General features: G+C 46.3%; 105 protein-coding genes and 2 pseudogenes (2 of these 107 cut by a window edge). 20 read left to right on the plus strand and 87 right to left on the minus strand.

Features of this window, described 5'->3' with window-relative positions; all coding sequences use genetic code 11:
• The 3 genes from pstB to B0X71_RS17190 form a co-directional block, all read left to right on the plus strand.
• Window positions 1-475 carry the 3' portion of a phosphate ABC transporter ATP-binding protein PstB gene (pstB, locus tag B0X71_RS17180; RefSeq protein WP_077590575.1) on the plus strand. Its footprint begins 299 nt before the window's first position, so 475 of the gene's 774 nt are visible here — the last part of the coding sequence; the start codon falls outside the window, past its left edge; the stop codon is at window positions 473-475.
• A gap of 23 nt (window positions 476-498) precedes the next feature.
• Entirely contained in the window at window positions 499-1,158 is a 660-nt protein-coding gene (phoU, locus tag B0X71_RS17185; protein ID WP_077590576.1) for a phosphate signaling complex protein PhoU, read from the plus strand.
• Window positions 1,159-1,311: 153 nt separating this feature from the next.
• Entirely contained in the window at window positions 1,312-2,022 is a 711-nt protein-coding gene (locus B0X71_RS17190) for a response regulator transcription factor (RefSeq protein WP_198038645.1), read from the plus strand.
• Between the two features lie 797 nt (window positions 2,023-2,819).
• Here the strand turns inward: B0X71_RS17190 and pstA are convergent.
• The 3 genes from pstA to B0X71_RS17205 all read right to left on the minus strand — a co-directional run bounded on the left by pstA (window position 2,820) and on the right by B0X71_RS17205 (window position 5,768).
• Window positions 2,820-3,698 (minus strand): phosphate ABC transporter permease PstA, encoded by an 879-nt coding sequence (pstA, locus tag B0X71_RS17195; protein ID WP_077590578.1) that lies wholly within the window; start codon window positions 3,696-3,698, stop codon window positions 2,820-2,822.
• Window positions 3,698-4,636, minus strand: a complete 939-nt coding sequence (gene pstC, locus B0X71_RS17200; protein ID WP_077590579.1) for a phosphate ABC transporter permease subunit PstC — start codon at window positions 4,634-4,636, stop codon at window positions 3,698-3,700. The genes pstA and pstC overlap by 1 nt, the downstream gene beginning before the upstream one ends.
• A gap of 148 nt (window positions 4,637-4,784) precedes the next feature.
• A complete protein-coding gene (locus tag B0X71_RS17205; protein ID WP_077590580.1) occupies window positions 4,785-5,768 on the minus strand; it encodes a PstS family phosphate ABC transporter substrate-binding protein in 984 nt (327 codons plus the stop codon).
• A gap of 274 nt (window positions 5,769-6,042) precedes the next feature.
• On the opposite strand from B0X71_RS17205, the gene B0X71_RS17210 reads away from it, so the two are divergent.
• Window positions 6,043-6,759, plus strand: coding sequence for a 3-ketoacyl-ACP reductase (locus B0X71_RS17210; protein ID WP_077590581.1), 717 nt, complete (start codon window positions 6,043-6,045; stop codon window positions 6,757-6,759).
• Window positions 6,760-6,982: 223 nt separating this feature from the next.
• Here the strand turns inward: B0X71_RS17210 and B0X71_RS17215 are convergent, their stop codons facing one another.
• Window positions 6,983-7,225 (minus strand): type II toxin-antitoxin system Phd/YefM family antitoxin, encoded by a 243-nt coding sequence (locus tag B0X71_RS17215; RefSeq protein ID WP_077590582.1) that lies wholly within the window; start codon window positions 7,223-7,225, stop codon window positions 6,983-6,985.
• Window positions 7,226-7,534: 309 nt separating this feature from the next.
• Here B0X71_RS17215 and B0X71_RS17220 point away from each other — a divergent pair, with 309 nt between their 5' ends.
• A complete protein-coding gene (locus tag B0X71_RS17220; protein ID WP_077590583.1) occupies window positions 7,535-7,798 on the plus strand; it encodes a hypothetical protein in 264 nt (87 codons plus the stop codon).
• 101 nt (window positions 7,799-7,899) lie between these two features.
• Here B0X71_RS17220 and argF read toward each other — a convergent pair whose 3' ends face one another.
• From argF to B0X71_RS17235, 3 genes are read right to left on the minus strand one after another with little or no spacing between them, the layout of a single operon-like run.
• Entirely contained in the window at window positions 7,900-8,862 is a 963-nt protein-coding gene (argF, locus tag B0X71_RS17225; protein WP_077590584.1) for an ornithine carbamoyltransferase, read from the minus strand.
• Window positions 8,859-12,095 carry a carbamoyl-phosphate synthase (glutamine-hydrolyzing) large subunit gene (carB, locus tag B0X71_RS17230; protein WP_077590585.1) on the minus strand — a complete coding sequence of 1,079 codons (3,237 nt, stop codon included), beginning with the start codon at window positions 12,093-12,095 and terminating at the stop codon, window positions 8,859-8,861. The genes argF and carB overlap by 4 nt, the downstream gene beginning before the upstream one ends.
• Window positions 12,088-13,188 carry a carbamoyl phosphate synthase small subunit gene (locus B0X71_RS17235; protein ID WP_077590586.1) on the minus strand — a complete coding sequence of 367 codons (1,101 nt, stop codon included), beginning with the start codon at window positions 13,186-13,188 and terminating at the stop codon, window positions 12,088-12,090. Before B0X71_RS17235 ends, carB begins: the two co-directional genes overlap by 8 nt.
• Before the next feature lie 236 nt (window positions 13,189-13,424).
• Between B0X71_RS17235 and B0X71_RS17240 the strand changes: the two genes are divergently transcribed.
• Entirely contained in the window at window positions 13,425-13,784 is a 360-nt protein-coding gene (locus tag B0X71_RS17240; RefSeq protein WP_077590587.1) for a VOC family protein, read from the plus strand.
• A 56-nt stretch (window positions 13,785-13,840) separates the two neighbouring features.
• Window positions 13,841-14,374: a dihydrofolate reductase family protein gene (locus B0X71_RS17245; protein ID WP_156889910.1), complete on the plus strand. Its 534-nt coding sequence runs from the start codon at window positions 13,841-13,843 to the stop codon at window positions 14,372-14,374.
• Between the two features lie 207 nt (window positions 14,375-14,581).
• Here the strand turns inward: B0X71_RS17245 and B0X71_RS17250 are convergent, their stop codons facing one another.
• The 45 genes from B0X71_RS17250 to B0X71_RS17470 form a co-directional block, all read right to left on the minus strand.
• The gene (locus B0X71_RS17250) at window positions 14,582-15,349 is read right to left on the minus strand and encodes a creatininase family protein (RefSeq protein WP_077591060.1); all 768 of its coding nucleotides are present in this window, start codon (window positions 15,347-15,349) and stop codon (window positions 14,582-14,584) included.
• Window positions 15,350-16,011: 662 nt separating this feature from the next.
• A complete protein-coding gene (locus B0X71_RS17255; RefSeq protein WP_077590589.1) occupies window positions 16,012-16,767 on the minus strand; it encodes a creatininase family protein in 756 nt (251 codons plus the stop codon).
• Window positions 16,768-16,815: 48 nt separating this feature from the next.
• A complete protein-coding gene (gene pcp, locus B0X71_RS17260) occupies window positions 16,816-17,424 on the minus strand; it encodes a pyroglutamyl-peptidase I (protein ID WP_077590590.1) in 609 nt (202 codons plus the stop codon).
• Window positions 17,425-17,668: 244 nt separating this feature from the next.
• Window positions 17,669-18,643, minus strand: a complete 975-nt coding sequence (locus B0X71_RS17265) for an alpha/beta hydrolase (protein ID WP_077590591.1) — start codon at window positions 18,641-18,643, stop codon at window positions 17,669-17,671.
• Between the two features lie 257 nt (window positions 18,644-18,900).
• Complete coding sequence (locus B0X71_RS17270; RefSeq protein ID WP_232336728.1) at window positions 18,901-19,860, minus strand: bile acid:sodium symporter family protein; 960 nt, start codon at window positions 19,858-19,860, stop codon at window positions 18,901-18,903.
• Between the two features lie 91 nt (window positions 19,861-19,951).
• Entirely contained in the window at window positions 19,952-20,257 is a 306-nt protein-coding gene (locus B0X71_RS17275; RefSeq protein ID WP_077590592.1) for a Zn-ribbon domain-containing OB-fold protein, read from the minus strand.
• A 4-nt stretch (window positions 20,258-20,261) separates the two neighbouring features.
• On the minus strand, window positions 20,262-21,395 hold the full coding sequence (locus tag B0X71_RS17280; RefSeq protein WP_077590593.1) for a thiolase C-terminal domain-containing protein: 1,134 nt from the start codon (window positions 21,393-21,395) through the stop codon (window positions 20,262-20,264).
• Window positions 21,392-22,873, minus strand: a complete 1,482-nt coding sequence (locus B0X71_RS17285) for a class I adenylate-forming enzyme family protein (protein WP_077590594.1) — start codon at window positions 22,871-22,873, stop codon at window positions 21,392-21,394. The genes B0X71_RS17280 and B0X71_RS17285 overlap by 4 nt, the downstream gene beginning before the upstream one ends.
• A complete protein-coding gene (locus tag B0X71_RS17290; protein ID WP_077590595.1) occupies window positions 22,824-23,360 on the minus strand; it encodes a PCC domain-containing protein in 537 nt (178 codons plus the stop codon). Before B0X71_RS17290 ends, B0X71_RS17285 begins: the two co-directional genes overlap by 50 nt.
• Window positions 23,353-24,102 (minus strand): SDR family NAD(P)-dependent oxidoreductase, encoded by a 750-nt coding sequence (locus tag B0X71_RS17295; RefSeq protein ID WP_077590596.1) that lies wholly within the window; start codon window positions 24,100-24,102, stop codon window positions 23,353-23,355. Before B0X71_RS17295 ends, B0X71_RS17290 begins: the two co-directional genes overlap by 8 nt.
• A 13-nt stretch (window positions 24,103-24,115) precedes the next feature.
• On the minus strand, window positions 24,116-25,441 hold the full coding sequence (locus B0X71_RS17300; protein WP_077590597.1) for a TRAP transporter large permease: 1,326 nt from the start codon (window positions 25,439-25,441) through the stop codon (window positions 24,116-24,118).
• Window positions 25,438-25,929, minus strand: a complete 492-nt coding sequence (locus tag B0X71_RS17305) for a TRAP transporter small permease (RefSeq protein ID WP_077590598.1) — start codon at window positions 25,927-25,929, stop codon at window positions 25,438-25,440. Before B0X71_RS17305 ends, B0X71_RS17300 begins: the two co-directional genes overlap by 4 nt.
• Before the next feature lie 15 nt (window positions 25,930-25,944).
• Window positions 25,945-26,949: a DctP family TRAP transporter solute-binding subunit gene (locus B0X71_RS17310; RefSeq protein WP_408634151.1), complete on the minus strand. Its 1,005-nt coding sequence runs from the start codon at window positions 26,947-26,949 to the stop codon at window positions 25,945-25,947.
• A gap of 63 nt (window positions 26,950-27,012) precedes the next feature.
• Window positions 27,013-28,305: a (Fe-S)-binding protein gene (locus tag B0X71_RS17315; RefSeq protein WP_077590600.1), complete on the minus strand. Its 1,293-nt coding sequence runs from the start codon at window positions 28,303-28,305 to the stop codon at window positions 27,013-27,015.
• A 13-nt stretch (window positions 28,306-28,318) separates the two neighbouring features.
• Window positions 28,319-29,734: an FAD-binding oxidoreductase gene (locus B0X71_RS17320; protein ID WP_077590601.1), complete on the minus strand. Its 1,416-nt coding sequence runs from the start codon at window positions 29,732-29,734 to the stop codon at window positions 28,319-28,321.
• Window positions 29,735-29,887: 153 nt separating this feature from the next.
• A complete protein-coding gene (locus B0X71_RS17325; RefSeq protein ID WP_077590602.1) occupies window positions 29,888-30,979 on the minus strand; it encodes a CdaR family transcriptional regulator in 1,092 nt (363 codons plus the stop codon).
• 431 nt (window positions 30,980-31,410) lie between these two features.
• Window positions 31,411-32,691 (minus strand): histidinol dehydrogenase, encoded by a 1,281-nt coding sequence (gene hisD, locus B0X71_RS17330; RefSeq protein WP_077590603.1) that lies wholly within the window; start codon window positions 32,689-32,691, stop codon window positions 31,411-31,413.
• 99 nt (window positions 32,692-32,790) lie between these two features.
• Window positions 32,791-33,966: an iron-containing alcohol dehydrogenase gene (locus B0X71_RS17335; protein ID WP_077590604.1), complete on the minus strand. Its 1,176-nt coding sequence runs from the start codon at window positions 33,964-33,966 to the stop codon at window positions 32,791-32,793.
• A 26-nt stretch (window positions 33,967-33,992) separates the two neighbouring features.
• Window positions 33,993-35,495: a sodium:solute symporter family protein gene (locus B0X71_RS17340; RefSeq protein ID WP_077590605.1), complete on the minus strand. Its 1,503-nt coding sequence runs from the start codon at window positions 35,493-35,495 to the stop codon at window positions 33,993-33,995.
• A gap of 111 nt (window positions 35,496-35,606) precedes the next feature.
• Window positions 35,607-36,107, minus strand: coding sequence for a hypothetical protein (locus tag B0X71_RS17345; RefSeq protein ID WP_077590606.1), 501 nt, complete (start codon window positions 36,105-36,107; stop codon window positions 35,607-35,609).
• Between the two features lie 10 nt (window positions 36,108-36,117).
• On the minus strand, window positions 36,118-37,545 hold the full coding sequence (locus tag B0X71_RS17350; RefSeq protein WP_332309481.1) for an aldehyde dehydrogenase family protein: 1,428 nt from the start codon (window positions 37,543-37,545) through the stop codon (window positions 36,118-36,120).
• 68 nt (window positions 37,546-37,613) lie between these two features.
• A complete protein-coding gene (locus tag B0X71_RS17355; protein WP_077590607.1) occupies window positions 37,614-38,615 on the minus strand; it encodes a LacI family DNA-binding transcriptional regulator in 1,002 nt (333 codons plus the stop codon).
• A gap of 300 nt (window positions 38,616-38,915) precedes the next feature.
• Window positions 38,916-39,677 carry a polysaccharide deacetylase family protein gene (locus tag B0X71_RS17360; protein WP_077590608.1) on the minus strand — a complete coding sequence of 254 codons (762 nt, stop codon included), beginning with the start codon at window positions 39,675-39,677 and terminating at the stop codon, window positions 38,916-38,918.
• 706 nt (window positions 39,678-40,383) lie between these two features.
• Entirely contained in the window at window positions 40,384-41,151 is a 768-nt protein-coding gene (locus tag B0X71_RS17365; RefSeq protein ID WP_077590609.1) for an SDR family NAD(P)-dependent oxidoreductase, read from the minus strand.
• A 17-nt stretch (window positions 41,152-41,168) separates the two neighbouring features.
• Entirely contained in the window at window positions 41,169-42,341 is a 1,173-nt protein-coding gene (locus B0X71_RS17370; RefSeq protein WP_198038647.1) for a dihydrolipoamide acetyltransferase family protein, read from the minus strand.
• A gap of 84 nt (window positions 42,342-42,425) precedes the next feature.
• Window positions 42,426-43,403: an alpha-ketoacid dehydrogenase subunit beta gene (locus B0X71_RS17375; RefSeq protein WP_077590611.1), complete on the minus strand. Its 978-nt coding sequence runs from the start codon at window positions 43,401-43,403 to the stop codon at window positions 42,426-42,428.
• A gap of 14 nt (window positions 43,404-43,417) precedes the next feature.
• Entirely contained in the window at window positions 43,418-44,422 is a 1,005-nt protein-coding gene (locus tag B0X71_RS17380) for a thiamine pyrophosphate-dependent dehydrogenase E1 component subunit alpha (RefSeq protein WP_077590612.1), read from the minus strand.
• Window positions 44,423-44,543: 121 nt separating this feature from the next.
• On the minus strand, window positions 44,544-45,884 hold the full coding sequence (locus B0X71_RS17385; RefSeq protein WP_232336731.1) for a short-chain fatty acid transporter: 1,341 nt from the start codon (window positions 45,882-45,884) through the stop codon (window positions 44,544-44,546).
• A gap of 68 nt (window positions 45,885-45,952) precedes the next feature.
• Window positions 45,953-47,485, minus strand: a complete 1,533-nt coding sequence (locus B0X71_RS17390; protein ID WP_232336732.1) for a class I adenylate-forming enzyme family protein — start codon at window positions 47,483-47,485, stop codon at window positions 45,953-45,955.
• A gap of 30 nt (window positions 47,486-47,515) precedes the next feature.
• Window positions 47,516-48,289, minus strand: a complete 774-nt coding sequence (locus tag B0X71_RS17395; protein ID WP_077590614.1) for an SDR family NAD(P)-dependent oxidoreductase — start codon at window positions 48,287-48,289, stop codon at window positions 47,516-47,518.
• 83 nt (window positions 48,290-48,372) lie between these two features.
• Complete coding sequence (locus tag B0X71_RS17400; protein WP_077590615.1) at window positions 48,373-49,428, minus strand: phosphotransferase family protein; 1,056 nt, start codon at window positions 49,426-49,428, stop codon at window positions 48,373-48,375.
• A 28-nt stretch (window positions 49,429-49,456) separates the two neighbouring features.
• The gene (locus B0X71_RS17405) at window positions 49,457-50,308 is read right to left on the minus strand and encodes a 3-hydroxybutyryl-CoA dehydrogenase (protein ID WP_198038648.1); all 852 of its coding nucleotides are present in this window, start codon (window positions 50,306-50,308) and stop codon (window positions 49,457-49,459) included.
• A 16-nt stretch (window positions 50,309-50,324) separates the two neighbouring features.
• Entirely contained in the window at window positions 50,325-51,113 is a 789-nt protein-coding gene (locus B0X71_RS17410) for an enoyl-CoA hydratase/isomerase family protein (RefSeq protein ID WP_232336733.1), read from the minus strand.
• Between the two features lie 12 nt (window positions 51,114-51,125).
• Window positions 51,126-51,854 carry a 2-phosphosulfolactate phosphatase gene (locus B0X71_RS17415; RefSeq protein ID WP_198038649.1) on the minus strand — a complete coding sequence of 243 codons (729 nt, stop codon included), beginning with the start codon at window positions 51,852-51,854 and terminating at the stop codon, window positions 51,126-51,128.
• A 37-nt stretch (window positions 51,855-51,891) separates the two neighbouring features.
• Window positions 51,892-52,476, minus strand: coding sequence for a TetR/AcrR family transcriptional regulator (locus B0X71_RS17420; RefSeq protein ID WP_077590617.1), 585 nt, complete (start codon window positions 52,474-52,476; stop codon window positions 51,892-51,894).
• Window positions 52,477-52,510: 34 nt separating this feature from the next.
• The gene (locus tag B0X71_RS17425; RefSeq protein ID WP_077590618.1) at window positions 52,511-53,059 is read right to left on the minus strand and encodes a TRAP transporter small permease subunit; all 549 of its coding nucleotides are present in this window, start codon (window positions 53,057-53,059) and stop codon (window positions 52,511-52,513) included.
• Between the two features lie 25 nt (window positions 53,060-53,084).
• A complete protein-coding gene (locus tag B0X71_RS17430) occupies window positions 53,085-54,425 on the minus strand; it encodes a TRAP transporter large permease (RefSeq protein WP_077590619.1) in 1,341 nt (446 codons plus the stop codon).
• 87 nt (window positions 54,426-54,512) lie between these two features.
• A complete protein-coding gene (locus B0X71_RS17435) occupies window positions 54,513-55,622 on the minus strand; it encodes a type 2 periplasmic-binding domain-containing protein (protein ID WP_077590620.1) in 1,110 nt (369 codons plus the stop codon).
• A 52-nt stretch (window positions 55,623-55,674) separates the two neighbouring features.
• The gene (locus B0X71_RS17440) at window positions 55,675-56,499 is read right to left on the minus strand and encodes an enoyl-CoA hydratase/isomerase family protein (RefSeq protein WP_232336734.1); all 825 of its coding nucleotides are present in this window, start codon (window positions 56,497-56,499) and stop codon (window positions 55,675-55,677) included.
• Window positions 56,474-57,454, minus strand: coding sequence for an NADPH:quinone oxidoreductase family protein (locus tag B0X71_RS17445; RefSeq protein WP_077590621.1), 981 nt, complete (start codon window positions 57,452-57,454; stop codon window positions 56,474-56,476). Before B0X71_RS17445 ends, B0X71_RS17440 begins: the two co-directional genes overlap by 26 nt.
• A gap of 36 nt (window positions 57,455-57,490) precedes the next feature.
• The gene (locus B0X71_RS17450; protein WP_077590622.1) at window positions 57,491-58,699 is read right to left on the minus strand and encodes an acyl-CoA dehydrogenase family protein; all 1,209 of its coding nucleotides are present in this window, start codon (window positions 58,697-58,699) and stop codon (window positions 57,491-57,493) included.
• A 12-nt stretch (window positions 58,700-58,711) separates the two neighbouring features.
• Window positions 58,712-60,280, minus strand: a complete 1,569-nt coding sequence (locus tag B0X71_RS17455; protein WP_077590623.1) for a class I adenylate-forming enzyme family protein — start codon at window positions 60,278-60,280, stop codon at window positions 58,712-58,714.
• A gap of 303 nt (window positions 60,281-60,583) precedes the next feature.
• Window positions 60,584-61,396 carry an enoyl-CoA hydratase-related protein gene (locus tag B0X71_RS17460; protein ID WP_198038650.1) on the minus strand — a complete coding sequence of 271 codons (813 nt, stop codon included), beginning with the start codon at window positions 61,394-61,396 and terminating at the stop codon, window positions 60,584-60,586.
• Window positions 61,389-62,282: an NAD(P)H-dependent flavin oxidoreductase gene (locus B0X71_RS17465; protein WP_077590625.1), complete on the minus strand. Its 894-nt coding sequence runs from the start codon at window positions 62,280-62,282 to the stop codon at window positions 61,389-61,391. Before B0X71_RS17465 ends, B0X71_RS17460 begins: the two co-directional genes overlap by 8 nt.
• The gene (locus B0X71_RS17470) at window positions 62,275-63,456 is read right to left on the minus strand and encodes an acetyl-CoA C-acetyltransferase (RefSeq protein WP_077590626.1); all 1,182 of its coding nucleotides are present in this window, start codon (window positions 63,454-63,456) and stop codon (window positions 62,275-62,277) included. The genes B0X71_RS17465 and B0X71_RS17470 overlap by 8 nt, the downstream gene beginning before the upstream one ends.
• A gap of 401 nt (window positions 63,457-63,857) precedes the next feature.
• Between B0X71_RS17470 and B0X71_RS17475 the strand changes: the two genes are divergently transcribed.
• Entirely contained in the window at window positions 63,858-65,141 is a 1,284-nt protein-coding gene (locus B0X71_RS17475; protein WP_077590627.1) for a Y-family DNA polymerase, read from the plus strand.
• Window positions 65,138-65,500: a YolD-like family protein gene (locus B0X71_RS17480; protein WP_077590628.1), complete on the plus strand. Its 363-nt coding sequence runs from the start codon at window positions 65,138-65,140 to the stop codon at window positions 65,498-65,500. The genes B0X71_RS17475 and B0X71_RS17480 overlap by 4 nt, the downstream gene beginning before the upstream one ends.
• Before the next feature lie 127 nt (window positions 65,501-65,627).
• On the opposite strand, the pseudogene B0X71_RS17485 reads toward B0X71_RS17480, so the two are convergent.
• A pseudogene (locus tag B0X71_RS17485) lies at window positions 65,628-65,909 on the minus strand (KGG domain-containing protein); the annotation flags it as partial.
• A gap of 644 nt (window positions 65,910-66,553) precedes the next feature.
• On the opposite strand from B0X71_RS17485, the gene B0X71_RS17490 reads away from it, so the two are divergent.
• Window positions 66,554-66,751, plus strand: a complete 198-nt coding sequence (locus B0X71_RS17490) for a YjzC family protein (protein WP_077590630.1) — start codon at window positions 66,554-66,556, stop codon at window positions 66,749-66,751.
• A gap of 263 nt (window positions 66,752-67,014) precedes the next feature.
• On the opposite strand, the gene B0X71_RS17495 is transcribed toward B0X71_RS17490, so the two are convergent.
• The 9 genes from B0X71_RS17495 to B0X71_RS17535 form a co-directional block, all read right to left on the minus strand.
• Window positions 67,015-68,112 (minus strand): flavin monoamine oxidase family protein, encoded by a 1,098-nt coding sequence (locus B0X71_RS17495; RefSeq protein WP_077590631.1) that lies wholly within the window; start codon window positions 68,110-68,112, stop codon window positions 67,015-67,017.
• 162 nt (window positions 68,113-68,274) lie between these two features.
• Window positions 68,275-68,973 (minus strand): Na-translocating system protein MpsC family protein, encoded by a 699-nt coding sequence (locus B0X71_RS17500; RefSeq protein ID WP_077590632.1) that lies wholly within the window; start codon window positions 68,971-68,973, stop codon window positions 68,275-68,277.
• A gap of 301 nt (window positions 68,974-69,274) precedes the next feature.
• On the minus strand, window positions 69,275-69,451 hold the full coding sequence (locus B0X71_RS17505) for a hypothetical protein (protein WP_156889912.1): 177 nt from the start codon (window positions 69,449-69,451) through the stop codon (window positions 69,275-69,277).
• An 820-nt stretch (window positions 69,452-70,271) separates the two neighbouring features.
• Window positions 70,272-70,874, minus strand: coding sequence for a 3-isopropylmalate dehydratase small subunit (leuD, locus tag B0X71_RS17510; protein WP_077590634.1), 603 nt, complete (start codon window positions 70,872-70,874; stop codon window positions 70,272-70,274).
• A gap of 1 nt (window position 70,875) precedes the next feature.
• Window positions 70,876-72,294: a 3-isopropylmalate dehydratase large subunit gene (gene leuC, locus B0X71_RS17515; protein WP_077590635.1), complete on the minus strand. Its 1,419-nt coding sequence runs from the start codon at window positions 72,292-72,294 to the stop codon at window positions 70,876-70,878.
• Window positions 72,295-72,313: 19 nt separating this feature from the next.
• On the minus strand, window positions 72,314-73,558 hold the full coding sequence (locus B0X71_RS17520; RefSeq protein WP_077590636.1) for a CaiB/BaiF CoA transferase family protein: 1,245 nt from the start codon (window positions 73,556-73,558) through the stop codon (window positions 72,314-72,316).
• Between the two features lie 65 nt (window positions 73,559-73,623).
• On the minus strand, window positions 73,624-75,393 hold the full coding sequence (locus B0X71_RS17525; RefSeq protein ID WP_077590637.1) for a hydantoinase B/oxoprolinase family protein: 1,770 nt from the start codon (window positions 75,391-75,393) through the stop codon (window positions 73,624-73,626).
• Between the two features lie 4 nt (window positions 75,394-75,397).
• Entirely contained in the window at window positions 75,398-77,446 is a 2,049-nt protein-coding gene (locus B0X71_RS17530; RefSeq protein ID WP_077590638.1) for a hydantoinase/oxoprolinase family protein, read from the minus strand.
• Window positions 77,439-78,074, minus strand: a complete 636-nt coding sequence (locus B0X71_RS17535) for an isochorismatase family protein (protein ID WP_077590639.1) — start codon at window positions 78,072-78,074, stop codon at window positions 77,439-77,441. The genes B0X71_RS17530 and B0X71_RS17535 overlap by 8 nt, the downstream gene beginning before the upstream one ends.
• A 317-nt stretch (window positions 78,075-78,391) precedes the next feature.
• Between B0X71_RS17535 and B0X71_RS17540 the strand changes: the two genes are divergently transcribed.
• Window positions 78,392-79,063 (plus strand): GntR family transcriptional regulator, encoded by a 672-nt coding sequence (locus B0X71_RS17540; protein ID WP_077590640.1) that lies wholly within the window; start codon window positions 78,392-78,394, stop codon window positions 79,061-79,063.
• Window positions 79,060-79,935, plus strand: coding sequence for a hydroxymethylglutaryl-CoA lyase (locus B0X71_RS17545; RefSeq protein ID WP_077590641.1), 876 nt, complete (start codon window positions 79,060-79,062; stop codon window positions 79,933-79,935). The genes B0X71_RS17540 and B0X71_RS17545 overlap by 4 nt, the downstream gene beginning before the upstream one ends.
• A 452-nt stretch (window positions 79,936-80,387) precedes the next feature.
• Here B0X71_RS17545 and B0X71_RS17550 read toward each other — a convergent pair whose 3' ends face one another.
• From B0X71_RS17550 to B0X71_RS17575, 6 genes are all read right to left on the minus strand, one after another.
• The gene (locus B0X71_RS17550) at window positions 80,388-82,319 is read right to left on the minus strand and encodes a fructose-1,6-bisphosphatase (protein WP_077591067.1); all 1,932 of its coding nucleotides are present in this window, start codon (window positions 82,317-82,319) and stop codon (window positions 80,388-80,390) included.
• A 363-nt stretch (window positions 82,320-82,682) separates the two neighbouring features.
• A complete protein-coding gene (locus tag B0X71_RS17555) occupies window positions 82,683-82,916 on the minus strand; it encodes a hypothetical protein (RefSeq protein WP_077590642.1) in 234 nt (77 codons plus the stop codon).
• Between the two features lie 79 nt (window positions 82,917-82,995).
• Window positions 82,996-83,388, minus strand: coding sequence for a hypothetical protein (locus tag B0X71_RS17560; protein WP_077590643.1), 393 nt, complete (start codon window positions 83,386-83,388; stop codon window positions 82,996-82,998).
• Window positions 83,389-83,706: 318 nt separating this feature from the next.
• Window positions 83,707-84,573 carry a GGDEF domain-containing protein gene (locus B0X71_RS17565; RefSeq protein WP_077590644.1) on the minus strand — a complete coding sequence of 289 codons (867 nt, stop codon included), beginning with the start codon at window positions 84,571-84,573 and terminating at the stop codon, window positions 83,707-83,709.
• Between the two features lie 48 nt (window positions 84,574-84,621).
• Window positions 84,622-84,981, minus strand: coding sequence for a hypothetical protein (locus B0X71_RS17570; RefSeq protein WP_156889913.1), 360 nt, complete (start codon window positions 84,979-84,981; stop codon window positions 84,622-84,624).
• A 432-nt stretch (window positions 84,982-85,413) separates the two neighbouring features.
• Window positions 85,414-85,851 carry a DUF4357 domain-containing protein gene (locus B0X71_RS17575; protein WP_077590646.1) on the minus strand — a complete coding sequence of 146 codons (438 nt, stop codon included), beginning with the start codon at window positions 85,849-85,851 and terminating at the stop codon, window positions 85,414-85,416.
• A 257-nt stretch (window positions 85,852-86,108) separates the two neighbouring features.
• On the opposite strand from B0X71_RS17575, the gene B0X71_RS17580 reads away from it, so the two are divergent.
• On the plus strand, window positions 86,109-86,786 hold the full coding sequence (locus B0X71_RS17580) for an SDR family oxidoreductase (protein WP_077590647.1): 678 nt from the start codon (window positions 86,109-86,111) through the stop codon (window positions 86,784-86,786).
• A 374-nt stretch (window positions 86,787-87,160) separates the two neighbouring features.
• Here the strand turns inward: B0X71_RS17580 and B0X71_RS17585 are convergent, their stop codons facing one another.
• A complete protein-coding gene (locus B0X71_RS17585) occupies window positions 87,161-88,060 on the minus strand; it encodes a LysR family transcriptional regulator (protein WP_077590648.1) in 900 nt (299 codons plus the stop codon).
• 163 nt (window positions 88,061-88,223) lie between these two features.
• On the opposite strand from B0X71_RS17585, the gene B0X71_RS17590 reads away from it, so the two are divergent.
• Entirely contained in the window at window positions 88,224-89,342 is a 1,119-nt protein-coding gene (locus B0X71_RS17590) for a 5-methyltetrahydropteroyltriglutamate--homocysteine S-methyltransferase (RefSeq protein WP_156889914.1), read from the plus strand.
• Window positions 89,343-89,476: 134 nt separating this feature from the next.
• Window positions 89,477-90,856 (plus strand): MFS transporter, encoded by a 1,380-nt coding sequence (locus B0X71_RS17595; protein ID WP_077590650.1) that lies wholly within the window; start codon window positions 89,477-89,479, stop codon window positions 90,854-90,856.
• Between the two features lie 612 nt (window positions 90,857-91,468).
• Here B0X71_RS17595 and B0X71_RS21610 read toward each other — a convergent pair.
• On the minus strand, window positions 91,469-92,830 hold the full coding sequence (locus B0X71_RS21610) for a SulP family inorganic anion transporter (RefSeq protein WP_269750085.1): 1,362 nt from the start codon (window positions 92,828-92,830) through the stop codon (window positions 91,469-91,471).
• Window positions 92,831-92,841: 11 nt separating this feature from the next.
• Window positions 92,842-93,159: a SulP family inorganic anion transporter gene (locus tag B0X71_RS21615; protein ID WP_077590652.1), complete on the minus strand. Its 318-nt coding sequence runs from the start codon at window positions 93,157-93,159 to the stop codon at window positions 92,842-92,844.
• Between the two features lie 172 nt (window positions 93,160-93,331).
• Between B0X71_RS21615 and B0X71_RS17610 the strand changes: the two genes are divergently transcribed.
• Window positions 93,332-93,724 carry a hypothetical protein gene (locus B0X71_RS17610; RefSeq protein WP_077590653.1) on the plus strand — a complete coding sequence of 131 codons (393 nt, stop codon included), beginning with the start codon at window positions 93,332-93,334 and terminating at the stop codon, window positions 93,722-93,724.
• Between the two features lie 338 nt (window positions 93,725-94,062).
• Here B0X71_RS17610 and B0X71_RS17615 read toward each other — a convergent pair whose 3' ends face one another.
• The 4 genes from B0X71_RS17615 to B0X71_RS17630 all read right to left on the minus strand — a co-directional run bounded on the left by B0X71_RS17615 (window position 94,063) and on the right by B0X71_RS17630 (window position 97,684).
• Window positions 94,063-94,677: a helix-turn-helix domain-containing protein gene (locus B0X71_RS17615; protein WP_198038652.1), complete on the minus strand. Its 615-nt coding sequence runs from the start codon at window positions 94,675-94,677 to the stop codon at window positions 94,063-94,065.
• Between the two features lie 306 nt (window positions 94,678-94,983).
• Window positions 94,984-95,784 (minus strand): ExeA family protein, encoded by an 801-nt coding sequence (locus B0X71_RS17620; RefSeq protein WP_077588586.1) that lies wholly within the window; start codon window positions 95,782-95,784, stop codon window positions 94,984-94,986.
• Window positions 95,777-97,132 carry a DDE-type integrase/transposase/recombinase gene (locus B0X71_RS17625; RefSeq protein WP_156889802.1) on the minus strand — a complete coding sequence of 452 codons (1,356 nt, stop codon included), beginning with the start codon at window positions 97,130-97,132 and terminating at the stop codon, window positions 95,777-95,779. The genes B0X71_RS17620 and B0X71_RS17625 overlap by 8 nt, the downstream gene beginning before the upstream one ends.
• A 39-nt stretch (window positions 97,133-97,171) precedes the next feature.
• A complete protein-coding gene (locus B0X71_RS17630) occupies window positions 97,172-97,684 on the minus strand; it encodes a DUF6431 domain-containing protein (protein WP_077588584.1) in 513 nt (170 codons plus the stop codon).
• A 251-nt stretch (window positions 97,685-97,935) separates the two neighbouring features.
• On the opposite strand from B0X71_RS17630, the gene B0X71_RS21280 reads away from it, so the two are divergent.
• From B0X71_RS21280 to B0X71_RS21695, 3 genes are all read left to right on the plus strand, one after another.
• Window positions 97,936-98,226: a hypothetical protein gene (locus B0X71_RS21280; protein WP_198038653.1), complete on the plus strand. Its 291-nt coding sequence runs from the start codon at window positions 97,936-97,938 to the stop codon at window positions 98,224-98,226.
• Between the two features lie 181 nt (window positions 98,227-98,407).
• Window positions 98,408-99,106 carry a hypothetical protein gene (locus tag B0X71_RS17640; protein WP_077590655.1) on the plus strand — a complete coding sequence of 233 codons (699 nt, stop codon included), beginning with the start codon at window positions 98,408-98,410 and terminating at the stop codon, window positions 99,104-99,106.
• Window positions 99,107-99,151: 45 nt separating this feature from the next.
• A complete protein-coding gene (locus tag B0X71_RS21695; RefSeq protein ID WP_332309455.1) occupies window positions 99,152-99,628 on the plus strand; it encodes a cyclic-phosphate processing receiver domain-containing protein in 477 nt (158 codons plus the stop codon).
• Window positions 99,629-99,651: 23 nt separating this feature from the next.
• On the opposite strand, the gene B0X71_RS17650 is transcribed toward B0X71_RS21695, so the two are convergent.
• The 10 genes and pseudogenes from B0X71_RS17650 to B0X71_RS17695 all read right to left on the minus strand — a co-directional run bounded on the left by B0X71_RS17650 (window position 99,652) and on the right by B0X71_RS17695 (window position 112,225).
• A complete protein-coding gene (locus tag B0X71_RS17650; RefSeq protein WP_077590656.1) occupies window positions 99,652-100,779 on the minus strand; it encodes a hypothetical protein in 1,128 nt (375 codons plus the stop codon).
• Window positions 100,780-101,085: 306 nt separating this feature from the next.
• Window positions 101,086-102,063: a hypothetical protein gene (locus tag B0X71_RS17655; RefSeq protein ID WP_077590657.1), complete on the minus strand. Its 978-nt coding sequence runs from the start codon at window positions 102,061-102,063 to the stop codon at window positions 101,086-101,088.
• Entirely contained in the window at window positions 102,063-102,815 is a 753-nt protein-coding gene (locus tag B0X71_RS17660) for a hypothetical protein (protein ID WP_077590658.1), read from the minus strand. Before B0X71_RS17660 ends, B0X71_RS17655 begins: the two co-directional genes overlap by 1 nt.
• Complete coding sequence (locus B0X71_RS17665; RefSeq protein WP_077590659.1) at window positions 102,812-103,363, minus strand: hypothetical protein; 552 nt, start codon at window positions 103,361-103,363, stop codon at window positions 102,812-102,814. Before B0X71_RS17665 ends, B0X71_RS17660 begins: the two co-directional genes overlap by 4 nt.
• Before the next feature lie 157 nt (window positions 103,364-103,520).
• Window positions 103,521-105,941 carry a DEAD/DEAH box helicase family protein gene (locus B0X71_RS17670; RefSeq protein WP_077590660.1) on the minus strand — a complete coding sequence of 807 codons (2,421 nt, stop codon included), beginning with the start codon at window positions 105,939-105,941 and terminating at the stop codon, window positions 103,521-103,523.
• Entirely contained in the window at window positions 105,928-106,260 is a 333-nt protein-coding gene (locus B0X71_RS17675) for a nucleoside triphosphate pyrophosphohydrolase (protein WP_077590661.1), read from the minus strand. Before B0X71_RS17675 ends, B0X71_RS17670 begins: the two co-directional genes overlap by 14 nt.
• A gap of 12 nt (window positions 106,261-106,272) precedes the next feature.
• On the minus strand, window positions 106,273-109,182 hold the full coding sequence (locus B0X71_RS17680) for a DEAD/DEAH box helicase (RefSeq protein WP_077590662.1): 2,910 nt from the start codon (window positions 109,180-109,182) through the stop codon (window positions 106,273-106,275).
• Window positions 109,183-109,212: 30 nt separating this feature from the next.
• Window positions 109,213-109,608, minus strand: coding sequence for a (deoxy)nucleoside triphosphate pyrophosphohydrolase (locus B0X71_RS17685; RefSeq protein WP_077590663.1), 396 nt, complete (start codon window positions 109,606-109,608; stop codon window positions 109,213-109,215).
• 248 nt (window positions 109,609-109,856) lie between these two features.
• Window positions 109,857-110,840: pseudogene (speB, locus tag B0X71_RS17690) on the minus strand (agmatinase).
• 356 nt (window positions 110,841-111,196) lie between these two features.
• Window positions 111,197-112,225: an NADP-dependent oxidoreductase gene (locus B0X71_RS17695; RefSeq protein ID WP_077590664.1), complete on the minus strand. Its 1,029-nt coding sequence runs from the start codon at window positions 112,223-112,225 to the stop codon at window positions 111,197-111,199.
• 738 nt (window positions 112,226-112,963) lie between these two features.
• Here B0X71_RS17695 and B0X71_RS17700 point away from each other — a divergent pair.
• Entirely contained in the window at window positions 112,964-114,406 is a 1,443-nt protein-coding gene (locus tag B0X71_RS17700; protein WP_077590665.1) for a carbon starvation CstA family protein, read from the plus strand.
• 433 nt (window positions 114,407-114,839) lie between these two features.
• On the opposite strand, the gene B0X71_RS17705 is transcribed toward B0X71_RS17700, so the two are convergent.
• Both B0X71_RS17705 and B0X71_RS17710 read right to left on the minus strand, forming a co-directional pair.
• Window positions 114,840-115,088 (minus strand): DUF3006 domain-containing protein, encoded by a 249-nt coding sequence (locus B0X71_RS17705; protein WP_077590666.1) that lies wholly within the window; start codon window positions 115,086-115,088, stop codon window positions 114,840-114,842.
• Window positions 115,089-115,091: 3 nt separating this feature from the next.
• Window positions 115,092-115,343: the final stretch of an MBL fold metallo-hydrolase gene (locus B0X71_RS17710; protein ID WP_232336735.1), read on the minus strand. The gene runs 813 nt beyond the window's last position; 252 of the gene's 1,065 nt are visible here — the last part of the coding sequence; the start codon falls outside the window, past its right edge; its stop codon occupies window positions 115,092-115,094.

The following is a 115,343-nucleotide window of genomic DNA, read 5'->3' on the forward strand; positions in this document are numbered from 1 at the left end:
GAATCCTTTTCCGAAATCCATCTATGAAAACGTCGCGTACGGCCCGAAAATCCATGGTATCAAAAAGAAACAGGTACTCGATGAAATCGTCGAAAAAAGCCTGAAGGGCGCCGCCATCTGGGAGGAAGTGAAAGACCGGCTGCACGAAAACGCATACGGGCTTTCCGGCGGCCAGCAGCAGCGGATCTGCATCGCCCGGTGCCTCGCAGTTGAACCGGACGTGATTCTGATGGATGAGCCCACATCCGCGCTGGACCCGATTTCCACGCTTAAAGTGGAAGAATTGATCAGGGAATTAAAAAAAGAATACACCATCGTCATTGTTACGCATAATATGCAGCAAGCCGCCCGCATTTCAGATAAAACGGCTTTCTTCCTGAACGGGGAAGTCATCGAAATGGATGATACAGATAAGCTGTTCTCGAATCCGGAGGACAAACGGACAGAAGACTATATCACAGGGCGATTCGGATAAACGGAAGCGGGAGGAAATGACCAATGGCAAACAGAAGCAGTTTCGATAATAGTTTAAATGAGTTACGGGAAGATATTAAACACATGGCGGGCATGGCCCGGGAAGCCTTGAGCCTCTCCGTTTCCAGCTTGAAAGAGCAGGATATGGCGCTGGCCGAAAAAGTCATCCAGAACGACAAAGCGATTAATGGATTTGAAGAAAAAATCAATGACAATGCCATTTTACTGATTGCGAAAGAACAGCCACTCGCTACAGATCTGCGTAAAATCATCGTGTCACTGAAAATTTCCAGCGACATTGAACGGATTGCGGATTTCGCTGTCAACGTGGCAAAAGGAACAAAACGGATCGGCTATGCGGAACTGGTCAAACCGATCATCCATATTCCAAAAATGGCCGAGCTGGTGAATGATATGCTGACGCAGGCAATTGATGCGTATAAGTACGAAGACACGAAGCTGGCGATCGATTCATCGAAAATCGATGACCAGGTCGATGCCCTTTATAAGGAATCCATAACGGAATTAATCGAAATCGCCTCTCAAGACAATACAAATATCGAGCAGATTATGCAGCTGGCGATGATCTGCCGCTACCTTGAACGCTCCGGGGATCACGTAACCAACATCTCGGAAAACACGATTTACATGGTTAAAGGGATCAAAACTGATTTAAACACGTAATATTTCCACTTCACCCGGACAGCCTTGCCACCGAGCTATGGCTGTCCCTTGTTTTAGGGTAATACCGATGATACTGGTCTCAGGCTGACTGTCCTGTCCTCCTGCTACATAATCACACCACTAAAATGCATTACTTCCGTTAGGATGAGTTCAATGAAAAATGTGTTAGTAATTGACAATCAGTTAAACTTTCCCGGGAAAGAACTATTGAGCAACAAAGGCTATCATTTTGAGTGCTTATCCGACGTTGAACCGGCACTGAAACAATTAATGCGTACAAGCATCGCCGGTGTGCTGGTTTCATTCGATTTCATCAAACATGACATCGTATCGATCATCCGCGACATCAAGACGGCTTCCATGGATAAGCCGCTGCTCGTTTATGCGGCGGATGATGAACTGAGCACCATTCTTATGATCGAAGCGGGCGCCGATGAAGTGCTGTCGCGGGATATGAATATTCGGGAAGCGCAAGCCCGGGTGGTGAAACTATTTCATGTCTACCAGAAATTCACCGGTTTTGAAGACGCTCGATGGATGCAGAACGAATGCATCCACATCCAGGAATTTAAATTGTACCCGTCCAGTTACGAAATCAGAAAAAATGAAGAAGCGGTCGAGCTGACTCCCCGGGAATTTTTCACGCTGCTGTTCTTGTATGAAAACAGAGGTGAAATCGTTACACGGGATGCGATTGTAAATGAGCTGAGAAATACGTTCGGTAAAACAAGCGATAATAAGCGCATCACCGATATGTTCATCTCAAATATCCGCAATAAGCTGGCGCTGAATTGTTCCAGTTCCTTCAACATCGTAACGGTCCGGGGACGGGGTTATTATTTTAAATTCAATACTCCTATGTGATCAGGAGTTGATATGCAAGTTTCTTCATGAAAAGCGGACAGGAGATCTCCCTGTCCGCTTTTTGTTCCGTCTGTAATTCTGATTCCTTGATCTGCTTATCCGTTTTTTTATTCGCCGGCTGAGGGAAAATGATTGCCCTCATTAGAAAAACGGTGTTAGTTTTTTGTCATTCTTTATACAGATACAGCTGAGTGGCGATTAAGATCAGCTGAAGTCACTTTACGCGCCGGCGAATGTGCTTTAAGAAAGAATGAATGAACATTAAAAACATTTGAGTGCTCTTTAAACTTTCTCAAGCCGGTCAGCCTCCCATTTACTTTGACGGTTCATCCGACTAGGAGATAAAAGGAAGCTGACACCCCAAAACGCTGCTAACTTTTTGTCATTCTTTATACGGATACAGCTGAGTGGCGATTAAGATCAGCTGAAGTCACTTTACGCGCCGGCGAATGTGCTTTAAGAAAGAATGAATGAACATTAAAAACGTTTGAGTGCTCTTTAAGAACGTTTGAACGCTCTTTAAACTTTCTCAAGCCGGTCAGCCTCCCATTGCTTTGACGATTCATCCGACTAGAAGATAAAGGGAAGCTGACACCGAAAAACGGTATCAGCTTTTTATGATTAATTGTAATAAGGCGGCTGTGTTGCATTTAAAGTCGGCTGAGATAACTTTAAGGCCAGCTGAGTTCACTTTAAGTCCTTCCTCCATCGGAATGCGCATGGATTCATAAGCGCCTAAAACAAAAAAGGCTATCCACACGTCGACGATACGACTGTCAGGATAGCCTTTGCTGTTTTTAATACCGGTGCTGGAATTTATTGCGGATCCAGACGGCGATAGCGTTCATCGCGAGCAAAATGACGAGCAGGACGATGATTCCGGCCCCGGCGACGAATTGCCATTCCGGCTGTGGCCGGACGATCCAGCTGAAAATCTGGATGGGCATCGCTGTGTAATTGGCCAGCAATGAATCCGGAATTGCGTAAATCGTTGTGGCCGCACCAACGACGATGAGCGGAGCGGTTTCCCCGATTGCCCGAGACAGGGCAAGGATAGATCCGGTCAGAATGCCGGGAACCGCTGCCGGCAAGACGATCGTCCAGATGGTCTGCCATTTGCTCGCGCCCATACCGGTGGAGGCTTCCCGCAATTCGTTCGGGACCGAGCGGATCGCTTCCTGGGATGCGACGACGATAACCGGCAGGATCAGCAGGCTCATTGTGAGTGCGCCGGCGATGAGCGTGTAGCCTAAACCGAACAGGTAAACGAAAAACGTCAGGCCGAGCAGCCCGAATACGATGGACGGGACGCCCGCCAGGTTTTGGACGTTCACTTGAATAAACCGGGTGAACCGGTTCTTCGCTGCATACTCTTCCAAATACAGGGCTGTTGAAACGCCAAGGATGATGGCAATCGGCGCAACGAGCAGCATCAGAAAAACAGAGCCCATGATGCCGGCCAGGAATCCGGCTTCTTCTGGAAACGGAGCCGGGAAGTTGGTAAGGAAATCGAAGTTCAAATAGCCGATCCCTTGCGACAGAACCCGGTAAATCAGCAGCGCCAGAAAGACCAAGCCGACCAGCGTTGCCAGCAGGAACAGATATTTCAGCCCCTTATTGAGCGTCACTCTTCCTTTTATGCGTTTAGACGTAGATGCCGCTTCTTTAGAAGCCATCAGTAATCCTCCTTAAACTTCCGGACTATATATTGGGAAAGTAAGTTCATGGCAAATGTAAACACGAACAGCGTCATGCCGACAGCGTAAATGCTGTAATAGATGGTCGATCCGAATGATGTATCACCCGTCGCCCCCTGTACGATGAAGGAAGTGAGCGTCTGAATGGATTCCAGTGGGTTGAACGTCAGGTTTGGCGAAGCGCCGGCAGCGATGGTGACAATCATCGTTTCACCGATCGCTCTTGATACACCAAGCACGACGGATGCCACAATTCCGGAAAGCGCAGCGGGTACCACGACTCTGAATGTCGTCTCCAGCTTCGTTGCTCCCATGGCAAGCGCCCCTTCGCGCAATGAATTCGGCACGGCGCTCATGGCATCTTCCGACAATGATGCGATCATCGGGACAATCATGATGCCGACGACGATGCCGGCACTCAATGCATTAAATACGAGCAGGCCGGGAATCAGGCTCTGCAGAATCGGTGTAACAAATGTAAGGGCAAAAAAGCCGTAAACCACAGTCGGAATGCCTGCCAGCACTTCAAGCACCGGCTTGATCACTTTCCGTGTTTTCTCTGTTGCATATTCACTCAAGTACACAGCTGAGGCAAAGCCCAGCGGCAAAGCGACACAGATGGCGATGAACGTGATCAGCAATGTTCCGGCGATCAGCGACAGGATCCCGAAATTACCGGTCCAGGGTGACCAGTGGGCACTCAGGAAAAACTCGGCAAACGAAACTTCAGTGAAGAATGTAATCGACTCGCGGAGCAATGTGAAAAAAATACCGATTGTCGTCAGGACCGAAATGACTGCACAGATAAGCAAGAACGTCGGGATGAGGGATTCGGTTGTTTTACGGACGTTTTTTTTCTTTTTGTTTTGCTGAATCATCAGCTGGACAGATTTTGTGTCATTGGTGATCGTTCCCATTTTTTAACCTCTTTTTAGTGAGACATGATGAAAAGCAGCTTGCCTGCCCTTTTTGCAAGGGGTATCTTCTCTGATTCAAAAGCAAGGTGAGGGCCAGATCACTGGTTTCCAAGTGATCTGACCCCTTCCCTTATTGTGAGCATCCTTGTTATTCGGCTTCAGCACCGATGATGTTTGTGATGGTATCCAATTGCTCCTGGTACATTTCTTCCGGAAGTGCTACGTAGCCAACTTGCTCAGCCGCTTCGGCCGCATTCTCCAGAATGAAAACTGAGAAATCAGCTACTTGCGGTTCGGTTGCCAGTGCTTCGTTGTTCACATACGTGAACAGCGGGCGGGACAGCGGTGTGTATGTGCCGTCCTGAATCGTTTCCGGGCTTGGCAATACGGCTTCTCCGCCCTCTTCAGAAATCCCCAGCACTTTCAGTGTATCCTGATTCGCTTCATAATACGCATAGCCGAAGAATCCGATTGCGTACGGGTTGCCTTGAATACCCGTTACAAGTGTGTTGTCATTTTCACTGAGCGTGACGTTTTCATCTTCCCGCATCGGCTGTTCTTCCAGGATCACTTCATTGAAGTAATCGAATGTACCGGAATCATGCCCCGGGCTGAAAATGACGATTTCTTCTTCCGGCCAGTCAGGATTAATATCCGACCACATGGTAGCGCCGCTGTCTGCCAGGAAGATCTCCCGCAGCTGTTCGACGGTCAATTCGTCGACAAAGTCATTTTGCTGGCTCACAACAACGGACAGTCCGTCGTATGCCACTTCAAGTTCTGTATATTCAATTCCATTTTCTTCAGCCAGCGCGATTTCATCTTCCGCAATCGGACGAGAGGCATTACTGAAGTCAGTTTCACCGAGCGTAAACCGTTCAAATCCGCCGCCGGTACCCGAAGTATTCAGAACTGTTTCGACTTCCGGCTGCGTCTGGTTATACATATAAGTGATAGCTTCCATGATTGGCTGAACTGTTGAAGAACCGTCAAGAAGTACTTCTCCCGAGAGCGCTTCAGTTTCGCCGGCGTCACCCGCTCCAGCAGCTGCTTCGTCTTCTCCGCATCCAGCCAAAACGCCTGCTGACAGTGTGAGCGGCACCGCTAAGCTTAACCATTTCATCTTCTTCATTACTGTTCCCCCTAGGAATTTAAGTTTAATTGTCATGTTATCTTCAACCACAATTGAATCGTAACACCCGGTTGTTAAGGAACAATGAACCCTGTGTAAAGCTATTGTAAATACTGTTTAGAGAAGCCGACTGCAGAAAAAAATCGTGTCCCTGTGTCAGAAACAGTTGTGAATTGTCTCTGACACAGGGTCGAAAAACATTGACCGGGATTTTTACCGCTGCACTTTGCTATACTCGTGTGTGGAACTGATTGATACTAGAGGAGTTGTTCATATGCAAAACGTTAAAGGGAAAAATGCATTAATCACAGGAGCCGGAAAAGGCATCGGCCGGGCTACCGCCATCGCTTTTGCGGCAGAAGGTATAAATGTCGGACTTGTCGGGCGCACTGCAGCCAATTTGGAAGAAACAGCAGTAGAACTTGAGCAATACGGAGTAAAAACTGTAATTGCTGTAGCTGACGTCGCTGATATGGATGCAGTCAATGCAGCAGTTGAACAGGTAGCGGGCGAACTGGGACCGATTGATATCCTGATCAACAATGCCGGTACAGGCAAATTCGGGAAGTTCCTCGACTTGTCGCCTGAAGAATGGAAAGGAATCATTGATACAAATCTAATGGGTATTTACTATGTAACCCGCGCTGTATTGCCGCAGATGATCGAGCGCCAGTCCGGCGACATCATCAATATTTCTTCTACAGCCGGGCAAAAAGGGGCTCCGGTGACAAGTGCCTATAGCGCTTCTAAATTTGGCGTAATGGGGCTGACGGAATCGCTGATGCTGGAAGTCAGAAAGCACAATATCCGCGTCACTGCGTTGACACCAAGCACGGTTGCAACTGACCTGGCAATTGGCGAAAACCTGACAGACGGCAATCCGGACAAAGTCCTGCAGCCGGAAGACTTGGCTGAAATGATGGTTAGCCAGTTGAAGCTGCATCCACGCGTCCTTTTGAAATCGGCAGGACTTTGGTCAACGAATCCGTAATAACAATTAAATAGATGGAAAGAAAATACCCTCCCGGCATTCTTTGTTGGGAGGGTATTTTATATAAGACTCACGTCTGGAGGTGTTTTTGCATGAGCAAAAATGTATATTCAAGCGGAGTAAAATGCACAGTCGTCAAGGATAAATTGAGCGGTCAATTGACGCCAAAAGAGATTATGAAAATACAATAAAAAGCAGAACCCGCGGGCTCTGCTTATTCTGCCTATTCATCGAATAATTCCATACTGAACCTTTTTTCCTTGTCCCCATACAGTTCGTCTTCAAGTTCCCGGCATCTTCTGACCAGGCTCTCGTACATGTCATTGCTCAGGATGACCGCTGCCGGTTCGTTCCGATTGAAGACGAATGTCGGCTGTCCCGACCCGACCACTTCTTTAATGATTTTGGAAAAATCCCTTTTGGCCCCGGAAATCGACTGCACTTTTACATCCGCCGTTTTCAGCATGCGACCCCTCCGCTTTTTTCTTTATTCTAATGCAGAAAAACCGAAAATCAACCCTGTAACTCAGTCTATCTTCAAATTTTTTTAGTATTCAGTTTTGTCGGATTGTCGGCATAGACTCTTTTCACATTATCCTTCTCCATAATGCGATACAGTAATGCACGGGATTTCCCATCCGGACTAACCGGCAGTCCAGCACAATCATTTGTAACTTCTTTCATGCGGGGTGCGTCTAACAACTATATTAGAGAGCGTTTTTGTTACTTTCACTTAGGATTAAGGGATAAGAAAACTCAAAGGATGGGGTCGAGTATGAAAAGTATTCTCCTTGGCGGTTTGTTCGGTGCTTTGTCGGTCGGGTTATGGAATCTGATTGTTGTATTGGTTGATTACTTTGATTTTATCCAGTTTAATTTTTATGAAAACAGAGGGATGATGATCGTGGTTATGCTGATCATTCCACTCGTGTTATTGTATTTGCTGCTTACACTGATGAGCCGGTCGAAGAAATTCTTGATCGCTTTTTTATCTCTCTTCATACTGCTGAGCGTGATTCTCATGACAGTATCTAGCTGAGTTTATAACAAGACGGCTCAATATAACTGAGTTATTTAGGCAGACAAAAAGCGCTGCAGAGGCAGCGCTTTTTCTTACCCGGTCTTTCACTTATCTGTTGGTCAGCTCATCAGCGCCGTCATCAGCGCTTTCTGGGCGTGCAGCCGGTTTTCGGCCTGCTGGAACACGGCGGATCGCGTACCGTCGATCACTTCCGCGGTCACTTCTTCGCCGCGGTGAGCCGGCAGGCAGTGCAGGAAAACAGCGTCATGACGGGCAAGCGACAGCAGCCGGCTGTTTACCTGGAAACCGGCAAATGCCTGTTCGCGCACTTGCTGTTCGCTTTCCTGTCCCATGCTTGCCCAGACGTCCGTGTAGAGCACGTCGGCATTTTCCGCGGCTGCTTCCGGATCGGCCGTCACTTCCACCCCAGTGCCGTAGAACCGGGCAGCCAGTCGGGCCTGCTCTGTAACAGCCGAATCCGGCTGATAGCCGTCAGGTGCAGCAATGGTGACATCGATGCCCATCTTGGCAGCGCCGAGCATCAGTGAATGGGCCATATTGTTTCCGTCGCCGATGTAGGCAAGCTTGAGGCCTTTCAATCCGCCTTTCACTTCCTGGATCGTCAGCAGATCCGCAAGCACCTGGCAAGGATGGAATGAGTCTGTCAGGCCATTGATTACGGGAATGGACGCATTAGCCGCCAGCTCTTCCACCGTCCCGTGGGCGAATGTCCGGATCATGATGCCGTCCAGGTAACCGGACAGCACTTTTGCTGTGTCGATAATCGGTTCACCGCGTCCGATCTGGATGTCGCGGGAACTCAGGAACAGGCCAAGCCCGCCGAGTTGATAGATTCCCGCTTCAAACGAAATCCGCGTTCGGGTGGAGGATTTTTCGAAAATCATGCCCAGCGTCTTGCCTTTGAGCGGCTGGTCGACTTTCCCGGCCTGGCGCCGTTTTTTCAAATAAGCAGCCAAGTCGAGCAAATAGGCGATCTCCGCTTCACTGTAATCGGCGAGTGTCAGGAAATCCCGTCCCGCCAGCTGCTCGCGCATTCCTGTTTCTTTTGCATATGCATTCATTTAACCAGTTCCTCCTTCGTCTTATTCAGTCCCTTATCGGCCGTCAAATAATCCATGATGGTACGCGGCGCTTCGCTTTCCGTCATTGATGCTTCCAGGAAAGCAGCCAGCGTCTCCGGTGACGTCAGGCAAATGGTGTCCGTCTTGAGTGCGTCTTCCCGCAGCTGCCGGTGTATGTCCGTGCCAGAATGGAAATCACCGATCAGTCCAAAATGACCATCCAGACAGGCGGCACCTGCTTCTTCAACGCTCATCACCGCTTCTGTGGCAATGCCTGCATCCTGCAATTTAGCGGCAGTTTCTGCATCAGCCGTAATGGCTGCCGGCAGTCCGGCAATGAGTTGGGTCAATTCTTCCGGCAGCCGGTCACCGGCCGACAGGAAGATCCGCTGGTCCGCCGCTGCCTGGAACAGCCGGCCCGCTTTCCAGCCGAATGCTTTTGCCATCGCCGCTTCCACAGTCGATCCGAGACCGATCGCTTCACCGGTCGACTGCATTTCCGGTCCGAGGAACGGATCGACACCTGCGAGTTTATTGGTCGAAAATACCGGCATCTTCACCGCATAAAAGGAGCGGGGCTCATGAAGTCCGAGCTTCCAGCCCAGTTTACTGAGCGGCTGGCCCATCTGCACCCGGGTCGCGAGATCGATAAGCGGCACGCCTGTGACTTTACTGGCGATCGGTACGGTCCGTGATGCACGCGGATTCACTTCAAGGACGTACAGATCGTTCCGGTCCTCGCTGATCACGAACTGGATATTGATAATGCCTTTCAGATTCAATGCAGCTGATAGTTTCTGTGTATATTCGGTAATCGTTTTTTTCTGCTGTTCCGTCACATTCGGTGCCGGGAAGACCGCAACACTGTCACCTGAATGCACACCCGCTTTTTCGACATGTTCGAAAATCCCCGGAATGAGCACGTCTTCCCCGTCGCAGACAACGTCGATTTCCGCTTCAAAGCCGGTTACGAACCGGTCGACCAGCAGCGGGAAAATCCGCGCACCCGGCGCTTCCTGCTGCAGGTTTTCCACATAGGCCAATAGCTCCTCACGTTTCCGGATGATGGCCATGCCCCGGCCGCCGATGACATAGGAAGGGCGGATCAATACAGGATAGCCGATCTTTTCAGCTGCCTGTTCCGCTTCTGTGAGCGCCATAACGGTTTCACCCGGGATGTGGGGAATCGCCAGCTCCCTCAGCAGCCGGTAGAACTTATCGCGGTCCTCGACTGCTTCAATGGCAGACAAAGATGTGCCGCTGATCGTAAGTCCTGCCCCGCTTAACCCTTCTGCCAGGTTGATGGCCGTCTGGCCGCCGAATTGGACAAGCACCCCGTCCGCCTGTTCTTTCCGGGCGATATGCAGCACATCTTCTTCGGTCAGCGGTTCAAAATACAGATGATCCGCCGTGTTGAAATCGGTGCTGACGGTTTCAGGGTTGTTGTTGATGACAATCGCTTTGATCCCCTGTTCCTTGAGTGACATGGCTGCGTGGACCGAGCAGTAATCGAATTCCACACCTTGCCCGATGCGGATCGGGCCTGAACCGAGCACAATCATCTTCCGTCCGGCATTGAGCGGCTCCACTTCATCGAAGCCGTTCCACGCACTGTAGAAATAAGGCGTTTCCGCAGAAAATTCAGCCGCGCATGTATCCACCATCTTGTAGGCGGGGCGCATCTCCGACTGTTGGAACCGCTCCTGCACTTCCTTCACGGTTACGCCGAACAGATCAGCGAGCAGCCGGTCCGGAAACCCTTGCTGTTTTGCATTTCTCAAATCTGTCTCGGTTACGGAAAGCCAGTCCCGTCCACGCAGATTCTTCTCCGATTCGATCATGCCGGCAATTTCATGAAGGAAATAATGCGTGATTTCCGTGAGCTGATGCAGCTTGCCGACGGAATAGCCCCGGCGGAACGCTTCCGCAACCGCAAACAGGCGCTCATCTGTCGCATTCGTCAGCGCATGCTCGAGTTCATCATCCGAATAGCCAGCGAGTGCCGGCAGATGCAGATGCTCAACACCGATCTCAAGCGAACGCACGGCTTTATTCAGCGCAGCCGGGAAATTGCGGGCGAGCGCCATCACTTCCCCGGTCGCTTTCATCTGCGTGCCGAGCAGCCGGTCCGCATTGCTGAATTTATCGAACGGCCATCTCGGAATCTTGAAAGCAATATAGTCGATTGCCGGCTCAAAACTCGCGTATGTATGGCCGGTGATCGGATTCAGTACTTCGTCCAAGTGGTAACCGAGCGCAAGCTTTGCGGCAATCCGCGCAATCGGATAGCCTGTCGCTTTCGAGGCGAGCGCGCTCGACCGGCTGACGCGCGGATTTACTTCGATAATGACATAGTCATCACTGTCGGGATCGAGTGCAAACTGGATATTACATCCGCCAACGACGCCGAGTTCGCGGATGACTTTAAGCGACGCCGTCCGCAGCATCTGATACTGACGGTCGTTCAGCGTCTGGGACGGGGCCACAACGATACTGTCACCTGTATGCACACCGACCGGATCGATATTTTCCATATTACAGACGATGATGCACGTATCGTTCGCATCCCGCATGACTTCGTATTCGAGTTCCTTCCAGCCTTTCACACTCTGGTCGACAAGCACCTGGTGGATCGGACTTGCGTGCAGTCCTGTTTTCACGATTTTCTTCAGTTCCGTTTCATCCCGGGCGATTCCGCCGCCGCTTCCGCCGAGCGTATACGCAGGCCGGATGATGATCGGATAACCCGCTTCTTCTGCAAAACGGACTGCTTCCTCCACCGAGCTGGTCGTGATGCTCTCCGGCACCGGTTCATTGATTTCTTTCATCATCGCCTTGAAAATCTCCCGGTCTTCGCCTTTTTGGATCGTATCGAGCGGTGTACCGAGCAGCTCAACGCCGTATTGTTCGAGTACGCCCGCTTCTGACAGCTCAACAGCGAGATTCAGGCCCGTCTGCCCGCCGAGTGTCGGCAGGAGCCCATCCGGCCGTTCTTTTTCGATAATGGCGGTCAGTGATTCAAGCGTCAGTGGTTCCAAATACACCCGATCGGCAATATCCGGATCGGTCATGATCGTGGCTGGGTTGTTATTGACGAGCACGACTTCGATTCCTTCTTCCCGCAGCGCCAGGCAAGCCTGCGTGCCGGCATAATCGAATTCCGCCGCCTGTCCGATGACGATCGGTCCGGATCCGATTACAAGCACTGAATGAATATGTATCAGTTTAGGCATGGCGTTTCTCCTTTCCGACCGGAATAGTTCGCAGAAAATCGGTGAACACGCCGTACGTGTCGACCGGTCCCGGATGAGCCTCGGGGTGGAACTGGACGCCCATGACCGGTTTCGTCCGATGCATCAGTCCTTCCACGGACCGGTCGTTGACGTTGACGTGCGAGATCTGCCACTGGTCCGGTTCCACCGATTCCATGTCCACGACATAGCCATGGTTCTGGGACGTGATGAATACCTTGCCCGTCGTGAGATCTTTGACTGGATGATTGCTTCCTCTGTGTCCGTATGGCAGCCGTTCTGTCCGTCCGCCGTGCGAAAGTGCGATCAGCTGATGACCGAGGCAGATGCCGAGCGTCGGATATGTGTCGGTCACTTTTTTGATCGTTTCCGTCAAATGAGCCAAATCGGCCGGATTGCCCGGTCCGTTCGACAGCACAATACCGTCGGGCTGCAGACTGTCCACAACGTCCGGTGCCGTATCAAATGGAACGATCGTCACCCGGCAGCCTAGTTCCGCGAGCGTATGCGTGATGGAATGCTTGCAGCCGAAATCGTACACCACGACATGGGGATCGGACAGTTCAGACCAATTGCCAGATTTGGAAGATACGGTGGCCGTTTCCTGGATGGAGACTTTCCGGACCAGTTCCGGGTCAACGCTCTGCTGCACCGGAAAAGCTTCCGGGTCAGATGTGATCCGACCGTACACTTCGCCTTCCGAGCGGATGATCCGGGTCAATGCCCGCGTGTCGATGTCATATAAAGCCGGAATGTGATACCGGTTGATCATGTCCTCAAGTGTGAAATCCTGTTGAAAGTGATTCGGCGTCCGGCACGGGTGTGAGATGATCAATCCTGCCAGTGACGGTACCAGGCTTTCAAAATCCAAGTCGCTGAATCCGTAATTCCCGATCAGGGGATAGGTCATGGCGACAATCTGGCCGGCGTAAGATGGATCGGTCATCACTTCCTGATAGCCGGTCATCGCCGTATTGAATACCACTTCCCCTTCCGTAGCGTTTGTATCTCCAAGCCATTTTCCTTCGAGTACATCTCCTGTGCTCAATACAAGGTAACCTGTGATTTCTTCCATATATTCCGCTCCTTCCGAATCGCTTATCCTGCTGGCTGCATCATTAACGGTATATTTGAATTATTATGCATTACAACCAATAATAATTCAACACCTATCCCTGTTTTCTCTTAATCTTTTCTGATTTCATTCAAAATAAGAGAATAACAATGAGAAACAGCGGTTAAACTCGAGTATTCTGTCGTGTCGGCTTGGCTTATAATCAAGATGAGAGACAAAGCGAAAGGAAAAACAGCGTGTGGAAGAAAATTGAGTGCTCAGCCATCCATACGGAAGACATCGAACAATCGATTGCGTTCTATTCGTCACTCGGACTTACCAAAGCATGGGAAACGTTCCAGGATGAAGACCGGAAATGGCGGCTTGTCGGGATGCGGTTTCCGGAAGGCGAAACCGAACTGGTATTGAAGGACAATCCGGATTTGAAGTTTGCGGAGACTGAAATCATGGTGGAAGATGTGCGGGAACTATATGAATCATTATGCCCTAATCCCGCTGTCCGGTGGATCCGGGAACCTTTCCCGAACTCACTCGGCGGTCATGTCGCCGTCATGCGGGCGCCGGACGGCAATGTATTCGTGCTCGTGGGCGGGTGACATCTGAAATTGTCCAGCGATCCAGCAGGGCGAAATTGAAAATGGAGGAATGTATAGTGGATACACAGCGAAGCGTAGTGTTTTACGGAGCCATCACTGTTGACGGCTACCTGGCGCGGGAAAATCACTCCCTCGACTGGCTGTTCGGAACCGAAGGCGAAGATGAAAGCAGTTATCCTGAATTCAGCAAGACGATCGACACGCAGATCATGGGCCGGGAAACATACGAGCAAGTGCTGCTCCTGTCCCCTGAAGGTTTGCCGGACGACGGCATGAAACATTACGTCTTCTCCCGGACACGCAATAATGACCCGGAGGCGCCTGTCGAATTCGTGCAGGGTGATATTCCCGCATTCGTCCGGAAACTGAAAACGGAACCCGGCAAGAAGATCTGGGTGGTCGGCGGCGGCAAGATTCTCCGGCCGCTCCTCGAAGCGGAACTCATCGACGAATTCGTCATCCAGCTTGCCCCGGCGCTCATCGGCCGCGGCATTCCGCTTTTCCTGCCAGGTGATTACGACAGCCGGCTCGAACTCATCGATGTCCGGCGGTTCGGCCAGTTTGCGGAAGTTGTTTATCGGCTGAAATAGAAATGGGACAAAAAGCCGTCAAAAAAGAATCGGCCGCTTCAGACAAAAGTTGCTGCCAGGAATTCGGACAGACTGCAATATGCCTGCTCTTGCTTTAATGCGCTGCGCTTTTACGGAAGCCGGTTTGTTCAGGGAACCGGTTTTTTCGCTTATCAAAAAAAACGGCAGCAGACGGTTTCAGTTCTGCTGCCGGTTTCATAGCATGGATCACCGGATTTCATTGCCCGATTGCTTGCGTGTATACGCCTCATCAAGAAAAGCTGCCAATCCTTTGCACCGGGCAGCGATAAATGTCGTCCAGAAGGTCTTGCCCATTTCAGCCAGTTCCTCACGGGAATGACTGCCCGCTGTGAACTTCCCCCAATTGCCGTCTTCGGTCAATTGGTTCCACGGCAAATAATCAGCGAACGCACGGTTTACCGGCGGAATATCCGACCCCATCGATTCAAGCGTAACGAGTTCCGGACACAGCCACATTGCGGTGCAGACAGATAAAGTGCCGCCATGCATCTCGTCGAGCCCCTCCAGTCCGGCTGCCTGAAGCGCAGCTTCCCACCCTGCCCGGTCATTATGATGAGGAGCGATGACAATCAGTTCCGGATACTTGAAATTGACATGTTTTACGAAAGCCGCTTCCCAGTACGCACCGCCATGGCCATTGCACAGAACGAATTTCCGGAATCCCTGCCGGCTCAGATTTACAATGATCTCCTCCAGCATAGCCGTCAGCACGGTGGGACTGACCGTGACCGTCCCTTTGAAAGCCGCATGTTCTTCCGATGTATTGAAAGGCAGGACCGGCAGAACATAAGCACCCAGGGTTTCACCGAACGCTTCCGCATACCGTTCAGCGATCAATGTATCAAGATGCATCGGCAAATACGGACCGAACTGCTCCGTGGCGCCGACGGATATGATCGCAGTATCCGTTCCGCTTTCCCGTACTTGATTTGTGGAATTTTTATAATTCAGCATGGGCATCCTCTCACTCTCCAATGTTCTTCTCACCGGTTATTCAGAAGCCTTTCTCAATTAAAGCCCAATTTCAGCTTTGCAGCGGACTGGTGAACAGCAGAAAGTGGTGGGCAGTTCACTAACAGCCCCTGTGCTGCTGCCACTCGTAAATCGGGAGTGTATTACTTATTGTTTAAATTCAATCTGTGTTATGTTGAACCTGCAAGTATATACTTGCATCTTTCTCGCTATCATTTCCTAAAGCCTATGCAATGAAATGTGCATAGGAAAAGGGCAAAGAGAGGCGGAAAGGGATGTCTATCGAGGGTGCACCCTTGATAGGCATTTTTTCGTTCCCCTTCTTAGTCGAATTGTTAAGCAATCAAGTACTGGCGCAGGTGCGGTTCAATGGAATTAATTATGTGATTAACACCCGGTTTAACATTGCTTTCAGCAACAGTTCAGCAACCTTCCAATCATGGTTGCCAAGTTGTTATTCCCTTTATTAATACGCCTGTTAAAACCTATGCGTTTTGTCGGCGAGTGTTAATTACCGACATTTAAATTCCCGCTAATCCAGTTGCGGATTAACGGGGTAATCAGGGCATTATTCCGGCTTTTTGCCGTTCAACTGACGGGTTAATCTCTGTGATCCGCCTTTTACTTATGCTGTCCATCATTCTCTAATTCATTTTCCGGGCATACGCTTCCTCGACATATTCTTTAAGGCCGTCGCATTTCCAAGCTGTATAAGCGGTCCAGAACTTCTCGCCTTTTTCCGCCAGTTCTTCTTTTGAATATTCACCGGCCGTGAATTTTCCCCAGTTGCCGCTGCCGCCGGTCAGTTTTTCCCAAGGAACATGATCGATGAATTTGAGGTGCTCGGCCGGCACATCCGACCCCATCGACTCCAGCGTGACGAGTTCCGGACACAGCCACATCGCCGTACACACGGACAACAGCCCACCGTGCATCTCCTTCAGCTCTTCCAGTCCGGCAGCTTCCTTCGCAACCGCCTGTGCTTCCTCGTCCCGGTAAGGCGGCGCCATCATGAGCAGTTCCGGATATTTGAAGTTCATCTGTTTTACGAAAGCCGGTTCCCAATACGCGCCGCCATGCCCGCTACAAATGATGAATTTTCTGAACCCCTGCCTGTGCAGGTTCATAATGATTTCTTCCAGCAGGCTCATGATCACGCCCGGACTGATGGTGACCGTACCTTTAAGGCTCGCATGTTCTTCGGATGTATTGAACGGAAGCGCGGGCAGCACATAGCCGCCCAGCGCATTTCCGTACGCTTCCGCAAGCTGCCCCACGATCAGCGTATCGATATGCATCGGCAAATACGGGCCGAATTGCTCTGTCGCCCCGATTGGAATGATGACCGTGTCCGTTCCGCTGTCCGCCACTTCCGTCGTGGAATTTCTGTAACTCAGCATGGCAATCCTCACTTTCTGCGGATTTTCATCTCTGTTTCTCCCGGTTCGCTATTGTTCCGCCAGTTCCTCGATGCAGATCTCGACGCCCCGCTTCAGGTCGTCGTGCGACCAGCTCGGGATATTGCCGTGCTGGATGGCCAATGCGTGGGATGCCGGGATATGGATGAACCCGGACGGCATTTCCGGTTTTTCCGTCCTGGCGTAATGCAGCCCTTCGTACATGACGTTATTGCACAGATATGTGCCCGCCGTGTTCGAGACTTCCGCCGGCAAGCCGAGTTCGAGCAGCCGATCGACCATGGCGCGGACCGGGAGCGTCGACAGATACGCCGGTTCCCCGCCGGCACGGATCGGTTCATCGACCGGTTTATTGCCTTCATTGTCGGGAGCGCCATCTTTGAAATTGATCGCAATGCGTTCCGGTGTGATCTTGAACCGGCCGCCCGCCAGTCCCAAGGAAATGACGGCATCCGGATCCGTCTCCCGAATATGCGCCAGCAATTGCTCTCCGGATGCGTTAAAATCCACCGTCAAAATCTTGCCGACGATTTTATAGCCGCCGATTGTCCGGCCGTCGAGTTCCTCCACGATCCGCATCGTCGGATTTAAAGTGAAGTTTAAAAACGGTTCGAATCCGGTCAGTAATAATGTTTTCATAATCTATTCCCCCAGTTGTTATTCGCTATTGCATCCGTTCCGGTCTTCGCCAGCCGCTGACGCTTCCCAGTTTATTTCGGAGCGCTTCATTGATCGTGTCTTCAAATCATAATCATCTGCCTTGTTATCGAGTAAAGATAGAACAATAATTTTATTTTATAATAAATCCACTTCCCGCAGGGATCTTTCTAAATACTTCCACCGCAAGGTTATGAACTTATCTACATTCAACCGAGACAACACCTTAAATCATAGTTGTTTTCATAAGAAAAAATACCTGCTCCAAAAGGGAACAGGCGCACCATTGACCGTTGCTTGATAATTGCGTTTCCTGACTGCTTCCCAGGAACTGATACATATATTCCATCGCGTGCGGAAGCGCCGCGCGCCAGACCCGCCATTCGTGGTCGCCTTCCACGACATGGTATTCCACCAGTGCCGGCTGCAGCTCATGCAGTGTCTGGTAAAGCGCTTTTGCATGCGGTTCGACGCCATGCCGGTCCCGGTCGCCGGTCAGGATGTAGAGCGGTACCCGCATCCGTTCGGCTACATAGTCATCGAGCAGGCGCACGTAACTGAGTGCATCCCATTTTTCCGGATCGAATTGCCCGTTCTCACCCATAAACGTCGGATGCCGAAGCGCAGTTGAAGTGGCGGGCGGCCGGGGCGCATAGACGGCCGGACTCAATGCCGCAGCTGCTGCGAATAGATCCGGCCGGTCCAGGATGAAATTGACGGTGCCGTATCCGCCGGCGGACAGGCCCGCGATCAGCCGGCTGTCCCGTTCCGGAATCGTGCGCCACATCCCGTCGATATGCGGAATCAGCTCATCGACAAAAGCGGTTCCCGCCCGTTCGTTATAGCCATCGATCCACCAGTCCCTGCTGCCCGGCATGACGATAATCGACGGCGGAATCTCGCCGCTTTCAATCAGCCGGTCCGCCGTCTTTTTCACATTCCCCCGCTCCACCCAATTGTGTTCATTGCCGAACGAGCCATGAAGCAGGTAAAGGACGGGGTAGTGTTTCTCCGACTCATCGTATTCTTCCGGTATGTAAATGTTGTAGTTATAACCCCTGCCGAGGACCTCCGACTGGAACGTCCGATGAAGGACTGTGCCGCCGTCTGCCGCCTGGATGAAATGCCAGGCGCCTACACCGCTGAGCACCAAAAACGAAACCAGCCCAGACAGCAAAAGGAATGACAGCCGCTGAACCATATGCTTCCCTCCTATGTGCATTTGAAATCTACCGCCTACTTTAAACCATGAGAAAGCAAGAGGCAACCAAGGTGCAGAGAGTCATATTAATATTTAATTCAATTGCAAATGGTAAATAATGCATTTTAATTCTCCAGATGGAATCCTAATATATATCCATCCAAGCTATTTTACTTCCACCATTCGACTTAACATGCCGATCTATAAACTTTAAAAAATGTCGTGCTAACTCTGCCTCACTTTCTTGCGCTCGAAAATTAAAAATCATTTTTAATTATTTTGTTTGCAGGCAATTGTATTTCTACTGTACTAAAGTAATTAGCAATTAATGCCCCAATCGAAAGGTTAAATATCATATTCACAATAGGAGCAATTGTTCCGACTGTCCCTATAAACTGCAAGGCTAAAATAGCAGCAAGCGCAGTATTGCATAATCCTACTTGAAATAAAGCAGCCCTTGCGTCTGCTTCATCCATCTTAAGCGCTTTTGCAATATAATAAGCAGCCCCCATCGGGAAAGTCACTTGAATAAATGTTGCCAGGGCAACAAGCGGGATTGAATTGATCTCTAAAGCAATCGCTTCTTTACCGCTTCCTACGATCACATGGACAATTAACAATAATGCTACAGAGGAACCCAACTTAGTGATCGGCTTTGAATAAACGCCTAATTGGGGAACAATCCGCTGAATGATTAAACCAATCGTCAAAGGGATTACTACAATAAGGGAAAAAGCTTTTAGTAAAGCTAAAAAAGATATAGTGATTTCCCCTTCCCCAAGACCAGCAACTGATAGCGGCGTAATAATAGGACTTATAGCAACATCTAATAAAGATGCTGCGATGACAAGGGAAGTATTGCCTCCTGCTAAAAAGGTATAGACCGTTGCAGCGGTAGCGCTGGGAACCGTACCCGCTAATATCAGCCCGGCTGCAATTTCTGGTTTATTGGAAAAGAAAACGTAAGCTAACCCTAAAGAGGTAGATACTGTTAGTGTCCATTTAAGCATGGTTATCAGCACTAATTCCCGTTTTTTCTTCCGAATGTCTTTAAATGCCTCAATGTTTGTCGATAAACCTGTGAAGAAGATCACCACTCCCAGAAGGAAACTGGGAATCCAGGAAGACACTTGCCAATAAAAAGGAGAGAAGTAAGTACTAATTGCCATAACTACAATGAGAATAGGTAATCTTTTAGACACAAATTTAATCAGCACACATACTTCGCTCCTTCTCAATCAATTTTTGCTGAATATAGATATAAAGTGTTGTTTTACAAAAGAACTAAAAGCAAAAATCCCTCATTAATCATTGAGGGATTTTTTCGTACACATAAGCACCTTGATCGATCTGCTTTAATGTAACGGCATCTCCTATTGCAACATCTTCCTTTATCCGTGTTGTTATCTTTGCAGTAGATTCATCAAGGTCTACCAGCACTACATTATATGGAGCAAGCGCTGCAAACTCAGCAGGGGGAACATGGATCTTTGTATAGCTATACACTGTTCCTCGGTCAGAAATCTCTTTTTCCTCAAATTCGCTGCTGCCGCACTCTGCACAAAAATACTTTTTAGTAATGGATTCACTTCCGCAACATTTATAGATTTTCACGCGATTACACCCTTTCCAGAATATGGACCGTCGAATAGGAACCCGTTCCGCCTAAATTTTGAGCCAATGCCAACCGAGGGTTGTTCACTACTTGATTTGCTGCATTGCCGCGAAGCTGACGTACCAGTTGATAAATTTGAGCGATTCCAGTCGCACCTATTGGATGACCGCGGGACAATAAGCCGCCACTTGTATTGACTGGTTTTTCACCGTTTACTTTGGTTCGTCCTTCTTCTACAGCTTTCCAGCCTTCCAATTTTCCAAAAAAGCCAAGTTCTTCTGTTGCAATGATCTCCGTCATCGAAAAGCAGTCATGGATTTCCACTACATCAATATCCTCTGGACCAAGTCCTGCTTTTTCGTACGCTAGTCGACCCGATTCACCGATTGCCGGCACAGATAGCAAATCCACGGCATCCTGCATTCTGGTTGGACCGGAAACCTGTGAACTTGCCCGTACATGGATAGGAGACTTTTTGCGGGAAATGACTACTGCCGCAGCTCCATCTGTCATTGGTGAACAATCGAACAGGCCAAGTGGGTCTGTAATCATGCGGGCATTCATGATCTCTTCCAAACTTGTTGGCTTAGGGAACTGGGCAAGCGGGTTATTAACACCGTTTTCCCGGTTTTTTAATGCTACACGAGCTAAATGTTCTTTAGTGGCGCCGGTCTCATAAAAATACCGATTTGCCAGTACACCGAAAAAGCCAGGGAAAGTCAGACCGGCATCTTTTTCAGTAGTAGTTGTATCCATCGCTGCATTAATAGCTTGTGTGACGTCCGGTGTAGAAGCATGTTTCATTTTTTCAGCACCCGCAACGAGAACCGTCTCATATTCTCCGCTCAATATACCGAGCAGCCCTTGCCGGAACGCTATTCCACCCGATGCACAAGCTCCCTCCACTTTTGTAGACGGAATATAACCGAGGCCTAACTCATTCGCAAGAATCGCGCCAAGAATCTCCTGATTGGAAATACTGCCGCCCATGAAGTTCCCAACAAATACTGCATCTATTTTGGGATTTCCCGCTTCATTTAAAGCTTCAACACTTGCTTGAAGCAACAAATCTTTTAATGAAGCGTCCAGTTTACCGAATTTAGTCATTCCAATGCCGTGAATATAGACATTAGTCATTTGCTCACCTCCACATGTTGTTGTTTCATTTCCCGCTTCAGGATTTTACCGTATGAACTTTTCGGGAGCTCATCCACTATAAATATTTCTTTCGGTTTTTTAAAACTGGCCAAGTTCTCTTTACAAAGTTCAATCAATTGCTCTGATGTCACTTCTTCCTTACCATTTGGCACTACGAAGGCGATGACATTCTCACCCCATTTATCATCCGGCACTCCAATGACGCAAGTCTCCTTGACACCTCTATGAAGATTCAATACTTCTTCAACTTCCCGAGGATAGATATTGACACCGCCTGAGATGATCACGTCCTTCTTGCGGTCTACAATATAAAGGAAACCTTGAGCGTCGCGCCAGCCTAAATCCCCTGTGTATAACCATCCATCCCGCAATGTTTCATTTGTCGCCTTTTCGTTATTCCAGTAACCTTTCATTACCAGTGAACCTTTTGCGATAATTTCACCAACCTCTCCATGAGGCACTTCATTTTGTTCATCATCGACAATTTTCACATCGACGAAGATACCAATACGACCACAGGATTCAAGGCGGTTTTTTATCTCTTTACGAGGCATCATGGTGATGCACATCGGCGCTTCTACCTGGCCATATGTTTCGACGAAAATTTCGCCCGCCTTATCCAAAGCTTCCTGGAGTTTGCTGGCTGCGATCGGCGAACCCGCCATATTAATGGACTTCACGGTCGCTAGTTTCGTAGCATCGAAATTAGGATGTTGAATCATTAGATTGACCATAGTAGGCACAAGGAATAACACAGAAACTTTATCCTCAGAAAGCGAATCCAAAAATTCTTCCGGTTCAAATTTGCTGTAGATGATCTGTGTCAATCCGTAAAGCCATGAAACATGACTTAAGAAGTTTGCTCCATGCGTCAACGGGGCCACATGCCCGATAATGTCGTCATAATTCACTTCACACACTTGGGCCAGGGACACAGCGCCTGAAATGATATTCCGGTGAGAGAGCATGACTCCTTTTGGATTTCCCGTCGTTCCTGATGTGTACATGATTGCAAATAAATCATCTTCATCCACTTCTGCAATATATTCCTGTCCAATAAACCTATTTAACGTATTCTCATACGCATCACCAATGTATAGAGAGCGTATATCCAGCTCAGTAGCATCGATTAAAACCTGATCTCCCATCAGCAGACTTAATCCGGCGTCTTTAATCATATATTCATGCTCTTTTGGATGTAACCGGTAATTGAGCGGAACTTTCACCAATCCGGCAAGTGCAACGGCAACATCAAGTTCAATATGCTCTAACCGGTTTGACATCAGCACACCAATCCGCGCCCCTTTTTCAAACCCTGCATCTCGAAAGTAAGCGGAAAGCGCTTTTGCTCGATTGATGAATTCCTGGTACGTGAATGTGCGGTTTTCGTCCTTTACTGCAATCTTTTCAGGATAGGCGTTCGCCGATTTTAGTGCTAACTGCCCCAGAGTCTCCATTTTCTGCCCCCTCCTTGCTGTAAAATGAAAATATCGGCGCCTGCCAATATGGATCCACTCCACGTTGTAAACGCACGTTTTCTATTGGGAATATAATAAATTCCACTGTCACCGCAGTTGGATTTTCTCCGTCCAAAAAATGTCCTCCTGTTATTTGCTGATCACAATCAACGACCATTCCATGAAAATGCACGTCAAGCTCTCCATCTTCCCCTGTTCCTACAAAACCTGATCCTGAAAGAATTTCTACAGCAGAACCCGTTTGTTTTTTCCCAGAGTAGCGAACTAAACCCGGCTCGTCGCCACGTATGATCTGCAAATATGTTGCATACTGCAGTGACCCTAAACATTGAAATTGAGCAGCCCCCACTTTGAAGTGCCGACATACTTCTTTTATTCCTTCGAATAAATCAACATCTTTCATCAGTCTTCCGACAATCCGGTTCCATGATTCATCGCGCACTGCCTGAATCCGATTATTATCCAATGCTTATGCCCCCATCCACTTTAAGAACTTGAGAAGTCGTATATCCTGCTCCTCTAGAAGCAAAGTAAAGGACTGCTTCTGCAATATCACTCGGTTCGCCCATCCGGTCAATTACTTGCCCGCCGGTATCGTATGCAACGCCAGCCGTGATAGCCGTTGCTGTCGCACCAGGTGCAACCGAGTTGCATGTAATGCCGTACTTACCTAATTCTTTTGCCACCCATCTGGTCAGTGCAATAACACCTCCTTTTGAAGCGGCATATGCAGGGCCTGAACGCCCGTTTTTTTCCTCTCCTGATACAACGCCACCGTTGATTCCCGAGACAGAACTGATGTTTACAATACGTCCGTATCCCGCTTCTTTCATATGAGGATAGACAACAGCCTGTGTAAACAAGAAGGTCGCTTTTAAATTTGTGTTTAAATCCCGATCCCACATTTCGAGCGTCATATCCTCGAGGTCCAATCGGCTGCACGTTCCAGCATTGTTCACTAATATATGAACTTCTCCATACTTTTCAATCGTTCTGTTAACAACCGCCTTCACAAATTTCGGGTCTTTAATATCACCAAGGCATTCTAAATAATCCGTTCCCTGTTCAAAAGAATTTATTGTCTTCCCGCAAGCATTTAAATCCACTAGAACGATTTTTGCTCCTTCTTTTGCTAATTGCAGAGCTACTTCTTGTCCAATCCCACTAGCAGCACCGGTTATAATTGCTACATCATCTTTGAATTTCATTTATATTTGCCTCCTATTCCACGTTTAGTAAATCAGGCAAAAAAGTTGATAATGCCGGGATATATGTAACCATGAGCAACACAATAATAGCGGCGATGATAAATGGAGTAACCCCTTTTGATATGTCCATAATATTTGTCTTTGCAATCCCCGCAGCTACATATAAATTAAGTCCGACTGGTGGGGTAAATAAACCAATGGCTAAGTTTACCGTCATGAAAACACCAAAAACTGTTGGATCCACTTCCAAGGCAATCATGATTGGTAACATGATGGGAACAAAAATGTAGTAGGCTGAAATCGCATCAATAAAAGCACCAGCTACCAATAACAGAACGTTTATCATCAAAAGGATCAAAATGGGATTACTCGTCAGTCCTAATATGCCTTCTGAGATATCGGTCGCTATTCGTTCAGTTGTGATGATGTAAGCGAACACTGACGCCGCGCTTACAATGATCATTACTACCGCGGTCTGCACAGCTGCATCGACAAAAATTCGATAAAGTCGTTTAAATATATTGCCCCGGTTTACAAACATTCCTACAAATAATCCGTAAACGACCGCAACTACCGCCGCTTCTGTTGGAGTAAAAAAACCGCCATAAATTCCCCCGAGAATAATAACCGGGATCATCAGGCCAGGCAGAGCTCTTAAAAATGCGGTTCCCAGTTCTTTACTTGTCGCTTTCTGTACTTCCAAGCCATCCGGCCGAACAAATTCCCCTCGCTTTTCCTGACGGGTACGGACGATCATGGCTGCTACAACAAATGCCAAGCCCATTAAAATTCCTGGTACAATACCCGCAGCGAAAAGACGATTTATTGTAACCGGAATTTGATCACCTGCTACTACCGCAAATACGATAAAAGCGATACTCGGCGGGATAACAATACCAATTGCACCAGAACTGGCAACTAATGCGCCCGCCGTCTCTTTTGAATATCCATTTTTCATCATAGCGGGGATGAGTATACCGCCGATGGCTGCAACCGTAGCTGGTCCTGAACCGGAGATAGCAGCAAAAAACACAGCAACAATTACTGTCACAAACACAATTCCACTTTTCCGATGACCGACAAGTGCTTGCGCTAAATCAATCAAACGTTGAGAGATGCCTACCTGCTCCATGATCACCCCAGCCAGGATGAAAAAAGGGATTGCAAGAAGAGTGAACTTTGCAACACTCGTATACATAATATCGGTCACCATTTCTAAGCCAAATAATCCGTTATCGCCTACGAGAACGACAATAGAGGATATGCCAAGAGAAACAGCAATAGGTACGCGCAAGAACACAAGAAGAAAAAACAAGCCAAATAGTATCAGGGCAGTCATATCGCCTCGTCTCCTTTCGAGGTGGAGCGCCCGGTTATTTTCCATTCCTCAATACAAACCTGAACGGTACGGATAATACAAAGTGTTGCACCAATTGGCAGAGCCAGCGATAAAATCCATTGCGGCCACCCCAATGAAGGCGTTGTCTGCCCCAGTTCGAGCTGGAACAAAACCATTTGAATGCCATACCAGAAAAGGACTCCGAATAGAAACAGTCCCATTAACGTACAGAACAGTACAATCCCTTTTCTGTAACCTGAATTCATGCGATCGAAAATCAAAGTAAAGCCGAGGTGCGCGTATTCCCGCACACCTACAGCCGTCCCTACAAACGTCAGTAATACAAACAAATTGATTGTCAATTCCTCCGAAAATGTAAGAGAAATATTAGCCACATTGCGTGATACAACATTCGTGAACGCCACGATTGTCATGATCAAGAATGCAACAAAAAGAATTAAATCTTCCAGATGATTCAAAATTTTCACGTGACTGAGACCCCCTTACTCTCCTTGGAACGCGTTTAGAAGTTCTGTTCCCCATACACTTTCGTACTGATCATAGATTGGTTGAGCCACCTCTTGGAACTGTGCGAGCTCTTCTTCAGTCGGTGTATAGAATTCGAGTCCGGCCGCTTCAAGTTCTGCGATTTGTTCTTCTTCTTTCAGACGTGCCTGTTCCAATTGGAACTGTGCTGCTTCAGCACCCAATTCATCAAACAATTGCTGGTCTTCTTCACACATTGATTCATACAAGTCTTGGTTCATCCCAAGGACAAGTGGATCATAAGAATAGTTCCACATTGTAATGTAATCTTGAACTTCCTGCAGTTTTGCAGAGTGGATTACATCGATCGGGTTTTCCTGACCGTCAATTGTTCCTTGCTGCAATGAAGTAAATACTTCTGAGAATGTCATAGTCTGTGGATTGGTTCCAAGTTCTTGGTACAAGTCTGTGTACATTGCAATACCAGGAATCCGGATCTTTAATCCTTCGATATCTTCAGGAGATTGAACCGGGCGCACGCTGTTTGTAAGTTGACGGAATCCGTTTTGTCCGAAGCCTAAAGAATGGATCCCTTTTTCAGCCAAAATCTCTTCGAACATTTCACCGCCTTCTCCGTTAAAGACAGCATCCACTTCCTCCAGATCATTGAATAAGAAAGGCGCACTAGCTACACCGAATCGCTCATCTAAAATCGAATAGATGATAGTTGAGTTAAATGTCAGATCGATTGTTCCTTTGGCCAGCCCTTCTACCGCTTTCCCGGAATCTCCTCCAGAAAGTTGTTCATTAGCAAATATGTCGATTGTAATTCGGTCATCAGTTGCTTCTGCAATATCTGTACTCAGCTTCTCGGCAGCTTCATACCACGTTGAAGAGTCGGAAACTGTTACTGACATTTTCAAATTATATTCCTCTGTACAGGCGCCGCCTGTTTCCCCTGCAGCGACATCTGCTTCCGCCTCCGGTTCACCACATGCTGCCAATAGCAATACTGCAGACATTCCAATAGCCGTCACATTAAATTTTTTAAATTCATTTTTTTGATTGAACAATTCCATTCACCCCTATGATTGTTTTTGAATTGCTTCATACAGAAAATCCACAATATGGACCGCCTGCATTTCATGTTCTAATTTCTCCCTTTTGATCCCTACATTCATTTGCATTAGACATCCTGGGTTTGAAGTGACGATTTTTGCCGGCTGTAATTCTTTCACTCCCTTCATCTTCAAGTCCAGAATCCGCTTTGCCATTTCCGGCTGTAAAAGATTATAGATTCCAGCAGAGCCACAACAGCTACTTGCATCAATCAATTCTTTATATTCAAAACCAGGCGCGTCCATAAGAAGCGATCTTGGTTCTAAAATCACTTTATTTACATTTCGCAAATGACAGGAATCCTGATACGTCACAATGGAATGAGCTTCAGATTTCATTTCTTTCAAACGGGCGTTCATGCCAAGTTTGACAAAAAGGGATGAAATATCGATCATTTTCCGAGAGAATTGTGCTGCTTTTTCAGCATATTGGCTATCCTCTTTCAAGTGATTTTCATACTCTGTCAGAAAAGCTCCGCAGCCTCCCGCATTGTTAACGATGTAGTCAAAGTCATCTGAATCAAAAACGTCAAGGTTTTTCCGTGCATTTCGCAATCCTTTTTCAAGTTCACCGCTATGGCCGTGCAATGCACCGCAGCATTGCTGTTCTGCCGGAATTTGCACATCAGCTCCCAGCCACTCCAATAATTCAATGGTTCTTTTATTTGTCTCCTGAAATAACGTATCCATTAAACAGCCTGTGAAAAAGGCAACTCGAGTTGTTTTAGGTTTTGCTGAAAATGTTCTTTTCTTTTTCGTTTCAATTGCCGGAAGCACACTCTCCATCTCCTGCATGAAAGGAGGAAAAAGATTGAGGAACCCAATTTTTCTAGTCGCCTTCTGCAGTCCTGATTTTTGATAAAGCTGTACAAGTTTAACAGTACCTGTCATCTTCCCTTGATCTGCAAAAACTCCATCAAACGTTGCTTTCCGAACTGATTTCGCTACGACATGTTGCGGCTTCACCTGCTGGATAGCCACTCTCGTTTCTTCGATTAACGAACCGTACTGGACACCAGCAGGACAAGCGGGTTCACAGGCACGGCAACCCAGGCATACATCAAACGCATCCTCCACCGAGCCATCCCATACGACATCCCCATCCCGCATTGCTTTCATCAGAGCGATCCTTCCACGAGGAGAATGAGTTTCGTCCTGATCCGTGATTAGATAAGTCGGACAGGCAGGTAAACAAAATCCGCATTTCATACAATCCATCAAGTGATCTTCGCTTACATGTTCTTTAAATGATTCCTGCATTCGATGCTGTAATTCAGTGACCACCTCGAATCACCAGCCTCATCTTTGTTTCTTTCGCAAAAACTTTTCCAGGATTCATGATGTTTCCCGGATCAATGGATTGTTTAATATGCTTCATCAATTCAATGCCGCTTTTTCCGATTTTCCATTCCAGGTAAGGGGCTTTCATTTCCCCTACTCCATGTTCTCCGGTAATTGTTCCACCCAATTCGATGGCCGCAAGAAATATTTCTTCAAAGGCCTGTTCGACGCGATGCATTTCCTCTGCGTCCCGAACATCGGTCAAACAAGTCGGATGGAGATTGCCATCACCTGCATGTCCAAAGGTATTGATTTGAACTTTGTATTTTTCTGCAATTTCCTGAATTGCCCTGACCATCTTTGCGATTTCAGACCGGGGAACTGTTGCATCTTCTAAAATCGTAGTAGGCCTTTTTCTTGCTAATGCCGACAGCGCAGCCCGCCGTCCAGCTTTCAAAAGTTCCGCCTCTTCAATCGATGAAGCAAGCGCTGTGGAAGTAGCTCCTTCCATTTTCGCAATTGCAATCATCTGCTGGATATCCCGCTCTACTTGTTCCGGGTCCCCATCTTGCTCCATCAGAAGCATCGCTTCTGCTTCTCTCGGTAAACCCATACTCATGAAGTCTTCCACTGCGTTGATCGTTCCCTTATCCATAAATTCTAATGTTGCAGGAATTATTTTTTGAGAAATAATTGCAGATACCGTTTTTGCTGCATCTTCCAGCGAATTAAAGTACGCAACACCTGTCATTTTAGAAGCAGGAAGCGGTATGAGTTTTAATGTAATTTCAGTAATGATTCCGAGAGTGCCTTCTGATCCCACTAAAAGTGACAGTAAATCGTATCCTGCTACGTCTTTTGCCAGTTTTCCGCCCACTTTCATAATTTCCCCGTCCGGCAGAACAAAGGTAAGCGCTCTTACATAGTCTTTTGTAACACCATATTTTAACCCTCTTAATCCTCCTGAGTTTTCACTTACATTCCCACCAATAGTAGAGATTTTCATAGAACTTGGATCAGGAGGATAAAAAAGCCCTTTTTGCTCAACATAAGCATTGATGTCTTGAGTGATTACTCCTGGCTGTACAGTAATCGTTAAATTATTTTCATCCAATTCAAGAATCCGGTTCATCTTATTGAACAGCAGAATGATGCCGCCTTGACTTGGAACGGTGCCGGCTGCCAAATTTGTGCCGGAACCTCTCGAAACAAGTGGGATTTGTTCTTTTGCACATATTTTTACAATTTCTGAAATCTCTTCCGAATTTCTTGGCGAAAGAACCAAATCCGGTTTTGCCTGAAAATTGGCTGTAGCGTCATAGGAGTAAGCGAGCAGTTGTGCTTGCGAATACTTGATATTCTCTGTCCCTACTATTGCTTCAAACGGTTTTCTTGACTGTACCTTCACTTTATTCCACACCCCCTTTGATAACGCTTTCGTGTATGATGCTAATTATAATATTCAAACTATTTTGTTTTATATATGAATTAGCACAAATCTCATCAGTTAATTTGAAGTTTTTTTGTGCTTTAAACCAAAAAAACACGCCAATTTGGCGTGTCATTTTTTTCGAAGCAGCCGTATAGCTGTGTAAATTACTGCAAAATCATTACTATCATGGAGATTCACTTTTAACACAGATTCCACTTTAGCAAGCCGGTAGGTTAGCGTGTTTTTATGTATATGGAGTTCATCTGCAACTTCTTTAAGAGAGCCGGTGCTTTGGATCCATACCTCCAAGCTATGTAAAAGTTCCTTTTCTGTCAGTAAGGGAGCAATCGTTCGGCTTATATATTCTTCTTGTACTTCCGGCGGAATTGAATAATATAACAATTCCAGCTTAAGGTCTTCTTCAAAAACCAATCTATTTTGCTTGATAGATACGGACACTGCTGTTTCTGCTTGTCGAAATGAATCACTCAATTCGTAAAAAGAGGTCACTTTACCGATGCCAACAAATGTTTTTCGCTTTGTCAATTTTTCAATCCGATTGGTTAGCCGCTGTAAACCATCACATAATTGCTTTTTGGATACTTGCGGCAATAGTAACACTAACCGCTCCAATCCCCAGCGAATAATCTTTGTATCGGGATGAATCGTTTGGATGCGCAAAAAATGTTCAACATCAGAAATCTCGAACTTTCTGTGAGTTTGAATAATAGCTATGCGCTGATATATTGATATGTTCAATTGAATCAGCTTCGCCCTGTCTTTAAGAATCTCTTTTGATATATTCCCCATGATGAGATCGAAAAAAAAGAACTCCGATTCTCTTATCCCCCGCTCTTTCTCTTGTCTCGATAAAAAATCCGTCACAAAAAGTTCCACTACTCTTTTAACAAGTTTTGCGTACTTTTCCACTTCGGATGGCTTTCCCGTTACCCCGATCACACCAATCGGCATTTGTGAGATGATAATGGGCATTACTATCCCCGGTCTTACCCCTTTCAGTCTCTCACACATTTCTTTAGTCATGTGCAGCTCTTTCTGATCTCTCATAGAGATAGAGGCTCCTTCGTGGAAAGTGTTAAGTCGTACAGGGTCGGTACTCGCAATGACAAAACCGTTTTTATCTGTAACAAGGACATTCTTGTCGATTAATGAAGAAAGTTCTTCGACAATTTGTGTGCCAATTACCTGAAGATCAAACACATACTCCACCTCCCCGGTTACATTAACTATAAACTAAACTTAAATTTTTTCAGAGAAATTTTCGTTAATTATCAATTTAGTCTAACAATTCTAATAAGGTTAGGGATTATTAATTTAGCGGAAAACGTATTTGTGTTCAATGTATTATTAAAAAAGATTTCAGTAATGCAAGTTCACTATCTGACTCCCATAAGATTTCAATAAACATGAACCTTGAAACAAAAAGTCCTTTATACAGGATATGGAACAAGTAGTACCTGTTCAAATCCAATATAAAGGACTCACGTATGGACAAAGATTCATGAAACATTATTTCTTTGAAAGTCTTCCGGAATTCCACATCCAGAGAGCCAAGAGTAAAATATATGAACTCAGAATGCAAGAAGGAATGCACTAACTAAGTTCTTAACCAGCATTTTCCTTACCGGACCTTATTCCTTGTTACCATAGCGTCTTACACGAAGGAGTGCCTGTTCCGCGTGGCCCGCAAAGTTTTCAAGCTGGCACAGACGGGCTGCCACTTCACCGATTTCCGCACTGGCTTCCGGCGTCGTCACTTTCTGGTAAGTGACGGTTTTAATGAACTTGCCGACCCACAGGCCGCCTGTATAACGGGCTGCCCCTTTTGTCGGCAGTGTGTGATTGGTACCGATCACTTTATCACCATAGGCAACGTTTGTTTCCGGCCCCAGGAACAGGCAGCCGTAATTCGTCATGTTCTCCAGGAAATAATCCGGGTTTTCCGTCAGGATTTCCACGTGCTCGTACGCAAGTTTATCTGCTTCGACGCGGGCTTCTTCGATGCTGTCCACCACATAGACCTGCCCGTAATCTTCCCATGAAACGCTTGCCACATCGGCTGTCGGCAAGGTTTTCAGCTGGCGCTGGATTTCTTCCAGCGTTTCATTGGCCAGTTTTTCAGAAGTGGTGATCAATGCGCCCGGGGACGTCGGGCCGTGTTCCCCTTGTCCAAGCAAGTCGGTCGCAATCATCTCAGCATCCGCTGTTTCATCCGCGACAACGAGTGTTTCCGTCGGCCCTGCGAATAAATCGATGCCGACACGGCCGAACAACTGGCGTTTCGCTTCGGCGACGAACATATTACCCGGCCCGACAATCATGTCGACGCCTTCGATGGTTTCTGTGCCGATCGCCATCGCAGCGAGAGCCTGGATGCCGCCGAGCAGATAAATTTCATCCGCTCCTGCCAAGTGCATCGCAGCCACGGTCGCTTTCGGGATTTCCCCGTTGATCGGCGGCGTGGATGCGATGACCCGTTTGACGCCCGCCACTTTAGCTGTCAGCACACTCATGTGTGCACTCGCGACCATCGGATAGCGCCCTCCTGGAATGTAACACCCGACACTGTCGACCGGAATGTTTTTATGGCCGAGGATGATGCCCGGGATGTTTTCAACTTCCACATCATGCAATGAAGCAAGCTGGGCTTCCGCGAACTCCCGGATATTTTTCTGAGCAAACTTAATGTCTTCGATTACATCATCCGACACTTGCGCTACGATGTCTTGAATCTCCTCTTCGGACAGGCGGAACGATGCCGGTGACCATTTATCGAACTTCTCGGACATCTCCCGGACCGCAGCGTCTCCTCTGGATTCAACATCCGCAATTGCCTCGGCGACGATTTTCGCTGTTTTTTGGTCATTCTGTGTAACTTCTTCCTGTGTTTTACCCGCTTTAATCACTTTCACGACTTTGTGATCCCCTTTCTGTTTCAGGTTTATCCATTTACCGGACGAGCCAAAGACGAGTTTTAATAGAGTCTGCACCCCTCTCGTCCAATGGTCAAGTCAGCTGGATAACCGGCCATGATAGGCATTCGTATAAATGGTGCGGATCGCATTCAAATCCAGCTCTTTCGGGCTTCTGGCCAGGAGCCGTTTTTGTGCGGCTCCGTTCACCGACAGCCGTTCGATATCCTCTTCATTGATGCCGTATTCGGGAAGTCTTGTTGGAACTCCGACATCTTCAACCAACTTCCGGAGGCTTTTGACAACCCCCAGCGCCAATTCCTGCTTGCTTTTCCCTTCGGCTGGCAGGCCGAAAATCGCTGCCACTTTCACCATTTTGTCCTGACAGGCCGGCCAGATGAAGTCATAGACATACGGTAAAAGCACCGCATTGGATTCCCCGTGGGGAACTTTAAACAATCCGCCGATCGGGTAAGCCAGTGCATGGACGCCCGCCGCCCCGGCATTGAAAAAGCTGAGTCCGGCGATTAAACTGCCAAGCGCCATTTCCTCCCGGGCTTTTTTGTCCTGTCCATCCCAGACGGCCGTTCTGAGACTGCCGGCAATCCGGGTCATCGCATCAATCGCCAATGTATCCGTCAGTGGCGTTGCGTTAACGGAAGTGAATGCTTCTAGCGCATGCGTGAACGCATCGATTCCGCTGGCGGCAGTCACTTTCGGCGGCAGTGAGTATGTCAATGCCGGATCGACAATCGCATAATCGGCCAGCAGGTAATTATGCGCGATGACGTCTTTTGATTCTTCCAGGGAAAAGACCGCAATATTGGTCACTTCGGCGCCTGTGCCTGCCGTTGTGGGAATCAGCACTTTCGGCAATCCTTTGTTTTTCAATGTTTTTTTGCCGGTCAGATTCAGATAATCTTCGACATGGCCTTCGTTCTCCGCGAGGGCGGCAGCGGTTTTCGCTAAATCCAGTGCGCTGCCGCCGCCTGTGCCCACTACCAGATCCGCCTTGCTGTTCCGCACTGCTTCCAGCACAGCATTAGCCGTTTCAAGCGAAGGTTCCGGCACGACTCCCGTGAATATCTCCACTTCCACTTGCGCTTTCTCAAAATGCGCCAGCAGCGGATCGATCACGCCCAGTTCTTTTAAGATCGCATCTGTGAGGAGAAACACTTTTTCGACGTTAAGTTCCTCTAAGATCAGTTCTATCTTATCCAAGGAACCTTCCCCGTGATAAATCTGCTTGGGTGATATGAATTGGTTCATTGGCATGTGCTCCTTTCAGCTTACCGGCATTATCAGGAATCGAACGATTCCGCCAAATCCACTTTTTCGTCTTCCACTGAAGGACTGATGAACAGCGTGTAGATGATCATCACGAACATGCTGATGAGAACACCAAGTCCTGCGGCAGCGAACGGATTGCTGACATCGAATCCGAATGGCAAGTAGATCACCCAGTACGCAACCGTTCCGGCGATCAATGACCAAGTGGCACCCGCTCTTGTCGCCCGCTTCCAAAGACCGCCGACAACCAAAGGTCCGGCCGTGGCTGAGACAATTCCCCCGATACCGATCCACAGGAAGACAGCCAAATACTGCGGCGGCGACCAAGCCATCCAAATCGCAATGATGATCACCAGGAACGTGGAATATCGGCTGATAGCCAGTTCGAGTTTTTCCGATCGTTCTTTTGAAATATTCGTACGCGGCACGATTGTTCTCCGGAAGATATCATTCGCCAGCAATTGCGTCAGGGAAACGATCAGGCCGTCAGATGTGGACATGATCGCCGACAGGACGGCAACCGCTAAAAAGGCGGCAATGACTGGCGGGAAAATCTCCTGGAACAGCACCGGAACGACCTGGTCCGGGCGGATATCCAAGGCGGGATCCAAAACGGCGATTCCCAAGAGACCGGCTAATCCCATCAGCGGCAAAATCGTCGCGAAAATGGTACAGTACATAATCAGTTTTTTCATGTCCTTACTGGACTTGACTGCCAGGAATTTATTGCCCAGGTGAGGCAGGATGCTGAAAGGCAAGTGAGCAACGAATAACAGGCCGACGAGCCAGAAGGAGCCGTATGTCGCATCCCCCGGGATAAACAGATTATCGAATCCGCCACCCGGATTGCGTTCATCGATCAGCGAGATCATATCGCCGAATCCTCCAGCCACTCCCACACTGGAGACGAAAGCGATGACGACGATGATTGCGGTGATGACCATCAAAAAACCTTGGACAGCATCTGTCATGATGTCTGAATGCGAGCCACCCATGAAGACATAGACGGCCAGGACAACGCCGGTGATGATCAATCCCACTCCATACTCCAATCCCATCATGACCTGGAACATGGTAGCAGCAGCAACGAACTGTGAAACAACATAGAAAATGAGCAAAACGGAAATGATGGTTAAACTGATCCGTAGAAATTCGCTATTATACCGTTCTCCGATAAAATCGGGGATCGTTCTCGTCCCGAATTTATCTCCATAAATCTTGATGGTTTTTGCGACGAACAGCATACCGATGACCGTCGCAACCGGATACAGCATCGGATACCAGAGACTCGGCGCTCCGATGCCATAGGCCAGGCCGGGCATCCCCATAAAAGTGGAACCGCTGGAGATACCGGCACTGATGACAAGGGCGATTGTAATTGGGCCATAGCTGGACCGGGCAGTTGCAAAATCATCAGCAGAATGCGTTTTCTTCATCCCGAGGTAGCCGAAAACAAGCATGCCGAGAATGAAGATCGCGATAAAAATCCACGAATATACTGTGACTGAATCCAATAAAATCCTCTCCTTTACCTGACTTTTAATCCAATAATTTTGTGCCGAATAAAATAATGGCCATTCCAATCCACGTCGTCAGCAGTACACCTGCAATGATATAGAGCATCGTCATTTGATCACCTCCCGTTCCTTCAGGTAGCTTTCCACTTCCTTGTATTTATCCAGCAAGTCTTCACTGCCGCTGAATGTCTCGAAAAAGTAGGTCCGTTCTTCTCCTTTTACGGTCTTCGTATAGACGAGATAAGGGATATAAAGCAAATAGGATTTGACCATATCCGGTTTCGGATAAGACCAGACTTTTCTTTTATGCATATAGTAATTCTTCAGAAGCTCAAACCCGACTTCCGTTATTTCCGATTCCGGGTAATGCCCGGGCAATGTCAGTGAATCATCTTCTTTCTCGAAAGGAACCAGCGACTTCTTGTCGATTTCGAACAAGCTGGTTTCCTTTTTCACCAAGTTTGAAATCAGCATCTTTTTCTCGGTCCGCTGCTTGGTAAAAGGCAATGGTTTATAAGTAACCGCCCATTCCGTCACCAGGTACGGATAAAAGACGAGCAGCGATTCCGGCAATTTCCGCCTTTGTTCTTCGTACGAAAAAGTGTACATCGTCCACCGCCTAAAAAGTGTAATTCATGCTGATAAATTTCATATGGACCATTTCGCGCATCGCATACTTGATGCCTTCGTAACCGTAGCCTGATGACTTCAAACCGCCGTACGGCATATGATCAAACCGCAATGTCGGCACATCATTGATGAGCACTTGCCCCACTTCCAATTCATGGGCGAGTTTGAATGCCTGCGGCAAGTCATACGTAAATGCGCCGGCATTCAATCCATACTGGCTGTCATTCATCGCCGCCAGCGCCGCGTCGGCGTCTTGCACTGTGTTCACCAGAACAACAGGCCCGAATACTTCCTGACAGGAAATTTTCGAAGAAGCCGGCACATTCTTCAGGATAGTCGGCTGCAGTCCATTCTCAAACTTGTTTCCGCCGGTGACCAGCTCGCTGCCGTCCCTGACAGCCTCCGAAATCCAGTTCACAATCCGGTCTTGTGACTTCCCATCAATCACCCCCGATAAGTCTGTTGTTTCATCGTTCGGGTCGCCGTAGGACAGCGACTCTGCAGCCCGCTTAAAATGCGTTAAAAATTCTTCGCTCACGTCTTCATGAACATAGATGCGCTGGGTGCTGATGCAGACCTGCCCGTTATAAGCAAAGGCACCGGCAACCGCTTTTCCAGCGATTTCCCCGAGCTTGCCGCGTACGGACCGGTCGATATACAGCGCCGAATTATTGCCGAGTTCCAGCGTGACTTTCTTCAGTCCCGCCTGGGATTTGATCAGCTCCCCCACTTGCGGGCTGCCGGTAAATGTCAGTTTCGCGACGTCCGGATGATCGATCAGCACTTTTCCGAGCCGCGGTCCTTCTCCTGTAATGACTTGATAGGCATCTTCCGGGAGTCCGGCTTTTTTAAAAGCTTCAGCCAGTTTGATGGCGGAAAGCGGCGTCTTCTCTGCGGGTTTCACGATAATGGCATTCCCCACAGCGAGTGCCGGTCCCACTTTATGGGCAACCAAGTTCAGCGGGAAATTAAATGGCGTGATGGCCCCGACTATGCCGATCGGCTGAAAAACCGTGTAAGCATCCCGCCCGCCGCCATTGGTTGCGGCGTCCATCCGGATCGATTCGCCTTCGAGTTTCCGGGCTTCCAATGAGGCGAAATAGAGTGTTTCAATGGTGCGTTCCACTTCAGAACGGGAGAGACGGATCGGTTTGCCGGACTCCAGCGTAATGATCCGGGCAAATTCTTCTTTGTTTTCCTTTATGAATTTACTGGTCTGCTCCAGTATCATTGACCTTTCAGCCGATGACAGGGCTTTCATTTTCGAAAATGCCTGCTTGCTCTTTTCAATGGCTTCCTCCATCTGCTGATTGCTGCATTCGGGGATATCCATGATTTTTTCCCGTGTATGCGGGTTGAACAGCGGATACGTTACATCCGACTGATGGGTCAGTGTCTGTAAATATGCTTCAGGTATGGACAATCGTTTCAGCTCCTTTGGAATTCTCACTGAATGGTTACGTATTCATTTCACTGTTGAAAAAATCAAAGCCGGCTGGTCGTGTTGCGCTTAAACAATTTCGTCGGCAATGTCTTCTGGACGAATGGCATTTCTTCGTTTCCTTTGCCATTGATGATGTCCACTAAATGTTCGATCGCCACGCGGCCCAGATTTTCCTCAGTCACCGTTCCGATCGTGCTCAGCTGGAAAGAGTGATGGCGGCTCAATTCGACATTATCCACGCCTAGAATGCTGATGTCTTCCGGGATGCTGTAGCCCCGCTCGATCAAAAAATCCATCATGTAAATGGCAATGGAATCAGTCGCGGCAAAAATGGCGGTAGGCCGGTTCTTTTTGGACATGAGCGCATGCGCTTCTTCGAAAATCGCGGCTTTGCTGGTGTTTGTGATGAGGATGTTTTCAGGGCCAAACGGAATATCGTTTTCCTGGAGCACATGTTTAAACCCTTCATACCTGCCCTGGAAGGTCGACATCGTTAGCGGGCCGCCCATCCAAACAATATTCCGATGATTCAGCTCGAGCAGATGCTCTGCTGCCAGCCGGCCGGCTTGAAAATTATCCATTTCGATAAAATGACCATCTTCGCGATGCCGCCGGTTGAACATGATAAACGGAATATCCAATTTCTTTAACTCATCATAAATCGGATCGTCATAAAGGACGGAAGACAGGATGATGCCATCAACCTGATGGCTCAGCACATCCTGGTAAACGGACATATTGTCCCCGAAATTCTCGAAATGGACATTGACATTGAATCCCTTCCCTTTGGCAAAATTCACGATGGACGTCGTAGTGTCGGCAAAGAAAGGATTGTACAGCGGTCCCGACAGCAAGGCGATGGAGTGGGTTTTCTTATTGACCAGCGACCGGGCAATCAGGTTGGGCCGGTACCCCAATTCATTCATTGCCGCATTCACTTTATGCAGCGTTTTTTTATTCACTTTGTCCGGTTCATTCATCACCCGGGAAACCGTCGTTTGGGAAACGCCGGCATGCTTTGCTACATCTTTAGAAGAAACCATAGCCATCACCTTATCATTTTCTTGTTTTCCATCATATATGGAAGCGTATTCATAGTCAAGAAAATTTTCAATATTGTATCTTCAACAGCAGCTGACATCTGTCTGTAAAAACGTTTCTTTGAAAGGAACAGCCATGGGCAGAGAATGTAAGTGGCTGCCGGAACAGCGAGAGATTCCGATTCTTCGGGGATGGTAAATATGCAGCTCGTGAAAGAGGAGCGCTGAACCGACTAAGAGGATGCATCAGCAAAAAAACGCCTGCCCCAAAGAGGAACAGACGTCTGACTTGAATGCATTAACTCAATAACCCGTTTCGATTTTCCGCACGAAATCATCGAGCGTGTCGCCATTGAGAATCATGATGCGCGGGATTTCGTAACGCTCGCTTTCACTTGTGCTCAAGCCACCCGCTACCGTGAAGGCGCCTTCGAAGCCGAGTTCATCCAGGACAGCAATTGTATCCGCGTTGTAAGCGCCGTACGGATAGGCGAATACATTCGTCGTCTTGCCTGTCAGGGATTTGAGTGCCGTCGTGGCACCGCTGATTTCAGCATACTGCGCTTCGTAGCTCAGTTGCGTCAGGAACGGATGAGTCACAGAATGGTTCTGGATATCGATGCCGTTATCCATGACCGTCGTGATTTCGTCCGCCGTCATGTTCCAGCTCCCATTCACCCAGTCCGACACCGTGAATTGCGTCGCTTTCATGTCGTATTTGTCGAGGACCGGATAGACATTTGGATAGAAGTCATAGGAGTTGTCATCGAACGTCAGCAGAATCGGCTTGGCCGGCATTGCCGCATTTCCATACAGGATATTGAAGTATTGTTTGATGGTCAGCGTCCGGTAGCCATTGTCTTTCAGGTAAGCCATCTGCTTTTCGAATTCTTCCAGACTGAATTGATAGAGGTTATCCGGGTCAGGAGTCGGCGAGACGACATGGTACAGCAGGACCGGGATTTCCGCTTTTTCCGCTTTCTTGGCCGCCAGCGCTTGTGTTCCAGGGGATACGATGAATAACAGACAGGAAAAGATGAGTGAGAAAATCATTAATTTCTTCATGAACAACTTCCTTTCTGAATTGGGGTGCTGTTTCCATATAAGGCTCTTATTTCGACATCTTGGAACAATGATTATGTACCCCGCCCTTTCACCTCCTGGCCGGCACTTCTGCTTATTCTGTCTGGCGCTATGTATTTTCTGAGGGCAGCCCGACAGCTCCGGTTAATTGAATGCGCTTTCATTATAGCATTTCAAGTTTGTTCGTTCATCCAATAAAGTAAGTTGTTTCAAAAAACGATCCGTTCGGACCGGAATAAATACCAGTGAGCTTTACAGACAAGATTCTTTTAGCAGGAAAGGACTACAGAAAATTTACGAAGGATGGAATCAATGGAATGATTGTAAACGTGTGACTGCCTGCCTTGATATGCGAAGTTTCTATGCGATTTGTGCGACGACAATGAATTTGACATCCGCAAATTGGACCCTGTTTCAACAGAATATGAATAGAAATCGGTTGAGACCTCGCAAGATGTTTCCGTAAGATTGTAGCCATTCCCTTTCAAATACAACCGACAGTATTAGACTACCGGAGCATGAAAACGTAACATCTTGAACGCCACAATAGTTAATGTTGCTCGTTTCCTCGCTAATAGCTTCTCGCTCAAAAACCGACAACATAAAAAGCCATTCTCCTAATGAGAATGGCGCGTCTTTTGTGATATCGATTTACCGGATGTTGAGCATTTATTTGCTGAGTTTTTATTCAAACAGTGCTCCAGCCACCATCGACCGGCATAATGAGCCCCGTTACATAACTCGCCTCATCTGAAGCCAAAAACAAGGCGGCATATGCAATTTCTTCTGGTTCACCCACTCGTCCGAGCGGTCCTGCCTCATAGTTTTTAGCAATCTCCGGATCACTCAGCACTTCTTGGATCATCGGCGTATTAATCGCTCCTGGACAGATGCAATTGACCCGGATATTGTATTTCCCATAATCCGCAGCCATCACCCGGGTGAGTGCGACGACACCCCCTTTTGATGCTGTATAGGCGTCTGCTCCGCTCACACCGATAATTCCGTTCAGTGAAGAATTATTAATAACACTCCCGCGTTTCTGTTCGATCATAACAGGAATAATATGTTTGGACATTAGGTACGCACCGTTCAGGTTGATGCTCAAAATACTGTTCCAATCCTCGAGTGGCGTTTCCAAAATAGACGCCATTTTATAACGGGACCGTGCTGAAAAACCGATGCCTGCGTTATTAAACAGCACATCAATCGATCCAAACCGGTTCTGCACTTCTTCCACCAGTGCTTTGACGTTTGCTTCGTCAGAAACATCGGTCTTATAGAAAAATGCTTCCCCGCCTGCAGCCGTTACTTCTTCTGCCGTTTCTCGGCCGGCTTCTTCATTCATTTCCGCCACCACCACTCTTGCACCTTGGCCAGCAAATATTTTTGCTGCAGCTTTGCCCTGTCCGCTTCCCGCTCCGGTAATAATTGCGACTTTGTCTTTTAATCGCATACGTGATCTCCTTTCAATCAGCTAAGAGAATCCGTGTTCAAGTTCTCGAAAACTTTTTTCAATTCTCCTGTGAATTCTGTGCCTTTCACCCCGTCAATAAAGCGATGGTCATAGCAAACGGACAGCATCATGATCGGCGCCACTTTGATTTCATCGTTATCGCCGACGACCGGAGTCTTCTTGACTGCGCCAGCAAAGACAATGGCTGCCTGCGGACTGTTGATGATCGGCGTGCCCGTCTCAACTCCGAAACTTCCGAGATTAGAAACGGTGATCGTGCCATCAGCGTAATCTTCGGCAGAAAGGCTTTTGTTTTCCGCTTTCTGAACCAGTTGCCGGATTTCAGTTGAAATATCCTGCACTGATTTTGATTCTGTATTTCTGACCACAGGAACGACGAGTCCGTCCGGGCTATTTACTGCCACAGAGATATTGACCTCATCATATACCGTAACTTCTTTTCCATTGTTCTCCAATCGACTATTCACGAACGGGTACGCACTTACAGCGTTGGATACCACTTTGATGATGATGTCATTCAGGGATACATTGTCCAGTTCTTTTTTCACGGCCATCGCCTGCGTCATATCCACGGACACAATCTGAGTGAACTGCGGGATGTTCTGCCAGCTGTTCAGCATGTTGGTGGCCATCGTCTTTTGAATACCTGTAAGCGAAATCGTTTCTTTTACCTCGATGGATGGCTTGGATTCCGTCTCGCCGGATGAAGCTTCCCGGACATCTTTTTCAGTGATGATTCCGTCTTTCCCGGTCCCGGTTATGTTTTCTAACGCAATTCCCAGTTCTTTTGCTAATTTGCGGGCCCGGGGGGCAATGCCGCCTTGCCGGGTAGATGACTGCCGCTGCTGAGGAGCTTTTTCTTTTTCTTTATCGGCCGCAGGAGATGGCTTGGCTCTTTCTTTTTCCTCATAGCGGGAAAGGTCCACTTCTTCATCTGTTCCTGCAATGACGGCGACGACTGTGTTCACCGGTACTTCTTTTCCGGGCGGAACAAGAATTTTTTTCAGGACTCCGCCTTCCTGCGCTTCAATCTCTAGGTTTGACTTTTCTGTCTCCAACTCAAATAAATAATCGCCTTTGCTGACTTCTTCTCCTTCTTTCACCAGCCAGTCCGTAATGATACCGTTCTGCATCGTCACGCCGAGCCGGGGCATTTTCACTTCATACATTCTTCTGCCTCCCATCGCGTCGTTCAGTTTGGCAGAGAATCAAACGCAGGGGCAGCTGACCGGTCTGATTCCCTGCAGCACTCTTCAGTATTCCATCAAATCATTGACAGCTTGAATGATCTGCTCTTTACTCGGCCGGTAGAATTGTTCAAGATAAATGTTCTGGGCGATCGGTACATCTGGACTGCCGATGCGTCGAATTGGGGCAGCTAAATCGAAAAGAGCTTCTTCTTGAATTTGAGCAGTGATTTCTGCTCCGGACCCGCCTGTCTTTGATTCTTCATGAACGATCAGTACCCGCCCTGTCTTCCGCACAGATGATAAAATGGTTTCCATATCCAGAGGTGCCAGCGTCCGAGGATCGACCACCTCGACTTCAACGCCATCTGCAACTAAGTCTTCAGCGGCTTCCAGCGCTGTATGGACCTGAAGAGCGGTGGCAATGATTGTCACGTCTGATCCTTCCCTTTTGATATCCGCCTTTCCGAGCGGGATCAAATATTCTTCTTCCGGCACTTCCCCTTTCATGTCATAGAGTATCTTATGTTCGAAGAATAAGACAGCGTTATTATCCCGAATCGCCGTCTTCAGCAGCCCCTTCGCGTCATAAGGGGTGGAAGGAATCGCGATATGCAGCCCGGGGCCATGCATGAATAGAGCCTGTGGACTCTGAGAATGTTCAGGGCCTGCACCGCCGGCAATTCCTACTGGAAGACGGAGCGTGATTGGCATTTCCATCTGCCCTCCATGCATAAATCGCCATTTGCCCATTTTGTTAAAAATTTCATCAAAGGCGATTCCAGCAAAATCACCGAACTGTAGCTCTGGAATCGGACGTGCGTTTCCTGTAATCGCCATTCCGACCGCCGCTGCGATTATAGTCGGCTCAGCAATCGGCGTATCGAATACCCGGTTGCCATATTTCTCGTATAATCCTTGTGTCACTTTGTTAATACCGCCGAATTTACCGACATCTTCTCCGAAAATCAGCGTAGTCTCATCCCGTTCCATTTCTTCATTCAATGCTTCCAACAGAGCTGTCCGCATATTAATTGTTCTCATTTTATTCTCCTCCTTTACGCGAATAGTCCTTCATATATTCTGCCAGGTTCAGGTTGCGGTGCGGACTCCGCTTTTTTGATGGCCTCCAGAATTTCCTGCTCCACTTCCTGATCAATTGTTTTTAACTCTTGTTCATCAGTGACTTTATCCAGAAGCAATCGCGAAACAAAATTCCGGATCGGGTCTTTGTTTTCTTTCCAATCTTTCAACAATTCACCATCGACGTAGTCATACGGATCCCCCTCAAAGTGACCGCGATGACGGAATGTCTGTGCTTCGATGAACGTTGGACCTTCCCCTCTTTTTGCCCGTTCCACGGCTTCCTTCGTAGCTTCGTGCATCAATAGCACATCATTCCCATCCACTACGCAATTCGGAATGCCATAGCCGTATGCCCAGTCTGCAATATGTTCTCTTACAGCATGAGTTTCAGATACATGGCAGGAGATTGCATATTCATTATTCTCACAGATATAAATGACTGGCAGATTGTATAGTCCTGCCCAATTCAATGAGCCATGCAGCATTTCCCTTGATGCAGCGCCATCCCCAAAATAAATTACCGTCACTTGGTCTGTTCCTTTGAATTTCGAAGCATACGCGGTGCCTATTCCGATTCCTAACTGCGAACCGATGGTGCCGGCCTGCCCCATTACGCCTCTTGCCGGGTCGGCACTGTGGACAATACCGGCGCCAAGCCCTTTCGTTGTCCCTTCTGTTGTTCCAAGAAAATCACCGTATATCTTAGAGAGCGGGACACCTTTAGCAATCTTCTGATTGCAACCTCGGTGGTTATAGTAGATATAATCCTCATCACGCAGATTTTCCCGGATAGAACCCGCTGACAGGCCTTCTGAACCGATACCAGAATGATAAAACCCCGAAACTTTCCCTTCCTGCATCAACCGGATCAGGTTTTCATCAAATTTCCGGATTTTCACCATTGTTCTGTAGAAATTCAAAAGCACATCCTTCGGATAGTCCTTCAGTTGAATTTCTTTTTTATAAATTTCCGCCATCTCTTTTCACTCCTTCTTCATTAATGGAATTGTGTTGGCAGGCAGTAGCAGACGAAGATAGATTCATGCATCTATTTTGTGCACCATGAATCCTTGATTACAGAAAGAAATAAAGTGGGTGCTAACTAAATAGCATCATACATGCTGCAATAACTACGCCGCTATAGAGCAGGGCAACAAGCGTATAACCCATGATGTCGCGGATTTTCAGCCCTGCTATCGCCAAAAGTGGAATTGCCCAGAATGGCTGAATCATATTGGTCCATGCATCTCCCCAAGCAACAGCCATTACAACTTTTGCAGGTTCAACACCCATTTCCAGTGCAGCCGGCACCACAATCGGCGCCTGCACTGCCCATTGACCACCGCCTGAAGGAATGAAGATGTTCAGAAGTCCTGCCGATAGGAATGTCCAAAGCGGCAGCGTCTTAGCGGTGGAAATATCAATAAAGAAGTTTGCGAGCAAGACGGCAAGCCCTGAAGCAGCCAGCATCCCCATAATTCCTGCATAGAATGGATATTGCAAAACAAATTGGCCAACGCTGCTGACGGATTTCAGAAGACCGTCAGCGAGTTCCCGGACGTTCGAGAAAAGCAGTAAAGCAGCAGTGAGGAACATTAAATTCACTGTATTTAAATCAAGGGCAAAACCGTTAGTGAAAAAGTGGTTCACTAAATAACTTAAACCAAGAAACCCGCCAATCAGTGGAATTAATCGAGACTTTTCAATTTTATCATTCGGATTATTTACGCTTTCTGTCGGTTTTTCTTCTTCCTCCTGATCATTCAGCAGTACCGGATCAATTATGTAACGGTCTGCCGGGTTTTTAGGATGAATTAACCGCATGACAAAAGGTAGTGTCAAGAAAATGATGGTGACAATCGCAATGTTAACGGCAGATAGTAACGTCTCTGTGATGGGAATGATTCCAATTTCCCCTTCGAATACGTGGCCGGCAGTTGCGACGAATAGCGCCGGGGAAGAAGACAAGCCGCCTTCCCAGATGATAAATCCTGAATAACCCGCTGCAACCAATACCCTGTAATCGACGTCAGGTACCTTTCTACCCACCAGTTTTGCCATTATTCCCGCGACGACTAAACCGAATGCCCAACTGATCAGTGATGCACCAAGCGCCGTAAAGGTGACAAGCAGAATGGCCGAAGTCGGGGTTTTACACTTTGAAGCAATACTCTCAAGAGTTCTGGAAACTGGTTTTGTCAGTGCAAGGGCAAAGCTCATGACGAATGTTGTAATAATCTGTGCAGTAAAAGTCAAAAGTGCCCAAAAACCATCACCCCAATAAAGCAACATATCAAAAGGACCTGCATCCGTAAAAACAATCCCGGCGACGAAAGCAATAACTGTCAGTAAAATGGCAAAGACAAACGCATCAGGCAGCCATTTTTCGGCCATTTGTGCAAAGAAATTTGCCAACCGGGCAAGCGGATTATTTTTCACAGGGACAGCAACCGGGTTCTGCTTCAATTGTTCAGGATTTTTAACTTCTACCATTCATTAACTCCTCCTTAAATCCAATTTTTCAGCTGATGTTTCTGAATCTTCCCGACAGAAGTACGTGGGAATTCTTCGGTAATGTGAATGGCTTGGGGTACTTTGAACTTTGCCAGTCGCTTCCGGCACCAATCTATCAGCTCTTCCGAGCCAGTAGTGTTGTCGTCTTTCAGGATAACAAAAGCATGAATTTCTTCTTCATACATCGGATCCGGCACTGATATGACAGCGCTTTCAAATACCGCATCATGTTCGTTAAGCACCGTTTCCACTTCCCCGGCAGCAATATTCTCCCCGGCCCGTTTCATCATGTCCTTTTTCCGGTCAACAAAGTAATACAGACCAGTTAACGGGTCCTTCCTTCCTATGTCTCCGCTGTAGAGCCAATTTTCCCGGATCGCCTCATCGGTGGCTCCCGGATTTTTGAAGTATTCTTTCATAATTGTTTCACCCGGGACACCGGCGATCGTAATCTCTCCCGCTTCTCCAGCCGGGACTTCCTTTCCATTCTCTCCACGGAGTTTTACCTGGTAACCACCTGCTTCCTTTCCGATGCTTGCATGGTGTTCATCCCGTTTTGATAAATTGATCAGCGGGACTGCTACTGTCTCAGTCATGCCGTATAACTGACACAGCTCTACGCCATATCGTCTTGAAAATGCCTCGTACTGTCCATCGGTCAGTCCTTGGGCATAAATCACTGCTCTCAGACTATTGGTTGCATCTGCCGGGTCGAACTCTTTTTTCAAAATCATACGAATTGGTGCTGAAAAGAGGGATCCAATAGTCGCTTCCAACCGCTTGGCTTGTTTTATATAATTTGTTGCACTGAAGTTTTCAGTAATTGCGATGCTTGCTCCCGTATATAGAGCCGGCATTGCCATGTAATATTGGCCGTTGCCATGAAACATCGGCAGCGCAATCAGCATTCTGTCTGTCTGTTGATAATGCAATATTTTCGCCATTTGTTTACCAGTATGTAGATAGTTTTTGTGCGTTAGCACGACGCCTTTAGGTTTTGAAGTCGTTCCCGATGTGTAGAGAATCGCTGCTTCATCTCCACTGGCAAGCTGCAGCGGGATCGGTAACGACCTCATTTTTCCAGCTTCCTGTTCCAGCCAAATTCCTCTTCGCTCTTCACCAAGCCGAGATAAAAGCAGTGGCAGACGGAATGTGCTGAACTTCTCTTCATACTCTTTTTCCGAAATGATTATTTTGCTCTCAGAATGAGTGACTAAGTATTTCATCTCTTCTTCAGTTGATAAAATATTGGTGGGCACCATCACACCGCCAACAGAGAGAATGGCAAACCACGATACCATAAACGCAGATCCGTTTGGCAAATGTAATAGTACTTTATCTCCTTTTTGAATTCCGTATTCCTGCAGTAACGTCGCGAGCTTTTGCACCAGTTCCTGGAATTCCCGGTAAGTCAGCCGCTCAATTCCGCCATGCAAGTCCTCCACCACCAAAAACTCTTTATCCGGATACCGTTTACATCTAGCTGAAAGCATTTCCGGCACTGTTAGGGCTTCCTGCTTCACCACGCTCTGTTTCCTCCTTTCCCAATCAACCGTCTAATTTGCCGTCCAACCCCCATCCACATATAAGACTTGTCCTGTCACATAACTTGAAGCATCTGAAGCAAAAAAAATTGCCGGTCCGATAACTTCCTCTACTTCGCCCATTCTTTTCAGTAACGTACGACTGAGGATTTGTTCGACGCGCTCTGGATCTTGCAGAAAACCTTCTGTCATAGGTGTTTTTATGTAAGCAGGAGCAATGGCATTGACAGTAATATGATGATCCGCCAGTTCGGCAGCCCATACTTTAGTTAGCTGGTTAATACCGCCTTTACTGGCTGCATAGCTAGTTTGGAGCGGGTTACCGACCTGTCCGAGAATCGATGAAATATTTATTATCCGGCCGCTCTGCTGGTTTATCATTCGCTTTGCAGCCTGCTGTCCGACCAGAAAGATTCCTTTTAGATTCGTGTTAAGAACCTGGTCCCAATCTTCTTCTTCCACCTCCACGAGTGGCTTTCGGATATTCATGCCAGCATTATTAATCAGAATATCGAGCTGTCCAAATACTTCATCTGCATAGCTGAACAGCTCTTCCACCTCTTCTTTAGAAGTAACATCTGCTCTTTTCCATTTCACATCATATCCATGTTCTTTGAGATTCCTGACTGCATCCTTCAGAGCTTCTTCATTCCGTCCAGTAACCATCACCTCAGCTCCGTAATGAGCTAAACCAGTTGCGATTGTTAGCCCAATTCCTTTACTGCCGCCAGTTACAATCGCTTTCTTTCCTCGAAGTCCAAAAGAAGGAATTGAAGATACGTTCATGAAAACACCTCCATACATTAAATATAACTAAATATTTAGAAAAATCAAGTTATTTTTTCCTTTTTTTCAAGTAATTCCCCTTTTTAAAACAGGCGACCTAATCGAGCTTTTTCAGCCATTTCAAACAAGTTGGTTACCGCTTTATTTAAGTTCCGGAATCGTTCATCCTGAATTTCACCAGTCTTCCAGCGATAATAAATTTGCTGTAAAATACCCGCAAGTTTATAAAAGCCAAACGCAACGTAAAAATCAATATTTGAGACATCCCGTCCGCTGGCTTTTGCATATTCTTCCACAAACTCTTTCCGATTGTAGAAACCGGGCTGATCGGTCAGTATGGTGATGCCCATGTCCGGATCGCCGGGCTGTCCCCAATAAGCAATGGTTGAACCGAGATCGCTTAATGGATCGCCGATAGTTGAGAGTTCCCAATCCAGAACCCCGATTACGTGTCCGGGGGCATTGCGGTCCAGGACCAAATTGTTCAGCTTAAAATCGTTATGAACAACAGTCGTCTCTGAATTGGTTGGAATATTGGCGGTCAAATACGCCTGCAAGTTGGCAAGCCCCGGAATCTCATCCGTTTTTGCCCGCTCATACCGTTTGATCCAGCCGTGTATCTGCCGTTCCATAAACCCTTCAGGCTTTCCCATTTCCTCAAGTCCCGCTGTTTTATAATCCACATCCTGAAGACGGACCAACGTCTGAATAATCCCCTGGGAAATAAGCGGTCCCGCCTTTTCCGAAGACTTATAAGCAGCCGGCAACTTATCATCCAGCACGATTCCATTCTTCTTTTCCATGACATAGAAGTGTTTATCCATCACTTCCTTATCTTCACAGTACACATAAGGTTCCGGCGCCAAGGGGAAAACAGGATTCATCTTTGTCAGCATTCTGTATTCTCTTTCCATGTCGTGTGCTTTCGGCGGAGTTTTGCCGAAAGGCGGCCGTCTTAATACACCTTCCCAATCTCCAATGGTAAGCAAGTAGGTCAGATTGGAATATCCTTCCGAAAATTTCCGTACTTGCATTTCCCTTTGTGGCAAATCACTGATTGAATGACGAAGATATGTTTCTACTTTATTCCAGTCAACCGATTGCCGGCTTTTTTTGGATTCTTCCTGTGCATCAGGCATATATGCTCTCTCCCTTCATCAATTAAGTTCACTCATATTTATAAAATCCTTCGCCCGACTTTCTGCCAAGTCGGCCCGCCCGTACATATTGCCTAAGCAAAGGAGCCGGTCGATACTTGGAATCCTTTGTCTCCTCATAAAGCGTTTCCGCTACCATTAGCATCGTATCTAAGCCGATCAAGTCGGTTAAGGCAAGAGGTCCAATCGGATGACTGGCGCCGAGTTTCATGCCTTTATCAATATCCTCTGCTGATGCGATTCCTTCTGCCAATACGAAAATCGCTTCATTAATCATCGGTGTGAGTATCCGATTTACTACAAATAATGGTGCTTCTTTCACAGAAATAGCCGTTTTATTGAATCGGTCAGCCAGTTGATGTGCTGTATGGAATGTTTCATCGCTCGTCTGTTCTCCACGGATAATTTCCACAAGTTGCATTACCGGCACCGGATTAAAGAAATGCATGCCGATCAAACGGTCGCTCCGCTTCACCACACTGGCCATTTCAGTGATGCTTAACCCGGAGGTGTTAGTAGCAAAGACAGCGGAAGGTTTACACAATTGATCCAGTTCTATAAAGAGCGTTTTTTTATGCTCAATTTTTTCCACAATAGCTTCGATTATAAAATCCGCATCACGTAAACTCTGAATGTCATTCGTGACTTCAATCCTCGCCCGTATCTCATTCGCCTTTTCCTGATCAATTTTTCCTTTTTCCACATTTCTTGCTAATGTCTTCTCGATTCGTTTGATTCCCTTTTCCAATCCTTGAGAGTCAATGTCATATAATATGGTCTGAATATTAGCTTCTGCAATGATTTGCGCAATCCCGTTACCCATAATACCGGCTCCTACGACAGCTGCTTGTTGGATTGTCATTTGATTCCTCCCAAATTCATTTTCCTGAAAATTTTGGCTGTCTTTTTTCTTTGAACGCCTTAACCCCTTCTTGCATATCGGCAGTTTTACATAATTCCGCAAAAAGCTGACTCTCCAATTTCTGTCCTTCTTCAAGAGACAACTCGTAACCTTCATCAATCACCCTTTTCGCGTAAGATACGGCAATCGGACCTTTTTCCGCAATTTTTTGCGCAAGCTCTTTGGCTGTGTCAAACGCTTGCCCTTTCGGCACAACTCTTTCCACTAATCCGTGGTCATAAGCTTCTTGAGCTGACAGGCGGACACCTGCCAAGATCATTTCTTTCGCTTTCCCGCTTCCAACAAGACGTGTAAGTCTTTGTGTGCCGCCGTATCCAGGTAAAATCCCAAGACCTGTTTCAGGAAGTCCAAGTTTTGCATGTTCCTCAGCAATCCGTATATCACAAGCAAGTGCCAACTCCAGTCCCGCTCCAAGTGCTGATCCATTGACCGCGCAAATAACAGGAAGGTTTGCCAGTCCCAGTTTATCGAATATTTTTTTGCCCTTCTCTACCAGCATAAGACCTGTATCAGCCGTAAGTGCCGGAAACTGATTAATATCTGCACCTGCAATGAATACCTTTTCACCCATTGCTCTAAGAAGAATAACTCGTAAAGTTTCATCAGTTAATATTTCTTCAACTGCATTATTGAATTCGGTTAAAACAGCATCCGTTAATATATTTAAAGGCGGATTGTTGATCGTCAAGACGGCGATGCTGTCCTTGGTTTCCAGATTGACAAATTCCCACTCTCTCTGTCTCAATCTTCTCCCTCCTCAAGTGCTTCTTTCTCCTGTCGGTAACAGCTCCTGAACCACCTTGTTTCCCTTAAATATTGGCACTACCTCCACTTTCTCATGGTGTTCTATGACCAAATCCATTGAGTTTTCAAACTCGAAAGACCGAAGTAAAGAAGCGGTTTCACAATCCAATAAATTCCGGAAAGAGATTGCCGAAGAGCTTAAGTATGTATCCCGTGCCAGTTTTGCGGCATCGGAAAGGGCATACTCTTCCCCCTTCAAGAGACGGTCTATGATCTGACCCGCTCCAACGAAATCCTCCATGGAGAACCGGTCGTCATTTCCTGCGCAAATTAACACAATTGAAGAATCATCTGTCTGCATGCTTATATGTTCAGCAACTTTATGGCCATTAACAAGTGAGGAGATGTAAAGGATTTTCGCTTTTTTCGCACTTTCGATAGCTCTTGTTCCGTTGGTTGAACAAATGATGGCCGCTTTCTTTTCTTGTACAAATTTAATCAGGCAAGGATCGGGGTACTGGAATCCTTCTATACATTTCCCCCTTGTTTCACCAAGCAGAATATAAGGTTCTTCCAACCAAGATGCTAGTGCCAATGCATGTTCGCTATCCTTTACTGTATAAATTGGTTCATAATTATTGGTCAGTAAAAATGCGATTGTGGACGTGGCAAGAAACACATCAATCACCACGGCTGTGCAACCCGCCAATTTTTGTTCATCGACTGCTTCTTTCTGTGTCACTACATGGATTTTCCTCATATCAGCCAACCCTTTAGTTTCATATTAAAATTTCTGTTAAGTATTCAGCGTACATGTCCTGAATCTCTTCCTTGCTGAACTCTCCGCCAGGCGAATACCAAACCTGAACCCAGTTAGTCGCTCCTAAAATAATCATACGCACCATTTTTGCATGTTTAGGTGCGAACTCCCCCATTTCCATGCCTTGCTCAATTATTTTGTCGAAATATTCTGCGTACTTGTCCCGTTTAATCAAAATCGTTTGGACATATTCTTCTGGAAATACTTGAGCCGGCTTGATGATCAAATTGAAGACATCTTTTTCCTGGATTGCAACTTGTAGGTGCATTTTGATTGCCTGTTTCAATTTTTCAACAGCAGAAATAGGTTTTGCTACAATTTCCTCCATTTTTTCCATTGCATCCGACAGAATCCAATCATGACAATGATAAAGAAGTTCCTGTTTACTATTAAAATAGTAATACAGAGAACCTTTCGTCATTAGCAATTCTGCAGCAATGTCTTCCATGGTGGCGTTTTGAAAACCCTCCCTCGCAATGACAAGGCTCGCTGAACGCAGAATGTCTTCCCTTTTTTTGGCCGCTTTCCTTTCTCTTAAATTCATCGCAACTCCCCATTTTTCGTATGCCGTAATATATTCAGGTAGGATCTTCCGTCTCAGGATTATCTGCAATCATTATCAGTGTCGGCTCTTTTATACGGAAGTTCCGAATAAGTAGAAATAGATTTTCAATCACAATCAGCGCAAATGAAACTGGTATCAAAAAAAATAAAGGATACAGCGGATAAAGTCTACCTGCTGCAGGAAATCCTTCCTGCCTTTCAAGGCCATTCATTGCAAACTCCCAAGTGAATTCAACTAATAACACAAGGACAAACAGCTCAATTAAAATCAGGACAATCACTAGTGTCCGCTGAGCATTTACAGGAATGCGTTCAATGATCAAATCCATCTTTGGCAGAACACCCGAGGAATAGGCATAAGCCAAACCCGGGAAAACCACTAGCGGCATGAGATAATTTTGAACAATCTCAAATCCACCGTTTATAGAGCCTGCAAACAAATTGCGGGCAGCTACGTCATAAACGATAAAGCCCATCATTACTAGTAAGAAAATACCGCTGATCCAAATTCCAGTCAGTTTAATGTAATTGAAAATTCGATAAGATTTCCATAAAGTATCCATTTGTTAGAATGCCCCTTTCTCACCTTTAACCTGCAGATGCAGGGAGCCATGTGGCAAGTTCCGGAAATGCGATCAGCAGCCCACAGACAATCAGCATCGCAATAGCGGCAAAAATGAACGCAATTCTAAATATCGATTCAGACCTCACCCCACTCACCCCTGCCACAGCATATACACTCAAGCCGACGGGCGGTGTGATCAGTCCAATCGTACAGATAACGGAAATGAAGACACCAAACCAAAGCACATCGATCTGGATCTCCTGAATGATCGGAAAGATGACTGGAATGGACATCAGGATAACCGCCGCCCCTTCAATAAACATGAACATCACAAACAAGACGGTTGAAATTGCGATGAGCACCAGTACAGGAGAATCCATAATCGGCTCAAGGAACCCAATGAGTGTCCGCGGGAGGAGAGACAGCGAAACAAACCGGCCAAAAATCTGAGCTCCAATCATAATTAACATGACCATGCCGGTCAGTTTGATGGTTTCAAAGAGAGAATTCCGGAAAAATGCAAGATTGATCCGGCCAAGCACAGCTGCCGCAACCAGACCGACGAATGCCCCCACTGCTCCCGCTTCTGTAGGCGTGAACACGCCTGAATAAATACCGCCGAAGATAATCAGCATAATCAGTACAGCAATAATGCTGCTTACAGCCAGTTTAAACACGGAAGGGGATTCCACATCTTCAACTGTTGCCGCAATTTCTGGGACTGTTCGTTCTTCTTTATGCACGTTCTGCTTTTTAAGTCCCGCCCGGAAATACACAAGCATGACGAGGATATAAACAACCATGACGAGGATACCGGGAATAAATGCACCGATAAATAAATTGCCCACCGGTGTTTCTGTTGCGACTCCATATAAAATGAGAATAATACTGGGCGGAATAATACCTGACAGGGAGCCGCCGGAAGCTGCCACAGCTCCAGCCAGCGCCGGACTGTATCCATGCTTCTGAAGTTCGGGCATTGCTACCTGGCCCAACGAGGCAGCTGTTGCCGTACCTGAACCTGAAACGGCACCCAGCACACCTCCGATTGTTAGTGTCAACACGCCAAGTAAACTATTCTTGCCTCTTGAAGCTTTATGGACGATGTAGAAGATATCTTGCACAAGTCCAGATTGCAGAATAAATTGGGCCATTAACACAAAAAGTGGAATTGTGGTCAATGTGTAACTGGCTACACGGTTAAAAGGCTCATTCCCTAACAGGCCAGGCAGAATATCGAACCCTTCCAGTAAGATTAGGCCGACCACACCACTGGTGAGCAGGATGGAATGTATATACATTCCCGCTATCAGTAAAATAATGATCGCTGCTAGAATGATGCCAATGACGACTAAATTGTCCATACCGGACCACCCTTCATGTAAATATATAAAAAAGGGGACAAGTGCCAATCACTTTGCTGTCCCCCTTTTTTCCTTGCCTGCTGATCGTTAGAGATCCATGACAGCTTCCGGCACTTCTCCACCTTCCTCAATGATCAGTTCCCGCCATTTTCTTACAAGTTCATAGCCTGGAAGCCCATCCGCTTCCAGCATTTCCGCATAATTAATCCAAGTTTCGACAATTCCTTCATTAAAATGCTCCTGAACCGCAGGATCCAAATCGGCGAAGTCAGCAAATTTGCCACCTGCAGCTTCATTTTCAGCTATGACCTCTTCGGCGCGCTGTGTCCATATGTCTATACTCTCACCGAAAATATCATCATGTGCTTGAACCATCGCTTCCTGTACATCTTCCGGGAGTTCAGCCCAGCGTTCTTCGTCCATTCCAATGAACGCGTTAAAGTGTCCGAAATTCACACCGGTCAGCGTGTATGTGAACAAGTCTTGGAATCCGTACCCCGACCAGTCTGCGATGCTGTAAAAGCTTCCATCAAACGCTCCACGGCTGAGCGCATCGTACATTTCAACTGCTGGCATCGTTACGCTGTCGATTCCAGTTTCTTCTGCATATACTTCATGGATCCTGGACGGCGTCCGAAGAGAAGTACCCACCACATCATCAACCGTGTTAAATTCCTTACCTGTTGTTGAAATGGAATATTCCTGTGTTGTCGATATCGGGAATACCCTAAAATCAGCAAATTGCATGTCAAAATACGTCTGGCCATTCCCAAGTTCTTCTTCGCTCTCGATTAATTGTCGCCAAGCGTTTGAAGCGATCTCAGTATCTGAATAACTAAGTGGCAGCATGGTGACTTCCGCCATCGGAAACTGGTCAGGTTGATAGATTGGAAGGATAAGTGCCACATCGATTGTTCCATCGAGTACTGCTGATCCTTCATCGGGAACCGCCACTAGTTCCCCACCGGTGAATGTCTCGAACTCCACCTGCCCTTCTGTCAATTCTTCCACTCGTTCCATCCAGGGAACCATTGCACCTTCCCACCAGGCGTGTTGAGCACTGAGCCCCGTTGCTGCACGCAGTGTAATCGTCTCTCCTTCTTCTGTCACTCCTCCTGCTTCTTCTCCTCCGCAACCACTTAACAGAAGCGCTCCGCCGATTCCCATCATAAACACACTTGATTTAAGAAATTCCATAAAAAGTTACCCCCCTGTCCCATTTTATGTAAACGCTTACAATAGCGGGTGATCATTTCCCTTTAAACTGCGGTTTTCGCTTTTCCAGAAAAGCAGCCACTCCTTCCCGGTGGTCTTCAGTCTGCAACAATAGCGTCTGAATCATATTCTCTTGCATGAACGCCGTTTCCTGATGAAGTCCATCGACATGATTAATGAGGTATTTGATATATTTATTGCTAAGCGCTGGTCCTTCAACAATAAATCCAGCAAACTTAGCAGCTTCTTCCATTACTTCACCGGTGGCAATCCGGTTGATGATTCCCTTTTCAAACGCCGTTTCGGCTGAAATGACTTTCCCTGAAGAAATCCATTCTTTTGCAAGCGTTTTAGATATCCGTTCTGTCAGCAGCTTAATCAGCCCAAGATCCGGAATCAGACCAATGTTCGAAAAGCTTAATGCAAATTTGGTATTTCTTTCAGCGACAATGAAATCTGAAGCTAACGCAAGACTGAAACCGGCACCTGCTGCATACCCATGGACGGCAGCAATTACGTATTTATCCATCTCCAGTAGTTTTTTTGACAAAGCTGACACGTAATTCATCCAGTCGGCTGTCTCCGACATACTTTTCAGCTGCTGCATGGATGCAATATCTCCACCAGCACAAAATGCCTTTCCTTCTCCAGATAAAACGATTACCTTTACGGCTTCATCAGCAGTCAGTTCATCCAATGCATTTATTATTGAAGTTACCATCTCTCTTGATAGTGCATTCAATTTGTCTGGTCGGGTCAGTCTGATATAGCCGATTCCGTCTTTCACCTCTGTCACGGCAAGACGTTCCATTTCAATCATCCTTTCTGCAGAATCATGGGGTGACAGCCAATTTTCCATATGTCTGCCTGCTGCCAAGTTGTTCAAGCGCATCCGGTACTTTTTCAAAAGGGAATTCATCAAATACCAACGGCCTGATCAGCCCCTTTTCATACAGGTCAATCAATTCCTGATGCGCTTTCACTACTTCTTCCGGGAAGAGTTTACGGAACAGCCCGAAATGAACACCCATCACTGAATAATTTTTTATCAATGCATGGTTGGTTGGCGCATCTGCAATCCGTCCCCCGGCAAACCCGATCACTAATAGCCGGCCTTCAAACGCGACGCATTTCCTTGAGCGATCAAATGTATCTCCGCCGACCGGATCAAAGATCACGTTTGCCCCCTTGCCATCTGTCGCTTCCTTGACCTTGGTGACAAAATCTTCTGTTCGGTAATTGATCGCTATGTCTGCACCCAATTGTTTACAGACGGTTGTTTTCTCATCGCTGCCGGCAGTCGCAATCACTGTGGCTCCTGTAGCTTTCCCCAATTGAATTGCGGCTGATCCAACACCGCCTGAACCTGCATGGACAAGAAGCACTTCTCCTCTCTTCAGTCCGGCAGTCCGCTGAAGCGCAAAATATGCTGTTTGATAGGTAATGAATAGCGATGCCGCCTCGGCAGCAGGGAAAGAACCGGGAACCGGAAATATATTTCCCTTTGGAACAGTCACCCATTCTGCCAAGCCGCCGTTTGGCAGTGTAGGTGTAGCGATCACACGCTGCCCGACTTCTATATCCACTGATTCCCCGGCGGCTTCAATTATACCCGCCACCTCTGCACCCGGAGTGAACGGCAGCGGCGGATCTTCCTGATACTTTCCTTGACATTGAAGGATATCAAAGAAGTTAAGGGCTGCAGCTTCAACTTTTATCAACACTTCACCTGTGCCTGGTTTCGGTTTCTGGACTTCCGACAATTCTAGCGCTTCTCTTGGTTCTCCTAATTTAGTTACATGCCATGCTCTCAACCTTCCTCCCCCCATCTCGTTTCTTCTGTTTTATTTTCATTTCAGCTGTTCACGCAATTCAAGCCGCCCGACATCACGTAGATGGACTTGGTCAGGACCGTCAACCAGCCGGAGAGTACGGGCATTCGCCCAGTGAGCGGCAAGCGGAAAATCATCACTTACTCCCGCACCGCCAAAAACTTGGATCGCCCGATCAATTACGTTCAAGGAAACCCGTGGAGCGGCAATTTTAATCATGGCGATTTCTTTCCGGGCCGCTTTTGCTCCTTCTGTATCGATTTTATGGGCAGCGTGCAGTGTGAGTAGACGGGCCTGTTCAATCTCAATCCGGCTTTCTGCGATGACTTCCCGGATCACGTCTTTTTCAGCGAGTGTCGAGCCGAACGCTTCCCGCTCCGAAGCCCGTTTGCATAAGAGATCCAATGCACGTTCCGCCGCTCCGATTGCTCGCATGCAGTGATGAATGCGGCCGGGACCAAGACGTCCCTGTGCAATTTCAAACCCGCGCCCTTCGCCCAGAAGGATATTGGAAGCTGGAACACGGACGTTGTTGTAGTGTACTTCCGCATGTCCATGCGGCGCATGGTCATATCCAAAAACCGGCAAATATCGCTTCACTTCCACGCCTGGTGTATTAAATGGCACTAGAATCATGGACTGTTGCTGGTGTTTCGGTGCGTCCGGATCAGTTTTTCCCATCACAATCGCAATTTCGCATCGGGGATCCATAGCACCTGAACTCCACCATTTCTTGGCGTTAATAACGTATTCATCCCCTTCCCGGACGATACTGCTCTGGATATTGGTCGCATCAGATGAAGCAACATCTGGTTCTGTCATCGAAAAACAGGATCTAATCTTCCCTTCCAGCAATGGTTCAAGCCATCTCTTCTTCTGCTCATCAGTCCCATACTTTACGAATACTTCCATGTTCCCAGTGTCCGGGGCGTTGCAATTGAAAATTTCAGGGGCAAGCAACGAGCGCCCCATAATTTCACATAGATGCGCATATTCATAATTTGAAAGCCCTGCTCCATGTTCTGTATCAGGCAGGAACAAATTCCAAAGCCCTTGCGATTTCGCTTTGCCTTTCAATTCTTCGATGAGTGGCGGAATCGTCCAGCGATCCTCTGCCTCGTCCAGGTATTGTTCTACTTTAGATTCATTTGGATAAATATATTCTTCCATGAATTCTGTTAAATTTTTTTGTAGTTCCGCCGCTTTTGGTGATAATTCCTTTAGCACGCTTTCATCCCCCTAATGTTTTAATTGATTTTTCAATATCTTCCCAGAGGCATTCCGCGGAAGACTTTCAAGTACCTCAATCTTTGCAGGGACTTTATAATTAGCCAATGACTTTCGGCAATGTTCTGTCAGCACCGGTAAGCTGTGGGTGTTTAATTTTGGTCCGACAACAAATGCCTTCACTGTTTCCCCAAAGACGGGATCCGGTTCGCCGACGACCGCTGCTTCCACTACGTCGGGATGCTCCTTAAGAACATCTTCCACTTCGATCGAGAATATTTTCTCTCCGGCCCGATTGATCATGTCTTTCTTTCGGTCTCTTATGTAGACATAGTTCTCCTCATCCATCATCCCCAAATCTCCTGAATGCCAATAACCGTCAGTGAAATTTTCCTCATTCGCCTCTGGATTTTCCCAATATTCCTTGATCACCATCGGTCCCTTAATATAAAGTTCTCCAATCTCTCCTGGCTGGCACTCCCTTGCCTCAGAATCCATAATCTTGATGAAAGCACCATAGACAGGCTGTCCGACTGATGTAACCTTAGAGATGGGATAGGAAACCGGCATCAGTGTCGCCGGTGAAGTTGTTTCCGTTGCTCCGTAGGCATTATGCAATTCAGCATTAGGAAATGCCTGCTTAAGCATGGCAAAGGTCTGCTTGTAAATAGGCGAACCGCCGAAAGCCACTTTCTTCACAAAAGCAAAAGAATGATTTTTAAATTCTTCGCTGGTTGACATCATGATAAAAATGGTTGGCACATTGAACAGGAAATCAATCTGGTTTTCTACGACTGTTTTAATATAAGTTTCGTTCTGATATCGCCGCATGCTATAAGCGGTGCCCCCGATATAAATGATATGGAGCAATTGACCAACCAGTCCGGTTACATGGAACATCGGGACGGCAATTAATGTTTTCAATTGATGATCGGTTTTAAAAATCAATTTATAATTCATTACGCTATGGATTACATTAGCATGGGCTAAGACCGCCCCTTTTGGTCTTCCGGTCGTTCCGGAAGTATAGAGAATAAATGCCCCGTCCTCTTCGTAAATATGTACATTTCGGTATTCGGTTTCCATTTTAAGCAGTTCATCAAACGTATTTTCCCCGTCAATGATAAATGACTGTAATGCACCGGTGATGATAGTTGTGTTCGCCTTCTTCGCCTTTTTCACTTTCCCCATGAATTCTTCTTCAGTGATCAGAACTTTTGGCTTCGAGTGTTCTAAAATATAGTCAATTTCTTCTGATGACAGTTTCACATTAACCGGAACCATTACTGCCCCTATCTTCGCACAAGCAAAAACCATCAATGGAAATTGATACCGATTTCCAATCAGCACTGCTACCCGATCTCCTTTTTCAATTCCGCATTTGCTTTGGAGACTGGTCGCAATTGCTGAGGACTGGGTATCAAGCTCTCCATATGTAAGTTGTCCATCCTCGGTCACAATGGCCGTTTTCTCTCTAAATTCCTTCACACTATCAGCTAATAGCTGCCCAATCGTCCTTGGACGATCCTCAAACACATGTCCCCCCTCTCTTCCAAACAAATTGGCGGGAACCATCTTCATTTGCCTCTACCTCCTTACGCTTTACACTTATTTTCCGAACTGAAAGCCCTTTCATTTGAACTTAATTTAAGTAGTCAGAATATTTTTAACTAGTAATTGTAAAAAAGTATACAGGTTATTTTTTTAAATGGCAAGTAAATTTTCGAATTATTATAAATAATTTACTGATATATTTTTCAGCTTTTCTCATTCCCAATTTATTGCCTTTTTGAAGCGTCAAAAGACAATCGCACTATAATTTAATTTTGTAACTGAAACGAACAAACACACCTTCACTCGTCACTGAAGGTGTGTTTGTTAAAATTATTTATCAAAAAAATCAGGAAGGTCGCTTGTTGTCAATGGAAAAAAAGCAGGGCGTTTTTCGATGAACGATTGGATACCCTCGTTTGCATCTCCGTTATTTCCTGCCCAGTGCAAAAACCGCGATTCGATTAAATGAGATTCATACGGATGACTCGCACCCAGCATTTTCCACATTAATTGCCGGGTAAACCCATTTGATGTCGCAGCCGTATTCGCAGTGATATCCCGTGCGATTTCAAGCGCTTTTTCCAACGGGTCTTCTGATTCGTATTGAACAAGCCCAGCAACTAATGCTTCTTCTGTCGCGATATAGCGGCCTGTCAATGTCCATTCGAGTGCCTTTCCAACGCCGACAAGACGCGGCAGGAACCATCCTGATGCGGCTTCGGGCCCAATACCCCGACGGCCGAAAACAAATCCGATCTTTGCTCCTTTTTTGATGATACGGATATCCATTGGAAGAGTCATCGTTAGCCCGATGCCAACAGCAGCGCCGTTTATCGCCGCAATGAGCGGTTTTTTCATCTCATATACTTGTACGCTAACCTGCCCGCCAATATCCCGGTACTCTTCCTGGGTGTCTTCAGATGCAAATGTACCGCCTCCTTCTGACAGGTCCATGCCAGCACAGAAAGCTCGTCCGCTTCCAGTCACTACGATTACCCGAACTTTGTCATTACTATCCGCTTCCCTGTATGCATGCAGCAACTCTTCGTTCATTTTGACAGTATAGGCATTCATCTTGTCAGGTCTGTTTAACGTTAAGGTTAAAACACCCTCGTCAAGCTCTGTTTTTAGCGTTTCATACAAGACTATGCACTCCTTCCTCATACTCTTTGTGCAAGGCTTCAACGATTTCCGTTATACTCTCCTGTTTTGTGACTGTTGTGACCCCATGGCCGGCAGACCAGATGTCACGCCATGCTTGGACATTCACCAAGTGTGACAAATCCACTTCTTCTTTCGGTTTTAAGGTGGATGGATTGATACCTTCCTTCAGCAGACTAGGGATAAGGATGTTCGCGTGTACGCCGCTGAATGCATCAGTATAAAGAATATCTTCCGCATTTGAATCAATCACCATCTGCTTGTAGTCTTCTTGAGCGTTGCTTTCTTCAGCCGCCAGGAACCGAGTGCCCATATATGCATAATCCGCTCCTACCAGACGGGCGGCAGCCACATCTGCTCCCGTCGAAATAGAGCCGGATAAAATGATTGTACCGTTGTAGAACTGCCTAACTGCTGCTATGAATCCGAATGGATTTAACGTGCCGCCATGACCGCCTGCTCCGGCGCACACAAGAATGAGTCCATCCACGCCGCTTTCAGCCGCCTTTCTCGCATGCCGAATGCTCGCCACATCCGAGTAGACGAGCCCCCCGTACTTATGCACGATTCCGATAACTTCCCCGGGGGCACCAAGGGAGGTAATGACGATTGGCGGTTCATACTGTCGAATCAGTTCCACGTCCTCATCATAGCGTTTGTTCGACTTCCGGTGTGAGATCAAGTTGACAGCCCACGGTTTGTCGCCGAGTGCTTCTTTCACTTCCTGCAGCCATTCCGCACATTTTGCTGCAGGCCGGGCATTCAGCAGCGGAAAGCTGCCGATCACACCAGCCCGACTTGCGGCAATGGTCATCGAAGGCGTTGAGACCAGAAACATCGGTGCTACAATTACCGGGAGCTTACGCACGTTCGATCACCACCGCAATTCCTTGACCGCCGCCGATACAGAGACTAGCTATAGCATACTTGCCGTTTCGTTTCTGCAATTGGCGTGCCGCTGAAAGCAGGAGCCGTGTTCCGCTCGTACCGACCGGATGACCGAGCGCAATAGCCCCACCATTCATGTTTACGATATCCCCTTTTAACCCCAGTTCCCGTTCTACAGACAAATACTGAGCCGCGAAGGCTTCATTCACTTCGATCAAGTCGATATCATCCAATGAAAGCTCTGAGCGCTCCAAGGCCTGTCGGATAGCCGGTACCGGGCCAATGCCCATGATAGACGGGTCGACACCCGTAATCCCCCAAGAAACAATTCGTGCGAGCGGTTTCAAATTTTGCCGTTCAATAGCCCGCTCGCCCGCCACCACAACTGAGGCCGCGCCGTCATTAATGCCGGATGCATTCCCGGCTGTCACCGTCCCATCATTCTTAAATGCGGCCCGCAGTTTGGCAAGTGACTCTGCATCGGTCTCCGGTTTGATATGCTCGTCCTTATCGATTATCACAGTACCTTTCCGAGTTTTCACTTCTACACCAACGATCTCTCCGGCAAATATTCCGTCTTTCGCCGCTTTCGCTGCCCGTCGATGTGATTCCGCAGCAAATGCATCCTGCTCCTCGCGGGTAATTCCATATTGTTCTGCCAGTTTTTCTGCCGTCATACCCATTCCGCTTCCGGTATAACGATCAAGAAGTGTGGCTGCCAGCATATCCTCAAATTCAAGGCTGCCCATTTTGGGTGCATTGAATCGTTGATTGAAATTGGAATAAGGTGCCATCGACATATTTTCGGCCCCACCCGCCAGTACGATATCCGCCTCATCGAGCATAATGGTCTGTGCTGCGGATACTACCGCTTGAGCTCCTGAACCGCAGAGCCGATTCAAGGTCAAGGCCGGAACTTCCTTCGGCACTCCTGCTTCCAATCCGATATGACGTGCTAAATACGCTGCATTTGTACTTGAGTGGATAACGTTTCCGTAAATGACATGACCAACATTTTCGGGTGAAACCCCCGCACGCTTCAACGCCTCCACTGCTGTTACCGTGCCAAGCTTAGTTACATCCGTTGAGGCAAATGAGCCTCCAAAAGAGGTAAATGCCGTTCTTGCTCCATCGACCAAGTAAACATTTTGCATTATCCTGTTAGCCCCTTTCCTTCTGATTACCAATCACCATTTTTTTAGTGATATATCAGAAAATTTTAAACCTTATTTAAAAGGTACCGTCATTTCCTATAAACTGCAATGATTTTTCCTGTCAATTCATTATTTAAATATTAATTTAATTTATAGGCTGTGCTTCTGTTAAATTGTTACTCGCTTTTACCAATGAGGAAACGTCCTCTTATACTCCTACGTAAATGCTTTCGTATATCGGAGACTTTCATAATTCAAGCCTACTCTTTACTTTAGAAACAAAAACCAAAATACCCCCAAGATCATTAATTATAAAATTAATCTTTCTGCAAGTTTTTATTGTCGCTTAACCGGGCATACTATATGATAAGAACAAACGTTCTATCACGGGAGTGATTTGGATGACTGCTCAATCCTCTGATCGTGAACGTGTGATTGCCTGCCTTGATATGCGGAGTTTCTATGCGAGCTGCGCGGCGGTGGAGCATGGGCTCGACCCGCTCCGGGACTGCATCGCGGTTGTCGCAAACCTGGACAGGAACGGCAGTGTCGTGCTGGCTGTGTCACCGGAGATGAAGCGGCGGTTCGGCGTCCGCACCGGCACCCGGCTGTATGAGATACCGGGTGATCCGGACATTTACCTGCTTGAGCCGAAGATGGATTTCTTTCTGGAAGTGTCGATGGAGATTACGAAGCTGATCGGGGAGTATGTGCCGAAGACGGCGATCCACGTCTACAGTGTCGATGAATGCTTTATTGACCTGACCGGCACGGAAAAACTGTGGGGGCCGCCGGAAGAGACGATTCGCCATATCCAGGATGAGCTGTACCGGCAGTTCCAATTGCCATCGGCGGCCGGTGTCGGTCCGAATATGCTGCTGGCGAAGCTGTCGCTCGACCTTGAAGCGAAGAAGACCGGATTCGCGTGGTGGCGGCTGGAGGACGTGCCGGAAAAATTATGGCCGGTCACGCCGCTCAGCGAGATGTGGGGCATTGGTTCACGGATGGAATATAATCTGAACAGCATGGGCATCTTTTCCGTCGGCGATCTCGCGCAAGCCGACCTGAAACAGCTGGAGGAACGCTTCGGCGTAATCGGGCATCAACTGTATCAGCACGCCCACGGCATTGATTTCAGCTATTTGCGCGAGCAGGATGCGCAGGCGGAACCGGTGAGTTTCAGCAAAGGGCAGATGCTTTACCGGGATTACATAACAGAGAAAGATATCATGACCGTGCTGCTCGAGATGTGCGAGGAAGTCGCACGGCGGGCGCGGGAAGCCGGCAAAGCGGGGCGCATGATCCATCTCGGCATCGGCTACAGCAAAGCGGTGTTCGGCGGCGGGTTCTCCCGCTCCAAGTCGATCGACGAGGCGACGAATGACACGATGCAGATCTACCGCGTCTGCCAGGCGCTGTTCCATGACCATTACCAAGACAAGCCGGTGCGCAGCATCACCGTGTCGGTCGGCACCCTGGAGGACGAGACGTCGATGCAGCTGAGCCTGTTCGAAGCGCAGAAATGGCGGCGGCGGAAACTCGCGGCCGTGATGGACGCCATCCGTCGGAAGTACGGTTCCACCGCCCTCCTGCGCGCCGTGTCCTATACGGAAGCCGGGACAGCGGTATCACGGGCCGGCCTGCTCGGCGGCCATAAAAAACGGGAAGGGAATGATGCATCATGAAGCAAAATCGGCACATGAAGCTGCAGGGGGACATCAAGGACCGCGGTATGGTGAAATGGCAGGGCATGATGCTGCCGGAACATAACCAATTGCTCCGGGACTGGTACGCGGAAGACGGTCAGGACACGAAACCGGAACTCACGGCAGACGATCTCGAACTTATCCAGGAAGAGATCGAGACGGCCCTCACCCGCCGGTGTGAAGTGAAACTGAAGACGTGGCGGGACCATAAATTCCAGTTCCACCGCGGCGTGATCAAGGAAGTGAACAGCGCGCAGAAGCTGCTCGTGTTTGAGGATCCGTTCAATGAATACCGGATTGCGGCCAGGGAAATCGTCGGTATCCAGACGATGGAGTAAGGATAATTTATCTGCATCCCATCGCAAGTCCTTCCTGGTCAAAGGCGGTTTTGCCGAAAAACCAAAAAAAGAAGGCGCAGATTGCGCCTTCCTGTTTCTATCCATAAGGCTCCGCTTATGAATTGTCGTCGTCTCCGCGGCGTTCGCCGCCTTTTTCACCAATTTCCTGATAGAATTCCTTGTCATGACTCTCAGACGTCGCTTCGCCGCCTTTTTGACCAATTTCCTGATAGAATTCCTTGTCATGGCTCTCAGACGTCGCTTCGCCGCCTTTTTGACCAATTTCCTGGTAGAATTCCTTGTCATGATTCTCGGAAGTCGCTTCGCCGCCTAAGCGTCCCGCTTCCTCAACACTCATTTTGTCGTCTTCATTGCGATTACGGTTATTGTTGTCTTTGTTGTCTGCCATCTTCAATTCCTCCTCCGAAAAATTTTAGTTATAATCCTTCTAGTCCTTGTTTATCCGACTTCTTCTTTTTTAAACGCTTATTTTCTATATTTTCGAAAAAATATAGGATAGTAGATATAAGTGTAACCTCTGTAAAGCGATGGTCTTTGGAAATAAGTGACTGTAAAATAAGAGGGCCTTTTTGTATAAGTGGCACCCGGCTTCGCCAAATGGGCACTGAACAAACTGGAGAGCATGGAACCGCTGCATTATGGAACAACGGGTAAAGTTATAGGCAATTAAACCGGAAGAACAGATTCAGTCACAGGTGTTTGACCCACAGTCCCATCCTCTGAGTCTGTGTATCTGTTCCAGCATGCGAAAAGCGAACAAACAGGGGTTATAGGTGGTTGAAATTTTAAAAAACGAACCATCTTCCATTTGCTTGCCGGTCGTTGCCCGTACAGTTCTCTGAAACGGGAGTCTTCTCGCTTTAAATGACAAGTTCATTCTAAAGGGTTACAATCACGCATTCCCAAGTAAGAGATTTTCATTACCTGTAATTTATTTACAGTTAAAAATACCTGTTTTCTTCTTATCTCGTTTAGAAGGAGAAGTAGCGAGAACTGTCTTTATGGAGGAAACTTACTAGGAGAAGATATGAAATGGCCAATCAAGAACGTTTTAAAACAGGAGAAGTAGCACCTGAGAGCGGAAAATACGTCTTTGACAGCTATATGAATGACGAAGATGCCGAGCAGCCTGACAGCGACGAAGGTGAGCTTGACATGGACAAAGGGGATCAATTCCCGCCGACACCTTCCACAAATAAAGCAGCTTACTGGGTAAAACAGAATTCATAAAGAAAAAGGACAGCTGACTTGTACTGAGTCTGCTGTCCTTTTAATTGCTTTGTGCTTTTAGGGTGTGTTAAATGACTTTTTAGAAGAAGCGGCCTGCCTTGAATAATCCTTCCCTGTGCTCCGTTCAATAATGCCTATTTCTCATTTCCAGTAAAAATGCAAAAGCCGCCCCATAAGCCCATTGCTTCTATTAGAGATGGCTTCTTTTTATACATTTGCCGTGAATAAACTGAAGAGTTTCTATTATTATATAGAGATGCGATTTAATTCAACCCGCTTATTTTGGAGACTGCCTGTTCAGCTGACTGAAGGGCCCCTTCAAGATGGCCGCTGTACGCCGCGTTCGTCTCTGTACCGGCAAAGACCAGTTTCTTTTCCCATACCCCCGCTGCCGGTGGCTGGCCATAGCTCTTATAATTCTTGAAAGGACTGGCGTCTTCTTCAACGGCCGTTTCAGCATCGCCGGCCCAATCTTTATAAAGGATCGCCTGTGGATTTTCCGCTTCACTGCCGAAGAGCTTCACCAGCTGGTCCGCCACCAATTTCAGCACTTTTTCTTGGCCCATCTGTTCACGTACTTCCGCTGGCATCCCGAAGAAACCGAACAGGGCACCTGCTCCATTTGCCGGTGAAGCGTCATAGATCTCCTGCATCGGACCAACGGAACTTAAAACAAGCCCGGAAAGCCCGGATTCTCTCCAGAACGGCCGGTCATAGACGGCAACGGCCTTGGCCTGGGATCCCATCCATGTTGGTTTCTCCGCGATATCGGCAAGCAGATCGCCTGGAAGGGCCGGGGAAAACGCAATGTGACGCGCCACAAGCCGTGGCGGCAACGCTAAAATGACAGCTTGTGCCTGAATGCTTTCTGCCTTTCCGTCGGCATGTTCAGCTTCAACTGTGATATTCCCCGACTCATCCAATCGTACTTTTTTGACGCGCGTCTCCAGCTCAATGGTTTCCGCAGGAATTTTCGCTGCAAGCGCCTCGATCAACGACTGGATGCCCCCAGCCAAACGGACGCCCCTTTCATCCATATTTTCCTGCAAAGCACAGCGCTCCGGCGGCTTGATCTGAAACCGTTCCACCAGCACATCGCCGTCATTATTTTGAACAAGCGTCTCCAAACCCAACTCTTCAACAAGCTCGGTAATCCGGCTTTCATACTGCGGCCAAAACCACGTCGGGCCGAGGTCGAATCTTCCAAGATCCGGTCTGTCTGGAACAGGCAGACTTAAAACCCGGCCGCCTATCCGGTCCCTCGCCTCCAGAATCTTGCAGTTGATTCCTTGTTTAGTCAATAAAGATGCGGCATGCAACCCGCTTAAACCCGCACCTATGATGATGACCGGTTTGTCCACTTTTTGTCCTCCTTTAATTACGTGACGCTTCATTATTCACTTGCAAGTAAAGACATGTAACCCGGGTCTCTTCCCGAATTCCGATTCCAAAAGACTTGCGTATATCCCACTGGCTTGTATGCGTGCTGGGAAGGTTTTTTCAGAAAAAAGCCAGCCTCCCCTTCATTCCTTCTTTTTGCCGAGCCGGAAGACGGTATACCCCTGGTCTTTTTCAAAATTCCAGAACAAGAACATTTCTTCAATGCTCCCCTCCAACACGGTTTCCGGTTCGGCTTCCTGAAAAGCTCTATTCTCCAGCTGCTTTCTTGAGAACTTCAACTCTTCCAGGAACCCGCTTCGGATGAACTCTTTTTCAATTTCCAGCAGGATCTCCGAACGGCGGACCAATAGCGTGCGATTGTCCAGCCAGTAGAGATCGGTCCGGGCAGGCGTTTTCTGTGTGATACCGCTTGCCCGGTCTATGTAATTCCGCAGCGCCTGTTCGTTCACGGAATCCGGTTCGGCCGAGGGCTGTTTCTCGAACTCGCCATCAATCACACCGATGATCAGGCCTGTTTCTTTCTCGAAATTCCAGTCCGTATAGAATTCCTGAATCCGGCTCCCTGTCAGTTCCTCGATCTTGTCCATAATTTCCGGCTCAAGGTTGCGGATAATCAAGTTTCTGGTAACCAGCACCTTTCTCAGCTCGTTCTGGTCCATCATGTTCTTCTCCATCGCCGCTAAAAAACCGCGGAAGTGGATGCTGATAAACGAATGTTCAATGGTGACGTAAACCGCAGTCGGGCCTTTCCCGAAATGGGCACGGAGTAGATTGGAGATATACCCGCTGATTTCGCTTTGAACCAAAGTGTTCTTTGCCAAGCGCTTTCCCCCTTTCCAGCCGCTCTCGCTTCATAGCGTGTTTTAAAAGATTCTATGTAACTTAAACTCAATTCACCTCTGTATTACAATGTAGTCTTTGTCTTGCACTGTTCTTACATCTCATTCTCCGTAGTAAGGAGAACTTACGTCTTCAACATATAAACCTTCGATACTTTTTCTTTGAGGATCATTTTGACTAACTCCCTGGCCAGATGCCGAAGCATGGTTCTTCCCTCTATCAACCCCATATCTGTTTTGTCGAAATAATTTTCCAAGGAAACGATCTTCAGGTGGGTTAGCCTCAGTTTCTCCATTGTGGTATCAACGCTTTTATGTGTTTTTCTTCAGTTTCCACGTACTGTGCCATCGAAAAAACCCGGCCATCAAACGTTTTTCCAACATCGGAAACGCTCGTCCATTCATTCAATAGCATATAGCGCCCGCTGGCATCCCTGTTTTGTGGGTTATAATTAGTCATGCGTATGGACTCTAGCCTCGCCTTTCCTCCCAATATCACTTCGCCTCTTTTTTTCAATAAAGCCATGCAGAAGAAAAGTTATTTCTCTATAACCAGGAATTTTACGCCGCTATTTGAATTTTTTGTTTTATTTTAGAATAACACATTATGGAGGTTCTTATTAATAGATGGACGAAATTTTAGGAACCTGTTTAACACCGTTTGTAAAAGTTCAGGTAATACACGAAGTGAGAAGGGAGGAATGAGCAAAAAAGGACATCCGCAAAAGTGATGAACCACTTTGCGGACGTCCTTCTATTTCCAAACACATTTCCGAACCAGCATAACCGGTCAAATCACTGCAACCTCTTCCCGTGTTTCATTCAAGGATAACTATTTATTTTACTCAATAAACATACAAATATCACCTTGGAAGTCGGCTAATTTCACTGAATGTGGCTAATTTTTCTCTATAATCTCCGTGAGCAGACTGCATTGCTTCTTCCACAAGGGAGCGATTTCATCCTGGAAAGCTCCGGTTCACTTCCAAAGAGCTTTACTAACTGGTCAGCAGTCCATTCCATAAGCTGAATGCTATATCCTGCCGTCCAGTCCTCTCTCTTTTTAACAAAAAACTTGTTTACTGGCCAATTGCAGTTATATACGATTTCATTGCTTCCCTCATTATCCCTAGCACTTCTGCCGAGTAATGTACCAGGGATATTCTTATTACTCCTTTACACAAAGTGTTTTATGCGCTTAAACGAAGTTCCCATAGAAAACGTTTAATTTAGTATCGTCATACCCTCCAGCATGTAGCAATGCCAATAAGGGACTAGGTTTATATGGAATAAAAGACACGGTGTCCCTTCTCAAACTCGGTAATTTCTTTTTCGAATTGTATGGTTGCCGATATTTCATCCAAACCATTAAGCAGCATATCACGGCGATAATCATCCACTTCAAATTGCATTTCGATTCTATCAGCGTCCTGGATAATTTGCTTTTCCAAATCCACTGTCAGGTGATAATCTTCATCCGCTTCTGCTTTTTCAAAGAGCAGTTGAATTTTTTCATTCGACAGTGCAATCGGCAAGATACCGTTTTTAAAGCAATTATTATAGAAAATATCCGCGAAAGAAGGTGCTATGATCGCTTTGAAGCCGAAATCTTCAAGTGCCCAAGGAGCATGCTCACGCGATGAGCCACAGCCAAAGTTTTCCCTTGTCAGCAGAATTTGAGCGTTTCGGTACTCGGGTTTATTTAAAAGAAATTCCGGATTCAACTCTCCGTTTTGCGTATATCGCCAGTCATAGAACAAATACTGCCCATATCCTCGTTTTTCAATGCGCTTCAGAAACTGCTTTGGCAGAATAGCGTCAGTATCGATATTGGCACGGTCAAGCGGCGCAACGATGCCGGTGGTTTTTTTAAAAGCTTCCATATCACACTTCCTCCGCGATTTTTGTCTGCCAGTTCCGGACATCGACAAAATGGCCTTTGATGGCAGCTGCCGCAGCCATCGGCGGACTGACCAAGTGAGATCTTGAATCCCTTCCCTGCCGTCCTTCGAAGTTCCGGTTTGAGGTTGAAGCAATACGATCTCCAGGATTTGCAATGTCCGGATTCATCCCCAGACACATACTGCATCCCGCTTCCCGCCATTCAAATCCGGCATTGATGAAAATTTTCGCCAGCCCCTCCTGCTCCGCCTGCTGTTTCACCATTTGCGATCCGGGAACCACCATTGCCCGGACACCATCAGCCACTTTATAGCCGTCCACAATTTTTGCCGCTTCACGCAAGTCTTCAATTCGGCTGTTTGTGCAGGAGCCGATAAAAACCGTATTCACGTTAATATCCGTCATCAAAGTGCCGGGCTGAAGATCCATATATTCCAATGAGTTTTCAATCATCCTTCTTTTTTCGACCGGGAAATCCTTTGTATCAGGAACCTGTCCATTGACGGACACTACAAGCCCCGGATTTGTTCCCCAAGTCACTTGGGGTTCGATTTCGGTACAATCAAAGTCTACTGATTGGTCAAATACAGCATCTTCGTCACTGTATAATTCCGACCATAGGTCCATTGCTTCTTCCCATTCTTTGTCTTTAGGTGCATGCGGTCTTTGCTTAAGGTAGTTGAAAGTAGTTTGATCCGGTGCAATAAGGCCGGCGCGGGCACCGATTTCGATTGACATATTACAGATTGTCATACGCTCTTCCATCGACAAAGCTCTGATAGCTTTTCCTCTGTATTCAATGACATAACCCGTCCCGAAATCATGCCCATATTTACCGATCAATGCCAATATCAGATCTTTCGCAGTCGTACCCATCGGGAGATCGCCGACAAAGTTGACTGCTAAAGTTTTCGACTTGGCCTGTTTTAATGTCTGTGTTGCAAGAACATGCTCCACTTCGCTCGTCCCGATTCCAAAAGCTAAAGTACCGAACGCGCCATGGGTGGCTGTATGGCTATCGCCGCATACGATTGTTTGTCCTGGTTGTGTCAATCCCATTTCCGGAGCGATCACATGGACAATGCCCTGTTGGCGGCTAAAAAGGTCGAATAATTTTATGCCGAAATCTTTGCAGTTCTGACGGAGGGCATGTACTTGTTTTTCAGCAATTTTATCTTCGAATGGCTTATCGCGGTCTGAAGTCGGCACACTATGGTCCATCGTGGCAACCGTCCGATCAGGACGCCGAACCCGACGGTTGTTCATTCGGAGACCATCAAAAGCTTGAGGAGAAGTAACTTCATGGATAAGATGAAGATCGATATACAGGATATCGGGCTGCGCTTCCTGCTTCACCGCTACATGCCGATCCCAAATCTTTTCGTATAATGTTCTACCCATTATCCCTTCACTCCCGGCTTTAAATAATGTCGTTCCCTTTCAGTTCCGCCAATTTTTCTTCATCATACTTTAGTAGATTCCCATATATTTCTTCATTATATTTACCCATCGTTTCTGCACCGACATGCTTTACTTTTCCAGGTGTACGGCTGAGTTTCGGAACAATCCCGGGCATCGGAAACTCTCCGAGTGTCGGATGTTCAGTTGTTATGATCATTTCCCTCGCCTGATAATGAGGATCCTCCACAATATCTTTTGCGGAATAAATAAGCCCGGAAGGTACGCCTTTTTCAGCCAATAGTTCCAGGACTTCTTTTGTTTCCTGTGTTTTCGTCCATTCTTCGATCAATTGATCCAATTCTGTCATATTGGCACTTCGGGCATGGTGTGTATGATATTTAGGATCTTCAAACAACTCCGGTCTGCCCATCGCTTCGCAAAGTCGTTTGAATACTCCGTCCGCATTTGCCCCGATGACGATATAGGTTCCTTCCTTGGTCAGATAAATATTGGAAGGAGCAACGCCCGGCAGGATATTGCCCATCCGTTCACGTACATAACCAGCCAATAAATAATCAGGTATAGTACTTTCCATCACGGAGAATACAGATTCATAGATGGCCGTATCGACAACTTGCCCTCTTCCTGAATGGTTCCTTTCATGAAGGGCAGTCAACGTCCCGATCGTGGCAAATAGCGCAGCCAGCGTATCACCCAAAGAAATACCGATTCTTGACGGTGCCCGGTCCGGAAATCCTGTTATGTGACGGATGCCGCCCATAGCTTCTCCAACACTGCCGAAGCCTGCCCGTTTATGATAGGGTCCTGTCTGTCCGTACCCGGAAGTTCTTGTCATGATGATTCCAGGGTTTATCCCGGAAAGGATTTCATAGGAAAGGTTCCACTTCTCCATCGTTCCTGGACGGAAGTTCTCGATAATGACATCAGCTTCCTTTACAAGATCCTTGAAAATTTCTTGCCCTTCTTCCGTTCTTAAATTCAAAGTGATCGATTTTTTGTTACGGGATTGAATCGGCCACCACAGACCTTCGCCGTCTTTTTGTTTTCCCCATTGACGCATCGGATCCGCTTTATCAGGAGCTTCAATCTTGATGACTTCCGCTCCAAAGTCTCCAAGCATACGCCCGGTGAAAGGACCTGCCAATAATGTGCCGAGTTCAAGTATTCTTATTCCTTCCAAAGGCAGCCTTTCTGCCGTTTCAGTTGTTTCGTCCACATCAGGTGTTTCTGTCGCTTTAGCCATTTTCGGCACCTCCGATTCTTTATTGAACAACAAGCACTTTGCCGGAACAAGGCGCTCCTTTTCTTTTACAGTTTTACCAGTACTTGATCACGATCTCCAAAATTGAAGGATTCTGGTTCTCCATTTTCTTTTGCCATCTGTGCACGTATAGATTCTGTTTCCTTATGATCCACTTCTAATTGCCCGTCCAGTTGAACACCATAGGATTTCAGCGCTTTCTCTTTGCTGACCAACCCCCGTGCGACATCCAGTCTCACTTTCTCAGGATCGCGTTCAAGCGGATTTCCGTAGCCTCCGCTTCCTCCTGTGATAAAGAGAATCTGATCCCCTTTTTCAACTTCTACATTATCGACTTTTGAAGGCAATGGAATCTGCGTCCCATCTTTCTTGATCAGCACTTTTGATGAAGAAGATCCGGGCTCTCCTCCGTTGATGCCCCAAGGCTGAATTTTGGCACGGTCATCATGGATGGAGATAATCCCCGAAGATAGAATGGTATAAAGTTTCTCGTTACAGTTACCGCCTCTATTTTTACCTGCTCCCCCTGAGTCTGTTCCGGTTTTATACGAATTCACCATTAATGGGTAGTAAGTTTCGAGATATTCTGTTGGAATATTGACAAATGCCGGCCACCACGAATGCCCATCAAGCCCATCACCAATCGGTCTGCCAGGCAGTCCTCCGTACATGACTTCCATAAGATTGAATGGACGGTCCTTTTCATCGATTCCCGAGAAGATGAAATAAGGGCTTGTGCCATATCCGGCTGCCGGACTGCTTTCGGGAGAATTGACCGCCAGTACGCCACTCAATACGTCAAACAGACGGCTTAGCGCATGGGTACGGCATCCCAGAGCTGCCGGGGATTTTGGCTGCATCAGCGTTCCTTCCGGCGTTTCGATGTGAAGCAGATCATAGAATCCATCATTAAAGTTGATCGCCGGGTCATAGACGGAAATCAGAAACGATCCAATGAACATTTTGAACATAGGCTCACTCAAGTAATAGTTGATCGGACCTGGAGCCTGCTCATCGGTTCCCGTCCAATCGAAATACGCATTATCCCCTTCACGCCACATTGTCAGCTTCATCTTGAACGGCCCATTATTCAAGCCGTCGTCATCAATGTAATCTTCGAAGGACACCGGCGTCGTCGGCAAGAAATTGGCGATCAGATGACGCATCATTTTTTCTGTACGATCGAGCAACGCGTCCAAAGCCTCTGCGTAAGGCTCTTCGCCAAACCGTTCGCATAATTCCTTGACGCGCTTTTCAGCTGTTCGGCAGGACGCCACCAGTGCCATGAGATCACTGTAGTTTTCCAGCGGTGTGCGCGTATTGGCTTTAATGATTTTGATGATTGCTTCATTCAATACACCTTTGTCGTAAAGCTTCACTGGCGGGAAGCGGATGCCTTCTCCATAAATGCTTGTCGCGGTGACCGGCATACTTGAAGGCACCGGCCCTCCGACATCAATGACGTGGCCGAACATGGACGAATAACCGACCAGTTTTTTCTGATGGAAAATCGGGAGAATGATCATCCAGTCGTTGACGTGGGAAACAGATCCTCCACAGCTGTAGGGATCGCTCACAAAAATGACATCCCCTTCATGCATACCTTCAGGAAACTGGTTTGTCACTTCAGGAATATGCGAACCGAAATTACCCACCACCATCTTGCCTTCAGCATCTGTGATCATCGGGAAGCAGTCATGCTGCTCACGGATTACCGGTGACATGGCCGAACGGAATAAGGTCACGTCCATTTCTTCTTTTATGTTCTTCAAGGCGTTTTCAATAATATCAACTGTGATCGAATCTATTTTTGTCATGTGATTATGCCTCCTCTTTGATCAAAAGATTCATGTATTGGTCAACAACGCCGACATTTCCAGGCATGACAAGTGTTGTACTGTCTTTCTGGATGATTATTGCAGGACCATGCACTTTGTTATTCGGCTTCAATAGTTCACGCGCATAAATCGGAGTATTCAAGAACTCCTTTTCAAAATATGCCTGATGTTCTTTATCAATGATGGCATCCGATGCATCTTCACTTCCTGCCTCATTACTCGGAAGCTTCAGCGCTTTCACTTCACCTAACGCCACAGCCCGGATATTAACGATTTCAACTTCGGAATCCATCTTGAATCCATAGGCCTTTTCATGTATATCATCAAATTTCTCTTTGATAGCGACTAATCCTTTTTCGCGAATCTCTTCCATATTCAACTCAATCGGAATTTCATGGCCTTGACGATAGTAGCGGACATCCACTTCGTGTTTGACTGTTCGCTGAGCTTCCGGCACACCTTCCTCCGATAACCAATTCGTGCAGTTATCACCCAGTTCACGCAACTCCGATAGAACAGTTTCCACTTGCAGCGCGCTCAATAAATGGATAAATGTCTTTGAGAACTCGTTCCGGATGACAGACTGCAAGAATCCAAGAGCGGAAAGAACTCCTGGCATCGGCGGAATGATGACAGGGAAGCTGCCGGATAATTTACCCAAGGCATTGGCATGAAGCGGACCTGCCCCTCCCAGAGCCAATAAAGAAAACTCCCGGGGATCATAGCCTTTTTCCACCGACACTACACGAATTGCACCGTACATATTTTCATTGACGATGTCGTAAATACCTTTAGCCGCCGCATAGACGTCCACATTCAATCTTTCCGCGACCGACTGGACTGCTTCCATGGATTTTTCGACATCCAACTTCATTTCACCGCCCACCAAGCTTGGCGGCAGATAACCAAGAACTACGTTTGCATCCGTTACAGTCGGCTCTGTGCCTCCGCGTCCATAACACGCAGGGCCCGGAGTTGAACCTGCACTTTGCGGCCCGACCCGCAATGCACCCGTCATTGGGACGTGGGCGATTGAACCACCGCCGGCTCCGATACTTTCAACTTCCAATGAAGGTGCTTTGACCGGGAACACACCGATTTTTGTTTCTCTCGACACCTTGGGCTTTCCTGCATGGGTCAGTGATACATCCGTTGAAGTTCCACCCATATCAAAAGAAATGACATTTTCATAGCCTGCTTGGACACCGATCATTGCAGATGCGGTAACTCCTCCAGATGGACCAGACAGCATTGTGTGCACCGGACGCGAAGATGCGGCGGGAATACTCATTAAACCGCCATCTGAACGCACAATGCTGATCCGGCTTTTCACTTTTTCGTCTTTTAATTTAGATTCGATATTTGTCAGATAATGTTGCATCGGCGGACGTACGTATGAGTTCATAACCGTAGTAAGTGTGCGTTCATACTCTCTGAATTCAGGAAGGATATCGTAAGAAATAGTGACAGGAATTTCAGGATCGATGGACATCGCAATTTCCTGTATTTTTTGTTCGTGGGATGGGTTTGCATAGGAATTCAGGAGTCCCACCGTTAAACTTTCGACACCTTTGTTATATAAATCAGTAATTTTTTCCCGTACATCGGCTTCGTCCAACTCAGCATAGACGTCACCTTGCGCTGTGATACGCTCTTTCGCTCCCCGCGTATAGATTAAGTCGGCAAGCGGGTCCGGTTTATGGAATCCCATCCAGGCAGAAATCGGTGCTGGTGTCCATGAGCGTGCTACGTGGAGGATTTGTTCAAACCCTTCTGTCGTAATCAAACCGACTTTCGCTCCTTTTTCTTCCAGCACGGCATTAGTCGCTACAGTCGTCCCATGAATAATGGAGCGGATTTCCTCTATATTCACATTGCGTTCTTCACAGACTTTTTTGATGCCTGACATAAGACCGATTGACTGATCGTTTGTTGTCGAAGGGGTTTTTGTTCCGTAAATCTCTCCGGTCTCTTCGTTCTGGAGAACGATATCTGTAAAAGTTCCTCCTACATCCACTGCAACTCTATACATACCTTTTATCCCCTTTCATATTTAAAAAATATTTTTTTAAATCTTCCAGCTGAACAACATCCCCGTATTTCGTTTGTATATCGTATAAATTTGCTTCATGAGCTTTTTGTGATCGATCTCCTACGCATTCTTCCGGAATGACAACGCGGTAGCCATGCTGCAATGCATCCACCGCCGTGGCTCTGACACACCCGGAAGTCGTACAGCCTGTCAGGATGGCCGTATCAACTCTATGATAAGAAAGCAAAGAAGAGAGATTTGTGCCAAAGAAAGCGCTTGCAAATTTCTTAACGATTAGAGGTTCCTTAGTTTGGCTTCGTTCCAATCGGGAATCAATTTTCACCCAATCACTGTCTTCTTTTAATATTTTCAAAGCGGGGATTTTTTTAACGAAATATGCGCCGTCTTGAAAATGTTCTTCGTAGATCACCGTAGTGAATATAATGGGCACTCCGCTTTTCCTGGCTGCATCCAGGAGCTCTTTGGTCGCTTTTACTTCGTTATCGAAATCCGCTCCTAATGGGGATTGCGGATCTGTGAAGCCGTCCATAAAATCTATAACGATTATTGCCGGGCGGTTTCCCATGCCAGTGGCATTTCCAAACCCTTCAAATTGACCAAATTTCATGTTATCCCTCTTTTATCGTTCGTTGTTTGCAGACCTTGCTTCAAATTACCGTTTGCTTATTTAACAATTTAAGCATTCGTCATTCCCCCCTCTCTCTGAAAACATCCACCTGGTTCGGGGATTAGTTTTCTAATAATTACGAATTAAATAAAAAGTAACATACTGTATACAGTAAAGTCAATAAGATAAATTATTTGTTTGCAATTAAAAATAACTCTTCTTATAAACCTTGTTACATGAACATTTAATTAATATTTATTTTTTTAATTTGATGCACCATTATTTATTGTATACAATATAAAAAAGAGGTGAAGATGATGAATCCATATGAATATATAAAAAACGAGATAGTAACCGGTTCACTCCACCCTGGACAGCGCTTGACTGAAGAAGCGCTTGCCGGAGAACTTCAGGTCAGCCGGACGCCAATACGGGAAGCTTTCAAGCAGCTTGAAGCAGATGGGCTGATCACTCCATATAAACGCCGGGGCTATATAGTAAGGGAGTTTTCAGTTGAGGACATACGGCAAATCTATAATTTACGGGCATTGCTTGAAAGTCACGGCGCAAGCGAAGCTGCATTGTATCGCACAGATGAAGAGCTGGTGAGGATGCGCGAGAGGAATGTCGCTTATGAGCAGGCTATAAGAAAACTGAAAAAATCCGATATTTTAACCATCAAAGAGATCCAGCAAGAAAATCTGAATTTCCACGAAGAAATTTTCAAAGCGACAAAAAACGAACATTTGCGATCACACATTTCCAAAGTAGTGGTCGTGCCCTTAGTGTTCCGGTCCTTCTATTGGTATAACGAACGTCAATTATTGAGATCTCTGGAGGTTCACAATACCATCCTTAAAGCGATAGAAAACCAGGAACCTGAGCGAGCCAAAATTGCCATGCAGGAACACATTTACCAAGGCCGCGATGATGTGTTGATCCATTTGAATAACCCCAATATAGAGTTATGGAAAGGAGAAGCTCAATGATTCAGATTTGCGAGGTAGGGCCAAGAGACGGTTTACAGAATGAGAAGAAGCTAATCTCGACGGATGATAAAGTACAAATGATCCGTAAATTGATTGATGCCGGCATCAAAAAAATCGAGGCAGTGTCTTTTGTGAATCCGAAAGTGGTTCCGCAGATGGCCGATGCAGAAGAAGTATTAAAACATGCGCCGAGGGTCGATGGAGTAGAATACGCAGGCCTTGTCTTGAATTATTCAGGTATGAAACGTGCATTGGAAACAAATCTGGAGACTTTCCATATCGTCACAGCAACAAGCGACGAATTCAATCTTAAAAACGCCAAAAAAACTGTGGAGCAAAGTGTCGATGAACTTGTGAAAGTTATTAACGAGAGCGTACAAATGAAGAAAAAAGTGGCTGGTGTTCTCGGCACTGCTTTCGGCTGCCCTTTTTCCGGAGAAGTGCCGGTAAGCCGGCTGCTTGAAGTGGCAGAAGCATTTGTTAAAGCCGGAGCATCAGAAATTACATTGGCGGATACTACCGGGCTAGCGAATCCTCTTCAAGTGAAAGAAATTGTCAATGAATTTCAAAACCACTTCAAAACCGACGTCCAGCTCGGACTGCATTTTCACAATACCCGCGGTCTCGGAATCGCAAATGTTTTAGCAGGATACCAAGCTGGCATCCGTCATTTCGACTCCTCTATTGCGGGGCTCGGCGGCTGCCCTTTTGCCCCTAAGGCCGTCGGCAATGTCTGTACAGAAGACATCGTCAATATGTTTCATGAGATGAAGGTCGAGACCGGCACTGACCTTTCAAAATTGATTAAAGCTGCTGATTGGATGGAACAATTAATGGAAAAGCCTTTGGATGGAATGCTGATGAAGTTATAAATGTTAAATCCCTGTTAAAAGTCCGCTAATTGCCAGTTCAACTTTGACTGGTGGTTTGGCGGTTTTTCTACTGGAGTTTTGCAAATAACAGGACAAGAAGCACCATATCCCATGAAATCACACTGACGAGGAAACCTGAAATTCCATCGATGATCCTTGTCCGGATTAGCACACCCGAGACCATGATGGCAACGGCGAAAAAATAACAAGCTCCAGTCGGCAGCTTTCTTTCCTTCTTTGCAGGTCCAACTCCTAATTATCAGAATGACGATTCAGCCACCCTGCAAAGTGCGGGAATATACATTTATGAATAGCACTAAAAAGGACATCCGCAAAAGTGATGAACCACTTTGCGGACGTCCTTCTATTTCCAAACACATTTCCGAACCAGCATGACCGATCAATGTAATCCTCTGTCCGGCTCCCCCGATCTTATTTGAGGAAACCAAGCATCACTTCATATACCGATGCTTTCGCAGGCTGCTTAAATTAGCGATTTCCTGCAACAGTTCTTCCCCGGTATTGGTTTCCCTCACTTTTTTCCGCTGCAGCTCTTCGTCCACCAGCCGTTTGATCGACAGCACGTCGATTCCTTTGCTCAGCACTTCTTCTTTCGAGTTGAAAAGCTGGTGGGCCACCAGCTGCATGCCGTATGAATTGTACAGCAGTGTATAGCCCGCGATTCCCGTGGTCGACTGATAGGCCTTGGAAAAACCGCCGTCGATGACGATCATCTTTCCGTTCGCTTTGATCGGGTTTTCCCCGTCGATTTCCTTCACGGGGGTATGCCCGTTGATGATCCGGCCCTGGTCGGGGTTCAGCCCGAATTCGGCGAGGATGTTCCGGCAGACTTCCTCGTCTTCGCGCAGGTAATAATACGGATTCTTCCGTTCTTTATGCGTTTCTTTTTCTTTGATGAAGTACCGCTCAAAGGTCGTCATCTCCCGCTTTCCAAAGAGGGACGAATTTTCCCCGGTCCACAGGTACCACACCATATCGGTCGCAAAATCATCGGTTTCTTCGGGATGGGCGAAGGCATGGCGGAGATAGCCCTCAAAGGCATCGAGCAGTTCACGGCCGCCGTATGTTTTGCCTTCAAATTCCATTTTCTTCATCGTCCCGCCTTCTTCGAGCGGCATGCAGCCGTGGATGAGCAGGTTGCCGTTATACCGTAAATACAGGCTGCCTTTTTTCATCAGGAAATTCATATGCCGGGCCAGTTTCTCGGAATGCTGGATGGAGAACAGCAGTTTATCCAGCACTTGCGCCTCTTCCTCCAGCAGCCGGTCCGGCTGTTGCGGGTCGATCGTCGCAAAGCAGGTGTTCTCGAGTTTATACGTCTTCCCTTGCAGCACAGCTTCCTGTTTGCCGTAATCGACTTTTTCCAGCAGCAGCCGGTCCGCCATGTCAAAGCACGTCCGCCGTTTGATGATGGGGCTTTCCAGCTTGAATTGAATAATGGAGATGGCTTGGTGGATCTTCGTGATCTGCAGCTGTTCCTGTTCCGTCAGCTTTTCATCGGAAATCCGTTTCGGGCGGAAAGCCGGGTTATCCCCGTAGTACTTTTCCGCCAGGTTCAACAGCGGCCGCAAGTTGATCCCGTAGACATCTTCGATAATGTCGAGGTTGTTATACCGCGCGCAGATCCGGATGATGTTCGCCAGGCAGACTTTCGAACCCGCAAAAGCGCCCAGCCATAAGACGTCGTGGTTCCCCCACTGGATGTCCACGGAATGATAATCGCTGAGCGTATCCATGATTTTATGCGGATCCGGCCCCCGGTCGTAAATGTCCCCCACCACATGAAGATGATCCACCACAAGCCGCTGCGTCGTGTAGGCCAGGCCGATGATCAGTTTATCGGCTTGCCCGAGGGCGATGAGCTGCTGGACCATTTTCGCGTAATACTCTTTCTTGTTCGTGAACTCATCCGTCTTGTACAGCAGTTCTTCAATGATGTACACAAATTGTTTGGGCAGCGCTTTGCGCAATTTGGACCGCGTGTATTTCGACGAAGCATACGAGACGAGCTTCAGCATCCGTTCAATGTTTTCTATGTACCATTCCTGCAGGCCCTGCTTGCTGCTGAACCGGCTTTTGATCAATTGCAGCTTCTCTTCCGGATAATAAACGAGGGCCGCGAAATCATTCAGCTCTTTTTCCTGCATTCCCCCTTGGAAGAGGTCCCGGATCTTCACTTTCACGTTGCCGGAACCGTTTCGCAGCACGTGCTGAAATGCCTGGTACTCGCCGTGCAGGTCACTCACGAAATGTTCGGTGCCCTTCGGCAGATCGAGTATGGCTTCAAGATTGATGATTTCACTGGCCACTTTTTCTTCACTGTCGTATTTCTGCGCCAATAAATCCAAGTATTTTAAATTCAACATGAGGAACCCCTTTCACGTCTCGTGTTTCCCTTCTGCTAAAAGAAAGCCGATTCCCGCTGAACCCGGCTGCCGCAGCCAATCATCAGAAACAAATTTCCCTATGACTTCAGTCTATAGCAGTTATCACACAAGCTCTAGTGCGAAATGATGCAAAATCTTCCCGAAACCGCTTTTAAGATTGCATTCAAGGAACTGAAACGAGCCGCAATTCCGGCGGCGCGCTCCACGTCCGGCCGGCAAATAATGCAAGAAAAGATGCAACCAAAAAAACAATCCGCTTGGAGCTCCTATGCGCTCCAAGCGGATTGTTTCTCCCTGTTCAGCCGGCCGTTGCGGGTATCACGCGCCGTTCATTGCCCATCAAGCGGATACGGCTTCATTCAAATAGGCAGCGATCGCTGCAGCCGCGGATTCGGGGCCCTTAAAGTATTTAACGGAATGCGCAGGCAGCCAAATGACCTGCAGACCGGAAGAACCGGGCACTCCCGTCGCTTTGATAAGCGGCTGCTCGCCGCTGTTGAATGTATGGGTGATTTCAGGGGCATTGGACTGGCTAATCGTCTGCAATGTGTTGAGAATGAATTTTTCTGACATGTTATGGGCTCCTTTATAAAGAAAATGATAGGTGAAACGATGAATCCGGCATTCCTTGGCAATTGTTCTGCTGTTCTGCTCAGTTATTCAGCAGCCATTCGCCGCCCATTGCCCGCTTTTTTGCCGCGGCGTCTCTGTTTGGAGCCAGCCGCCTGAATGTGACGGCTTTATATAAAGGGGTCAAGGAATATAAATCATACCGGCGGTGCCCGGAGAGGCGTTCGAGTTCCCGGAATACCTCTTCCGTTATTTGATACGTATAAATGCCATTCGGTGCGTTTTGCAGCTTCCGGTCCGCATGGTCCCAAAGCTCCTCCTCCAAGTCGACCCACACACATTTGCTTTCTTCCGGTGTTTCAATCGTCAGGCGTGCGAATAACGTGATAAATGCCTGGCCGTTTTCAAGATGAACATCTTTCACACGTGAGAAATAATAGCGACTGGTTGTTTGAGATGCGGATTGTTCTGACATGACTTGCCCCCTTTCGGTATATGGTGTCAGCCATGATCGGCCGGTGACGCTTCAAATGACGTTTCAGGCGGACGGCAAAGATGTCTATCCTTGCTTCCGCTGCTCTAACTGCATAAAAAAAGCCGCAAAGAAGCAAAGAACGTACTTGTTCTTTGCGGCTTTGCGGACAGCTCTATTGTCTGTGGCATTTTACCGTTCGTATGGAAATATCGGTTTATCGTTTTTTTCAACTACTTGCACATTACAAGGTTCCCAGTTAAATGTAAAGCGATAACTGTGCGTCTCATTTCATCCGCGACCCACCCGGCATGTGCCGGCTCAGTAATTGGACAGCTTGCTTGTTTTCAGCATCTGTTCCCGGTACAGCCGGTACTGGTGGCGGTGGTTGTTCTTGGCTTCATACATCGCAAAATCCGCTTTCTTGAGCAATTCCGTCAGTTCCGTCCCATGGTTCGGATATACGCTGACGCCGATGCTTAAATTTACGGGAATCCTGACTTGGCCGATTTGGAAAGGCTTTTGGAATTGGCGCGTCAGCCGGTTCGCCAGCTGCGGAATGTCCCCTTCGTTCCGTAACGGACTGACCAACAGAAATTCATCGCCGCTCAGGCGGACCAGCGCCTCGCCTTCTTCAAGGGAATCCTGCACCCGTTTTCCCACCTCGATCAGCACCTGGTCGCCGATGTCATGGCCGAACCGGTCATTGATCTGTTTGAATTTATCCAGATCGAAGAACAGGAACGCCATTTTCCCCGGCGCCGTGCGCTCTCTGTTTTTTATGAAATACTCATGAAGATACTGGCGGTTCGGCAGGCCGGTGAGATCGTCACATTGAATCTGGGTTTTCGTTTTTTCAAGAAGTTCGATGGCCTTATTGACGTCATCCGCCAATTCACCGATCACATCATAGCTCTTCAGGGACGTCCTCGCACTGAAATCCCCTTCCCGCACCTGCTGGAGAACCGAGCGGAAATGCTTGGCAAGGTGCTGGACAAAGAAATGGAAAATCACGAAATTGACCGAGCCCAGAAGCAGCCCGACACCGATGGAAGCGCCCAGCAGGGATTCCCTGCTCCCCAGCTGCATATCCGTCAGCCAGGAGATGCAGACGAGCAGCAGCAGCGCGGTGCCGATGCCTGTCAGAAGATAAATGATGAATAGGAAGAAGCTGTAGCTTTTTTTCAATTCGATTCGTCCCTTTCGAAAAATCCTCTGCCGGCGATGGATTCCTGCTCAGCCGAACCGCTTGAATTTGCGGTTCCGGTGGATCGGCGTGAGCTGGCAGAGCGCTTCGGGGCAGGCAGCGGAAAGCCGGAGGAGCTCATGATACATCTCTTCGGCGATCACATACGTATACAGCCCGTCAGGCAGCATAGTGATTTGGTGGGCCGCCTGCTCCTTCGGGACTTCCTGAATATCGGCCCATGCCGACTCCGTCTCTCTTTGGATTTCCGTGCTTGTATACTTGGTATGTTCCTTTGTCAGCCGTACGAACAAGGTAATGAAAGCCCGGCCGCCTTCCTGGTGTGTATCTTTCGCCCGCGTAAAAAAATAACTCACTGACTGGATCGGTAATGGTTTCTGCTGTGACACTCCCTTCACCCCATTCACTGTTTTACTTGCGTAAACCGGCTTCCGCCTCCATAAAGATCAGAAAAATCACTTTCTAATTCTTGTATAATTAAAGATTAAATCGTCTGAATAAACGATAAGTTGAACGGAGACGCATTCTTTTAATATGTTTTATCATGTATATTATATCCTTCAAATACTTTTTACCTCATGATTCTAATATATTGCCAGTGCCATAAAACCACTTATGATTTTATCCCTACCAATATTTTAATTACATCATTTATCGCCGAGAAAATAAACGTTTTTCTGACATTTCTACAAAATTAGACAAAATTTCTTATCAAAACCACCGGCGCCTGGCACTAAAACCTCAGGTATTTTTTTGCGAAAACAAAAAACAGAGGAGGATCGCCCCAATCCGGGACATCCGCCTCTGTATTCCGCTGCTGTCTACAGCCCTCTCCAATTATGCAGCCCTTTCGCCCAGCCGCCAATCACGACGCCCATGGCTGTCCGTGGGGAATCGAACGCGATATCCGCCATCAGCAGCAGCTGGCCGTGGACCGGGATGAGCTGCTGCTGCAGAATCAGCTCTTCCCTTAGCTTGATGTACCGCTTCGGGCATTTCGCCGAAGTGGACGCGGTGAATTTCGAGCCTTTCTGCACGAAGAACTTGTCCTCCCGGTAAAAGCCCACCGCATCCGCTCCGCGTTTCGACTTGATCGCGAGCAATTCCCGCAGTTCCTGCTGTTCGACTTTCCGGAACAGCCCGGCGCTGAACGGCTCGACGACCGCTTCCTCCCCTGTTTCCGCGTCGACTTCGATGAATTGATAAAGCCTGCCGTAGATGCTGTGGTCCATTTTCCGGATAAAGCGTTCTGTTGCCATGATATCCTCTCCTCGGAGTTCAGAACGCCCACCGGCATTCTTTATCCTTTATATAGAAGGAATGAGGAGACCGGGGATACAAGCGAAAGAACATTTATGGGATGAGAACCCCGAAACAGTCATGACCGCTTCCTCCTGTTAGCCGGCTTTTCCGGGACAAAATGGACCGGTGCAGAAGGAACTGCCAGGAATCAATCATTTTACTTCAAATCCGGTGAACCTTAGTATAAGGGTAGGAAATCAGAAAGGGTGAGAACATGAAAGTATTAATTGCAGGAGCGAACGGCCAGATCGGCAAACATCTCGTGAAATTCATTCAGGAAGATGAGAACCTGGAAGCGAAAGCAATGATCCGGTCGGAAGAACAAGCGGCTTACTTCGAAGATCTCGGAGCTGAAGTGGCGGTGGTGAACCTTCAGGATGATATCGACGTAATCGCCAAGGCCGCTGAAGGCGCAGATGCAGTCGTCTTCACGGCAGGATCCGGACCGCATACCGGCCCGGATAAAACGCTCATGATCGACCTGGACGGAGCTGTCAAGACCATCGAAGCGGCAAAACAAGCCAACGTGAAACGGTTTGTGATGGTCAGTTCATTCAGCACCGACCGTGAAGCCATCCAGTCAGCCCCGGAAAGTTTCGCTCCCTACGTGGTGGCGAAGCATTACGCGGATGAATGGCTCAAATCGACTGATCTGGATTATACAATCGTGCACCCCGGTGCACTGACGAATGATCCGGGCAGCAACCGGGTGGAACTCGCTGAAAGAGTGAATGTAAAAGAAGACAGCAATTACACGGACAGCATCAAAGTCCCGCGCGAAGATATCGCAAGAGTGATTGTCGCCACGCTGAAAAATGATGCAACGATCGGCAAGAGCTTTCAGGTGATTGGCGGGGACACCCCTGTTCCGGAAGCGGTAGAATCGATCTAAAACTATATCGTGCTGTTTAGAGCAGGTTTATTTCATCAATAAAAAACACCTTAGCGTTGATTGTCGGGACGTCCATACCCGATTTTCAATGCAAGGTGTTTTTGTTTTCTCTGTAACATGAGGGATTTTGATGCCTTTTTTCTTTTCACACAATTATACGGGCTCTATCACTACGCACTTCTACTCGTCTCCACTAGCCTTCTATTAGTTTCTATTGCGCTCTAGCACTGTGTTCCGTTCAATAATGATTGGTTCTCACTTCTAATAAAAATACAAAAGCCACGCTAAAAATCAGTTGGTCCTGCTGGAGATGGCTCCTTTTTCATACAATTGCCGTGAATAAACTGAAGAGTTTCTGTCACAGGGACGCAACACTACTGAATGAACAGCTTCAGTTCATCCAAATATACTTTCGCCATCCGGCTCAATTGCGTTTTTTTATGGACGACCCATCCCACGGTAATAACTTCCTCTTCCGCAAGCGGAACCGGTATGATATCTGAGCCGTTCAAATCTGAACTTAAAATGCCTGTGGAAATTGTGTACCCGTTCAATCCGATCAGGAGGTTGAACAAGGTTGCCCGGTCACTGACCTGGATGCTTTTTTTGCTGGAGATTGTGCTGAAAATCTCTTCTGAATAATAGAATGAATTAAACTCCCCCTGTTCAAAGCTGAGGCGCGGGTATTCTTCCAAATCTGCTAAAGTAACAGCCGGTTTTTTCGCAAGGGGATTTTGAGAGCTGACGAAAATATGCGGTTTTGCTGTAAAAAGCACATGAAAATCCAGGTCTTCCTCTTTCAGCAGTTGCAGCATGACTTTTTCGTTAAAGGCGCTAACATACAGAATCCCGATTTCACTGCGCAGATTTTTTACGTCTTCAATGATTTCATAGGTCCTTGTTTCCCGGAGAGTAAATTGATATTCGTCTTCTCCATGCTTTTTAATCATCTCGACAAACGCATTTACCGCAAAGGCGTAATGCTGGGTGGAAACTGAAAAAAATTGCCGGGAAGGAACAGTATTAAAATAGCGGCGCTCCAACAGATCGGCCTGCTCGACCACCTGCCTTGCATATCCGAGAAATTCTGCTCCATCTGAAGACAGTGAGATCCCTGTTGATGTACGCGTGAATACCGTGATGCCAAGTTCCTTCTCAAGTTCTTTGATTGCCTTTGATAAAGTGGGCTGGGAAATATACAGCCTGCGGGCAGCTTCATTGATCGAACCGCACGCCACCACTTCTATCACATACCTCAGCTGATGCAACTTCATGTTTAATCCCTCTTTTTCTTCGAACATAAATATACTTTTGGAATACAAACTAAGCCTGTTATAGCTTTCAGTTATAACAGCCGATTACTTTTATCAGTTACACTATAACCCAAAAACCATGATAGGATACTGAAAACTAAGAAAAAAGAGAGAAAGAGGTTTTATGATGCAAACATTAACGGATACCAAACAAAACCCGACAATTTTCCGGGCTGACCAGGTTGGCAGTCTTCTACGGTCGGATTTGATCAAAAAAGCGCGCGCACAGAGAGTTGACGGGGAAATTTCTTCCGATCAATTGCGACAAGTCGAGGATCAGGAAATTAGCCGGATCGTTTCGAAACAGAAGGAAATTGGACTGCAGGCCGTGACGGACGGCGAGTTCCGCAGAGCCTGGTGGCATTTTGACTTTCTGGAAGACCTGGTTGGCGTAGAGGGTTTTTGGACAGGGAACGGGATTCAGTTCCACCAACAGCAAACAAAGTCCCGCGCCATTAAAGTAACAGACAAACTGGACTTCGGAGCTCATCCGATGCTACAGGATTTCAAGTTTCTTCATCAAACAGCCGGGGACCATGTGGCGAAATTCACCATTCCAAGCCCGAGCATGCTCCACTTCCGCGGCGAGGTCGATCGGGCGGTTTATCCCGACGACGAAGAATTCTTCAATGATTTAGCCGAGACGTATAAAAAAGCATTGCAGGCCTTCTATGATGCAGGCTGCCGTTATTTACAGCTGGATGATACCGCCTGGGCCTACCTGTGTTCAGAAGAGCAAAAAGCGCAGCTCCGCGCAAAAGGAACGGATCCCGACTACCTCGTCAAAATGTATTTGCAGACGTTGAATAAAGCATTGGCGGACCGACCCGCCGACTTGAACGTAACCATGCATATTTGCCGCGGGAATTTCCGGTCGACCTGGATTTCTTCCGGTGGCTATGAACCGGTCGCAGAGCAATTATTCGGACACCTGAACATCGACGGCTTTTTCCTGGAATATGACAATGACCGCGCAGGCGGGTTTGAACCGCTCCGTTTTGTAAACAGACCCGACCTAAACATTGTCCTGGGACTGGTGACATCGAAATTCGGGGAATTGGAAAGCAAAGAAACCATCAAAAGACGAATTGAAGAAGCTACGCAGTACGTCGGTCTGAACCAGCTCAGCCTGAGCCCTCAATGCGGGTTTGCCTCCACTGAAGAAGGCAATATACTGACAGAAGAACAGCAGTGGGCGAAGCTTCGGCATGTCGTGGATATCGCCGGGGACGTCTGGAAATAAGATCAGGAATGTCACTAAAAGATCTTCCGGCCGGCGATATCCATTCGCGCCGGCTCCTTGCAGGGAATGGCATGCCGGTCGCTTAACGGAAAGCGAATGCATCACGATAAAAATTTGGGCGGAGGAAAAATGAAATGCGGATTGTACAGACGACGCAGGTTGTAGCGGAAAGCAAATTCAATAAATTTCATTTGCTCGTGTTTCTTTGGTGTTTCTTTGCCATTGCTTTTGACGGGTTTGATATTGCGTTGTACGGCATCGGATTGCCGTTGATGATGGAAGAATTCAACTTAACGCTTGTAGAAGCAGGAGCGATCGGTAGTTACACGCTCGTCGGAATGATGCTTGGTTCCTTCCTGCTCGGTTCGCTTTCCGACGTTGTCGGGCGAAAGAAAATATTGGCGATTTGCATGTTTTTATTCAGCGTATTTTCCCTGTTGGCCGGTTTGGCCCCTAATGCTTTTGTCTTTACAGTGATGCGCTTTATCGCGGCGCTCGGAATGGGCGGGCTGATGCCGGCTGTCATTGCCGTCATGACCGAATATTCACCGAAGAAGAACCGGGCCATGATTGTGGCGGGAATGTATTGCGGCTATTCCATCGGGGCGATTGTTGCTTCGCTGACGGGCATGTACTTGATGGAAAATCTCGGCTGGCGGTTCTTATACTGGCTTGGGATCATCCCGCTCATCACGCTGCCCTTCTTTCTCAAACAATTCCCGGAATCCCTTTCCTATCATATCGTCCGGGACAACGGCGAAAAAGTGGCGGGCATTTTAAACAGAATTGATCCTGAGGGAAATTACCAGGCGACCGATGACTATGAATACAAGAGCGTGAAAGAACGGACGAAAGGATTTCCTGCCAAAAAGCTGTTTTCAGACAACCGGGCTGTCAGCACAATCGCTTTTTGGGTCATGGTGTTCAGCGGCCTTCTTATGATCTACGGGCTGAATACGTGGCTTCCCAAAATCATGCAGGGAGCCGGCTATGGCATTACGTCCAGCTTATCCTTCATCCTGGTTTTGGCAGTAGGGCAAATAGCCGGATCCTTGCTGGGCGGTTATTTCGTCGACCGGGTCGGGCACCGGAAAGTGCTGCTGTCCATGTATTTCCTGGGAGCTCTCTCTTTTGTCTCACTGAGCATAACGTCTAATCTTCTCCTGTTATATGTATTGATCGCGATAGGCGGCGCATGCACAGGAGGCACGCAAAATCTCGTGAATCCGTATATATCCGAATTCTACCCGCAGGAAATCCGTTCAACCGGCTTAAGTATGGCTGTCGGCATCGGCCGGACCGGCGCAATCGTGGCCCCGTTGATTATCGGTTATCTCCTGGCAACCAACTGGGATCCGCAGAACGCCTTCATCGCATTTGCGATTCCAAGCCTGCTTGGCGGCATCGCCCTTTATGTGGTCCAGGAACGGCATGGAAATTTCAACAGGTCCGTAACGCCGCCTGCAGTTTCCAAAGGGAGCACGTCCTACCATGCAGCGGGTGGTTCCAGATAACCAATGCTGATTCCCGGATCAGCGGGAGATACAGAGAGACGAGCAACAGAAAAAGACACCCCAAGCGGTGTCTTTTTCTTTTTAGCGCTATTCGCTATTTAATGATCCTTTGTCAACGCCGGTTTATTTTTTCCCATTATAGCCGAAATAAAATTCCCCACGTGTGCTAGTTTGACGGCGGGGTGGCCGGATAAATTCCGGCCTTTTTCTTTCTGCCATAAGGCTTAACGCACCCGGTAAATGACCATCGTACAGAGGATGATCGTAATCAACTGCGCATAGACATGACAAAGCAGACGCTCCAGGTTCATGGATTTGCAGGTTATCAGCTAGAGTATAGATTTTCATGACTTGAGTAGCAGTTCAATTTACCACCGAACGGCATATAACTGATGAATTCCCTCTGCCTTCACTTGAATCGGCAGATTCATTCTATAAAAAAGCGCCACCTTTCTTTTAATGATCAAAAGAAAGCTAGCGCATTTTGATAGGACATTGAAATATTCTGTTTAGTTCCTTAACTTGCTGCTATGGGAGTAACCCCAAATCAATACAAAGACAACCTTAGATAAAGCCAGCAAATTTGAGCCGGTAAATCGGCCACAGCCGCTTCTAAATCATATACTCAACCGACTTTTCTCTTTCTTTGATCAATTTCTCAAGCGAGTTGTGTGCTTGGGCATCAGGGAAACGCTGTTCCCACTCAGCTCGCTGCAACAACTCGCGAATCCCTCCTTTCAGCTGGACCAGCCAAAAATTGGTGTCTTCCTGGTTATGGTATTTCTTCATCAAATTCTCCAATGCTTCTATACCCATTGTATCGATATCATTCACCCCTGCCATATCGATAATAATATCCAATGGTTCTGCCTGGTCTTTTCTTGCTTTTTGTATCTTTCGTTCAACCACTCGATTAAAATAGTCGACATTTGAAAAATGACGCCGTGCATCAACTCGGATGATCAAGGTATTCGGCAATAGCTTCGCCTTTGGAAAATGCTCAATGTCTCTATACATTCTACTTTTTTCATCCAAGCCCAATTCAGCTATATAAGGATGCGAAATCCGGTCGATTAAGATACAGAGCGAAAAACCGACACCGATCAATAAGCCCCACTGAATTCCAACCAATAAAGTTGCCACAAAGGTAACAAGCCACACCCACCCATCAGAAGGCTTGATTCGCAACATATTCTTGAATGTTCCGATATTGATCAGCCCGAAAACAGCGGAAAGGATAATGGCTGCCAAAACGGTTTTTGGCAGATAGTAAAAAAGGGGCGTCAAATACGCTAAAGTAAGCAACACACCGAGCGCTGTCACAATAGCAGACACTTGGGACACTGCTCCAGCACGATGATTGACGGCACTTCTGGAAAAGCTTCCGGTCACCGTATAGGAAGAAAACAAAGAACCGACAGCATTAGCAAAACCGATGGCTCGCAATTCTTTGTTTACATTTAACGGCGGACTGTCTTTTGCTGCCAATGTTTTTGTAATAGCCAACGATTCCATCATCGCAATCAATGCAATCGTCAATGAGGTCGGAACGAGCATCTGCATAGCATATAGATCAACCACCGGAAAAGAAAAATCCGGGAAGCCTTTTGGAACCTCTCCAACAATGCCCACGCCCTTTTCATCCAGGTCAAAGAGCACAACCGCTGATATCCCGAGGACCACCACCAGAAACGGAAATGGAAAGCGGGTCGTCAGCTCTCTGCCCCCGATCAAGACAACGAGACTGAGAATCCCAATAAAAAAGGTCGCAAGGTGAACGCTCCCTAAGTTCATCGTCAGGTCTCGCAGAATCGGATACAACTGGCTTTGGCTGGATAAGCTAATTCCCAGAAAGTTGCCGAGCTGGCTCAATCCAATAAGAATGGCAACTGCAGATGTGAACCCGCTGATTACGCTCGGGGAAATGAATTTAATAAATGCGCCTGCATTGATCATCCCTAATATAATCTGCATAACTCCCACCATCAATGTAAGAAGGATGACGAGTTGCACATATTCTTGGCTTTGTGGCTCAGCAAACTGTGACACTCCGGAAAAATAGAAGCCATCGCCACCGGACCAACCGCCAAATGACGGGAGGACCCAAGCAGCGCGTAAATAATAAGCGGAATGGTCGAAGCATATAGCCCCATTACCGGAGGCAGACCCGCAAGCAGCGCATATGCCATCCCCTGCGGCACCAGCATGATAAAAACGAGAAGGCCAGCCATGACATCTCTTTTCAGGAAAGATCGGTTATAGCCTTCGGGAAGATTTAACAAAGCGAACGATTTGGTAGACAACGTTGCTAGCACCTCTTCCTGCGGAAATTTTAATGACTATCCCTTTTCTTAGTTTATTACATTTGAAAGAACGTGTCCCTGGGTCAAAAATAATTAGAATTGTTTTTGACCCAGGGACACAAAAAATCAGTCGCATGTACGGTAACAGCATACCAGTCAGGGAGGGATTATCATGAACAATTCAAACATCATCGATTTCTATACCCGAAAAAACTACAATGAACTAACTTACAGCGACTCAGCTAGATATGATGAACTGATCGAATCGCACGGAATTTATTTTGGCATGCTTTGCCACCAAGACGGCGAACAGATGCGCAGGTTGATCGAGGAGCTCAGCGTGCTTTCCGAAAGAATCAAACAGCAGCACCAAAGGCAGCTGGAAGTGTGGGACCAGTACATGGACATGCTCGGACACTGTCTCGACTATCTCGGAAGTCCGTGTCGCAAGGAGCATTATGAACCGCTTGATTTCGATAAGGACTCGTTCTTTGTTGATGAAAACAATAATATGTGTCTATTAAAAGAGAAGTATAATCATTTGCAGAGGGAAGAAGAAGAATGAAAGCGGCACTCTCGGGAGGGTGCCGCTACTTCAAAACTAAGGAATATCCGTTTAATATTATTAGTTTGCTTGCATAACTGTCCCTATTCAATGGCCATATTCACATAATCATTTCGTGATTGGAATAGGTTGGGAAAAAGTTAATCAGCGATTTGCTTTGTTCAACTGTACGGAATCTCTCTTTTGCTTAAAACATAATTCACATGACGGCAAATCGGTTCAAGTTGATTGCAATCTAGCTGTCTCCTTAACATCTCTTGTATCATGACATTTTAGTTATCGCCCTATCTATACTTAATTAACTATGAAATTTCTTTGGGCTCGTATAATTTAATTAGTTACGTTGCATCAGTTGACTTGTCATAAACCTGTTCGCTTTCTTTTACTTTCTTCACAAAGCAGACAGTATTTAAATCCCCTATTTGAAAATAAGATGTTACCCTTTTCCGATCCTCACTCAGTTTCTTTTTAACTTCTTCAATTATGATTCGGGCTTTGTTTTCATCCCATTTTTCTAATTCTACTTTTCCTCTTAGATCATCCTTCATTTTTTGCTTTAGTGATGCATATTTTAATCCAGCAGCAGCGGCGAACGCCAACCCGATACCTGGAAGCAAGGCTCCTGTTGCAAGTCCCGAAATCGTAACTATAGCTCCTGTCGATAATACCGATGCTCCTTTGATTTTGTTGGCAAAAGGATATATGGATTCAGGGTCCTTATATTGCTCAGGGTCAATCTTCTCCACTTCTTCTATACGCTTTTGCAATTCATAGGATATGGCTACGAAAAACGCGTATGCGACAGTTTTCGTCAAGCGTGATGGGTCTTGTTCAATTTTAACTATTGTCGGTCTGCTTACTCCTATCAAGTTCGCTAAATCGTCTTGAGTCAGGTTTAAAACTTGTCTGATTTCAGCAAATGAGCCACCTAATGACAGAAGGTAGTGATTCACGATTCATCTCTCCTTTTCTTTCTACATTATGTTATCACATAGTAAACAATTAATAAAAAAATAAATAAATTTATTATATGTAAAAATATTTACATAAAATTCAAAAAGGTATATATTTTATATAAGTTGACAAAAGAAGGAGGGATTGAAAATGTATCTTGATAGCTTAATGATTCTGTTAGAAGAATTTCTTCGATCGATGGTAAACTGTTATTGACGTCTGATTTTGTCTGGAAATTGACGGTTCTTTTTGTCCCCAACCTGACGGTTTCTTTGTCCGGAAAAATAGAGAAAAACGAGGGGGAACTAGGCCAGTTCTCCCTCGATCACTTTCTTCACCATCCGGTCGTCGATGATGCGATTTCCATTCTGCGCCGCAAACAACAGGCAATGCGTTGCCAGCTTGTTGATGAGGCGCGACGCACCACTCGAATAGCTGAACACCTCATCAATCGCGGATTCGCTGAAGATATCCCGTCCGACACCTGAGAAGGAAAGATGTTTGTTCATGTACTGTTCGGTCTCCGCCCGGTCAAGATGATGCAGCCGGAATTGGATATCAATCCGCTGGCGGATAGCTGCGAAGGATTGGAGCTGAAGGCGCTCCCACAGTTCGTTCTGCCCGACCATGATCAGCGCCATCGGACTCTGGGCATCCATGCGGAAGTTCAGGAGGAACCGCACCTCTTCCAACATCTCCCGGTCGAGTAAGTGGGCTTCATCCACCACACAGACGGGCGTCAGCTTATGGATGCCTTTCATCAGTTCGATTTCGCGATGCAGTTGCCGCTTGGCATCGCCCCGATAAAACTTGGACTCGAGTCCCAATTGTTCCAACAGCCCCTTATAGAAATGCCGGGGCGTCAACTTTGAGTCTGACAGATAAAGCAGCTTAAAGCGCGAAGGATCCAGTTGATCCGTAAACCGGCGGATGGCGGTGGTCTTTCCGAGTCCGCATTCACCGGTCATGACCGCGAAGAGCTGCCGTTCTGCGGCATAGTTCAGCCGGCCAAGGATTTCTTCCAGCTGATTCGATTCGTACAATTCGGCGGTCGGGATGTCCCGGGAGAACGGCGTGGCACGCATCTCAAAGAACGATTCAAACATGTTCCGCACCCCCTTTTCCGATGTGACGGAAGCTCACGGCCGGCACACTCGGTGTCACGGCAGCTGCCTTGCGGTCCGCGTTCACTTTTTTGGCCCCTTGCAGGAGGCGAGATGAACCGGCAGGTTCTTTCGTCATCTTTTCCGGTAGCGCTGGTCGCTTCCCAGTCTTCTCGGTGATGACCATTTCCCGCGCTTTCCAGCTATCATAACCTGGATAGTCGACGGTCAGTTCGCGGGTGTCCTGCGGATCAAACGTAATTTCCACCTTGCAGCCGACAAAGTTGAGACCGACTTCATATTTGCGGTCCTGGAAACTGATGCAGCCCGATTTATCGACTTTCCGCGTCTCCGCATGCAGGAAGGCATGGGCCAGCTCTTCGGCTGAGACCGAACGGAGCTGGGTCGATTCGTTGCGAAACGCTTCAAATGGCGTCTTGCCGTCCAGTGCGCTGTGTGGTTTGTGGGCGTAGCGCTCTTTCACCCAGACATCCAACCAGCCGTTCAGTTCATCGACGGTCTTCGGTTCTTCGAGTCGCACTTCCTGCAGGAACTCGTCAAAGGTTCGATTGAACCGCTCGACCTTGCCGGTCGATTCTGGTGAATAGGGGCGGGCATATAAAAGCCGTGTGCCGAGCTTGGAACAGGTTCGCGCCATCCATTTGGTGCGATATTGCTTGCCGTTGTCGAAGTAGACGCTCTCCGGTACCCCATGCTTCCGGATGGATTCACGAAATGCATCTTCCACGCAGCGCGCATCCAACATCGGATAGAATGCCACATGGAGCGGGAAGCGGGTCGCATCATCCAGGAACGCCACCATGTAGACCTGTTTCTTCGTCCCGTTTGGCCCGATCGGCAGGTAGGGTCCGTATTTGATATCCGAATGCCAGAGGGCATTCCGACGGCGTTTCTGAAATCGCCGCACGGCGCCCGATGTCTCATGATACATTTTCATCTGACGGGCGCTATACCCTTGTTTTGACAGGCGTTCCTGTAACGTGCTGCGCTTCAATTCGCCTTTTGCGACGACACCGTCCCACTCAAGAATCTGGATAATCGAGGCGATGCTCCGGCTCGGAACCTCTCGTCTCAGGAGGATTGCCTGCTCCACCACGTGATCTTGAAGCTCCCGGGGAACCGAACGGTATGGTTTCTGCTTCAGCCCTTCAAAGCCTTCCTTCTTGAACTGCGCGACGTAGCGTCGGATGGTGCGTTCGGAGAGGCCGTGCCGCTCACAGATTTGCCGGCGGAGCTTTTGCAGTTCCTGGGCATCCAACTTTTCATTCAATAGAGGCGCAATCATCTGAAACCGATGGGTTGCGAGTTCTTCCGCTTTTGTCCTTGCCACTTTCAACACTCCTTCTTGTTCGGATAGTTGAAGTGTAATTCACGGACTGTTGGACAAAAAGGCAGAACGGGTATGTATCCAAAAATGATGGTTGGCAACCGGGCGGACAATCTTTGCCAGCCATCCGCCTTCTGCACCAAACCATTGTCCAATTCGCTCATGCGCAGGCAGCTTCCGACTGGACAGGTCGATCGCTGAGGTCTCATTTTCCCGGAACTGGATGAAGAGAGATTGAAGGATAAAGAGCCAGTAATCGATCAGATCAAAGAACCAATACCGCCAACGATAAAGGGTCGATTCATCAGCTGCCACCGTCAGGTGGCCAGTGGGGCGGGTCGCCTCCTCGATGACATCCGCACCGTATCGTTTATAGGGCACAATCACATCCGGTAATTCATGATGGATCTTTTCACATCCCCTGCAGCGCAACCGTCTAATGATGAATGTACGGGATTCACCGCTGTCTTCTCTTACTTTCCGTTCTCTGGAGCCAATGACCTTGTACGCTGTATGACTGCAACAGGGACAAGGAACCTTTTCTGCACACCTAATAAAAAACGCCTTTCGAGGTGCATTCTTCTATGTTATAATGAGAGACGATTATCATATCATGTCAAGAGACGTCTCCCGTCGAGCTACTGGTAATAGCCGACACCAAGGGAGGCGTCTTTTCCTTTCTTCAGGATCGTTAAGGACATTATATCCGTCAATTCCTGGACAAACAATACCATCAACTTTTGGACATTATGAAATAGCATTAACAGTAAACGTCACAAATTCTTTAAAAAAAGGAGAATGAAACTATGAAAAATGTTAAATTAGTTAGTTTTTCTGCTAATGGCACGGAGATATTTAAAAACAAGGGACTCGAAGGTTTAGGGGTGATAGCAATGGCAGGAGCTGGCGGCGCTATCGGTGGGTTATCAGGAGCGAGTATTGGAGCTGGGACGGGAATGGTCCTAGCAGGCCCCCTAGGAGCCGGAATCGGTTTTGGTGTTGGTACTTGTGCAGGAACAGGGACAGGAGTTGCGGCAGGAGCCGTATTCGGTAAAAAGATAACAAATACAGTTAGAAATCAGTTAGGGGAGGGTTAAAAGATGAAAGAAGCTTTTATCAAAGGAGCAATAACAGGAGGAAAGGAGTTTTTTGACTTAGTTACTCGACTCTTAAACAAAAGAAAGTAAATTTTAAAGTTGTTTTACTTCTAGAAACTCGTTTCTAAGAAAAGTGCAAATGTCTCAGAGATAGAAAGCGACCAAGAAAGGGAGAGAAAAAATGAATCACTACAATAATGAAAATCGTATAGATAACACGTGGGCTAACCAAGAGCAACATTATCAGAATGAATCCTTTACTCCTGTGCCTCACCACAATTTTTTTCAATATCCACAGAACTTCCAAAATGATCAAGCACCGGTAAATTGGCCAAACGGAGAATTCTTCCATGATGCGATGAATTCAGATCAACACATAGAATCCAATTGGTATAAACCGCAAAAATATTCGAATTGGTCTATTGGAGTTGAAGTAGGAAATGATTTACATCAAGTGTTCGTCTATCAAGCTGAAACTGCTAAAAATGAGTTGGTTGACAATTCTCTGACAAACGACTGCGGTTTTAAAACATCACCTTCCTACTATATGTATTGCACTGAAGACAATATGAAGTTCCGTTCAAAACCAGAGGTACATATTTATTTTGCTTTAAAAGAAAGAAATGTGCTTTTCTACGCAAACAGTAGTGTTACAGTCTCTTCGGAAAGAAAAGAACCTGATTTTTCGGTAATCTTCAGAGGGAGAATTCACATTTTGGATGTACTAAGCGATAAAACACATACTAGTGAAAAAGACGCAGCAGTTATCAGATTTTATCAGAATCATGGAATCCCTATGCGCTCTTATTCCGCCGAAGACTGCGAAAAGAATCCGTATGGGGTGGTGGATGACTTCCTTAACTGGATTAAGTCACAATAATTGTGCCAGACAATCAATCTTAAAAGCAGAGGAGAGATATCTACCATGAGTTCTACGATTAACTTATATGTAGACGACCTAAGAGACTGTCCGTCTGGTTTTACTGTTGCCCGGAATATTGAAGAAGCAATACATTACTTCGAGAATTGGTCGATTAATATCTTATCACTGGACCATGATCTCGGAGAGGATGATGAAGGAAATTTGCTGCCTACCGGATATGACTTCGTGAAAATTTTTTGTGAAAGAGGTTATCGAGCAAACAAAATTTATATTCATACTGATAATGGAGTTGGCAGAGCAAACATGTTCCATACACTGAAAGGAGCACAAAGGCGAGGCTTTAAAGAACGTATCCCTGGGTCAAAAACAATTAGAATTGTTTTTGACCCAGGGATACAAAAAATCAACAATTCATTTCCCTTTGCTTGGATTTGTGGTTTTATTCATGCAAAAATACTTTGGGCTTCTAACCTTGTCCTCAGTGCATCATCTCAAAGGCTCTTCACCAAGTATCACTAATTCAACTCAGCCTTACTTTTCTTTTAAAAATGGCCTTTCTCTATCATAAAGTCCATAAGGAGTTTGTTATGTTTTTTAGCATTTTTAAGTTGCAATCGTATTGATTTTTGAGTTGCTTTATCTAACAAATGGATACTAGGAGTGTATGTAAGCATATGTATTTGATAATCATACACCATTCTTGAAAATTTCCGAACCCACTCCTCTAACGATACATCTATGGACAAATCGTCGATATTATTCGATACCTCAAAATTACGATTGGCAATACCTGTATATCTTCCTCCTGATTCATAAACGAATATTGCACCTTTCCCTTCGTTTTGAAATAAAGAATTTCTAGTTACATAGTCATTATCTTTATAAACGTCATTATTGGAATCTACGCCAAGATAGTCTTTAAATATCGGTTGTATAAATTGCACCGGAGTATCTAAAACTTCCCTTTTCAAGATTCTACTTTTTACTTTATCCTTCCCTTTAACAAGTTCTCCTGTTGTCATAAGAGATGAGTGATTATTTTCTGTGATGTAAGCAGGATTTGCTAGATATGGAAATCCTAAATTCTTTGAAAAGAGAAAATCCGCCGATAAGTTAAAAAAGTAATACTCATTTATTCTAAGTCCGAAACAAGTGGGCGAGTGCTGAAAAGCTAGTGTATCGACTCCTACAAAGTTTATTCCATCAGAAATATCACTATAATGATAGACAGCTAACATTCTATCTTTTGAAGCTAGGCGTTTTGCTATCGCAAATTGTGGTGTTATACTCGTCATATTTTTGTTTAAAAAGTAGTATCCAAGCCAAAATCCAATACGAACTTTATCAAACCAATCCAGTAAAGTGTCGACTTCTCCTATATTTACTTTCTTTTTATTTAATAGTTTTTCGATAATTGTCTTGGTATCATTCTCCAGTTTTGAATAGTCCGAATTGCACTTTGAGCATGCTGGAAATTGAAATGAACTAATACTAAACTTTCTAATGAAACTATCAGGATTTGTGACCCATTCATCCTGCTTCGGATAATTAACACCTAAATTAATCTCTCTATTTGAATCTCCTGTTAAACGAATTAACCATTGGGGAATAATGTGTTCTTTAGTTTTGTCCTTTACTCCTTCACCACAAAACACACAGTTTTTCTTCATGTAATACCCCCAGCTACTTACTTCCTTAGTTTTCTATAGCTTCCAGAATCCACACTGCCGCATTTTCTATCGGAACCTGCTAATCGTCTGTCTGAACGCTGCACGATTCACTTCTTGCCCAATCAGTCTGTTTTCAAGGAAAGCAATGCCTAAGAGCAGATGGCGAGGTTTTCTCTATTGCTTTTTGTCAATAAAAGCTGAGAATGCCGCCTCGACTCCCGTTGGTAAGCAGGATACCTTAATTACTATCTATGGCTATTCAAAAGAATCCCCCTTAAACATTAACTTCTTATAGGTAATTTCTCATTAAAAAATGTCATTTGTTCCTAGGCCATGAAAATCAGCGATTTCTTTGATTACCTGTTTACCAATTTCTTTAGCGAAGTTGTTCTTAGTCACTCCTTGATCCCATATTTCATCTTCGTTAAACAGGTGAAATAAATACGGTATTATAAAAGCATATATTATTAATGACGAGGCGATTTGCTTATCTATTCTTGCATTAGGTATCGAACAGCTAGAACGAATAAAACATTCTGAAGAGTCACTAAAAATAAAGTTTAGCTTATAGTCACGATATTTAAGTAAAACATCTAAAGATTTAAAAGGGTGAAATTTACTTACGAAAGCCTTTGTTACAAGTAATGTAGGAGTTACATCACTATTGCCCCTTATGGTATGGGTTTCATCAGCTATATTCCCGATGAATCCTGCAATACTTTCAACCTCAAACATTGTTTCTATTAACCCATTGTGATTTATATGCTTATAAAAAAGCCAATAAAACAAGTCTGGATTAATTTGGTAATTCATGATGCTTATTTCTTCGTCACTGTCTAACTCCTTTAAGTAGTCACCGAATAACTTTTTAACTTTATTTATTGATGTAATATTAGTTGTCTGTAATAAAGCGTATACACGTTCATTTAATTCAAAAAATACAGTTTGAACCGTTTCAACAATGACTCTCGCAGCTTTTGGCAGTATTTCACCTCTATCATCGAACATATTACTTCTTCTGCGGGAAGTTTCCACATATGTTTCTCTTACTAAGTATCTTATTACTTGTTGATTTGGCAAGGTGAAATTTAGAATATCAGTTGAAATCTCTCCTGATTTTCTCCACCGAGAAAAAAATTCTCTTTCGTTTTGTGTTAAGTGTTCAATTTGACTTTCAGGAATGTTACTTATAGTGCTAGTACTATGTATACTTAAGATATTCTCTTCTACTTGTTCTAAGTTTTCAATGTTTTCATTAATATTTAATAATGTCACTCCTGCCATTACTTATCAATCCTCTTCAAGTTAATAGTAAGTCTTTTGAGATTCATTTTAACGAGTTTTAGATAAATCATTTTAAAAATAACTCTAAGGATAGGATTTGTTTTTGAATGTGATCCTAATTTTAATTCTATTCTACATTTTCGACCATCAAAGTTTTTGGGTTTCACTATTAATCTAGGAGAAACAACAACTGAATCATCAATCCTGTTAGCTCCTTCAACCATATGACTCCAATATACCCTAGTGTTTCCCCGCTTATCTTTATACACATTTTCTGCGCTAATAGTCTCTTTAGAAATCCATCCGTTAACAATTTCAGTATCATAATAACTAGGCCTGTATATTATAACTAAATCACTCTTTAGAAAAGCTAATATACTGTTTGTTATTTTGTTCCCTTCCGATACAGATACATTTAACTGATAAGATTGTTGAACATCAAGAATTGTTGTATCGGAGTACTCGACAACAAGCTGTTTAATTGCTCTATCTCCATTTGAATTTCTAAAACTTACATTTATGTGAACAGGTTTAAAAATTATCTCAAACAACATCCATTCTAAAAAAAGGACAATTATGCTCGATAATAATATCGATAACGCTGCTAAGATGCCAACTTGTGCCTTTGGGCTATCTATCCCCAAATTCATTAATACTGAAACAAACCAGCTATCTTTTTTTACAAAAACAAACCATAGCGCAAAAACATTGGCCATGGTTTGAATAAATATAGAAACAACTTTATTTTTCATGAGAATACCTCAGGGCCATTAATCAAGAAATCAATAATAGGATACTCTTCCTCTTCTTGAACACTATTTTCTATTGAGATTGTGCCGTTAGCATATATTTTAATCATTTTTAATTGGTCTAAATTATTTTTAAAATCTCCTGTTATAGAAAAGACTCTATATCCATTACTTACAGCTTCTTCAAGGAGGTCAAGTATTAATTCATTATCGGACTTCCATAGCTCAGCCTTTATCTCTTTTATTAATTCATCATTTTCATATCGCTCTTGATCATAAAATGTGATATCCGATAAATTAAAATTCAACCTACTACTTTGACGTATAAACTCCATGAACTTATAGTCCGTCATTATATGTTGGTTAATCCTGTTCTTCAGGAGATGTTTATTGATGCCATTTAAAAATTCCCGATACTGTTCTGGTTCTATTCTTAATCCAAAGAATTTTTCAGAGCTGCCAGTAATCACTCCTGTACTAAGATTTGAGAATTTCAGTATTTTCTTCTTCGTACTGGTGGGATTCTGTGAGAAAAGTTTATAAATTTGCATCTACTTTCACCTCCTAAATTAATAAAAGTATACCCTATTTTCTAAAATATATGTTGACTTTTAGATTATTTTATTTTACAAATTTCGTAAATTAATTAATAGTGATTAGTTGTTTGCAAAATTAAATTGACTGCTTTTTGCTAACTTTAGAAGAAAATCAAAGTAATCGATCTGCTTTTCGTCCAAAGTATACGTGCAACCGGTAATCAGCAATCTGCTTTGTCCATTCAAACAAAACTTCCTGTTCTGTTGCACTTGGTTCTAAATGAATAACGAATTGATTTTGGACGAAGGTAATCAAACCCTCTGTTGCACTTCCGCTCCATTTCGTCATTGGCATTCGTGCAACAAGATCGGCAACTCCTTGTTCGTCGTAGTCCCGGAGCTTCTTCCCCTGTTTATCATTAAAGTCGATCAACCGCCTGTATTCTTTTTCAGTCAGGTATCGATGAAAAAACGGTGCAATTTCTTCAGGAGTAACCGGTTCATACCAATGCACAGAACCCTTTTCCAGCATTGCTGCAAGCACGACCATCTTGTAGCTCTTTGTCATGCCGGTTCTTTCTGCTTCCAAAAACCACAGCTTGAACTTTCCCCATATCGCTGTCTCTGCGCCGGAAAGCTCTCCAGCGAACAGCAGCATACCGAAGTAGCTGCCGAATTCCTGCCTGACTGCTCTCGCATCGGCATTTGCCTGCAAGTGAAACTCCAGATATGTCGGTCTTCTTCCGAGTTCCTGTTTCAAGTTCTGATAAGCCGTTGCGAGAAGTTCTTTTCGCGGCGCGCGTTTTTTCCGGAATTCCTCCAGCAGGTCGACAACTGCCACATCCAGTTCAAGACCGCAATTTTCCGGAACAACCGGTTCATTTTTCCCTTTGGTTTTTCCAGTCCCAGGTTCGGTATCAAATACTGATAGTTTAACATCAGCATTCCGGTAATTTCCGATGAAATCGATGATGACGCAATGCGACTTTCCGTCTGCCAGCCGCAAGCCGCGCCCGATTTGCTGTGTGTAGACAGTGAGTGACTCTGTCGGCCGGATAAACAGCAGTGTATCGGTTTTCGGGATATCGACTCCTTCATTAAACAAATCGACTGTGAAAATGGCTTCCAGCTCCCCTGACTCCAGCCGGTGGCGTGCCGACCGGCGTTCATTAGCTGGTGTACCGCCGTTAAGAGACATTGAACGGATACCCTTCTCCTGAAAGTACTGGTTCATGTACTGCGACTGCTTAATCGAAGAACAGAAGACAATTGTGCGAGTTTGTTTGTACTCCTGCCACCGCTCAAAAATTCTTTCGGCAAATTCCTCCCGCAACTGGACTCGAAGAAGTTCTTCTTCATCGTACCGGTTGCCAAGCCATCGGACTGTCGAGTAATCTGTATCATCATAGACCCCGTAGTATTGAAAAGGAGCCAGCCAGTTTCGGCGGATGGCATCAAGAAAGTGTATGGAGATGGCAACATTGCCATCGCATAAACTATAAATATCTTTATTATCCATCCGCTCAGGTGTCGCCGTAATCCCCAGCAGAAACTTAGGTTCAAAATGCTTCAGCAGACGCTCATAGGTTGGAGCTGCCGCATGATGAAACTCATCAATGACAACCAAATCGAAAGCGTCTTTCTCAAAATGATTTAAATGATGCTGGCTGCCAAGCGTAAAAACAGAGGCGAATATGAAGTCAGCGTCCGTATCTTTTTTGGCAGCGTTATAGAACGCACTCGTCTTGTCGGGATGCACATGACTGAATGAAGAGCGGGCCTGCTGCAGGATTTCATCGCGGTGAGCAACAAACAACACGCGCTTGAATGTTTTGGCGAAAAAAGCAGCCAAGTATGTTTTGCCCAGACCAGTCGCAAGTACTGCCATTGCCCGGTTATAGTCTTCCGCCATTGTCTGTTCAAGCGCTTCCAGTGCTTCCTGCTGTGCCGGCCTCGGCTCCACTGAAGTGATATAGTTTTCAGGCGGATCATCCACTATTTGTGGCTGAGACGGACCAATCGTAATTTCCACTTCTTCCGCCTCTGACCATGCATCGCTCACTGGCCTAGATTGGTTTGCCTGGTTAAAGCGTTCCCGGTAACTCTTGAGTGTTTCCGAGTTGAGTGGAACTGTCTGCTCTGCATAGAAATGTTCCATGAATTGAACGACCGCTTCTTCAAACACTGTCTCGTCGACTCTGGACGGAGCGATTAAATTCCATTCAACGCCTCTTGTCATGGCAGATGCAGATAAATTGGAAGAACCGACAATTAAATACGACTGATCGGTTCCTCTGAATAAATAGGATTTCGGATGAAAAGAAGTGCCGCCGCTCTTCCAGAGACGGATCTCCGCTTGTGGCAAATCCTTTACAAGCAGATCCAGCGCTTCAGGCTGGGTTACGTATAAATAGTCACCGACCAGCAATTTGATCGGCACTCCTCGATCAGCCGCTTTTTTTAAGAATGGCAGAATGAGCTTCACGCCTGATTTCATCGCAAATGCTGTGATCCAATAGATTTCGGTTGCTTCGTTCGATAGTTTTTGCAGATGACCCAGCAGCTCTGAAGTGACCAGCTCAAGTTTTGTCATCTTCGACCTCAATGAGGAAGATGCGTTCTTTAAAGCCTCCGCGTTTTGCCGCTTTTTTCGCGCGAATTTCTTCAAGTTCTTCAAAAGAAGCACCATGGATTTCAGCTGCTGCATGGATTAATTCCAAGAGATCAGCGAGTTCTTCAAGAGCATCTTGGTCATTAGCTGTCGCTCTGTATTCAATTAGCTCTTCTTCTAGCTTCTTCTTGACTTCTTCTTGAAATTCTTGTGTTTCAAGAATTCTAGTTGAATAGTTTTTTCCGTCTCTTCCGATAATTGCTGGAATTGAGTCGCGAACCAACTTATCATAGAAAGGCATTATTGTCCTCCTTTAGGTTGTAGATTTTTGGTCTTCATTAGTTACCAAATAATCATAGAGTTGATATTCAATACTTTGCTCTAAATTAAGATTCATAGTAACAATAGGAAGTTCTTTTCCTTTTTTATCAAAAATAGAAGTTTGTTCGACACTTCTTTGATCAGGAATAGCCTTACCTAAATAATAGAAGCTTTCTTCTTTGTCGTATTTCTGTACGAATATATGGATAGTTATCCCCAACTCTTGAGCTCGTATAATGGCTTTCACTTCTTCTGAAGCAAGTGTTCGGTTATTTTTAGTAAACCACTTGAGTATTTCTGGGCTTAGAAATTTATCCTCATAGTTAATATTTGATTCCACTTCTTTACGTTTATGATAAGTAATAAATATTGGACAAGTATTATGCTTCACTCTATAGCCGTATACTGTAGAAGTTTCATCCTTATCCCAGTCTAATAACCGACAAACGTCTTTTCGTGTATACTTCTCATATAAAGTCAACGATTTATCTCGATTATATTTACTATTCAGTTGCCGAGCACTTTTTCCTATATCAATAACCATTTCTCTAAAGAAAGTATTAGTAGCTAAACTCATACGTAAGTCTTCATTTAAAAAGAACTCATTATTTTTTAGTTTAATGATTGATTGCTGCCCGTACTTTACGCGTGCATTTTGCGTAAAGAAATCTAAATTGAAGATTCGCTTCACTGAATTAAGTACTTCTTGGGTTAGTTCGCAATTTGCCATTGAAAGTTGGTACATATAGTTCTCCATTGAGACTGTTTTGGATTTCAGCAACAATTCTAGGAGAATGATTTCATGTAGTCGTTTACCATTTAATATTTCTTGTGAAAACATAGTAAGAACAGAATTTTCGTAGTCGGACAAAGAAGGCTCGATCTCTTTTACTTTCAGCAAAAATTGGTAGTAGTTAAAGTATGGCTTCTGAACAAGAACTTTCGGATCAATTGAATGGTTGGTAACGAAATCTACAAGCATAGGTCTTCGGCCAAGACGGTTTTTTAATTCGATAAATGCTTCTCGCAGTAGCTTGAACTGCGTTAAATTGCTACTGTTAATCGAGCTGAAAACCCGCTCTTTTGCAACTGCTTCAAAGTTCACAGTCGATATGCCCTTAATATAACTCGTGTCTTTTACATGCCGACGCACATTATCTTTATTTTGCGAACGGTCTCCTGAAAGAGCAACTGGGATTAAATAATTATTACGGTAATTACCGATGAAGTCGATAATCGTTACGAAGTCTTTTGAGTTATGCTTTCTGAGTCCTCTTCCCAGTTGTTGGACGAAGATGATGCTCGACTCTGTCTGTCTTAACATAACCACTTGATTGATGCTCGGAATGTCGATTCCTTCATTAAAGATATCAACGGTTAAAATATAATCCAACTCCCCATTTTCTAACCGTTCTACTTGTCGAATTCGTTCTTCTTGTGAGTCGCCTCCCGTTAATCCCACCGTTCGAAGTCCTCGTTCATTAAGTGCTCGTGATAATCGTCCAACTTCCTCTTTACGGCTACAGAACATTAATCCTCTAACCCTATCTCCAGAGAATCCGTAGTAATGGATTTTCTCTAAAATGTGGTTTATTCGTTCTTCAGTAACAAGTTTTGTTAAAATAACCGCTTCATCCGTTACTTCTCCATCTATTTCAAGGTCTGTCACACCAAAATAATGAAACGGACAAAGCATATCTTCTTCTAACGCTTCTTGAAGTCGGATTTCATAAGCAACATTATAGTTAAATAGCTCATAAATATTAAATTCATCGGTTCGTTCCGGAGTAGCTGTCATCCCCATTAAAAAATTCGGTTTAAAATGATCAATTACACGTAAATAAGATTTTGCCCCTGCTTTATGTACTTCATCGATTAAAATATAATCAAATGCTGCCGGGTCGAACTGCTTTAAGTTCTCTTCTTTCGAGATCGTTTGGATGGTAGCAAATACATATCGTGCGCTGGATTGCTTGGACGAACCAGATAAAATACCAAAATCTGATTCTATCCCACCAAGAATTCGCATGAAGTCAGATTTTGCTTTCTGTAGAATCTGTTCTCGGTGAACGACAAATAACATTCGTTTCGGAGCAAATCGCCTCACGTCAAATGCCGATAAGTACGTTTTACCAGTCCCTGTTGCTGAAACGACAAGCCCTCGCTCTTCTCCTGCTTCTCGTACAGCTAAGATCTTTTGTAGCGCTGCTTTTTGCATTTTATTCGGCTCGATTTTCACCGCTTCTTGAACTGGGTTTACTTGGTATGGCACAGGGAGTTCAGCCACTTTTTCTGGATTGGAAAAAGTGGTCGGCGGTGTGTAATCTCTTTCATATGTCGTTATCCACTCTTCTGTTAAAGGCTGAGCGTTTTCCCACACGTCCTCAAACTGCTGGTTAAAATGGCTAATAATTTCACCATTTCCATGAGAAGTTAATTTAACATTCCACTCATAATTTGCTTTTAATGCTTGAGCCGTTAAATTAGAACTCCCGATGATCAACGAATAATGAGATGATTGCTCAAAAATATATCCTTTTGAATGAAAGCCGGCTATATTGGCTAGCCTTACTTCAATATTTGTTACTTTCAATAGTTCTCTAAAAACTTTTGGTTGATTGAAATTCAGAAAAGTAGAAGTAAGAATTCGACCTTTGATTCCTTTTCTCTTTAAATCAAGTAAGTGAGATTTTAGGGTGGCCAACCCACTCTCTGTTATGAAGGCAACAGAAAATAAGAAAGACTGGCAATGATTTAACTCTTCAAGAAGTGTGGCTAACACGTTTTCGTTCTTTTCTTTATTATTGATCAAAAGTTTTGGCTTGTAGTTTCCGTAGCTAGTTTTTTCCTGGTCAATAAACCCTTGATGAAGTGATGCTTCTAAGTTTTCTATAAAGCTCATTTTTTTCACCAGCCACTATTGGATTTGTACTCAGTTTCTTATCTTTCTTAACGCCTCAACTGCCGGAACATCAGCTGGTGCCCATTCTAGAGTATTCAGTTCATGAGGGAACAACCACTTAATTTCATTATGCTCTGTCAATACCGGTGTACCATTTAATAATCGGCAATGGAAAGTTGTTAAATGAACAATACCAAAATCGTATTCATATACTGTGTGTTCTAACTGCTCCCCCACTTCTACTTCACAATGCATTTCTTCTCGTATTTCCCGCTTCAGAGCTTCTTGAGGAGCTTCGTTTTTTTCAATCTTCCCACCTGGAAACTCCCATAAATAAGGTAAGCTTTTTTCTGGTCCTCGTTGCGCACAAAGAACTTTTTCGTCTTCCCAAATGACTGCTCCGACAACAAAAATTTCTTTTTTCATAAATTCCTCCTGGTGATTTCTTATTCTAAATTTTACCACAACATTCCTTTTAATTTTCTTCGGTTAGATATAAAACTGGTTTACTGGTTTACTTTTACTTACCACCCTTATTCATGCTCAATACTTTTTGGTTTACATATATCTATTTTCTACTTTAGTTTTATATTCTGACAAAAAGCCTGCTAACCCTTAATAGAGTTAGCAGGCTTTTTACGATAAATTTCCATTCCATTTAAATTTAAAGATTTCTACACATTCCCGCCGACTGCCTTCGCACTCCGGCTCTCTGCCTCGTCCCGCTTCTTCAACGTCACGAGGCTGATCATCTCGAAGGCGACGGCTGCCGCAAGCCCTGTAGTGATCTCCCCGCGATCGAATGCCGGCAGTACTTCGACGAGGTCGAAGCCGACGATGTTTAGCCCTTTGAGGCTGCGTACATACTCAAGCGCTTCGTAGCTTGTCGGTCCCGCGACTTCCGGTGTTCCGGTGCCGGGAGCATAGGCCGGATCGATGAAGTCGATATCGAAGGTCACGAATACCGGACGGCCGCTGTCCCCGACGCGCTCGTGAATGCGTTTGATGACGTTGTCCTGACCGAGTTTCCGCGTTTCGTTCATGGTGATGATTTCAAAGCCCAGTTCCCGGGCGTCTTCGATGCAGCTTGGTCCGTACAGCGGGCCGCGCATCCGACTGGATGGAATGATCGGTGTCGATCAAGCCTTCTTCGACTGCCCGGTGGAAAAGCGTGCCATGCATGTACTTTGCCCCGTAGTACTGATCCCATGTATCGTCGTGCGAATCGAAATGGACGAGTGAAATCGGACCGTATTATTTCGCGAATGCCCGCAGATTTCCGAGGAAAATGGAGTGATCGCCGCCGAGGATGATCGGGATAACTCCTTTTTCGAGAATCGGGGCAAGCCCTTCGACCATTTTATCGTATGACCGATGTTCCCCGGCACGATGTCAATATCGCCGTAATCCACGCCGGAGCAGTAATCGAAGATGTTGATTTCCTGGTCAGGATTATACAGGCGTAGCAGAACGGATGAATTTCGAATATGTTGCGGGCCGTAACGCGTTCCGATCCGGTTCGATGCTACGGTATCAAACGGAATGCCGACCACGACAAAATCGACATGGTCCGTCGTCCGGATATTCTCCAGTCTCATGAATGTTCTGATCCCCGTGACCCGCGGGGACTGGGATGAATCTATCGGCTGGTATCTCATTTTCGTTTCCTCCTAGCTTTTCTTGTCCATACTTGATAAATAAAAGCATATACTTTATCCATAGCTGCAAAAGTCATACCAAGTCCTTATCAAAATGGAACAGAGACGAAGACCTTCAATAACTCAGGAGCTGTCCAAAAAGCCCCCTAAATTGAAAACAGGGAAAGAATAACCAATCGGTTGTTCTCTCCCTGTTTTTTTGAAGCCCTCTTTTTCCGAAAGTAATCAGAGAAAACCGGCCACTTTCCGAAGATTATGCGCCAGTTTCCTTTTTGGAAATTGGCTTTTTTTGTTACTGTACACAAAAACCGCTGTTCTATTCAGAGCAACGGTTTTTGCACGTTAATGGTTATCGGTTATGACAATGAAGCGAACTCCGGCTCCGCTACTTTGACAAGCTGCTTGCCGAGATTGTTGCCTTCGAACAAGTCCAGGAACGCTTCCGGTGTTCTTTCGAAGCCCTCAGTGATTGTTTCTTCATACTTCAGCTTGCCTTCCTGCAGCCATTTCGCTAGATCCTGCGCACCGGTTTTGAAGTCCTGTGCGTAATCGCCGATGGTGAAGCCTTTCATCATTGAGCTTGTTGTGATGAATTTCCACTGGATACGCGGACCGGTATCTGCTTCGGGATTATTATAAGAAGAAATCGTGCCACACACAATGATGCGTGCATTGCGGTTGATTTCAAAAATAACCGTGTCGGAGACGAATCCGCCAACATTGTCAAAATAGACATCGACACCGTCCGGGATCGCTTTTTTGAAGTCTTCTTTAAAATTGTTATCCTTATAATTTACGGCTGCGTCAAATCCGAGTTCGTTGATCAAATAATTGATTTTGTCCTGCGAGCCGGCAATGCCGACAACGCGTGCGCCTTTCAGTTTGGCGATTTGCCCGACGACGGAACCAACCGCGCCTGCAGCGCCGGAAACAACAACTGTTTCACCTTCCTGCGGTTTTCCGATATCGAGAAGCCCGAAATACGCGGTCAGACCGGTCATGCCGAGAATGCCGAGCCGCGTCGTGATCGGTGCGGACGCCGGATCAACTTTCTGGACCGTTTTGGCGTTTGCCACATTATACTCCGCCCAATTGAGCCTGCCGGTGACGATATCACCTTGTTTGAACCCTTCGGCTTTTGAGTCGACGACTTCTGCCAGCACGCCGCCCGCAATCGCTTCGTTCAGCTTGAACGGCTCGACATAGGATTTGACATCTCTCATGCGGCCGCGCATATACGGATCGACTGAAAGATACAAGGTTTTAAGCAGTAGTTCACCATCCGCCAGTGAGGGAAATTCCTTTTCAATAAAGGCAAAGTCTTCATTCGTTGGTGTGCCTTCCGGCCGATTCGCCAGGTGGATCTCTTTATATGTAGTTGGCAATATGACGACCTCCTTCAAAAGTGAATTGCAAAGAAAAGCGTACCACTCGGACTGCTGAAATTCAAAAATACAAATCAAGTGCCTGCATCAAAAACCGACAGGAACATGAGCAGGCAGAATGACTTTCCGGTTAGCATAAAATGAAAGAATAGCAGGTATACTAAAAATAATGAATCACTAACCGATGGAAGGAATTCATAATGTCTCCGAAAGAATCAAAAAAACGACTTGGATCAAGATTCTGCTCGTGAAGAACCAGGAATCGATGAACTCATCGATAAAACACAGGCATGTGAAGTCTGGTTCGGTTATCCGCAACCTGCATTTGACCGGAAGGAGGGACTTTTAACCTTCTCCTTCTATCCTATACGAACTAGGGATAAAACCGTTTCATCCGATTGAATTTATAAGACCTTCATTTTTTTATAATTTGACGGTTTTTATTGTTGAAAGCTTCGGAAGGCGATTACTTTTCCACTGTCGTAGCTAGCTTTTTGAACCCGGATCCGTACAGTTAATCAGAGTTTACAGATCTGCAAAAAAATAAATCGCATGCTCTTAAAATATAGATTGACTTGCCGAGAATAATGTACTAATCTGAATATCAATTCAGTGACATTTTAGTTGCCTGCCGGTCTAGGCGAAGCAGGCAAAAAAGGAGAGGGAGAACGGCTCGACATCAGGTCGATCAGTTAAATATGTAAGCGTTTACTTGAAATCAAAAGGAGAAAGAGAAGAATGATCACGTTCATCGTTTCGGTCGCACTGTTAATTGTCGCTTACTTCACGTACGGAAAGTATATTGAAAAACTGTTTGGCCCGATGGAAAACCGAAAAACTCCCGCTTATGCCAATCATGACGGCATTGATTTCGTGCCGATGAACAAGCATAAAAACTCCCTGATCCAATTGCTCAATATTGCCGGGACAGGACCGATTTTCGGACCGATCCTTGGCGCCCTTTACGGACCTGTGGCCTTTCTATGGATTGTAATCGGATGTGTCTTTGCCGGAGCGGTCCATGATTACCTGACCGGTATGATTTCAATCCGCAATAAAGGAGCCCATATCCCGGAGCTTGCCGGGAAATTCCTGGGCGCTGTCTCAAAGCATATCGTAAACTTTTTTGCGTTACTGCTGCTTTTGCTTGTTGGGACTGTGTTTGTCGTTACACCAGCATCCCTTCTCTCGATTTTGATGGATGGAAAAGTGGCCATCGGCATCATCATTGCGGCCATCTTTGTTTATTACTTCCTATCGACCATTTTGCCGATCGATAAAATCATTGGCCGGCTGTATCCTTATTTTGGTGCCGTTCTGCTAGTCGGAACAATCGGAGTAGGCGGTGCTTTGCTGTTTTCCGAGTATAGAATACCGGAGCTGAACTTCGAAAACATGCATCCGGCGAATCTGCCGATTTTCCCGTTGCTGTTTTTTACGATTACATGCGGGGCGCTGTCCGGCTTCCATGCAACCCAGTCACCGATCATTTCACGGACGACGCAATCTGAATCACAGGGCCGGTACATCTTCTACGGCATGATGATCGCAGAAGGGGTTATCGCAATGATCTGGGCTGCTGCTGCCATGAGTATTTTTGACGGCCAGACACTGAGTGGCATCATCACTTCCGGGACACCTTCAGCAGTTGTTAACGAAGTTTCCATGACGCTTCTTGGTGCAGTCGGCGGCACAATCGCTGTTCTCGGCGCCGTCGTTTTGCCGATCACGTCCGGCGACACGGCATTCCGTGCTGCCCGTTCCATCATTGCGGATTACATCAAAATGGACCAGCAGAAAGTGGCGAAACGCCTGCTGATCGCCATCCCATTATTCGCTATATCTGTTGCGCTGACGCAGATCGATTTCACTCTGCTCTGGAGATACTTCTCGTGGGCAAACCAGGCCACAGCTGCAATCGCATTATGGATTGCGACTATGTATCTGTATATTCAAGGCAAGAACTACCTTGTGTCGATGGCGCCGGCTATCTTCATCACGTACATGGTCTTTGTCTACATTCTGAGTCAGCAGATCGGCTTCGGGCTGGATCTTAACGTATCGTTCATCATCGGCTTGTTCCTGACAGTTGTCCTCGTGACCATGTTCTTTGTTAAAGCGCGGAAAAACCGTGCTGACGACGTCGAAACGGTTGTCGCAGTGGAAGTTGAAGTTGTGTAAACCGAGTAAACCGAAGCAGTCAACTGAATACCGGCGGACAACATTGCCATTTATAGTCGATGAACTTCCTTTGATAAAACTGTTTATTTTCTGATTAAGATTTATGCATTTCGAGGCAACCCACCAGCATTCGGTTGCCTGTGTTTCTTTCTTACAGGTCACATCAGCCCCCATAGCCATCAAGTTAAGAAACTGAACAGAATATTTCAACATCCAATCAAAAAGCGCCGCCACCTTTCTTTTAATCATCAAAAGAAAGGTGGCGCTTTTTTGTGGGATCAGAACAGATTCGACAGGAGATGACGCCGATCAGTGAAGAGGTGTTGCAACCGAATCGGTGGAATTTTGTTTGTTAGCGCTGTTCAATTCCTCCTCAGGAGGGTTTCCCATATGAACAACAATATTTTATATAGGTAAATAAAAGCTAACCTTTTTACTGTTCATTTCTCTCATGCAATCTGTTTATTAACCTGTCTGCTGTTTGTTCTTTCTCTAATTTTATAGTTTCATCTAATCCAATTGCGATTAGTTCCTCACCTTTGATCTTTAACCAAAACCAATCCTGTTCTTGGCTTCCTTTCGGTAAATTAGAAACTGGCACCTCAAATTGGCGTCCAGCTTCTTCTGCGATAATCACCGCAATGTTTCCTTCAATCCGGTCTAGTACCCCGCTCACTTTCACCGCTCATCCTCCTATACACGCCAAGCCTTGTGCTTTGATGGCTTCCACTTTCCCTACTCCAATTCCGTCCACTATCGTCAATTCATCTAGGTTCTCGAATGGCCGCTCTTCGATAATCTCGCTGGCTAGTACTTCCCCGATGCCGTCAATCTGGTCGAGCTCCGCCTGGGAAGCGATGTTGATATCGAGGCAGCGGTTTTCGCCTTCGACTGGTGTTCCTGCTTCGGCCGGTATGACTTTGAGTGTTTCGCCATC

The sequence above is a fragment of the Planococcus lenghuensis genome, assembly GCF_001999905.1.
Taxonomy (GTDB): Bacteria; Bacillota; Bacilli; order Bacillales_A; family Planococcaceae; genus Indiicoccus; species Indiicoccus lenghuensis.

What these genes read in the sequence shown, in the direction of transcription:
- B0X71_RS17255 (WP_077590589.1), bottom strand. Translation starts at nt 16,767, where the DNA reads ATGCTGAGTTACAGAAATTCCACGACGGAAGTGGCGGACAGCGGAACG.
- B0X71_RS17335 (WP_077590604.1), bottom strand. Translation starts at nt 33,966, where the DNA reads ATGCCAATGAACCAATTCATATCACCCAAGCAGATTTATCACGGGGAA.
- B0X71_RS17530 (WP_077590638.1), bottom strand. Translation starts at nt 77,446, where the DNA reads ATGTATAGAGTTGCAGTGGATGTAGGAGGAACTTTTACAGATATCGTT.
- B0X71_RS17650 (WP_077590656.1), bottom strand. Translation starts at nt 100,779, where the DNA reads ATGAAGAAAAACTGTGTGTTTTGTGGTGAAGGAGTAAAGGACAAAACT.
- B0X71_RS17345 (WP_077590606.1), bottom strand. Translation starts at nt 36,107, where the DNA reads ATGTACACTTTTTCGTACGAAGAACAAAGGCGGAAATTGCCGGAATCG.
- phoU (WP_077590576.1), top strand. Translation starts at nt 499, where the DNA reads ATGGCAAACAGAAGCAGTTTCGATAATAGTTTAAATGAGTTACGGGAA.
- B0X71_RS17560 (WP_077590643.1), bottom strand. Translation starts at nt 83,388, where the DNA reads ATGTCAGAACAATCCGCATCTCAAACAACCAGTCGCTATTATTTCTCA.
- pstC (WP_077590579.1), bottom strand. Translation starts at nt 4,636, where the DNA reads ATGGGAACGATCACCAATGACACAAAATCTGTCCAGCTGATGATTCAG.
- B0X71_RS17250 (WP_077591060.1), bottom strand. Translation starts at nt 15,349, where the DNA reads ATGCTGAATTATAAAAATTCCACAAATCAAGTACGGGAAAGCGGAACG.
- leuC (WP_077590635.1), bottom strand. Translation starts at nt 72,294, where the DNA reads ATGGGTAGAACATTATACGAAAAGATTTGGGATCGGCATGTAGCGGTG.
- B0X71_RS17640 (WP_077590655.1), top strand. Translation starts at nt 98,408, where the DNA reads ATGAATCACTACAATAATGAAAATCGTATAGATAACACGTGGGCTAAC.
- B0X71_RS17235 (WP_077590586.1), bottom strand. Translation starts at nt 13,188, where the DNA reads ATGGAAGAAATCACAGGTTACCTTGTATTGAGCACAGGAGATGTACTC.
- B0X71_RS17285 (WP_077590594.1), bottom strand. Translation starts at nt 22,873, where the DNA reads ATGGAGACTCTGGGGCAGTTAGCACTAAAATCGGCGAACGCCTATCCT.
- B0X71_RS17355 (WP_077590607.1), bottom strand. Translation starts at nt 38,615, where the DNA reads ATGGTTTCTTCTAAAGATGTAGCAAAGCATGCCGGCGTTTCCCAAACG.
- B0X71_RS17315 (WP_077590600.1), bottom strand. Translation starts at nt 28,305, where the DNA reads ATGCAGGAATCATTTAAAGAACATGTAAGCGAAGATCACTTGATGGAT.
- B0X71_RS17365 (WP_077590609.1), bottom strand. Translation starts at nt 41,151, where the DNA reads ATGCGATTAAAAGACAAAGTCGCAATTATTACCGGAGCGGGAAGCGGA.
- B0X71_RS21280 (WP_198038653.1), top strand. Translation starts at nt 97,936, where the DNA reads ATGAAAAATGTTAAATTAGTTAGTTTTTCTGCTAATGGCACGGAGATA.
- B0X71_RS17375 (WP_077590611.1), bottom strand. Translation starts at nt 43,403, where the DNA reads ATGAGAACAATTAATATGCGGACAGCTCTGTTGGAAGCATTGAATGAA.
- carB (WP_077590585.1), bottom strand. Translation starts at nt 12,095, where the DNA reads ATGCCTAAACTGATACATATTCATTCAGTGCTTGTAATCGGATCCGGA.
- B0X71_RS17665 (WP_077590659.1), bottom strand. Translation starts at nt 103,363, where the DNA reads ATGCAAATTTATAAACTTTTCTCACAGAATCCCACCAGTACGAAGAAG.
- B0X71_RS21695 (WP_332309455.1), top strand. Translation starts at nt 99,152, where the DNA reads ATGAGTTCTACGATTAACTTATATGTAGACGACCTAAGAGACTGTCCG.
- B0X71_RS17655 (WP_077590657.1), bottom strand. Translation starts at nt 102,063, where the DNA reads ATGGCAGGAGTGACATTATTAAATATTAATGAAAACATTGAAAACTTA.
- leuD (WP_077590634.1), bottom strand. Translation starts at nt 70,874, where the DNA reads ATGGAAGCTTTTAAAAAAACCACCGGCATCGTTGCGCCGCTTGACCGT.
- pcp (WP_077590590.1), bottom strand. Translation starts at nt 17,424, where the DNA reads ATGAAAACATTATTACTGACCGGATTCGAACCGTTTTTAAACTTCACT.
- B0X71_RS17480 (WP_077590628.1), top strand. Translation starts at nt 65,138, where the DNA reads ATGAAGCAAAATCGGCACATGAAGCTGCAGGGGGACATCAAGGACCGC.
- B0X71_RS17680 (WP_077590662.1), bottom strand. Translation starts at nt 109,182, where the DNA reads ATGAGCTTTATAGAAAACTTAGAAGCATCACTTCATCAAGGGTTTATT.
- B0X71_RS17295 (WP_077590596.1), bottom strand. Translation starts at nt 24,102, where the DNA reads ATGAAATTCAAAGATGATGTAGCAATTATAACCGGTGCTGCTAGTGGG.
- B0X71_RS17405 (WP_198038648.1), bottom strand. Translation starts at nt 50,308, where the DNA reads ATGACAATCCAACAAGCAGCTGTCGTAGGAGCCGGTATTATGGGTAAC.
- B0X71_RS17685 (WP_077590663.1), bottom strand. Translation starts at nt 109,608, where the DNA reads ATGAAAAAAGAAATTTTTGTTGTCGGAGCAGTCATTTGGGAAGACGAA.
- B0X71_RS17545 (WP_077590641.1), top strand. Translation starts at nt 79,060, where the DNA reads ATGATTCAGATTTGCGAGGTAGGGCCAAGAGACGGTTTACAGAATGAG.
- pstA (WP_077590578.1), bottom strand. Translation starts at nt 3,698, where the DNA reads ATGGCTTCTAAAGAAGCGGCATCTACGTCTAAACGCATAAAAGGAAGA.
- B0X71_RS17190 (WP_198038645.1), top strand. Translation starts at nt 1,312, where the DNA reads ATGAAAAATGTGTTAGTAATTGACAATCAGTTAAACTTTCCCGGGAAA.
- B0X71_RS17670 (WP_077590660.1), bottom strand. Translation starts at nt 105,941, where the DNA reads ATGACAAAACTTGAGCTGGTCACTTCAGAGCTGCTGGGTCATCTGCAA.
- B0X71_RS17505 (WP_156889912.1), bottom strand. Translation starts at nt 69,451, where the DNA reads ATGACTAATTATAACCCACAAAACAGGGATGCCAGCGGGCGCTATATG.
- B0X71_RS17700 (WP_077590665.1), top strand. Translation starts at nt 112,964, where the DNA reads ATGATCACGTTCATCGTTTCGGTCGCACTGTTAATTGTCGCTTACTTC.
- B0X71_RS17620 (WP_077588586.1), bottom strand. Translation starts at nt 95,784, where the DNA reads ATGTTTGAATCGTTCTTTGAGATGCGTGCCACGCCGTTCTCCCGGGAC.
- B0X71_RS17535 (WP_077590639.1), bottom strand. Translation starts at nt 78,074, where the DNA reads ATGAAATTTGGTCAATTTGAAGGGTTTGGAAATGCCACTGGCATGGGA.
- B0X71_RS17210 (WP_077590581.1), top strand. Translation starts at nt 6,043, where the DNA reads ATGCAAAACGTTAAAGGGAAAAATGCATTAATCACAGGAGCCGGAAAA.
- B0X71_RS17215 (WP_077590582.1), bottom strand. Translation starts at nt 7,225, where the DNA reads ATGCTGAAAACGGCGGATGTAAAAGTGCAGTCGATTTCCGGGGCCAAA.
- B0X71_RS17205 (WP_077590580.1), bottom strand. Translation starts at nt 5,768, where the DNA reads ATGAAGAAGATGAAATGGTTAAGCTTAGCGGTGCCGCTCACACTGTCA.
- B0X71_RS17590 (WP_156889914.1), top strand. Translation starts at nt 88,224, where the DNA reads ATGATGCAAACATTAACGGATACCAAACAAAACCCGACAATTTTCCGG.
- B0X71_RS17280 (WP_077590593.1), bottom strand. Translation starts at nt 21,395, where the DNA reads ATGACTAATGTCTATATTCACGGCATTGGAATGACTAAATTCGGTAAA.
- B0X71_RS17610 (WP_077590653.1), top strand. Translation starts at nt 93,332, where the DNA reads ATGAACAATTCAAACATCATCGATTTCTATACCCGAAAAAACTACAAT.
- B0X71_RS17420 (WP_077590617.1), bottom strand. Translation starts at nt 52,476, where the DNA reads ATGAATTTAAGAGAAAGGAAAGCGGCCAAAAAAAGGGAAGACATTCTG.
- B0X71_RS17400 (WP_077590615.1), bottom strand. Translation starts at nt 49,428, where the DNA reads ATGCCTGATGCACAGGAAGAATCCAAAAAAAGCCGGCAATCGGTTGAC.
- B0X71_RS17660 (WP_077590658.1), bottom strand. Translation starts at nt 102,815, where the DNA reads ATGAAAAATAAAGTTGTTTCTATATTTATTCAAACCATGGCCAATGTT.
- B0X71_RS17430 (WP_077590619.1), bottom strand. Translation starts at nt 54,425, where the DNA reads ATGGACAATTTAGTCGTCATTGGCATCATTCTAGCAGCGATCATTATT.
- B0X71_RS21610 (WP_269750085.1), bottom strand. Translation starts at nt 92,830, where the DNA reads ATGCAGATTATATTAGGGATGATCAATGCAGGCGCATTTATTAAATTC.
- B0X71_RS17520 (WP_077590636.1), bottom strand. Translation starts at nt 73,558, where the DNA reads ATGGCTAAAGCGACAGAAACACCTGATGTGGACGAAACAACTGAAACG.
- B0X71_RS17585 (WP_077590648.1), bottom strand. Translation starts at nt 88,060, where the DNA reads ATGAAGTTGCATCAGCTGAGGTATGTGATAGAAGTGGTGGCGTGCGGT.
- B0X71_RS17575 (WP_077590646.1), bottom strand. Translation starts at nt 85,851, where the DNA reads ATGGCAACAGAACGCTTTATCCGGAAAATGGACCACAGCATCTACGGC.
- B0X71_RS17435 (WP_077590620.1), bottom strand. Translation starts at nt 55,622, where the DNA reads ATGGAATTTCTTAAATCAAGTGTGTTTATGATGGGAATCGGCGGAGCG.
- argF (WP_077590584.1), bottom strand. Translation starts at nt 8,862, where the DNA reads ATGAATGCATATGCAAAAGAAACAGGAATGCGCGAGCAGCTGGCGGGA.
- B0X71_RS17675 (WP_077590661.1), bottom strand. Translation starts at nt 106,260, where the DNA reads ATGCCTTTCTATGATAAGTTGGTTCGCGACTCAATTCCAGCAATTATC.
- B0X71_RS17525 (WP_077590637.1), bottom strand. Translation starts at nt 75,393, where the DNA reads ATGACAAAAATAGATTCGATCACAGTTGATATTATTGAAAACGCCTTG.
- B0X71_RS17370 (WP_198038647.1), bottom strand. Translation starts at nt 42,341, where the DNA reads ATGTATGAAGTGAAAATGCCCCGGCTCGGCGTGACGATGCAGAACGGT.
- B0X71_RS17540 (WP_077590640.1), top strand. Translation starts at nt 78,392, where the DNA reads ATGAATCCATATGAATATATAAAAAACGAGATAGTAACCGGTTCACTC.
- B0X71_RS17300 (WP_077590597.1), bottom strand. Translation starts at nt 25,441, where the DNA reads ATGACTGCCCTGATACTATTTGGCTTGTTTTTTCTTCTTGTGTTCTTG.
- B0X71_RS17440 (WP_232336734.1), bottom strand. Translation starts at nt 56,499, where the DNA reads ATGGAAAATTGGCTGTCACCCCATGATTCTGCAGAAAGGATGATTGAA.
- B0X71_RS17425 (WP_077590618.1), bottom strand. Translation starts at nt 53,059, where the DNA reads ATGGATACTTTATGGAAATCTTATCGAATTTTCAATTACATTAAACTG.
- B0X71_RS17265 (WP_077590591.1), bottom strand. Translation starts at nt 18,643, where the DNA reads ATGGTTCAGCGGCTGTCATTCCTTTTGCTGTCTGGGCTGGTTTCGTTT.
- B0X71_RS17380 (WP_077590612.1), bottom strand. Translation starts at nt 44,422, where the DNA reads ATGGCGGAAATTTATAAAAAAGAAATTCAACTGAAGGACTATCCGAAG.
- B0X71_RS17595 (WP_077590650.1), top strand. Translation starts at nt 89,477, where the DNA reads ATGCGGATTGTACAGACGACGCAGGTTGTAGCGGAAAGCAAATTCAAT.
- B0X71_RS17360 (WP_077590608.1), bottom strand. Translation starts at nt 39,677, where the DNA reads ATGAAGAAATTAATGATTTTCTCACTCATCTTTTCCTGTCTGTTATTC.
- B0X71_RS17470 (WP_077590626.1), bottom strand. Translation starts at nt 63,456, where the DNA reads ATGCAAAATGTTTACTTGGTCGATGGAGCAAGAACGGCATTTACCTCT.
- B0X71_RS17220 (WP_077590583.1), top strand. Translation starts at nt 7,535, where the DNA reads ATGAAAAGTATTCTCCTTGGCGGTTTGTTCGGTGCTTTGTCGGTCGGG.
- B0X71_RS17490 (WP_077590630.1), top strand. Translation starts at nt 66,554, where the DNA reads ATGGCCAATCAAGAACGTTTTAAAACAGGAGAAGTAGCACCTGAGAGC.
- B0X71_RS17555 (WP_077590642.1), bottom strand. Translation starts at nt 82,916, where the DNA reads ATGTCAGAAAAATTCATTCTCAACACATTGCAGACGATTAGCCAGTCC.
- B0X71_RS17475 (WP_077590627.1), top strand. Translation starts at nt 63,858, where the DNA reads ATGACTGCTCAATCCTCTGATCGTGAACGTGTGATTGCCTGCCTTGAT.
- B0X71_RS17395 (WP_077590614.1), bottom strand. Translation starts at nt 48,289, where the DNA reads ATGAACGTATCTTCAATTCCTTCTTTTGGACTTCGAGGAAAGAAAGCG.
- B0X71_RS17310 (WP_408634151.1), bottom strand. Translation starts at nt 26,949, where the DNA reads ATGTCTGCAGTATTGCTATTGGCAGCATGTGGTGAACCGGAGGCGGAA.
- B0X71_RS17455 (WP_077590623.1), bottom strand. Translation starts at nt 60,280, where the DNA reads ATGAAGATGGTTCCCGCCAATTTGTTTGGAAGAGAGGGGGGACATGTG.
- B0X71_RS17580 (WP_077590647.1), top strand. Translation starts at nt 86,109, where the DNA reads ATGAAAGTATTAATTGCAGGAGCGAACGGCCAGATCGGCAAACATCTC.